Annotated in this window: 119 protein-coding genes, 1 tRNA gene and 1 pseudogene (2 of these 121 only partly in view); 76 read left to right on the top strand and 45 right to left on the bottom strand. The window is 64.4% G+C overall.

What is annotated here, in order from left to right:
• Positions 1-101, top strand: the final stretch of a protein-coding gene (locus ACN0YL_RS02240) for a type II toxin-antitoxin system ParD family antitoxin (RefSeq protein ID WP_417490818.1). 157 nt of this gene lie to the left of the window's left edge; the window shows 101 of its 258 coding nt (coding positions 158-258); its start codon lies beyond the left edge, outside the window; its stop codon occupies positions 99-101.
• The gene (locus ACN0YL_RS02235; RefSeq protein ID WP_417490817.1) at positions 101-448 is read left to right on the top strand and encodes a type II toxin-antitoxin system RelE/ParE family toxin; all 348 of its coding nucleotides are present in this window, start codon (positions 101-103) and stop codon (positions 446-448) included. Before ACN0YL_RS02240 ends, ACN0YL_RS02235 begins: the two co-directional genes overlap by 1 nt.
• A gap of 37 nt (positions 449-485) precedes the next feature.
• Here ACN0YL_RS02235 and ACN0YL_RS02230 read toward each other — a convergent pair whose 3' ends face one another.
• Positions 486-2246, bottom strand: coding sequence for an acyl-CoA dehydrogenase (locus ACN0YL_RS02230; protein WP_417496880.1), 1761 nt, complete (start codon positions 2244-2246; stop codon positions 486-488).
• 130 nt (positions 2247-2376) lie between these two features.
• Between ACN0YL_RS02230 and ACN0YL_RS02225 the strand changes: the two genes are divergently transcribed.
• The 15 genes from ACN0YL_RS02225 (at position 2377) to ACN0YL_RS02155 (ending at position 14587) form a co-directional block, all read left to right on the top strand.
• Entirely contained in the window at positions 2377-2982 is a 606-nt protein-coding gene (locus tag ACN0YL_RS02225; protein ID WP_417496879.1) for a YceI family protein, read from the top strand.
• Entirely contained in the window at positions 2979-3560 is a 582-nt protein-coding gene (locus tag ACN0YL_RS02220) for a cytochrome b (RefSeq protein ID WP_417496878.1), read from the top strand. The genes ACN0YL_RS02225 and ACN0YL_RS02220 overlap by 4 nt, the downstream gene beginning before the upstream one ends.
• Before the next feature lie 5 nt (positions 3561-3565).
• Positions 3566-4111: a YceI family protein gene (locus ACN0YL_RS02215; protein ID WP_417496877.1), complete on the top strand. Its 546-nt coding sequence runs from the start codon at positions 3566-3568 to the stop codon at positions 4109-4111.
• A gap of 38 nt (positions 4112-4149) precedes the next feature.
• Positions 4150-5100: an L-threonylcarbamoyladenylate synthase gene (locus tag ACN0YL_RS02210; RefSeq protein WP_417496876.1), complete on the top strand. Its 951-nt coding sequence runs from the start codon at positions 4150-4152 to the stop codon at positions 5098-5100.
• Positions 5101-5113: 13 nt separating this feature from the next.
• On the top strand, positions 5114-6541 hold the full coding sequence (locus tag ACN0YL_RS02205) for an FAD-binding oxidoreductase (protein ID WP_417496875.1): 1428 nt from the start codon (positions 5114-5116) through the stop codon (positions 6539-6541).
• 65 nt (positions 6542-6606) lie between these two features.
• A complete protein-coding gene (gene yaaA, locus ACN0YL_RS02200; protein ID WP_417496874.1) occupies positions 6607-7407 on the top strand; it encodes a peroxide stress protein YaaA in 801 nt (266 codons plus the stop codon).
• 536 nt (positions 7408-7943) lie between these two features.
• Complete coding sequence (locus ACN0YL_RS02195) at positions 7944-8744, top strand: 3-hydroxybutyrate dehydrogenase (protein ID WP_417496873.1); 801 nt, start codon at positions 7944-7946, stop codon at positions 8742-8744.
• Positions 8741-9097: a VOC family protein gene (locus ACN0YL_RS02190; protein ID WP_417496872.1), complete on the top strand. Its 357-nt coding sequence runs from the start codon at positions 8741-8743 to the stop codon at positions 9095-9097. Before ACN0YL_RS02195 ends, ACN0YL_RS02190 begins: the two co-directional genes overlap by 4 nt.
• Complete coding sequence (locus tag ACN0YL_RS02185) at positions 9090-9545, top strand: NUDIX hydrolase (RefSeq protein WP_417496871.1); 456 nt, start codon at positions 9090-9092, stop codon at positions 9543-9545. The genes ACN0YL_RS02190 and ACN0YL_RS02185 overlap by 8 nt, the downstream gene beginning before the upstream one ends.
• Positions 9546-9564: 19 nt before the next feature.
• Complete coding sequence (locus ACN0YL_RS02180) at positions 9565-10077, top strand: TIGR02301 family protein (RefSeq protein WP_417496870.1); 513 nt, start codon at positions 9565-9567, stop codon at positions 10075-10077.
• Between the two features lie 154 nt (positions 10078-10231).
• Positions 10232-11236 (top strand): efflux RND transporter periplasmic adaptor subunit, encoded by a 1005-nt coding sequence (locus ACN0YL_RS02175; protein ID WP_417496869.1) that lies wholly within the window; start codon positions 10232-10234, stop codon positions 11234-11236.
• A gap of 83 nt (positions 11237-11319) precedes the next feature.
• On the top strand, positions 11320-12012 hold the full coding sequence (locus ACN0YL_RS02170; RefSeq protein ID WP_417496868.1) for an ABC transporter ATP-binding protein: 693 nt from the start codon (positions 11320-11322) through the stop codon (positions 12010-12012).
• Entirely contained in the window at positions 12009-13166 is a 1158-nt protein-coding gene (locus ACN0YL_RS02165) for an ABC transporter permease (RefSeq protein WP_417496867.1), read from the top strand. The genes ACN0YL_RS02170 and ACN0YL_RS02165 overlap by 4 nt, the downstream gene beginning before the upstream one ends.
• Positions 13167-13178: 12 nt before the next feature.
• Positions 13179-14357, top strand: a complete 1179-nt coding sequence (locus tag ACN0YL_RS02160; RefSeq protein ID WP_417496866.1) for an ABC transporter permease — start codon at positions 13179-13181, stop codon at positions 14355-14357.
• An 11-nt stretch (positions 14358-14368) separates the two neighbouring features.
• Positions 14369-14587: a hypothetical protein gene (locus ACN0YL_RS02155; RefSeq protein WP_417496865.1), complete on the top strand. Its 219-nt coding sequence runs from the start codon at positions 14369-14371 to the stop codon at positions 14585-14587.
• Positions 14588-14602: 15 nt separating this feature from the next.
• Here the strand turns inward: ACN0YL_RS02155 and ACN0YL_RS02150 are convergent, their stop codons facing one another.
• The 3 genes from ACN0YL_RS02150 to ACN0YL_RS02140 are packed head-to-tail and all read right to left on the bottom strand — an operon-like array spanning position 14603 to position 17680.
• Complete coding sequence (locus ACN0YL_RS02150; RefSeq protein ID WP_417496864.1) at positions 14603-15385, bottom strand: hypothetical protein; 783 nt, start codon at positions 15383-15385, stop codon at positions 14603-14605.
• The gene (locus ACN0YL_RS02145; RefSeq protein ID WP_417496863.1) at positions 15382-16725 is read right to left on the bottom strand and encodes a dihydroorotase; all 1344 of its coding nucleotides are present in this window, start codon (positions 16723-16725) and stop codon (positions 15382-15384) included. Before ACN0YL_RS02145 ends, ACN0YL_RS02150 begins: the two co-directional genes overlap by 4 nt.
• Positions 16726-16729: 4 nt before the next feature.
• Entirely contained in the window at positions 16730-17680 is a 951-nt protein-coding gene (locus ACN0YL_RS02140; RefSeq protein WP_417496862.1) for a glycosyltransferase family 9 protein, read from the bottom strand.
• Positions 17681-17744: 64 nt separating this feature from the next.
• Between ACN0YL_RS02140 and ACN0YL_RS02135 the strand changes: the two genes are divergently transcribed.
• Together ACN0YL_RS02135 and ACN0YL_RS02130 are read left to right on the top strand one after the other, a co-directional pair.
• Positions 17745-18563, top strand: a complete 819-nt coding sequence (locus ACN0YL_RS02135) for a YgfZ/GcvT domain-containing protein (protein WP_417490799.1) — start codon at positions 17745-17747, stop codon at positions 18561-18563.
• On the top strand, positions 18563-19147 hold the full coding sequence (locus tag ACN0YL_RS02130) for a DNA-3-methyladenine glycosylase I (RefSeq protein WP_417496861.1): 585 nt from the start codon (positions 18563-18565) through the stop codon (positions 19145-19147). Before ACN0YL_RS02135 ends, ACN0YL_RS02130 begins: the two co-directional genes overlap by 1 nt.
• Here ACN0YL_RS02130 and ACN0YL_RS02125 read toward each other — a convergent pair.
• The gene (locus tag ACN0YL_RS02125; protein ID WP_417496860.1) at positions 19131-19772 is read right to left on the bottom strand and encodes a response regulator; all 642 of its coding nucleotides are present in this window, start codon (positions 19770-19772) and stop codon (positions 19131-19133) included. The genes ACN0YL_RS02130 and ACN0YL_RS02125 overlap by 17 nt on opposite strands.
• A complete protein-coding gene (locus tag ACN0YL_RS02120) occupies positions 19769-21664 on the bottom strand; it encodes an ATP-binding protein (RefSeq protein ID WP_417496859.1) in 1896 nt (631 codons plus the stop codon). Before ACN0YL_RS02120 ends, ACN0YL_RS02125 begins: the two co-directional genes overlap by 4 nt.
• A 175-nt stretch (positions 21665-21839) precedes the next feature.
• Between ACN0YL_RS02120 and ACN0YL_RS02115 the strand changes: the two genes are divergently transcribed.
• Together ACN0YL_RS02115 and ACN0YL_RS02110 are read left to right on the top strand one after the other, a co-directional pair.
• Positions 21840-22202: a hypothetical protein gene (locus ACN0YL_RS02115; RefSeq protein WP_417468776.1), complete on the top strand. Its 363-nt coding sequence runs from the start codon at positions 21840-21842 to the stop codon at positions 22200-22202.
• Positions 22203-22249: 47 nt separating this feature from the next.
• Positions 22250-22693 (top strand): peptidase S1, encoded by a 444-nt coding sequence (locus ACN0YL_RS02110; protein WP_417490795.1) that lies wholly within the window; start codon positions 22250-22252, stop codon positions 22691-22693.
• A 136-nt stretch (positions 22694-22829) separates the two neighbouring features.
• On the opposite strand, the gene ppk2 is transcribed toward ACN0YL_RS02110, so the two are convergent.
• Positions 22830-23579: a polyphosphate kinase 2 gene (gene ppk2, locus ACN0YL_RS02105; RefSeq protein WP_417490794.1), complete on the bottom strand. Its 750-nt coding sequence runs from the start codon at positions 23577-23579 to the stop codon at positions 22830-22832.
• A gap of 61 nt (positions 23580-23640) precedes the next feature.
• Entirely contained in the window at positions 23641-25590 is a 1950-nt protein-coding gene (locus ACN0YL_RS02100; protein ID WP_417496858.1) for a tetratricopeptide repeat-containing sulfotransferase family protein, read from the bottom strand.
• Positions 25591-25977: 387 nt separating this feature from the next.
• Between ACN0YL_RS02100 and ACN0YL_RS02095 the strand changes: the two genes are divergently transcribed.
• Positions 25978-27093, top strand: coding sequence for a beta-ketoacyl-ACP synthase III (locus ACN0YL_RS02095; protein WP_417496857.1), 1116 nt, complete (start codon positions 25978-25980; stop codon positions 27091-27093).
• Between the two features lie 111 nt (positions 27094-27204).
• Here the strand turns inward: ACN0YL_RS02095 and ACN0YL_RS02090 are convergent, their stop codons facing one another.
• Positions 27205-28431, bottom strand: coding sequence for an ammonium transporter (locus ACN0YL_RS02090; RefSeq protein WP_417496856.1), 1227 nt, complete (start codon positions 28429-28431; stop codon positions 27205-27207).
• A 230-nt stretch (positions 28432-28661) separates the two neighbouring features.
• Between ACN0YL_RS02090 and ACN0YL_RS02085 the strand changes: the two genes are divergently transcribed.
• The 3 genes from ACN0YL_RS02085 to ACN0YL_RS02075 all read left to right on the top strand — a co-directional run bounded on the left by ACN0YL_RS02085 (position 28662) and on the right by ACN0YL_RS02075 (position 31675).
• The gene (locus tag ACN0YL_RS02085; RefSeq protein WP_417496855.1) at positions 28662-29777 is read left to right on the top strand and encodes a beta-ketoacyl-ACP synthase III; all 1116 of its coding nucleotides are present in this window, start codon (positions 28662-28664) and stop codon (positions 29775-29777) included.
• Positions 29777-30796, top strand: coding sequence for a TolB family protein (locus ACN0YL_RS02080; RefSeq protein WP_417496854.1), 1020 nt, complete (start codon positions 29777-29779; stop codon positions 30794-30796). The genes ACN0YL_RS02085 and ACN0YL_RS02080 overlap by 1 nt, the downstream gene beginning before the upstream one ends.
• 84 nt (positions 30797-30880) lie before the next feature.
• Positions 30881-31675, top strand: coding sequence for a sulfotransferase family 2 domain-containing protein (locus tag ACN0YL_RS02075; protein ID WP_417496853.1), 795 nt, complete (start codon positions 30881-30883; stop codon positions 31673-31675).
• 37 nt (positions 31676-31712) lie between these two features.
• Here ACN0YL_RS02075 and ACN0YL_RS02070 read toward each other — a convergent pair whose 3' ends face one another.
• On the bottom strand, positions 31713-32087 hold the full coding sequence (locus ACN0YL_RS02070; protein ID WP_417490788.1) for a hypothetical protein: 375 nt from the start codon (positions 32085-32087) through the stop codon (positions 31713-31715).
• A gap of 180 nt (positions 32088-32267) precedes the next feature.
• Here ACN0YL_RS02070 and ACN0YL_RS02065 point away from each other — a divergent pair, with 180 nt between their 5' ends.
• From ACN0YL_RS02065 to ACN0YL_RS02020, 10 genes are all read left to right on the top strand, one after another.
• On the top strand, positions 32268-32885 hold the full coding sequence (locus ACN0YL_RS02065; protein WP_417490852.1) for a hydrolase: 618 nt from the start codon (positions 32268-32270) through the stop codon (positions 32883-32885).
• Positions 32885-33847 carry an NUDIX hydrolase gene (locus tag ACN0YL_RS02060; protein WP_417496852.1) on the top strand — a complete coding sequence of 321 codons (963 nt, stop codon included), beginning with the start codon at positions 32885-32887 and terminating at the stop codon, positions 33845-33847. The genes ACN0YL_RS02065 and ACN0YL_RS02060 overlap by 1 nt, the downstream gene beginning before the upstream one ends.
• Before the next feature lies 1 nt (position 33848).
• Positions 33849-34526 carry an RluA family pseudouridine synthase gene (locus ACN0YL_RS02055; RefSeq protein ID WP_417496851.1) on the top strand — a complete coding sequence of 226 codons (678 nt, stop codon included), beginning with the start codon at positions 33849-33851 and terminating at the stop codon, positions 34524-34526.
• 120 nt (positions 34527-34646) lie between these two features.
• Positions 34647-34961 (top strand): RebB family R body protein, encoded by a 315-nt coding sequence (locus ACN0YL_RS02050; RefSeq protein ID WP_417497051.1) that lies wholly within the window; start codon positions 34647-34649, stop codon positions 34959-34961.
• A 163-nt stretch (positions 34962-35124) separates the two neighbouring features.
• Positions 35125-36276 (top strand): quinolinate synthase NadA, encoded by a 1152-nt coding sequence (gene nadA / locus ACN0YL_RS02045; protein ID WP_417496850.1) that lies wholly within the window; start codon positions 35125-35127, stop codon positions 36274-36276.
• A 3-nt stretch (positions 36277-36279) separates the two neighbouring features.
• Positions 36280-37338: a hypothetical protein gene (locus tag ACN0YL_RS02040; RefSeq protein WP_417496849.1), complete on the top strand. Its 1059-nt coding sequence runs from the start codon at positions 36280-36282 to the stop codon at positions 37336-37338.
• The gene (locus ACN0YL_RS02035) at positions 37335-38879 is read left to right on the top strand and encodes an L-aspartate oxidase (RefSeq protein WP_417496848.1); all 1545 of its coding nucleotides are present in this window, start codon (positions 37335-37337) and stop codon (positions 38877-38879) included. Before ACN0YL_RS02040 ends, ACN0YL_RS02035 begins: the two co-directional genes overlap by 4 nt.
• A gap of 8 nt (positions 38880-38887) precedes the next feature.
• Positions 38888-39736: a carboxylating nicotinate-nucleotide diphosphorylase gene (nadC, locus tag ACN0YL_RS02030; protein ID WP_417496847.1), complete on the top strand. Its 849-nt coding sequence runs from the start codon at positions 38888-38890 to the stop codon at positions 39734-39736.
• 41 nt (positions 39737-39777) lie between these two features.
• Positions 39778-40170 (top strand): VOC family protein, encoded by a 393-nt coding sequence (locus ACN0YL_RS02025; RefSeq protein ID WP_417496846.1) that lies wholly within the window; start codon positions 39778-39780, stop codon positions 40168-40170.
• A gap of 316 nt (positions 40171-40486) precedes the next feature.
• Positions 40487-40744 carry a CopG family ribbon-helix-helix protein gene (locus ACN0YL_RS02020; protein WP_417496845.1) on the top strand — a complete coding sequence of 86 codons (258 nt, stop codon included), beginning with the start codon at positions 40487-40489 and terminating at the stop codon, positions 40742-40744.
• A gap of 42 nt (positions 40745-40786) precedes the next feature.
• On the opposite strand, the gene ACN0YL_RS02015 is transcribed toward ACN0YL_RS02020, so the two are convergent.
• Positions 40787-41341, bottom strand: a complete 555-nt coding sequence (locus ACN0YL_RS02015) for a phosphoribosyltransferase (RefSeq protein WP_417496844.1) — start codon at positions 41339-41341, stop codon at positions 40787-40789.
• 121 nt (positions 41342-41462) lie between these two features.
• On the opposite strand from ACN0YL_RS02015, the gene ACN0YL_RS02010 reads away from it, so the two are divergent.
• Positions 41463-42473, top strand: a complete 1011-nt coding sequence (locus tag ACN0YL_RS02010) for an alpha/beta hydrolase (RefSeq protein ID WP_417496843.1) — start codon at positions 41463-41465, stop codon at positions 42471-42473.
• Here the strand turns inward: ACN0YL_RS02010 and ACN0YL_RS02005 are convergent.
• The 6 genes from ACN0YL_RS02005 to ACN0YL_RS01980 form a co-directional block, all read right to left on the bottom strand.
• A complete protein-coding gene (locus ACN0YL_RS02005; RefSeq protein ID WP_417496842.1) occupies positions 42470-43105 on the bottom strand; it encodes a hypothetical protein in 636 nt (211 codons plus the stop codon). The two genes, ACN0YL_RS02010 and ACN0YL_RS02005, sit on opposite strands and share 4 nt — an antisense overlap.
• A gap of 168 nt (positions 43106-43273) precedes the next feature.
• Positions 43274-43618 (bottom strand): hypothetical protein, encoded by a 345-nt coding sequence (locus tag ACN0YL_RS02000; protein WP_417496841.1) that lies wholly within the window; start codon positions 43616-43618, stop codon positions 43274-43276.
• A 116-nt stretch (positions 43619-43734) separates the two neighbouring features.
• Positions 43735-44214: a response regulator gene (locus tag ACN0YL_RS01995; RefSeq protein WP_417468752.1), complete on the bottom strand. Its 480-nt coding sequence runs from the start codon at positions 44212-44214 to the stop codon at positions 43735-43737.
• Positions 44215-44682: 468 nt separating this feature from the next.
• Positions 44683-47010, bottom strand: coding sequence for an ATP-binding protein (locus ACN0YL_RS01990; RefSeq protein ID WP_417496840.1), 2328 nt, complete (start codon positions 47008-47010; stop codon positions 44683-44685).
• Positions 47011-47122: 112 nt separating this feature from the next.
• Complete coding sequence (locus ACN0YL_RS01985; RefSeq protein WP_417490775.1) at positions 47123-47593, bottom strand: NUDIX domain-containing protein; 471 nt, start codon at positions 47591-47593, stop codon at positions 47123-47125.
• 36 nt (positions 47594-47629) lie between these two features.
• Entirely contained in the window at positions 47630-47782 is a 153-nt protein-coding gene (locus ACN0YL_RS01980) for a hypothetical protein (protein WP_417490774.1), read from the bottom strand.
• Between ACN0YL_RS01980 and ACN0YL_RS01975 the strand changes: the two genes are divergently transcribed.
• On the top strand, positions 47781-48767 hold the full coding sequence (locus ACN0YL_RS01975) for a calcium/sodium antiporter (RefSeq protein ID WP_417490773.1): 987 nt from the start codon (positions 47781-47783) through the stop codon (positions 48765-48767). The two genes, ACN0YL_RS01980 and ACN0YL_RS01975, sit on opposite strands and share 2 nt — an antisense overlap.
• A gap of 83 nt (positions 48768-48850) precedes the next feature.
• A complete protein-coding gene (locus ACN0YL_RS01970; protein ID WP_417490772.1) occupies positions 48851-49189 on the top strand; it encodes a dihydroneopterin aldolase in 339 nt (112 codons plus the stop codon).
• Positions 49190-49191: 2 nt separating this feature from the next.
• Here ACN0YL_RS01970 and ACN0YL_RS01965 read toward each other — a convergent pair whose 3' ends face one another.
• A complete protein-coding gene (locus tag ACN0YL_RS01965; protein WP_417496839.1) occupies positions 49192-49935 on the bottom strand; it encodes an SDR family oxidoreductase in 744 nt (247 codons plus the stop codon).
• On the opposite strand from ACN0YL_RS01965, the gene uvrC reads away from it, so the two are divergent.
• From uvrC to ACN0YL_RS01945, 4 genes are all read left to right on the top strand, one after another.
• Positions 49934-51826, top strand: coding sequence for an excinuclease ABC subunit UvrC (gene uvrC, locus ACN0YL_RS01960; RefSeq protein ID WP_417496838.1), 1893 nt, complete (start codon positions 49934-49936; stop codon positions 51824-51826). The genes ACN0YL_RS01965 and uvrC overlap by 2 nt on opposite strands.
• A gap of 5 nt (positions 51827-51831) precedes the next feature.
• A complete protein-coding gene (locus ACN0YL_RS01955) occupies positions 51832-52431 on the top strand; it encodes a CDP-alcohol phosphatidyltransferase family protein (protein WP_417496837.1) in 600 nt (199 codons plus the stop codon).
• A 78-nt stretch (positions 52432-52509) separates the two neighbouring features.
• The gene (locus ACN0YL_RS01950; RefSeq protein WP_417468744.1) at positions 52510-53211 is read left to right on the top strand and encodes a response regulator transcription factor; all 702 of its coding nucleotides are present in this window, start codon (positions 52510-52512) and stop codon (positions 53209-53211) included.
• Between the two features lie 14 nt (positions 53212-53225).
• On the top strand, positions 53226-54545 hold the full coding sequence (locus tag ACN0YL_RS01945) for an ATP-binding protein (protein WP_417496836.1): 1320 nt from the start codon (positions 53226-53228) through the stop codon (positions 54543-54545).
• Between the two features lie 552 nt (positions 54546-55097).
• Here the strand turns inward: ACN0YL_RS01945 and proC are convergent.
• The 3 genes from proC to ACN0YL_RS01930 all read right to left on the bottom strand — a co-directional run bounded on the left by proC (position 55098) and on the right by ACN0YL_RS01930 (position 56861).
• Positions 55098-55940 carry a pyrroline-5-carboxylate reductase gene (gene proC, locus ACN0YL_RS01940; RefSeq protein WP_417496835.1) on the bottom strand — a complete coding sequence of 281 codons (843 nt, stop codon included), beginning with the start codon at positions 55938-55940 and terminating at the stop codon, positions 55098-55100.
• A gap of 8 nt (positions 55941-55948) precedes the next feature.
• Positions 55949-56452: a YbjN domain-containing protein gene (locus ACN0YL_RS01935; RefSeq protein ID WP_417468741.1), complete on the bottom strand. Its 504-nt coding sequence runs from the start codon at positions 56450-56452 to the stop codon at positions 55949-55951.
• Between the two features lie 94 nt (positions 56453-56546).
• On the bottom strand, positions 56547-56861 hold the full coding sequence (locus ACN0YL_RS01930; protein ID WP_417496834.1) for an accessory factor UbiK family protein: 315 nt from the start codon (positions 56859-56861) through the stop codon (positions 56547-56549).
• Between the two features lie 104 nt (positions 56862-56965).
• On the opposite strand from ACN0YL_RS01930, the pseudogene lgt reads away from it, so the two are divergent.
• The 14 genes and pseudogenes from lgt to ACN0YL_RS01860 form a co-directional block, all read left to right on the top strand.
• Positions 56966-57914, top strand: a pseudogene (gene lgt / locus ACN0YL_RS01925) (prolipoprotein diacylglyceryl transferase); the annotation flags it as partial.
• On the top strand, positions 57898-58986 hold the full coding sequence (locus ACN0YL_RS01920; RefSeq protein WP_417496833.1) for a class I SAM-dependent methyltransferase: 1089 nt from the start codon (positions 57898-57900) through the stop codon (positions 58984-58986). The pseudogene lgt and the gene ACN0YL_RS01920, both read left to right, overlap by 17 nt.
• A 69-nt stretch (positions 58987-59055) precedes the next feature.
• Complete coding sequence (locus tag ACN0YL_RS01915; RefSeq protein ID WP_417468738.1) at positions 59056-59988, top strand: ribose-phosphate pyrophosphokinase; 933 nt, start codon at positions 59056-59058, stop codon at positions 59986-59988.
• A 157-nt stretch (positions 59989-60145) separates the two neighbouring features.
• On the top strand, positions 60146-60787 hold the full coding sequence (locus ACN0YL_RS01910) for a 50S ribosomal protein L25/general stress protein Ctc (RefSeq protein WP_417496832.1): 642 nt from the start codon (positions 60146-60148) through the stop codon (positions 60785-60787).
• Positions 60788-60819: 32 nt separating this feature from the next.
• Positions 60820-61404 carry an aminoacyl-tRNA hydrolase gene (gene pth, locus ACN0YL_RS01905; RefSeq protein WP_417490763.1) on the top strand — a complete coding sequence of 195 codons (585 nt, stop codon included), beginning with the start codon at positions 60820-60822 and terminating at the stop codon, positions 61402-61404.
• A 37-nt stretch (positions 61405-61441) separates the two neighbouring features.
• Positions 61442-62539 (top strand): redox-regulated ATPase YchF, encoded by a 1098-nt coding sequence (gene ychF / locus ACN0YL_RS01900; RefSeq protein ID WP_417490762.1) that lies wholly within the window; start codon positions 61442-61444, stop codon positions 62537-62539.
• Positions 62540-62707: 168 nt separating this feature from the next.
• Positions 62708-64252: an MBOAT family O-acyltransferase gene (locus tag ACN0YL_RS01895; protein ID WP_417496831.1), complete on the top strand. Its 1545-nt coding sequence runs from the start codon at positions 62708-62710 to the stop codon at positions 64250-64252.
• Positions 64253-64286: 34 nt separating this feature from the next.
• Complete coding sequence (locus ACN0YL_RS01890; protein ID WP_417496830.1) at positions 64287-65675, top strand: hypothetical protein; 1389 nt, start codon at positions 64287-64289, stop codon at positions 65673-65675.
• 120 nt (positions 65676-65795) lie between these two features.
• The gene (locus tag ACN0YL_RS01885; protein ID WP_417496829.1) at positions 65796-66128 is read left to right on the top strand and encodes a zinc ribbon domain-containing protein YjdM; all 333 of its coding nucleotides are present in this window, start codon (positions 65796-65798) and stop codon (positions 66126-66128) included.
• A 65-nt stretch (positions 66129-66193) separates the two neighbouring features.
• Entirely contained in the window at positions 66194-66904 is a 711-nt protein-coding gene (locus ACN0YL_RS01880) for a DUF4197 domain-containing protein (protein ID WP_417496828.1), read from the top strand.
• Between the two features lie 114 nt (positions 66905-67018).
• The gene (locus ACN0YL_RS01875; protein WP_417496827.1) at positions 67019-67456 is read left to right on the top strand and encodes a group III truncated hemoglobin; all 438 of its coding nucleotides are present in this window, start codon (positions 67019-67021) and stop codon (positions 67454-67456) included.
• 88 nt (positions 67457-67544) lie between these two features.
• Positions 67545-68804 carry a multidrug effflux MFS transporter gene (locus ACN0YL_RS01870; protein WP_417496826.1) on the top strand — a complete coding sequence of 420 codons (1260 nt, stop codon included), beginning with the start codon at positions 67545-67547 and terminating at the stop codon, positions 68802-68804.
• Between the two features lie 64 nt (positions 68805-68868).
• Positions 68869-69747: an enoyl-CoA hydratase-related protein gene (locus ACN0YL_RS01865; RefSeq protein ID WP_417496825.1), complete on the top strand. Its 879-nt coding sequence runs from the start codon at positions 68869-68871 to the stop codon at positions 69745-69747.
• A gap of 76 nt (positions 69748-69823) precedes the next feature.
• Positions 69824-71308, top strand: a complete 1485-nt coding sequence (locus ACN0YL_RS01860; protein WP_417496824.1) for an esterase/lipase family protein — start codon at positions 69824-69826, stop codon at positions 71306-71308.
• Positions 71309-71318: 10 nt separating this feature from the next.
• On the opposite strand, the gene ACN0YL_RS01855 is transcribed toward ACN0YL_RS01860, so the two are convergent.
• The gene (locus tag ACN0YL_RS01855) at positions 71319-72227 is read right to left on the bottom strand and encodes a PhzF family phenazine biosynthesis protein (RefSeq protein ID WP_417490754.1); all 909 of its coding nucleotides are present in this window, start codon (positions 72225-72227) and stop codon (positions 71319-71321) included.
• Between the two features lie 112 nt (positions 72228-72339).
• Here ACN0YL_RS01855 and ACN0YL_RS01850 point away from each other — a divergent pair, with 112 nt between their 5' ends.
• A complete protein-coding gene (locus tag ACN0YL_RS01850; RefSeq protein ID WP_417490753.1) occupies positions 72340-72867 on the top strand; it encodes a GNAT family N-acetyltransferase in 528 nt (175 codons plus the stop codon).
• Between the two features lie 73 nt (positions 72868-72940).
• Here the strand turns inward: ACN0YL_RS01850 and ACN0YL_RS01845 are convergent, their stop codons facing one another.
• A complete protein-coding gene (locus ACN0YL_RS01845; protein WP_417496823.1) occupies positions 72941-73885 on the bottom strand; it encodes a 23S rRNA (adenine(2030)-N(6))-methyltransferase RlmJ in 945 nt (314 codons plus the stop codon).
• A gap of 78 nt (positions 73886-73963) precedes the next feature.
• Here ACN0YL_RS01845 and ACN0YL_RS01840 point away from each other — a divergent pair, with 78 nt between their 5' ends.
• Positions 73964-74740, top strand: coding sequence for a hypothetical protein (locus ACN0YL_RS01840; protein WP_417496822.1), 777 nt, complete (start codon positions 73964-73966; stop codon positions 74738-74740).
• Positions 74741-74818: 78 nt separating this feature from the next.
• Complete coding sequence (locus ACN0YL_RS01835; RefSeq protein ID WP_417496821.1) at positions 74819-76303, top strand: S10 family peptidase; 1485 nt, start codon at positions 74819-74821, stop codon at positions 76301-76303.
• A 55-nt stretch (positions 76304-76358) separates the two neighbouring features.
• Here ACN0YL_RS01835 and ACN0YL_RS01830 read toward each other — a convergent pair whose 3' ends face one another.
• The 9 genes from ACN0YL_RS01830 to petA form a co-directional block, all read right to left on the bottom strand.
• Positions 76359-77018 carry a hypothetical protein gene (locus ACN0YL_RS01830; RefSeq protein WP_417496820.1) on the bottom strand — a complete coding sequence of 220 codons (660 nt, stop codon included), beginning with the start codon at positions 77016-77018 and terminating at the stop codon, positions 76359-76361.
• A gap of 97 nt (positions 77019-77115) precedes the next feature.
• Entirely contained in the window at positions 77116-77466 is a 351-nt protein-coding gene (locus ACN0YL_RS01825; protein ID WP_417490849.1) for an antibiotic biosynthesis monooxygenase family protein, read from the bottom strand.
• A 40-nt stretch (positions 77467-77506) separates the two neighbouring features.
• The gene (locus ACN0YL_RS01820; protein WP_417490848.1) at positions 77507-78034 is read right to left on the bottom strand and encodes an adenine phosphoribosyltransferase; all 528 of its coding nucleotides are present in this window, start codon (positions 78032-78034) and stop codon (positions 77507-77509) included.
• 21 nt (positions 78035-78055) lie between these two features.
• Complete coding sequence (locus ACN0YL_RS01815) at positions 78056-78697, bottom strand: glutathione S-transferase family protein (protein ID WP_417490748.1); 642 nt, start codon at positions 78695-78697, stop codon at positions 78056-78058.
• A 1-nt stretch (position 78698) separates the two neighbouring features.
• Positions 78699-79097 carry a lysozyme inhibitor LprI family protein gene (locus ACN0YL_RS01810; protein WP_417490747.1) on the bottom strand — a complete coding sequence of 133 codons (399 nt, stop codon included), beginning with the start codon at positions 79095-79097 and terminating at the stop codon, positions 78699-78701.
• Between the two features lie 102 nt (positions 79098-79199).
• Positions 79200-80075 carry an S-methyl-5'-thioadenosine phosphorylase gene (locus ACN0YL_RS01805; protein ID WP_417496819.1) on the bottom strand — a complete coding sequence of 292 codons (876 nt, stop codon included), beginning with the start codon at positions 80073-80075 and terminating at the stop codon, positions 79200-79202.
• Positions 80076-80155: 80 nt separating this feature from the next.
• The gene (locus tag ACN0YL_RS01800) at positions 80156-80953 is read right to left on the bottom strand and encodes a cytochrome c1 (RefSeq protein ID WP_417496818.1); all 798 of its coding nucleotides are present in this window, start codon (positions 80951-80953) and stop codon (positions 80156-80158) included.
• Between the two features lie 17 nt (positions 80954-80970).
• Positions 80971-82269, bottom strand: a complete 1299-nt coding sequence (locus ACN0YL_RS01795) for a cytochrome b (protein WP_417490744.1) — start codon at positions 82267-82269, stop codon at positions 80971-80973.
• Complete coding sequence (petA, locus tag ACN0YL_RS01790) at positions 82266-82892, bottom strand: ubiquinol-cytochrome c reductase iron-sulfur subunit (protein ID WP_417496817.1); 627 nt, start codon at positions 82890-82892, stop codon at positions 82266-82268. Before petA ends, ACN0YL_RS01795 begins: the two co-directional genes overlap by 4 nt.
• Before the next feature lie 180 nt (positions 82893-83072).
• Here petA and ACN0YL_RS01785 point away from each other — a divergent pair, with 180 nt between their 5' ends.
• The 6 genes from ACN0YL_RS01785 to ACN0YL_RS01760 all read left to right on the top strand — a co-directional run bounded on the left by ACN0YL_RS01785 (position 83073) and on the right by ACN0YL_RS01760 (position 88477).
• Positions 83073-83519, top strand: coding sequence for a tRNA (cytidine(34)-2'-O)-methyltransferase (locus ACN0YL_RS01785; RefSeq protein WP_417496816.1), 447 nt, complete (start codon positions 83073-83075; stop codon positions 83517-83519).
• A 321-nt stretch (positions 83520-83840) separates the two neighbouring features.
• Complete coding sequence (locus ACN0YL_RS01780; RefSeq protein ID WP_417496815.1) at positions 83841-85130, top strand: DEAD/DEAH box helicase; 1290 nt, start codon at positions 83841-83843, stop codon at positions 85128-85130.
• A 75-nt stretch (positions 85131-85205) separates the two neighbouring features.
• On the top strand, positions 85206-86108 hold the full coding sequence (hemF, locus tag ACN0YL_RS01775) for an oxygen-dependent coproporphyrinogen oxidase (RefSeq protein WP_417496814.1): 903 nt from the start codon (positions 85206-85208) through the stop codon (positions 86106-86108).
• A 171-nt stretch (positions 86109-86279) separates the two neighbouring features.
• Entirely contained in the window at positions 86280-86771 is a 492-nt protein-coding gene (locus ACN0YL_RS01770; protein WP_417490740.1) for a hypothetical protein, read from the top strand.
• Positions 86772-86876: 105 nt separating this feature from the next.
• Entirely contained in the window at positions 86877-87689 is an 813-nt protein-coding gene (locus tag ACN0YL_RS01765; RefSeq protein WP_417496813.1) for a helix-turn-helix domain-containing protein, read from the top strand.
• Positions 87690-87766: 77 nt separating this feature from the next.
• A complete protein-coding gene (locus ACN0YL_RS01760) occupies positions 87767-88477 on the top strand; it encodes a CPBP family intramembrane glutamic endopeptidase (RefSeq protein WP_417490738.1) in 711 nt (236 codons plus the stop codon).
• A gap of 64 nt (positions 88478-88541) precedes the next feature.
• On the opposite strand, the gene ACN0YL_RS01755 is transcribed toward ACN0YL_RS01760, so the two are convergent.
• The 4 genes from ACN0YL_RS01755 to ACN0YL_RS01740 are packed head-to-tail and all read right to left on the bottom strand — an operon-like array spanning position 88542 to position 91262.
• Positions 88542-89795: a CCA tRNA nucleotidyltransferase gene (locus ACN0YL_RS01755; RefSeq protein WP_417496812.1), complete on the bottom strand. Its 1254-nt coding sequence runs from the start codon at positions 89793-89795 to the stop codon at positions 88542-88544.
• The gene (locus ACN0YL_RS01750; protein WP_417496811.1) at positions 89792-90109 is read right to left on the bottom strand and encodes a DUF6111 family protein; all 318 of its coding nucleotides are present in this window, start codon (positions 90107-90109) and stop codon (positions 89792-89794) included. The genes ACN0YL_RS01755 and ACN0YL_RS01750 overlap by 4 nt, the downstream gene beginning before the upstream one ends.
• 3 nt (positions 90110-90112) lie before the next feature.
• Positions 90113-90730 (bottom strand): CoA pyrophosphatase, encoded by a 618-nt coding sequence (locus ACN0YL_RS01745; protein WP_417496810.1) that lies wholly within the window; start codon positions 90728-90730, stop codon positions 90113-90115.
• Positions 90717-91262 (bottom strand): DUF1285 domain-containing protein, encoded by a 546-nt coding sequence (locus tag ACN0YL_RS01740; protein WP_417468708.1) that lies wholly within the window; start codon positions 91260-91262, stop codon positions 90717-90719. The genes ACN0YL_RS01745 and ACN0YL_RS01740 overlap by 14 nt, the downstream gene beginning before the upstream one ends.
• 112 nt (positions 91263-91374) lie before the next feature.
• Here ACN0YL_RS01740 and ACN0YL_RS01735 point away from each other — a divergent pair, with 112 nt between their 5' ends.
• The 8 genes from ACN0YL_RS01735 (at position 91375) to ACN0YL_RS01700 (ending at position 100314) form a co-directional block, all read left to right on the top strand.
• On the top strand, positions 91375-92373 hold the full coding sequence (locus ACN0YL_RS01735; protein WP_417490733.1) for an AAA family ATPase: 999 nt from the start codon (positions 91375-91377) through the stop codon (positions 92371-92373).
• 4 nt (positions 92374-92377) lie between these two features.
• Entirely contained in the window at positions 92378-93274 is an 897-nt protein-coding gene (locus ACN0YL_RS01730) for a DUF58 domain-containing protein (protein WP_417490732.1), read from the top strand.
• Positions 93274-96015, top strand: coding sequence for a DUF4159 domain-containing protein (locus ACN0YL_RS01725; RefSeq protein ID WP_417496809.1), 2742 nt, complete (start codon positions 93274-93276; stop codon positions 96013-96015). Before ACN0YL_RS01730 ends, ACN0YL_RS01725 begins: the two co-directional genes overlap by 1 nt.
• On the top strand, positions 96012-98066 hold the full coding sequence (locus ACN0YL_RS01720) for a hypothetical protein (RefSeq protein WP_417496808.1): 2055 nt from the start codon (positions 96012-96014) through the stop codon (positions 98064-98066). The genes ACN0YL_RS01725 and ACN0YL_RS01720 overlap by 4 nt, the downstream gene beginning before the upstream one ends.
• A gap of 140 nt (positions 98067-98206) precedes the next feature.
• Positions 98207-98908, top strand: a complete 702-nt coding sequence (locus ACN0YL_RS01715; protein WP_417490729.1) for a pirin family protein — start codon at positions 98207-98209, stop codon at positions 98906-98908.
• Positions 98909-98975: 67 nt separating this feature from the next.
• On the top strand, positions 98976-99179 hold the full coding sequence (locus ACN0YL_RS01710) for a hypothetical protein (protein WP_417468702.1): 204 nt from the start codon (positions 98976-98978) through the stop codon (positions 99177-99179).
• Positions 99180-99296: 117 nt separating this feature from the next.
• Positions 99297-99818, top strand: coding sequence for a hypothetical protein (locus ACN0YL_RS01705; RefSeq protein WP_417490728.1), 522 nt, complete (start codon positions 99297-99299; stop codon positions 99816-99818).
• 202 nt (positions 99819-100020) lie between these two features.
• Complete coding sequence (locus tag ACN0YL_RS01700; protein ID WP_417468700.1) at positions 100021-100314, top strand: hypothetical protein; 294 nt, start codon at positions 100021-100023, stop codon at positions 100312-100314.
• A 6-nt stretch (positions 100315-100320) separates the two neighbouring features.
• Here the strand turns inward: ACN0YL_RS01700 and queE are convergent, their stop codons facing one another.
• Together queE and queC are read right to left on the bottom strand one after the other, a co-directional pair.
• Positions 100321-100950, bottom strand: a complete 630-nt coding sequence (gene queE / locus ACN0YL_RS01695) for a 7-carboxy-7-deazaguanine synthase (protein WP_417490727.1) — start codon at positions 100948-100950, stop codon at positions 100321-100323.
• Positions 100947-101666 carry a 7-cyano-7-deazaguanine synthase QueC gene (queC, locus tag ACN0YL_RS01690; RefSeq protein WP_417490726.1) on the bottom strand — a complete coding sequence of 240 codons (720 nt, stop codon included), beginning with the start codon at positions 101664-101666 and terminating at the stop codon, positions 100947-100949. Before queC ends, queE begins: the two co-directional genes overlap by 4 nt.
• A 34-nt stretch (positions 101667-101700) precedes the next feature.
• Between queC and cutA the strand changes: the two genes are divergently transcribed.
• Positions 101701-102033, top strand: coding sequence for a divalent-cation tolerance protein CutA (cutA, locus tag ACN0YL_RS01685; protein ID WP_417490725.1), 333 nt, complete (start codon positions 101701-101703; stop codon positions 102031-102033).
• A 95-nt stretch (positions 102034-102128) separates the two neighbouring features.
• Entirely contained in the window at positions 102129-103757 is a 1629-nt protein-coding gene (locus ACN0YL_RS01680; RefSeq protein WP_417490724.1) for an ATP-binding protein, read from the top strand.
• Between the two features lie 30 nt (positions 103758-103787).
• Here the strand turns inward: ACN0YL_RS01680 and ACN0YL_RS01675 are convergent, their stop codons facing one another.
• The 4 genes from ACN0YL_RS01675 to ACN0YL_RS01660 all read right to left on the bottom strand — a co-directional run bounded on the left by ACN0YL_RS01675 (position 103788) and on the right by ACN0YL_RS01660 (position 106867).
• Entirely contained in the window at positions 103788-104048 is a 261-nt protein-coding gene (locus ACN0YL_RS01675) for a hypothetical protein (RefSeq protein ID WP_417490723.1), read from the bottom strand.
• A gap of 127 nt (positions 104049-104175) precedes the next feature.
• Positions 104176-104252: transfer RNA gene (locus ACN0YL_RS01670), tRNA-Met, on the bottom strand.
• Positions 104253-104343: 91 nt separating this feature from the next.
• Positions 104344-106401, bottom strand: coding sequence for a methyl-accepting chemotaxis protein (locus tag ACN0YL_RS01665; RefSeq protein ID WP_417490722.1), 2058 nt, complete (start codon positions 106399-106401; stop codon positions 104344-104346).
• A 133-nt stretch (positions 106402-106534) separates the two neighbouring features.
• Entirely contained in the window at positions 106535-106867 is a 333-nt protein-coding gene (locus ACN0YL_RS01660; protein ID WP_417490721.1) for an energy transducer TonB, read from the bottom strand.
• Positions 106868-107152: 285 nt separating this feature from the next.
• Between ACN0YL_RS01660 and ACN0YL_RS01655 the strand changes: the two genes are divergently transcribed.
• A complete protein-coding gene (locus ACN0YL_RS01655; protein ID WP_417496807.1) occupies positions 107153-108220 on the top strand; it encodes an Ldh family oxidoreductase in 1068 nt (355 codons plus the stop codon).
• Between the two features lie 11 nt (positions 108221-108231).
• Here ACN0YL_RS01655 and ACN0YL_RS01650 read toward each other — a convergent pair whose 3' ends face one another.
• The 3 genes from ACN0YL_RS01650 to lpdA all read right to left on the bottom strand — a co-directional run.
• Positions 108232-108714 carry an acyl-CoA thioesterase gene (locus ACN0YL_RS01650; protein WP_417496806.1) on the bottom strand — a complete coding sequence of 161 codons (483 nt, stop codon included), beginning with the start codon at positions 108712-108714 and terminating at the stop codon, positions 108232-108234.
• Positions 108715-108893: 179 nt separating this feature from the next.
• Positions 108894-109295, bottom strand: coding sequence for a TerB family tellurite resistance protein (locus ACN0YL_RS01645; protein ID WP_417490718.1), 402 nt, complete (start codon positions 109293-109295; stop codon positions 108894-108896).
• 41 nt (positions 109296-109336) lie between these two features.
• Positions 109337-109897: the 3' end of a dihydrolipoyl dehydrogenase gene (gene lpdA, locus ACN0YL_RS01640; RefSeq protein ID WP_417496805.1), read on the bottom strand. It continues 870 nt past the right edge of the window; only the last 561 of its 1431 coding nucleotides appear in the window; its start codon lies off the right edge, out of view — the gene reads right to left on this strand; it ends in the stop codon at positions 109337-109339.

The following is a 109897-nucleotide window of genomic DNA, read 5'->3' as shown; positions in this document are numbered from 1 at the left end:
TGCGGCGGGGCGTCGAAGAGGCCCGTGCCGGATATCTGGCAGAGGGCAGCGGCGAAGACGCTCTGAGGCGTGCCTTCCAGGCCGCCCGCAACCAGGACTGATGCCCAGGAGCTGGCGCCTTGCCCGGCAGGCCGAGGCGGCCATGCTCGACATCGCGCGCTGGACCATTGGTCACTTCGGCCCGTTGCAGGCCGCCAGTTACGAACAGGATCTGATCGATCACTGCCGGGGCATCGCTGCGGGAACCACAGTTTCCCGCCCGTGCCGCGAACTCGTTGCCCCTGATCTGCCGGAAGACTTGCGTTTCACGCGCTGCGGTCAGCATTTCCTCGTCTTCATCGATGCAGAAGACATGGTGGTGATCGTCGATGTTCTACATGTGCGTAGCGACTTGCCCGGACATCTGGCCAAGCTGGCGAATGCTTCCCGGACGACCAGTCGCCTCTGACAATTCTGCGTCGGGCTTGAACAGGGGCCTGCTCCCCCTACTCCAGCCCGAATCCGACATCGCTGATCATCTCGACACCCATCGTGATGTCGTCGACCCGGGCATGGGCCAAGGTGAGCACGGATTCGCAGTAGAAGCCGGCCAGTGCGATGCGCTGGGCGGCGAAGACCGGGTCGCCGAGCTTGTCTTTCTGGCGGCGACGGGCGGAGACGGCGCCGATGCAGAGCATCCAGCCCCCGACGACTTCCCCGGCCAGGGTCAGGAAAGGCGTCGCGCCGGCCAGGGCGTCGGCCGGGTCGGCTTCGGCCAGCCAGGTCGCCGCCTCGCGCAGCGAGTCGAGACCTTCCTCAAGCCGCTCGGCCAGCAGCGGCAGATCAGGATGGCTTGAGGTGGAGCACGCCTCGATCGTCTGCTCGATATCGGCATAAAGCTCGGTGAAGGCGGCGCCGCCCTGCATGTTGAGTTTGCGGCCGGCCAGGTCCATCGCCTGGATCGCATTGGTGCCTTCATAGATCGGGGCGATACGGGCATCGCGCAGATGCTGCGCCGCGCCGGTCTCCTCGATATAGCCCATGCCGCCATGGATCTGGATCCCCATCGAGGCGACCTCGACGCCGACATCCGTCGACCAGCCCTTGGCGATCGGGGTCAGCAATTCCTCGCGGCGCTTGGCGGCAGCGCGTTCTTCGGGATCCTCGGCATATTCCGACAGGTCGGCGGCAACCGCGCAGGCCATGCAGATGGCACGCGCGGCGGCGATCTTGGCCTTCATCATCGCCAGCGAACGCTGGATATCGGGATGCAGAATGATGGCGTGCGGGCCCGGGCCCTTGGCATCGATCGCCTTGCCCTGCTTGCGGTCCTTGGCGAAGGCGAGCGCCTGCTGATAGGCGCGCTCGGCGATGCCGACGCCCTGGACACCGACATTGAGCCGGGCCGAATTCATCATCGTGAACATGGCTTTCATGCCGGCGTTTTCGGCACCGATCAGCCAGCCCTTGGCGCCGTCATATTCCATGGTGCAGGTCGGCGAGCCGTGGATGCCGAGCTTGTGTTCCAGTCCGATCGCCCGGGCGCCATTGCGGCTGCCATCCTTGAGGATTTTCGGGACGATGAAGAGCGAGATGCCCTTGGTGCCGGCCGGCGAGCCCGGCGTGCGCGCCAGCACCAGATGGATGATATTGTCGGCGCAGTCATGCTCGCCCCAGGTGATGAAGATCTTCTGGCCCGACACGGCCCAGCTGCCATCGCCATTCGGCTCGGCCTTGGTGCGCAGGGCGCCGACATCGGAGCCGGCCTGCGGCTCGGTCAGATTCATCGTCGCTGACCATTCGCCATTGAGCAGTTTGGGCAGATAGGTTTCGCGCTGCTCCTCGGTGCCGTGGACCAGCAGGACCTCGATGGCGCCATAGGTCAGCATCGGGCCGAGGCCGAAGGCCATATTGGCCGACTGCACCATTTCCAGCGTCGCAACCCCGAGGGCGCGCGGCAGACCCATGCCGCCGACCTTGGTCGGGAATTGCAGACCCTGCCAGCCGCCTTCGACAAATTTGGCGTAGGCGTCCTTGAAGCCGGTCGGCGTCGTGACGACACCATCGGCGAGCTTGCAATGCTCGCTATCGCCAACCTTGTTGAGCGGGGCGAGCACGTCATTGGCCAACTTGGCCGCCTCTTCGAGCACCGCGAGCGTGATGTCATCGGTGAATTCGGGAAAGGCACCGGTGGCTTTCAGCACATCAACGGCGGCAACTTCCACCAGGCTAAAACGAAGCTCGTCCACGGGTGCGCGATAGGTCATGCGAAGTCTCCTGAAATCCCGGGCGCACAATAACGCGCGCGTCCAAACATGCGAGCGCGGAAACAGTGTTATGTCGTCGCAGACGCAAGCTGTGGCTTTCCGGTCGCGCCAAACCGGTTATGGTCGCGCCATGTTGTTGCGCCCCGCCATCATCCTCGCCCTGCTGCTGATCCCGGCCTGCGCCACACCAAGCACCGACCCGCGGCGCCTGCCGGCCGGGCAATGGGTGCTGGATGGCGACCATGCCAGTGTCGTCTGGCGCGTGCGCCATCTCGGCCTGTCCTGGTATACCGGCCGTTTCGACGGGATGGAGGCCAGCCTCGATTTCGATCCGGCGCGGCCGCAGGACGCACAGCTGACAGCGATCATCGATACCGCCTCGCTCTCCTCGGGCCATCCCGGTTTCGACCACACCCTGGCCAATGACTGGCTGCACGCGGCGCAAAACCCGCAAATCAGCTTCACCAGCGCGCGCATCGAGGTCATCGACGCCACTCATGGCCGCGCCTTCGGCCAGCTTGTGATGAATAGCCGCACTGTTGATGCGGTTATGGAGATTGAGTTTTACGGTGGAAGCTTCAACATGCTGGCGGGCCGCGATACGGTCGGTTTCGGCGCCGACATGGTGATCGACCGCACCGATTTCGGCGTCGGCAGCCTGCCGGCCTCGATTGTCGGCACCGAAATACGTATTCACATCGAAGCCGAATTCCTGCGGCAGGGAGCCTCATCATGACCGAGACCACACGCTATACGACCGTCGCCATCATCCTGCACTGGATCATCGGCATCTTGCTGATCGGCATGGTCTTCTTTGGCTGGTATATGGAAGATCTGCGCGACGCCCTGCGCCTGGGCACCGAAGGCGTCACGCTTGACCAGGTCCAGTTCGCCTATAATGCCCACAAGACGGCCGGCATGCTCGTGCTGCTGCTGAGTTTCGGTCGCCTGGCCTGGCGCCTGACGCACAAGACACCAGGGCTTCCCGCCGGCATGAAGCCCTGGGAGGCGCTGGTCGCCAAGGGCACGCACTGGGGTTTCTATGCACTGATGATCGGTCTGCCGCTGGTTGGCTGGGTTGCCGCCTCGACCAGCGAATTGCCAACCATGCTGTTCAATAATCCCGACTTCATCCTGCCACGCCTGCCGGTCTCGCAGGATCATGACTTTCACGAGCTGGTCGGCAATATCCATGGCAAGGGTGCCTGGGTGCTGCTGATCCTGACCGGCCTGCATGTCGCGGCAGCGTTGAAACACCAATTCCTCGACAAGGATGGCCTGCTCTCGCGCATGCTGCCCTTCCTGAAAGGCTGATTTTCATGTTGCGTATCCTTGCCGCCGCCCTCGCCCTCGGCCTGACACCGGCCATCGCCCAGGCCCAGGACTGGACCGTCGACACCGAGGCCAGCACGGTCGGTTTCGAGACGACGGCCTTTGGTGGCCCGGTCTCGGGTCAGTTTGCGGCCTGGACCGCCGCGATCACCCTCGACCCGGCCGACCTCACGGGTGCCAGTATCAGTGCCAGCGTCGTGACCGGCACCGGCTCGACCGGCAGCGGCGAGATCGATGACCCCATGCTCGGCGCTGACGGTCTGGCCCCGGCAGCGCACCCGCTGGCCCTGTTTGAATCCAGCGATATTCGCCCCACGGATACCGGTTATGAGGCCCATGGCGTCCTGACCATTCGCGAGGCATCCCAGCCGGTCATCCTGCCCTTCACCCTGGCGATCACCGATGGCCACGCCATCGCCGATGCCCGCCTCACCATCGCCCGCAGCGATTATGGTGTCGGCGCGCCCGGGTGGGGTTCGACGGCGGCGAATGTCACGCTGGTCCTGCATATCGAAGCCGACGCGGCGGAATAGGCTTGCCGGGCAGCCCCTGCGGGCGCTAGCACACAGCCATGACCGCACCCGTGCTGCCTGCCGACAGTCCCGACGCCATTGCCCGCGCCGCAGCCCTGCTGCGCGAGGGCGGGCTGGTGGCGATGCCGACCGAGACCGTCTATGGCCTCGCCGCCGATGCGGGCAATGCCGCTGCGGTCGCCCGCCTCTATGCCGCCAAGGGCCGGCCGCGTTTCAACCCGCTGATCGCGCACGTCTCCGGCATCGCGATGGCAAAGCGCCTGGTTGAATGGCCAGCGATGGCCGATGCGCTCGCCCGCGCCTTCTGGCCCGGCCCGCTGACCCTGGTCCTGCCGAAGCTTGCCGATGCCACGATCTGCGATCTCGCCAATGCCGGGCTGGACAGTGTCGCCATCCGCGCGCCCGGCCATGTCGCGGCGCGAGCGCTGCTGGCCGCATTCGGCGGTCCGCTGGTCGCCCCCAGCGCCAACCCGTCCGGCGGCGTCAGCCCGACCACGGCAGCGCATGTCAGCGAAGGCCTCGGCGAGACGCTCGACCTCATCCTCGATGGCGGCCCCTGTACGGTCGGCGTCGAATCCACCGTCATCGCCCTGCTCGATGGCCGCGCCACCCTGCTGCGCCCGGGCGGGCTGGAACGCGACCGGATCGAGGCCATTACCGGCCCGCTCGCCATCGCCGGGCACAGCGACGCGCCGACCAGCCCGGGCATGCTGGCGAGCCATTACGCGCCGCGCGCGGCGATGCGGCTCAACGCGACGGTGGCGCAGGACGGCGAGCTTCTGCTCGGTTTCGGCCCCGTTGCCGGCAATCTCAATCTCTCGGCCGCCGGCGATCTCGCCGAGGCAGCCGCACGCCTGTTCGCGGCGCTGCGTGAAATGGACGCGGCAGGTCCAAAACAGATTGCCGTCGCGCCCATTCCCGATGAAGGTTTGGGCGAAGCCATCAATGACCGCCTGCAACGCGCCGCCGCACCGCGGCCAGTTCCTTGACGAGAACAAGCCCATGACCGAGACCCTGACCGCACCGCAAGCCCTTCCGGGCGCCGTGATCGACCAGCTCAAATCCGCGCTCGGCCCCAAGGGCTGGAGCCAGGACGAACACGAGCTGGCGCCACACATCGCCGACTGGCGCGGCCGTTACCAGGGCAGCACCCCCATCCTGCTCAAACCGGCCAATACGGCCGAAGTGGCCGCTGCGGTAAAAATCTGCTCCGACGCCGGCATCGCCATCACGCCGCAGGGCGGCAATACCAGCCTGTGCGGGGCCTCGACGCCGCAAGGCGAGGTCCTGATCACGCTCAAGCGCATGAATGCCGTGCGCGAGATCGACCCGGACAATGACTCGATGACGGTCGAAGCCGGCTGTATCCTGGAAAGCCTGCAATCCTCCGCTGCCGAGGCTGACCGTCTGTTCCCGCTCTCGCTCGGCTCGCAAGGCTCGGCGATGATTGGCGGTCTGATCTCGACCAATGCCGGCGGCGTGCACGTGCTGCGCTATGGCATGACGCGCGAACTCGTCCTCGGCCTCGAGGCGGTTCTGCCCGACGGCACGATCTGGTCCGGCCTGACCGGGCTGCGCAAGGACAATACCGGCTATGACCTCAAACAGCTGCTGATCGGGGCCGAAGGCACGCTGGGCATCATCACCGCCGCGACCCTGAAGCTCTTCCCGCGCCCGGCCAAGATGGAGCTGGCCTTTTGCGGCCTCAATTCGGTTGAGGACGCCGTCAGCTTCCTGTCGCTGGCAAAGAAGGTGTCCGGCGGTGCCGTGACCGCCTTCGAGATCATGCCGCGGCTGGCGCTGGAATTTGTCTGCGCCTTCGTGCCCGGCACGCGCGATCCGCTGGAGAGCCCGCATCCCTGGTATGTGGTGTGTGAAATGAGTTTCGGCCGCACCGACGGCGCCCGCGAAACCCTCGAGGACGCGCTCGGCCAGGCCTTCGAGGCCGAGCTGGTCCAGGATGCCGTGATCGCCGAGAATGAGAGCCAGGCCCTCGACTTCTGGCGCTTGCGCGAGAGCATCGCACTGGCCGAACGCGGTCAGGGCAAGGCGATCAAGCACGACATCTCGATCCCGGTCTCGAAAATGGCCGCCTTCATCGATCTGGCGTCGGCCCGCATCAAGGCCATTTTTCCGGACGGCGTCGTCGTCGCCTTCGGCCATGTCGGCGATGGCAATGTCCATTTCAATGTCGTCGGCCTCGATGAGGCGGCGCAAACAGCGCTGATGGCCAATGGCGCCGCCATCTCGGCCTGCGTCTACGATACCGTCGATGAATTCGGCGGCTCGATCTCGGCAGAGCACGGCATCGGGATTTTGAAGCGCGAGGAATTGGCAACGCGCAAACCGGTCGATGTCGCCGTGATGCGGGCGATCAAGACGGCGCTGGATCCGAAGGGCATCATGAATCCGCGGGTGCTGCTGGGCTAGCACACATCCCGCCCCCTTTCGCGAGGGGGCAAGTTTGCCTATCTCTCCAGCCAAGGAGACCACCCATGCTGATTCTGCTTTCGCCCGCCAAGAACATGAATTTCGACGAGACCGAGCGCGCGCTGCCGGCGACGACGCCGGCGCTGATCGACGAGACGCGCATCCTGTCGACCACGACGCGAGGGCTTTCGACCTCCAAGATCAAGACGCTGATGAAGATCAGCTCCGATCTGGCGCGGCTCAATCGCGACCGTTTCCGCGCCTTCGATCCCGACCAGCCGGGAAGCAAGGCGGCGGCACTGGCCTTCGCCGGCGAGGTCTATCGCGGACTGGATGCGGGCACACTCTCTGATGATGATCTGGCGTATGCACAGGACCATCTGCGCATCCTGTCGGGCATGTATGGTGCCCTGCGCCCGCTCGATACCATCCAGCCCTATCGCCTCGAGATGGGCCGCAAGCTGCACACCCGGCGCGGCGAGAGCCTGTATGACTTCTGGGGCGACAAGATCGCCAGGCACCTCAATGAATTGCTCGCCGATGACGCCGATCCTGTGGTGCTGAACCTGGCGTCGAACGAGTATTTCAAATCCGTCGACCGCAAGACGCTGAAGGCGCGCGTCATCACCGCCAGTTTCAAGGAAGAAAAAGACGGTCAGACCCGCATGCTGATGGTCTTCGCCAAGAAGGCGCGCGGCATGATGGCGCGCTGGGCGATCGAGAACCGGATCAGCGATCCGGCCGATCTGGTGAAGTTCAATGCCGGCGGCTATGCCTTCGATGAAGCGGGATCGAGCGAGACCGATCTCCTGTTCACGCGGCCGCAACCGGCCTCGCCAGGTGCCAAGGCGAAGGCGGAAGCCTGAGCGCGAGCTTCTTCCCCGATCCAGCAAGGTATGTTATTGTCCAAGGGCCGCCGGAGACGGGTCTGACCGTCTCCTTTGGCCGCCCTTAGGCGATGGATAAACGGATCATCAGGCACCAACCTCCGATCCGCTTTCTCCTCACCCAAAGGACGAGGCAGCATTTCGGAAACCGAAACATTGCTCCCTCCTTGGATTGCGCCGGCCCCAACGTGGCCGGCGTTTTCATATTAGCACAAATACTCGCATCAATTGCGTCGCGGTCAAATACACTCCAAACAATCCGATGCAAAAACCCGCCGGATGCGCTGGCATCACGGCGGGGCTCGCCCTTCTCAGGGTCTTGAGGCTCAGCGGTTTGCACCGCGAGCAACCTGGAGCTTCAGTCATACGGCCACGTCCGAAAGCATCAAAGCCCAGAAACAGATTTTAATCTGAAACGGGCCCCTCTCTGGCAATGCGCGGTCCTACCAACGCCCCCTTGACCCGCACCCACCAATCCCGTTTCTTCGCCCCGGCACAAACCTGAAGGGTGATTCATGTCTCCGATCCGTACCGATCTTTCCGGCCAAGTGGCCCTCATTACCGGCTCGACCAGCGGCATTGGCCAGGCGATGGCCGAGGCGCTCGCCGCCAATGGGGCCAATATCGTCCTCAACGGGCTCGGCGATGCGGCTGAAATTGAAACCCTGCGCGCCAGGATCGCCGCGGATCATGGCGTCGAGGTGCGTTATCACGGCGCCAACATGCTTCTGCCCGACGAGATCGCCGACATGGTCGCCTATGCGGAGCGCGAATTCGGGCGGCTGGATATCCTGTTGTCGAATGCCGGCATCCAGCATGTCTCGCCGGTCGAGGACTTTCCGGTGGCGAAATGGGACGCGATCATCGCCATCAATCTCACCGCCGTCTTCCATGCGGCGCGCGCGGCGATCCCGGTCATGAAGCGCCAGGGACGCGGACGCATCGTCAATCTCGCTTCGGTCCATGGCCTCGTCGCTTCACCGTTCAAGTCGGCCTATGTCGCGGCCAAGCATGGCGTCATAGGCTTCACCAAGACGCTGGCGCTGGAACTGGCCGAGGATGGCATCACCTGCAATGCGATCTGCCCGGGCTATGTGAAGACGCCGCTGGTGGAAAACCAGATCGCCGACACCGCAAAGGCGCGCGGCATCACCGAGGATGAGGTGGTGCGCGATGTGATGCTGGCGGCGCAGCCGACCAAGCAATTCGTCACGTTTGAACAATTGGCCGGTGCCCTGCTATATCTGGTCTCCGATGCCGGGGCGAATGCCAATGGAACGGCGATCACGATTGATGGTGGCTGGACAGCGAAATGACCGAAACGGTCCTCAAGATCGACTATAACGAACTGCCGGTCACCGATATGGACGCGGCCAAGGCCTTCTATGCCAAGGCGTTTGACTGGACCTTCACGGATTACGGCCCGACCTATGCCGCGTTTCAGAATGCCGGCATTGATGGCGGCCTGCGGCTCGAGGACAAGCCGTTCCCGACGGGTGCCCTGATCCTGCTGCGCGCCGAAAACATCATCGCTGCGGAAGGCCGCGTCGAGGCGGCGGGCGGCAGCATCACCCTGCGCGAGGACTATCCGGGCGGACGGCGCTTCCTGTTCACAGACCCGAGCGGCAATCAACTCGGCATCTATTCGGAACACGGCAAATATGGCTGAGGCCAGCCCCCCGGTTTCCAGACATCCCGTCCCTGGCGCTGGAATCGTGGTGTGGCGCGGCGATGAAGTGCTGCTGATCCGGCGCGGCAAGCCGCCCTATACGGGCGAATGGTCAATTCCGGGCGGCAAGGTCGAGTTCGGCGAGACGGTGCGCGAGGCCGCCCTGCGCGAACTGATGGAAGAGACCGGCACCACAGCGCGCATTATCGGACTGATTGATGTCATCGACGCGATCGGCGCGCGCGAACCGGGCAATCCGGGCGACTGGCATTATATCCTGTCCGATTTCGCGGCGGTGTGGACGGGCGGCGACCCCGTCGCCGACGACGATGTCACCGAGGCGCGTTTCTTTCCACTCGACGAGGCCCTGCGACTGACCCGCTGGGACAGGACCCGCGATGTCATCGGGCGGGCGCATGCGATGATCGCTGCCTTGCCGACGCCATAAATCTCGCCAATATGACGGCATGCGCATCCTGCCCGTCCTCCTCGCTGCCTCTATCCTGCTGCCGCTCGCCGCCGGTACGGCGTCCGCGCAAAAGCCGGGCGACCGCAATTGGAGCGCGCCGGACCGCGCCAGCGCGCGTGAAGCCGCCCGCACTGAACGCGAGGTTCAGCGCGGCATTGACCGCCTCGCCACCAATACCGCCACAGCATCGACCCGGCAGCGCGATGTCGGCGACACCGAGCGCGCCCTGCCCTATCTCGCCTATACGCTGGGCGAATTGCACTATCTCGCCTCGGCCTGCGAAGGGCTGACCGCCCAGGCCTGGCGCCAGCGGATGATCGAATTGCTGGCGATGGAAGCGCCCGAACCGGGGCGCCAGCGCGACCGCATGATCGAGAGCTTCAATGACGGCTACCGGGTGCAGCAGCGCCGCCGCCCGATCTGCGGCGAAGAGGTCGATATCGAGCGCCGCGCCTTGGCGCATCGCGGCCATGACCTGTCGGAAATGATGCGCGCCGCCTATTTCGACTGAATCCGGCCGCAACGGGCCGGTCATTGACGCAGATCAGGCGTGCACTCACGAATTCCCGCTGCAGCGGGACTGAAACCGGCACAATACCGGGTGCCCTACGGGGCGGGGCGCTGTATACAGACAACCGCATTGGTGCCGATCTTGGGGGAAGTGAATGACCGACCGCAGTGCCCAGCTCCATTCCTTGAGCATTGACCGCGACGAGCCGGAGGTGCGCTCCGGCGTCTCGCTGGTGACTGTGCTCGGCCTGCTGGTCGTCACGATTGCCGTGACCGCTGCGCTGATGTGGTTCTTCGTCGCGCCGCAGGCCCCGGCCACCAGCCCCGTTGCGGCGAATACGCCGGCTGCCGTCCAGCCCGCCACCGAGACCCCGCCGCCGGCGCGCACCTCAGGCCTTGTCGCCTCGGGCTATGTCGTCGCGCGTCGCCAGGCGACCGTCTCGGCCGAGATTACCGGACGCATCCGCGATGTGCTGGTCGAGGAAGGCACCCGCGTCGAGGAAGGCCAGGTGCTGGCCCTGCTCGATGATACCCGTGCCCGCATCCAGCTCGACCTGCTGCAATCCCAGCTCAATGCCGCAACCGCGCGCATCCGTTCACTCGCCGCACAGCTCACCGAGGCACGCCTCGTCGCGAGCCGCGCCAGCGATCTGGCCGCGCGCGATATCGGACCGCAGGCCAATGTCAGCGCCACCCAGTCCCAGGTCGACAGCCTGGTCGCCCAGCTCGCCGCAGCGCGCGCCGACCGTGAAGCGGCGGCCGTGATGGTCGTCAGCCAGCAGGATCTGGTTGACCGCCATATCGTGCGCGCGCCCTTCGCCGGTATCGTGATCGCCAAGAATGCCCAGATCGGCGAGATCCTGTCGCCCTCCTCGGCCGGCGGCGGCTTTACCCGCACCGGGGTTGCCACCCTGGTCGACATGGAATCGCTGGAGATCGAGGTCGACGTAAATGAGGGCCAGATCGGCCGCGTCAGCCCGGGCCAACGCGTCGAGGCACGCCTCGATGCCTATCCCGACTGGCGCATCCCGGCCCATGTCGAGGCCATCATCCCGACCGCCGACCGCAGCCGTGCCACCATCCAGGTGCGCGTTGCCTTCGACGAGCGCGACAATCGCATCCTGCCGGACATGGCGGCGCGCGTGATCTTTATGGAATAGGCCGGCAGCCCGACACTACCGGACGCCGAAATCAAACCAATCGCCCGCAAATGCGGCCATGAGCACACAATGAGGACCCGTCGATGACCGATCTCTACCAGCTGACCGATCTGTCCAAAGGCTATACGCGCGGACGCGAGGCGATCACGATTTTCGAACATCTCACGATGTCGATCGATGAGGGTGAATTCATCGCCATCATGGGCCCGTCCGGCTCCGGCAAGACGACCCTGCTCAACCTGCTCGGCGGCATCGACCGGCCGAGCTCCGGCTCGGTGGAATGCCAGGGCGTGCGCGTCGACAAGCTCTCCGAGGGCAAACTCGCCAAATGGCGTGCCGCCAATGTCGGCTTCATTTTCCAGTTCTACAATCTGATGCCGACGCTGAACGCGGCCCAGAATGTCGAATTGCCGCTGCTGCTGACCAATCTGTCCGGCAAGGCGCGAAAGGAACGTGTGGCCACGGCGCTCGACATTGTCGGCCTGTCGGACCGCGCCCGGCATTCGCCGCGTCAGATGTCCGGTGGCCAGCAACAGCGCGTCGCCATTGCCCGCGCCATCGTCGCCGACCCGAAAGTCCTGCTCTGCGACGAACCGACCGGCGATCTCGATCGCAAATCCGCCGACGAGATTCTCGAGACGCTGCAGCTGCTCAACAAGGATCTCGGCAAGACCATCATCATGGTCACGCACGATCCCTCAGCCGCCAAATACGCCCGCCGCGAACTGCACCTCGACAAGGGTCGCTTCGTGGAAGCCTCGGAGCTGGCGCAATGAATGACTTCACCATCATAAGGAAGAATCTCTTCCGCAAGAAGATGCGGGCCATCCTGTTGATCTTCTCGATCATGATCGCCTTCCTGATTTTCGGTGTACTGGGCGCCTTCTATTCCGCTTGGACGGCAGGCACGTCGAGCGCGGCCGACAACCGGCTTGTCACCGTCAACCGGATCAATTTCACCGTCTCGATGCCGTTCGCCTATTGGGGACGCGTGCAAGGCGTTGAGGGTGTGACCGGTGTCAGCCATGCCAGCTGGTTTGGTGGCTACTATCAGGAGCCGGCGAATTTCGTTCAGACCTTCGCCGTCGATCCGGAAAGCTGGCTCGGCGTCTACTCCGAACTGACCATGCCGGACGAACAGCGTGCCGCCTTCTTCAACACGCGCGACTGCCTGCTGGTCGGCAACGACCTGGCCGCTCAATATGGCTGGAGCCTCGGGGAACGTATCCCGCTGCTCTCCAACATCTGGCAGAAGCAGGATGGTTCAGCGAGCTGGGATTTCGAAATCTGCGGCCTGTTCGACGCCGAGGACGAGACGATTCCGACCAATTATGCGATGTTCCATTATGATTATTACAACGAGGCGCTGGCCTTCAACCGGGACAATATCGGCTGGATGGTGCTGACCACCGCGGACGCTTCGCAGAATGACCGCATCATGCGCGAGATCGACGCCCTGTTCGCCAATTCACCGGCCGAGACCGAGACCAGCACCGAAGCCGCCTTCAACGAGGCCTTCGCAGCCCAGTTCGGCAATATCGCGCTGATCCTGCTCTTCGTGGTCGGCGCGGCCTTCATGACCATTCTGATGATTGTCGGCACCACGATGGTGATGGCGATCAATGAGCGCACCAAGGAAATCGGGGTGATGAAGACCCTCGGCTTCCCGGCTCCGCGCATCTTCCGCATGGTGTTGATTGAATCAATCCTGCTCAGCCTGGTCGGCGGCCTGCTCGGCCTCGGTCTGGCGGCACTGGCCGTGACGGGCTCAGCAGAGGCCATGGCCGCCTTCCTGCCCGGGTTCAGCATGCCGTCGCTGGTGCTCGGGCTCGGCCTCGCGCTGGCGATCGCACTCGGCTTCATCACCGGCATTATTCCCGCCATCAACGCCCAGCGCGTGACCATCGTCACCGCCCTCGGCAAGCTCTAGGAGACGGATGAGATGTTCGACCAGATCGCAGCCGTAACCCTCATCAACCTGCGCTCCATTCCGCAGCGCGCCCTGCTCTCCGGTGCCACAGTCTTCTCTATCGCGCTTGTGGTGATGGTGTTGCTGGGCTTCCTCGCCATGTCGAATGGTTTCAGCCAGACCCTGCAAGGCACGGGTTCGGCCGATGTCGCGGTCATGCTGCGTACCGGATCGCAGACCGAACTCAATTCCGGCCTTTCCGTCGAACAGGTCCGCCTGGTCGAGGAAGCGCCCGGAATCGCCCGCGACGCTGCCGGCACTCCCGTCGTCTCCGGCGAGCTGTTCGTCATCGTCGACGGTATCAAGCGCAGCTCCGAAACCGAGGCCAACCTGCCCCTGCGCGGCGTCGGGCCGGCGGCCCAGTCCCTGCGCTCGGGATTTTCCATCGTCGAGGGTCGCAGTTATGAGCCGGGCACCAACGAACTGATCGTCGGCGAAGGCATCATCCGCGAATTCTCCGGTTTCGATCTCGGCCAGACCGTACGCCTGGGCTCGAATGAATGGGTCGTGGTCGGAATTTTCTCCACCGGCGGCACTGTCTTCGACAGCGAAATCTGGACCGATCTGACCGTGATCCAGAATCTTTATCAGCGCGGCACCGCGGTGCAATCGATCCGCGCCCGCCTGACCAGCCCCGAGGCGATCGAGGACGTGCGCGCCTATGTCGAAAACGACCCGCGGCTGAATCTCGACATCCAGAACGAGATTGATTATTTCGCCAGCCAGGCAGGCGGCACCGCCACCCTGATCACCTATCTCGGCGTGCCATTGTCGATCGTTATGGCCATCGGCGCACTCGCAGGTGCCTGGAACACAATGTATTCCTCGGTCGATACGCGTATGCGCGAGATCGCGACCCTGCGGGCGATCGGATTCTCCGGCTTCGCCGCGGCTTTTGGAACGATGGTTGAATCCCTTGCCTTGGCCGGTCTGGGCGGCCTGGTCGGTGCGGCGGGGGTCTACCTGTTGTTCAACGGCGTCAGCGCCTCGACGCTGGGATCAAGCTTCACCCAGGTCGTGTTTTCCTTCGCGGTCACACCGATGTCGGTTCTGGTCGGCCTCGCCCTTGCCCTGATCGTCGGTTTTCTCGGCGGCATCATCCCGGCCATCCGCGCCGCGACCGTGCCGCTGCTCGCCGTTCATCGGAGCTAAACTTGAGTGACATGCTCAAATTCGCTTTGAGCCGGGCTGAAGCCCTGGTTCTGTTCGATGCCCTCAGCCGGCTTGTCGATAGTGACGGGTTCGCCGACGCAGCCGAGGATCTCGCCGCCAACAGCCTGCTATGCGCACTGGAGCGCGACCTGGCAGCTGTGGTGGATGCCGATTATGCGTTCCTGGTGGCCCGCGCCAAGGAGGAACTGACCGAGGATATCGAGGACTGATCCGGCAGCGCAGGATCAGCCGTAATAGTCATCCTCAGCCTCGCGCAGCTTTTGCTGCTCCTTGTGCGGGGGGAGGATTTCCATCTTCACATGGCGGCGGCGATTGGTGGAGATGACGAAGAAACGCTTGTCGGGATAGTCCAGCTTGGCCTCCAGCATCGCCGAGGTGATCAGGTCGACATTCTTCAAGTCATCATCCGACATGCCGAAGGAATGCGGCAGATCGCGTCCATGCTTGTCGAGCCCCGCCTCGACGCAGCGCCGGATCGCGGTGCGCTTGAGACCGGCGGTCGTCATATGAGCGCCGAGCTCATCGCGGATTTCCGGATTGGAGACGGGATAGATGCCGAGATAATCGGGCTCTTCGGGAATATGGCCGGCCTCGACCAGCAGGCGCAGGCCCTGGCGGATGATCTCGCGCGAATGCTGGCGCGCGGTGATGACGGCAATCGGACGGCGCTTGAGCACGGCGTATTTGAAGATGTCCCAAGACGGGCCCTTCCAGTGGGCGCTGTCGAGGGCGCGGCGGACATCGCGCAGCAGGTATTCCTCCCCATTGCGGTCCTGGCCGTCGGAGAATTCGCGATAGGCCCGCGCCGGCGGATCAGCCCAGTCTTCCCACAGGCCGGGCACGCCGAGATAGGCCTTGATGTCCTCATACTCGTGCTGGCGCATGGCCCGCTCTTCACCGGTCATGGTGTTGAGAAGATGGATCCGCGTCGGCAGATGCAGGATATTCTCGTCGATATCGAAAAAGTAAAAGCTCTGACGGTCCACACCGGTTTCCTTCAAGGTCAATTTGCGCTCCGGGCCAGGGCTTCCTGGAAGCGGACGGGCTCGCCCGTTCCCCCGGCAATCACTTCATCATCGCGCATCACGATGCGGCCGCGCACGATGGTCGCGACCGGCCAGCCGGTCACCGTCTGGCCGTCAAACGGGGTCCAGCCCGATTTCGAGGCCGACCAGGCATCGGTGATCTCGCGCCTGGCTTTCATGTCGACAATGGTGAAGTCGGCATCCCAGCCCGCCGCCATGCGGCCCTTGCCGGCAATGCCGAAAATCCGTTGCGCCCCGGCCGAGGTCAGGTCGACAAAGCGTTCCAGTGTCAGCCGGCCGGCATTGACATGATCGAGCATGATCGGGACCAGCGTCTGCACGCCGGGCATGCCAGACGGGCTTTGCGGATAGGGCTTGGCCTTTTCCTCCAGCGTATGCGGCGCGTGGTCAGAGCCGATGACATCGACAATGCCGCGCCGCAGGCCGCGCCACAGCCCGGCGCGATGATGGGCATCGCGCAGCGGCGGATTCATCTGGGCGCGCGAACCGATGCGCTCATAAATGCCCGGGCCTTCAAGGGTGAGGTGCTGCGGCGTTGCCTCGACCGAGGCATAGTCGCGATGATCGACAAGGAATTCCATTTCCTCGGCCGTCGAGACGTGCAGCACATGGATGCGCTTGCCGGTCTTTCGCGCCAGGCGCACCAGGCGTTTGGTGCTCATCAGCGCCGCTTCGGCATCGCGCACGACGGGGTGGCTGGTCCAGTCACCGGCCACCGCCAGTTCGCGGCGCTCCACCAGGCGGTATTCATCCTCGGAATGGAAGGCGGCGCGGCGGGTGATCGCGTTGAGCACGCGCTCGACCCCCTCATCATCGGCGACCAGCAGCGAACCGGTCGAGGCGCCCATGAAGACCTTGACGCCGCAACAGCCGGGCATGCGCTCCATCACGGTCAGCTCTGCCGCATTCTCCGAGGTCGCGCCGGCATAAAAGGCGTGGTCGCAATGCATGCGGTGCCGCGCCCGGGCCAGCTTGTCGTCGAGCATGTCCGGTGTCGTCGTCGAGGGATTGGTATTGGGCATTTCGAACACAGAGGTGACACCGCCAAGCACGGCGCAGAGCGATCCGGTCAGCAGATCCTCTTTCCACTCCAGACCCGGCTCACGGAAATGCACCTGGGTGTCGATGACGCCGGGCAGGACAGTGAGGCCCGTGCAGTCCATCACCTCGCCGGCCGAGGCGCGGGAGAGATCACCGATTTCGCTGGTCTTGCCGTCGATAATGCCGACATCGGCGATGCGGCGGCCATCATGATTGACGACATCGCCGCCGCGCAGGATGAGATCGAAAGTCCGGGTCATGGCGTCACGTCCTTTTCAATAGCGCTTCAGCTGCGTCATACGCCGCTTCGACCTCAAGATCGAGCAGCAGGCTTTCCGGGTGCAGGCGGCGATCATCGAAGGCCGCATCGATTTCCTCAAACCCGGTCTTGCCGCGCACAATGGCACAATGGGGCCCATAAGGCCCGTAGCGCCGCTCGTCGGACGGACCGAACAGGCCCAGAGTCGGCGTCTGCATCGCCGCCGCCATATGCATCAGCCCGCTATCATTGCCGATAAACAGCCGCACGCGCTGGAATGAGGCGGCGACATCCATCAGGCCGAGCTGGCCGGTAAAGTCGAGCAGGCCGGCATCGGGCAGCGCCGCGTGGATCGGCGCCGCCGCGGCCTGGTCGCCCGGCCCGCCAAAGATCGCCACCCGCGCGCCGGCCATCGCCCCGCCCGGCGCGATCAGCCATTTGACCAGCTCGCCAAAGCGCGTCCCCGGCCAGACCTTGTAGGGCATCGAGGCCGAGGGGCAGATCGCCAGCACCGGCGCGCCATCGGGCAACAACTCGACCGCCTTCGCCTTCGCCGCTTCGGAGAGGTAGATTTTCGGATCGGGCACACTGTCGATCCGCAAGGCGCTGGCCGCCTCGGCGACCTTGTGGATCGGCGCCTCGAATTGCCTCAGAATGCGGCGCTCGCGGGCCATCAGCGCCCAGGCCGTGGCCGAACAGCGCAAATCGACCACCAGGTCCCAGCGGGTGCCGACGGTGGCGCGCCAAAGATCAAACCAGTGGGCGCCGGCCTTCTTCTTGCTCATCACGATGACGCGCTCGAGCCGCGGCACGGCGGCAAACAGCGGCGCGGCCAGCGGTCCGCAGGCGATGGTGAAGCGGGCGTCGGGCCGGGTCTCGACGAGATAGCGCAGCACACCGGAATTGATGATGGCGTCACCGATCCGCGTCGATGTGATAAGAAGGATATGTTGCATCCCCGCGCAAATACCGCGCCTCACCCCACTTGGCCAGCCATCAAGGCAATGCGATACCTGAGCCATGAACACCTCGACCCCCGCGATTCACACCGCCCCCGCCCGCACCATTCTCTCCGTCTCCGGCCCCGAGGCCCGCGCCTTCCTGCAGCGTGTCATCACCGCCGATGTCGAAACGCTGCAACCCGGCCAGTGCCGCCCCGGCGCCTTGCTGACACCGCAGGGCAAGCTGGCGGTCGATTTCCTGCTGTTTGCCGATGGCGACACCGTCTGGCTCGACGTGCCGGCCAGCGCCGCCGATGCGCTCGCCAAACGCCTGTCGATGTTCAGGCTGCGCGCCAAGGCCGAGATCGTGATCAATACCGGTCTTGCGGCGCTGTGGAGCGAGCACCCGTTCGCGGGATCGGCCCCCGACCCGCGCCTGGGCGACGACCTTCATCGCGGTATCGGCCCCGCCACCGGCGACGCGGCAGCCCTTGATGCGCTTGAAATACTGCACGGCATCCCGGCCTTCGGGCGCGATTACGGCGAGGCCGAGGTTTTCCCGACCGACGTCAATCTCGACATTTATGGCGGCATTGGCTGGAAGAAGGGCTGTTTCATCGGCCAGGAAGTCGTCTCGCGCATGAAGCGCCGCGGCACCATCCGCAAGCGCGCCCTCGCGGTCAGCTTTTCCGATGAGGCTCCGGCGCGCGGCACGCCCGTCACGGCCGGCACCGGCACAATCGGCGAGATCACCTCATCACACGGCCATCACGCCATCGCCCTGGTCCGGCTCGACCGACTGGAGGCCGCCAGCGAAACGCCGCAGGCCGGCGGCCAGACAGCACGAATCGATCTGCCGGACAATCTGCGCCCCGAGGCGCCGGCGGAAAAAGTGTGATGGCCGGCGAGCGCTGCGCCTGGGTTGGCGGCAATGATCCGCTCTATGCCGCCTATCACGACACCGAATGGGGCGTGCCGGAATATGATAGCCGGGCCCTGTGGGAAAAACTGCTGCTCGACGGTTTCCAGGCCGGACTCGCCTGGATCACCATATTGCGCAAGCGCGAGACGATGCGCGAAGCTTTCCACGGTTTCGATCCGGACATCATCGCGCGCTATGGTGATGCCGACCGCGAACGCCTGCTCGCCGATCCCGGCATCATCCGCTCCAAGCTCAAGGTCGAGGCGGCGATCACCAATGCCCGCGCCTATCTGGAGATGCGAGAGGCGGGGGAAGACTTCTCCGACTATCTCTGGAGCCATGTCGGCGGCACCCCGATCCAGAACACCTACTCCCGCGAAACCGGCCTGCCGACCCACACCGAGCTCAGCACCGCCCTGTCGAAAGACCTGAAACGGCGCGGTTTCAAATTCGTCGGCCCGGTGATCGTCTATGCCTTCATGGAGGCTGTCGGCATGGTCAATGACCATGAAACCACTTGCCCGAGGCATGGCGCGGTGCGGGCTATGGCTCGGGGGTGAGGCCCATGCGGGTGGCGTGCCAGGAGGCCTCGGCGCGCGAGGAGATGCCGAGCTTGCGGTAGATCGCCTTGATATGGCTGGCGACGGTGCTGTCGGCCAGGCCCAGATCGGCGGCGACCTCGCTATTGCGCAGGCCGCGACCGATCAGGGCGAGGACCTCGCGTTCACGGGCCGTCAGTTCACCATCGGGGCTGGCGGCCGGTCCGGTACGGCGGAAATGCTCCATGATGCGCCGGGCCACCGAGGGCGAGACCGCCGGGATGCCCTCGGCCAGCTGCAGCAGGTGACGCGTCAGCAGTTCGACCGGGCTTTCCTTGAGCAGATAGCCCTGCGCCCCGGCCGACAGCGCGGCGACGATGGAGGCATCATCGCCCATCACCGTCGTCACGATCGGGATGGCGCCCGGGCAGGTCTGCTGCAGGCGGCGCAGCACGTCCAGGCCGGAACCATCCGGCAGCCCCAGATCAATCAGGGCAAGGTCGAATCCGGCTTCGCCGGCGGCGGCCAGCCCGGCCCTCACGGTCGCGGCTTCGCGAATCCCGCAGGCCGGGAAGGCCGAACGGACGATCTCGCACAGCCATTTGCGTGTCTCGTTGACATCCTCGACGATCAATATCCGGTTCATGTCACCCGCTCCCGACCGCCGCCCGCCTGAAAGACCGCCACGAGCCGGTTGCCCGGCTTGAGCGGCGAAAGGGACAACTCTCCGCCGAGGCCGGAAATGCGGCCACGCATATTGGCCAGACCATTGCCGGCGACCACCGTCTCGGGATCGAAGCCGCGCCCGTCATCCTCGATCACGAGGGTCAGCCGGTCCGCGAGGCATTCGATCCCGATTCGGATATGGCCGGCGCCGGAATGGCGGATGACATTGCTCACCGCTTCGCGGACGACCGAGCGCAGAGCATGTGCCACGGCAGCCGATAGCGGTGCCGTCCCGCCGGAACTGTTGGTCCAGTCCAACGCGATACTGACGGCCTCCAGGCGCTCCGCCGTCTCCACCCGCAGATCGGCCAGCGTTTCGTCCAGGGTCGGTGCGCCGGTCGAGGCGTTGTTGATGATGTCGCGCAGGTCGGTCAGGGTTTCGCGGATCATGGAATTCTTGCGCTCGTCATCGCGGCTGTGCAGGGCGCCGAGCAATTGCGCGCCGATATTGTCGTGCATGTCGCGGGCGATACGGCCGCGCTCCTCGGCGACACCGCGATCATAGGCATCGCGGCTGGCATCAGCATGGGCCATCAGCTGCAACAGGTGCTGCGCCGTTTTCACATGCGCCGCTCCGAACAGGGATCGCCCGGCCCAGGGATAGCGCAGACTGGTCGCCGGAATGCCTGACGCCGGCGGCAGCACGAGTTCGAGCCCGTCCTCGCGGATTTCCGGCTCGTCGCCGGCGTCACTGGCGGCGCGGATCTCGAGCGGATCAAACAGGCGCGTCAGCAATTGCTGCCACTGGCCAGGCCGATCCTGCTGCACCGGCTGAAATGCCAGGGCGACAACCTCGCGGAAAACTTCCTGCTCGCTGAGCCCGGGACGTGAGGTGAAACGCCGCGCCAGCGCGTCCCGGAGCGGCAGATACAGAAAGCCGACGGCCAGCAATGACAGACCGAGCGCCATGCCCGGACCAATGGCCAACAGGCCGACCAGCGCCGCGTCAAGCGCGACCAGGGCGAGCGAACCGACGACGTAGAACAGGATGCGGAAGGCCCATTCGCCGAGCTCGAACAGCCTGTATTGCCGCAACCCCGCCGCGACGCCGATATAGATGAGCAGGAAGAACATGAAGGCATAGCCGGCCTTGATCACTGCCTGATATCCCAGCACCTGGGGCAAGGCGTTGAGCGTAATGAAGCCGCCGGCGCCGAACAGGACGGAGAGTCCGAACCAGACCGCGATCGCCCGGTCCCGCGGCGCCCGCCTCGTCGCGATCAATTGTCCGAGAATCGCCAGGGCGATCGCCGCCATCTCGATCACGGTCAGGAAATGGATCGTGGCCCAGGCCGGCAGATGTCCACCGCGCGACAGGACAGCGAAAGCGCTGACGAAAACAGCGCAGACGGCCGTGATCCAGGGCCAGTGCGGCAGGCGTACCGGATAAACCAGAAACAGCCAGATCATCGCGAGGCCGAAGCCACTGGCACCGATGGCGTTGAGCCAGATCATCGCAATCGCCAGGCCGCGCGGGTCAACGGCTCCGCCGGCAAAGCTCGCGGCGGAAAAGGTGAAGGCGAGCGTTGCCAGCCCGCTGACCGCGAACAGGCGTGTAGCCATCTCGCGCGGCCGCAGGGCCCAGACCCAGCCCGAAATCGTCAGCGCAGCCAGACCGACGCCAATTTCACACCAGAAGATCAGCGGCAGACCCGGGTCCGGGCTTGCCCTTTGCGCGACCACGATTGTCAGCGCCATGGCGCCGAGGCCGAACAGGAGGATGGCCGCCAGCCGGGCGCCCGGCGTGGTCAGCACCAGACCCGCTCCGCCCGGCCGTCCGCGATCTTCCGCCCTGGCATCTGCCCTCAACACTCGCGACACCTCCCGTCACCGGCACATCCCCGCACCGGCCTGCCGCAGCGCGGTTTTACGCCGTTTACTGGCCTGACTGATCTCCCCGAAACAGGGGATGGCGGGGCCGGAGTGCTGCAGTTCTACTCCATACAAATATCAGGATCACAACCCCAGCCAAGCGAAAGACTCCAGGATGAGACTTGCCCTTCCCGCCTTGCTGCTCGGCGCCACGCTTGCCCTGAGCGGCTGCACCAGCGTCGTCGACAATTTCGTTACCGGCGGACCGCTGGTGCGCCCGGGTGACCCGACGGGCGTCATCCAGGTGGTGAACCGCTCGGGCCATACCCTGACCTCGGTGCTGCTCTCGCGCTGCAGTGCGCCCTCCTACGGCCTCAACCGCCTGCCCTCGGGCGTCAGCATCAGGCCGGGACAGACCTACACTTTCCGCGTTTCCGCCGAGTGCTGGTCCGTCCTGGCCGGACTGGCGGGGCATGATGCCCGCCAAAACATGCACGTCCGTGCCGGTGGCGGCGTTGTCTACACAGTGACCGGCTGATCGCCTGCCGCACGCTTTCTCACGCATGGACCCGGAAAGGATCTCCAATGAAAACCGTCTTCACCGCCATCATCATGGCCGCCACGCTCGCCTCGGCCGGACAGGCCCAGACATTCGGCAGCGTCAATCTTCGCGCCGGCTTCACGCCCGACCCTTTCCGGGTCGCGATCACTTCGGGCGGCTCGATCAACGCCTCGTCGATCTCCAGCGGCTGCCGCGGCTGGATGGCCAACACCATGGACTACCAGGTCCACTATACCGCCGGTTCGTTCAATCTGAGTTTTTCCGCGACGTCCTCGTCCGACACGACCCTGTTGATCCAGGCGCCCAATGGCAGCGTCTATTGCGATGATGACAGCGGCAATGGCCTCAACCCCATCGTCACGATCGGCAATCCGGTGTCCGGCACCTATAGCGTCTGGGTCGGCTCCTACCAGAACGGCGAGTACGCGCGCGCAACTCTGTCGATTTCCGAACTCGGCCGGCAATAGCCGCGCCGAGCCCCCCCCGGGGGGGAGGGGGCGGGATCTGGCAGACCGGGCCTGCGCCCAAGGCAGGACCGGTCGCCAGATCAGAGATACTCGCACAATATCGCTCCGGGCGGCGGAGCCGCCACGATTCAGGCGGTCAGGCCGGTCCGCCGCAATGCAGGACCGGAGCCCGCTCGCCGGGTTCGGGCGCCACCAGGTGCGGACATTCAACCGAGCGCAGGATATCGGCGATCACCGCCAGCCGGGTCTTCTTCTTGCTGTCAGCCTGGACCACCCGCCAGGGCAGATCGTCCGAGCCGGTCTCGGCCAGCATGCGGTCGCGGGCGCGCGAATAATCATCGAACTTGTCGAGCGCGACGGCATCGATCGGGCTGATCTTCCAGGAGGTCAGCGGGCTGGTCTTGCGTTCGGCGAGGCGCTCGGCCTGCTCGTCATAGGAGATGTCGAGATAGTATTTCAGCACTGTCGTGCCCGAGGATACCAGCAGGCGTTCAAAGGTGAGGACGTCGCGATAGAAGGCCTCGTGCTGGGCCTCGCTGCAAAACCCCATCACCTTTTCCACCCCGGCCCGGTTATACCATGACCGGTTGAACAGGGCGATTTCGCCATCGGCCGGCAGATAGGGCGTATAGCGCTGGAAATACCAGCTCGAGCGATCGCGGTCGGACGGTTTGCCCAGCGCCACAACGCGGGTTTCGCGCGGACTCATATGGCGGGTGATGCGCTTGATCAGCCCGTCCTTGCCGGCCGCGTCACGTCCTTCGATCAGCACCAGCAGACGCTGGTCACTGGCGATCAGGTGACGCTGCAGCATCACCAGCTGGACCTGCAGGGCCAGCAGCTGGGCCTTGTAGCCCGTTTTGACCGGCGTGGATTGATCTGGCATCGCTTTACTCCTCGCAGCGCCAGCTCACTGGCTCGAAGCCAAGCCCTCCAGCCTGGCACGCTCAGGCGATAGCATAGCCCATGCGCTTCGCCCACGCCCGCAAGTGCTGACTGTCCTCGCCCTCAAGGGCGAAGGCGTAGTTGCGCCAGCGTTCCCGCGACGTCGCATACAGGGTCTGGGTGACCTGGTTGGCACTGGGTGTATTGATGCGGCCACGCTGGCGCGCCGTCTCGAAATAACGCGCCTGCGCCGGCTCGAACTCCAGGCCGAGGCGCTGCATCAACGGCGTCACACTGGCTTCGAGATCCCCGATCAGATCCTCATAGACGATGCGCTCGACAACCGGCTCGCGCCAGGCCTCGAAAGCTTCCCAAAGCGAAAAACTGAGATCATACAAACGGTCGATCCGCGCCAGGCTGGTCATGTTGAGCATGGCGTTATTGGGTTTGAAGTCCTGGGCCAGATTGCTGATCGCGACATCGAGCGGATTGCGGCCGGCGAGGATGAAGACGGCCCGGGGAAAGATCCGCTGGATCAGCGGCGCCCAGTTCATGTTGAGCGGCAGCTTGTCGATATAGACCCGGTCATCAGCGATCGGTTCGCCGGCATGACCGGCCATCTGCTCCAGATAACTCGCCCGCAAGGCCTCTGTATCGCTCTCGTGGAGCCGGTCGAGCCAATCCTCGGTGAAATTGGATTCATCCCCGCTCATGCCGCTGACAACGGCACGCAGGGCGTCGCCGAGCACTCGTTTCTCCTCGATCACCCGGACGCTGGAATGCGAGCGCAGGATCGTGTCGAGCAAAGTGGTCCCCGAACGGGGAAACCCGACCAGGAAGGCAATATTCGCCGGCCCCGCCCGGTGATCAGCCACTGCGCTCTGACCGGTCGCGATCTCGGCGTCGAGCCGGCGATGCAGGCTCTCGATCCGTCGCGTGACCATGGTGTGATCGCACGGACCGTTCTCTTCCCAGACCGCCTCCAGCAGGGCGTTGCCGTCAAGAAACGCGGCATGCGCCTCGCGATACCGGCCACGCTTGTCGGCGATGGCGCCCTGGGTGAAGTACCGGCTGCGCAGCTGGTCGGGCTCGCCGCCAGCGAGGGCCTGTTCGATACTCGCCTGCGCCGCCTCGAGTTTTCCGGCGCGCAGCTGGGCCCGGGCCTGCACATCGAGCAGATCGGGGCTGGTGAGATCGGCACCGGCACGCCGCGCGATCTCGATCAGGGACAGCATCGCCTCCGGATCAGGGTGGCGGTCATGCCAGCTGGCGGCTTGGGCAAACAGCTCGATATTGGCGGGATCCAGATTGAGCGCCGCCTGCCAGATGGGGCCGGCATCGGCAGAGCGCCCCTCGGCCTCACCAACGATCCGGGCCAGCGCGGCCCAGCATTGAGCGTCCTTCGGCGTAATCGCCAGCGCCCGGCGCGCGCACATCTCGGCATGATCCCCGCGCCCCTCGAGCAGGGCTGTCTCGGCCAGAAGCTTCCAGACTGCGACCGATTGCGGTGCGACCCAGACCAGCTCCGACGCCCGCGAACCGGCTTCGCCGATCCTGCCGGCTTCGTGCGCCGCCATGGCTCCGGCAAACATTGCGTTGCCCTCGGCTGCGGTAATGCGGGTCGCAAAGCCGTCCAGGCGAGCATCCATCGCGGCGCCCGGCGGGCATTGCGCCAAAGCTTCGCGCAATGCGGCATCGCCGGGCGTCTCCCGGCACGCCTTGGCAAGAAGACTGGCCGCACGTCCGGCCTCGCCGACCTCCACCAGCGCGCGCGCCAGGGCAATCGTCAGCTGCGGGATTCCGGGCTGCAGCATTGCAGCCGTCATGAGACATGGCAGGCTTTCGCGCGCATGGCCGGACATCAGCAAGACTGCACCGAGATTATAGTGCGCCGCCGTCAGTCGCGGGTCCTGGTCAAGCGCCCGGCAAAATGCGAGGCAGGCGGCTGCGCGCGAGCCCGCTGTCAGCAAGGCCTGGCCCTCGCGCATGAAATCCGCCGCCATTCCAGTCATGGGCACCTTTCGGAGAAAACCGTTTCCGGCGTTCAGATAGCCGCGATGCCCCCCTGCGGGCAAGCGGGCGTGCCGCGGGCTGCGGTAATGCCGCCAATCGGAAGTCGCGTCGTCCGTTCGGTACAGGCGCCGGTCGGTGCCCGGTGACCCGGCCAGCCGGGACATGGGCGCGTGCCAGACGGCAACGGGCAGGGTCATGCCGCCCCCTCTGCCAGGCGGCACTCGCCACCGCATCTGGTTGCGCCAGACAATACGCGGGGACACGCCATTCTGCGCCGGGACATCGCAACCGTCATCCCTAGGTGACGCCGCCGCCACAGGGGACTAGGTTGCCGCGCTTGTAAGAACCGAGTCCGGCCTTGTCTGGCCCTGTCTGGAGTTGCTCACATGAATGCGGTTATCCGATCCACCGGCCTCTGGGTCCCCCAGGACAGCGTTTCCAACGAAGAATTGGTCGAGTGCTATAACAAGCATGTCGAGCTTTATAATGCCGAGCACGAAGACGCGATCAAACGCGGCGCGGTCGAGGCGAAAAACCCCTCCTCCTCTGGCTTCATCGAGAAAGCCTCGGGCATCAAGGCGCGCTATACGATCGACAAGAAGGGCGTGCTTGACGTCGAGCGCATGCGTCCGGCCGTCCGGCCACGTCCCAATGAAGAGATTTCGCTGATGGCCGAGTGCGGCGCCGCCGCCGCCCGCCAGGCGCTGGAAAATGCCGGGCGCGATGCCGCCGATGTCGATGCGGTGATCTGTTCGGGCACCTCGATGCAGCGCACCTATCCGTGCATCGCCATCGAGATCCAGGACGCGCTCGGAATCGAGGGCTTCGGCTTCGACATGACGGTCGCCTGTTCCTCGGGCACATTTGCCATCATCAATGCCGTCAACATGATCAAGTCGGGCATGGCCAAATCGGTGCTGGTCGTCTGTCCGGAACTGACAACGGCGCAGCTCAATTTCCGCGACCGCGACAGCCATTTCATCTTTGGCGATGTTGCCGTCGCGATGCTGATCGAGGCGGAAGACGTCGCCAATGGCGATGGCTGGCGCATTCTCGGCACCCGGATGATGACGAAATTCTCCAACAATATCCGCTCGAATTTCGGCTTCATGAACGCGTGCGAAGTGCCCGAGCCGGAGTTCGAGGACCGCTATTTCGTGCAGGAGGGCCGCAAGGTCTACAAGGAGGTCTGCCCGATGGTCGCCGAGATGATCCTCGAGGATCTCGCCGCGATCGATCTGGCGCCGACGGACCTGAAACGCCTCTGGCTGCACCAGGCCAATATCAACATGAATCTGATGGTGGCGCGCAAGGTGCTCGGCCGCGATGCCGAGCCGGGCGAAGCGCCGGTCATTCTCGACGAGTTCGCCAATACCGCCGGCGCCGGGTCGCTGGTCGCCTTCCACCGCAATCATGACGGTTTTGCAGCCGGCGAGAAGGGGCTGATCTGCTCCTTCGGGGCCGGCTATTCGGCCGGCACGGTATTCGTCGAACGGCTGTAGGCGGGCGGGGTCAAGGCCCTGCCCGGCCGGTCAGCAAGCGCCACGAACACAGCGCCCCGACCAGCCAGACAGATTGTTACGCCCTCCGGCCCGTAGCCGGAGGGCGTTTTATTACGAGGCGACAGATTCGCCGTGCAGCGTCGTGTCGAGACCGGTCACTTCGTCCTCTTCGCTGACGCGCAGTGTCATGAATTTCGACAGTACGAACAGGATGACCCAGGTCACAGCGCCGCAATAGACCGCGGCCGCAAGCGCGCCCCATGTCTGGGTGAAGACCTGCATCAGATTGCCCTCGATCACACCGGGCGCGCCGCCAATGGCTTCCGAGGCGAAGACGCCGGTCAGGATCGCACCGACCAGACCGCCGACACCATGCAGGCCGAAGGCGTCGAGCGTATCATCCCACTTGCCCCAGCGTTTCAGGGCCGTGACGCCCCAATAGGCACCGGCCGCACCGGCGGCGCCGATGATGAAAGCCGCCCAGGCGGGCACGAAACCGGCCGCCGGGGTGATCGCGACCAGGCCGGCAATGGCACCGGAGGCGGCACCGAGCACGCTCGCCTTGCCGCGGCGCAGCCACTCGATGATGATCCAGGTCAGCAGTGCCGAGGCCGCCGCCAGCTGGGTGGTGACAAAGGCGTGGGCCGCGGCGCCGTCGGCGGCCAGGGCGGAACCGCCATTGAAGCCGAACCAGCCGACCCAGAGCAGGCCGGCACCGATCACGGTCAGGACCAGATTGTCCGGCATCATCTGCGAGCCGGGATAACCGCGGCGCGGGCCGACGACTTTCGCCAGCACCAGACCGGCGACACCGGCATTGATGTGCACCACCGCGCCACCGGCAAAATCGAGTACGCCGGCGTCCGACAGAAAACCGCCGCCCCAGACCCAATGGCAGATCGGCGCATAGACCAGGATCAGCCAGGCGGCGGCAAAGATCATGAAGGCCGAGAAGCGAATGCGTTCCACCGCCGCGCCGGCGATGATCGCCACGGTGATGATCGCGAAGGTGAGCTGGAAGATGAAGAACAGGTTTTCCGGCAGATCGCCCGACATCGTCTCCGGCGTGATCCCGGTCAGACCGATGCGACTGAGCCCGCCGACAAATGTGTTGAGGCCGCCACCATCGGAGAAGGCGAGGCTGTAGGCGATCAGGGCCCACAACACGGTCACCGCCGCCGTGGCGCCGAGACTTTGCATCATGGTCGAGAGCACGTTCTTGCGCCGCACCATGCCGCCATAGAAGAGCGCGAGACCCGGGATGGTCATCATCAGGACGAGCGCGGTCGCGGTCAGGATCCACGCGATATTGCCTGAGTCGATCACTGCGTCTTCCATCATGCCTCTCCCGGATGCTGCAATGCATCAAAGCTAGGCAGGGGGTGGCGGGACTGTCGATCTCAAGCGAGAATTTTGCTGCATATGCGCCCACGACGCTTCATTTTGGTGCAGCCCTGCTCGATCCCGTGGCGGCAACGCAAACTTCGACCACGGTGCAAGGCCGCATTGATTAGGCGCGTCCATGTATTACGGTGACACCAAGAGAAAGCAGGGATGGGGCTGAAGCCGTGCACACCAGCATTATTCGCTCAACCGGATATTGGGCGCCGTCCAATGTCATCACCAACGCCGAACTGGTCGAGAGCTACAATGCCTATGCCCGGCGCTTCAACGCCGAGCACGCTGCGGCGATTGCCGCGGGCGAGGTTGAAGAGGTCCCCTTCTCCAGCAGCGAATTCATCACCAATGCCTCCGGGATCGAACGACGGCATGTGTATGAAAAGTCCGGCATACTGGACATCGACACCCTGACACCGCGCATCCCGCCACGCCGGTTCGAGGATATTTCCGCCCAAGCCGAATTTGCCATGAAGGCCGTCAGGCCGGCGCTGGAAAAAGCCGGTCGTGAGGGCGCGGAAATCGATGGTGTCATCGTCGCGTCGTCGGCGCAGCAACGCAATTTCCCCGGCCTGTCCTGCGAGATCCAGAATCTGATCGGTGCCAGCGGCTGGTCCTTCGACCTCACCATGGCCTGCGCCTCGGCGCTGTACGGGCTGAATATCGCCAATGCGATGATTCGCTCCGGCCAGGCCCGGCGCATCCTGGTCTGCTCACCGGAAATCATGACCTGCATCAATGTGCATTCGCGCCGCGACGTGCATTTCATCTTCGGCGACGCCGCCAGCGCCATCCTGGTCGAGGCCGATGACGGCACGCCGGGCGGCTGGGAAGTCTTGGGCACCCACACCCGGAACAAATTCTCCAATCACCTGCGCTCGGACTATGGCTTCATCAATATCGCGGAACGCACCGTCGATCCCGATTATACGCCGGGCCTGGACCAGGACGGTCACCGGGTGTTCAAGGATGTTGTCTCCCTCGCGCCGGTCGTCGCGCGCGATCTGATGACACGGATCGGTCTCGAGCCGGAGGGCGTACGCCGCGCCTGGCTGCACCAGGCCAATATCCGCATGGTCGACATGATCGCCAAACGCATTCTCGGCCGCGACCGCACCCCGGAGAACGCCCCCTCCATCCTGGAAGAATACGGCAATACCTCCTCGTCGAGCGTGGTGATGAATTTCGAGATGAATTCCGACGACATGAATGCCGGCGATACCGGGATCATGTGCGCCTATGGCGCCGGCTATGGTGTCGGTGCCGCCGCAGTCAGGAAACGCTGATGCGGCGTTATCTCGCCCTCGCCGCCACTGCCGGGCTGATGGCCTGTTCGCAGCCCGAAACGCAGGCGTCTGCCGACGCTGAGCCTCCGGTCATCCCGGCAGCCGAACCGGCTGCGGATACCGACACGGCGCCTGCGGAGGCGGCCGGCCTGCCGGGGACGGATATCCATATTTTCGCGCTGGACTGGGTCAACGGCCAGCCGGTGATCGGCGCGCCGACGGGCGGCGTGATCCGGCCCGGCTATGACAACCAGCCCGCCTTCACGCCCGATGGCAGCGCCCTGCTCTACACCGCCGGCGATGACAGCGGCGAGACCGATATCTGGCGTCTTGATCTCGCCACCGGCGCGACCACGCCCGTCACCCGCACGGCCGACGAGAGCGAGTATTCGCCGCGCGTCCCGCCGGGCGAAGCCGCGCTGTCCTATATCTACCAGCCTCCGGGCGGCTATGCCGGCAATGCCTATCTCGCCAATGCCGACAATTCGGACCGGCGGCCGGCCGAACAGCTGGCACCGGTCGGCTATTACCTGTTCAGCGGCGATATGCGCCATGTCGTGACCTTCGCGCTGGGCGAGACCAATACGCTGCAGCTGATTGACCGCAGCGCTGACCCGGAAGTGCCGCAGCACATCGCCGACAATCCCGGCCGTTCCTTCGCCAGGACGCTGACTGGTGATGGCGCCTGGGTCACACTGGAGCGGGCTGATGGCGGCTTTGCCGTGCATCGGCTGGATTTCGCCTCGGGCAGACTGCGGGACGGCTTCGACCTGCCCGGCGACAGCCAGGATTTCGCCCGCATCGCCAGCCCTGCCTCGGGCCTGTTTGCGCTGGACGGGTTTTTCTCGTCCTCAGACGGCACGCTCTATTACGGTACCGTTTCGGCCGATGCGTCCGCAGCGACGCTCTCGCCCGTCTGGGTCGAGATCGCAGAGCTGGAGGCGCTCGGGCTGTCCGACGTCAACCGGATCGCCGTCAATCCCGCCATGGACCGGATCGCCTTCGTCACCGCCGACTAACCGAACCCGCCGCGGCCGGCCGGAAAAGGTCACGCCCGGCAAGCCGAACCCCCGGCGGCGTGCAAGAGGACCTGAACACCCTTGTTGATCTCGATCCACATTCCGAAAACCGCGGGCACATCCTGGCGGCTGATGATCGAGGCCAATTGCGGGCGCCAGGCGAGCTTTGTGTCAGTCGAGTCACGTGATCGCGAGGAGGCGGCCAGCCAGGCCATCGGCCTGCTCGATGCCGGCTGTGAAGCGGAAGCGCGCACGCTGATCCAGGCCTCCGGCTGTCAGCTGATCCACGGGCACAGGGCCGACGCCTTCCTCAAGCTTTTCCCCGATGCCCCGGCTATCATCTGGCTGCGCGATCCGATGGAGCGATTGCTGTCGGAATATGCACACCTGAAGACATTCATGCGTCAGGAGAACAAACTCTGGCAGGCGATTCACAGTGGCTCGGCGGGTCTGGACGATCTGGCCCGCGTCCATGGCGATATCTACACCCGGCTCGTTGCACGGCTGGACAATCATCCCGGCGGATATGTCGCGATGTTGACCGAGCGATCAGGTCAGGCCGAGCAGGCCGTCAACGCAGCACTGGGCTGGCGGGGTCACCTGCCCCGCCGCAATATCGCGCCAGGGGCGGCGCGCAGCGGCCATGACGCCTTGATTGACAGGCCGGGAGCAAAAACGGACAGCCTGCTCGCCAGCGACCGCGAGATTTACGAAACCTGGAGTCAGCGCTGGCTTAGCGGCGAAGCGAGCGAGCGCGCGCAGGATCTGCTGCGCGCCGGCCCGCGCCGCGGCCCGCCACAGCTGCGAAACCAGTTGCGGCGCCTGGCCGGGGTCTGGAAGGAAAAGCTGGGCCGGTCTCTCGGACGCGACTGGCGCTAGACCGCACACCCACCCGGCATCCAGCGCAGCCCGCCACCTAAAGCGGCGTTGCTTCGGTAATCTTGTAGGTCAGATCATCGCCATCGGCTTCGTGGATGGTGAGATAGTCGCCGAGCCGCATCATGTGCTCGCCGAGGCGATAGACCGGCTCGTCCGGACCTTCCTCTTCCTCGTCATAGCGGAAGAACCAGCGCGCCCCGCGGTGGGAGAGCCAGCCATCGGCCTTTTCGCTATCGTCAGGCGAGAAGCGATCGACGGTGCATTTTTCCTTGTTGGCGCGCCAGAGCTCGACATCGAGCTTGCCGTCCTTGTCGAGCGGCGCGATGACGACATAGCCGTGATGATCGTCGCCCTCCGGGAAACCGGCATCCGGATTGCGGCCAAGGCGCATGACAACACGAGTAAGCGACATCAAATTCTCCCAAGATTATTGTTTGTCCCTGCGATTTGTATGGGTACGGGTAGCAATGCGCAACAGAGCTCGTGCTGCGGCATGGCGGCGCAGACAACTGTGGACGAAAGCCGGCGGGCAGTGGCGAAGCCCTGGCCGGTCTGCTATTTCCGCCAACCGCCGAAAAACGAGGCCCGCGCCATGCCCGCACCATCGAGATCGAAAAAAGACGCGCCGCGCGCCTGGCAGCGCATGATTTCCGGGCGCCGGCTCGATCTGCTCGAGCCCTCGCCCTTCGATGTCGAGATCGAGGATATCGCGCATGGCCTGGCCCGGGTGGCGCGCTGGAACGGGCAGACGATGGGCGACCACGCCTTTTCCGTCGCCGAGCATTCCGTCGTCGTGCTGGACATTCTCGACCATCTCTATCCCGGCACCGAAGCCAAATGGCGCCTCGCCGCCCTGCTGCATGACAGTCCGGAATATGTGATCGGCGACATGATCAGCCCGTTCAAGGCCGCACTCGGCGTCAATTACCGCGATTTCGAGGACCGGCTCGAGGCGGCGATCCATCTGCGCTTTGGCCTGCCGCCGAAGACGCCGAAAGTGATCAAGCGCAAGATCAAGCGCTGCGACGTGATCTGCGCCTATTTCGAGGCGACCCAGATTGCCGGTTTCTCGCACGCCGAATCCGTGAAATTCTTTGGCCGTCCGCCACAAGACCTGGAGATCGCCATCAAGCCCCTGCCCGTCAAACAGGCGCAGATCCTCTTTCTCGACCGGTTCGAGACGGTGTTGTCTCAGCTCGAGACGCGCTGATGCTGCCGGCCGGACAATCCATCGTCGTCGGCCTCAATGCGGTGATCCTCGCCGCCGATACCGAACAGCCGCAAGTGCTGATCGTGCCGCATCCGGGCAGCGATGTTGCCCTGCCCTTTGGTCCGTTCAATCCGGCGGAACACCGTACCTTCGAGATCGGCCTGCGCCGCTGGGTCGACGAGCAGGCGCGCTTCCAGCTGGGTTATGTCGAGCAGCTCTACACCTTCGGTGATCGCGGCCGCGAGGCACCGGTGGCGGCGATGTCGGGCCTGGAGGATTCGCGCATCATCTCGATCGGCTATCTCGGCCTGACGCCGGTGGCGGCGCCGCCGCCCGAGGGAGGCGGGCAATGGCGCGGCTGGTATAAATTCTTCCCCTGGGAGGACTGGCGGGCTGGCCGACCGGAGATGATCGAGGCCGACATCGTACCGCGTCTGCGCGCCTGGGCCGACGAGGCCGGCGCCCCCGGCGGCCGCGCCGCCCGGCATGACCGGCTCAATCACGCCTTCGGCCTCAAGGGCGCCAGCTGGTATGAGGGCCATGTGCTCGACCGTTTCGAATTGCTCTATGAGGCCGGGCTTGTCGATGAGGCGGCCCGCGACGGCCAGATCGACCGCCCGCCATCCGGGCCGGCGCTCGGCCAGGCGATGGCCTCGGACCATCGCCGCATTCTCGCCACCGCGATCAGCCGCCTGCGCGGCAAGATCAAATACCGCCCGGTCGTGTTTGAACTGATGCCGGAACGCTTCACCCTCTCGGCGCTGCAACAGGTGGTCGAGGGCATTGTCGGCTATCGCCTGCACAAGCAGAATTTCCGCCGCGCGCTCGACCGCACCGGCTTCGTCGAGGGCACCGGCCAGATGGAAGCCAAGACCGGCGGCCGCCCGGCAGAACTCTTCCGCTATCGCCGCGAAGCCCTGGCCGGCCTGCCCGCCCTCGGGCTCGCGACGCCGCGGCTCTAGCGTGGCCATCGCCCCCGCCAGCCCGCGCCCCTTCACCTACAGCCCGCCACCACCGGGCCCGCTGCCGATCGTGCATGCCGACGAGCATATCCTGGTGCTCGACAAGCCGGCCGGGCTTTTGACCGTCGCCGGGAACACGCCGGCGCTGGCCGATTGCCTCGAGGCGCGGGTGCTGGAGCATTACCCGACGGCGACGATGATCCACCGGCTCGATATGGACACATCCGGCCTGATCGTGCTGGCGCTGAATACGCGGGCCCATGCCCATATCGGCAAGCAGTTTGAAAAGCGCCTGACGACCAAGACCTATATCGCCCTGGTGCAGGGACAGCTGACACCCGATAGCGGCCGCATCGACCAGCCGATGAAATCCGACTGGCCCAACCGGCCGAAACAGCATGTCGACCCGGTTGATGGCCGCGCGGCGATCACCGACTGGCAGGTGCTGGAGGCAATGCCGGATCGCACCCGCCTGCGTCTGACGCCGCTGACCGGACGCACCCATCAGCTCCGCGTCCACATGGCCTTTCTCGGTCACCCCATTCTGGGCGATAATCTCTACGCCCCCGCGGAGGCGCTGGCCGCCAGCCGCCGGCTTTGCCTGCATGCCGAGACGCTGGAGTTCCGCCATCCCGATGGCGGTACGCCCATGGTCTTCCACAGCCCGGCGCCCTTCTAGAGCGCCGCGCGGGCGGCATTGCAGCGCACTTAATCCTCCCGCAAGCCTCCTCGAATATAATCACCGCTTGCCAACCGGGAGATCGCCATGCGCGCGTCACATCTGATTGCATCAGGCTTCATGCTTCTGACAGCGGCCAGCGCTCCGGCCTGGGCGCTGCAACCGGTCAATCCGCAAGTCACCGATGCCGTCACCCAGGCGAATGTCGAAACGCTGGGCGATGCCCCTGCGCTCTCCGAGGGCAATCTGTTTCAGGCAACCAGCCAGGCTCTCTCCAATGCGGCGCATAGTGCGACGGGCGCGCAGGAGGAGACAAACCTCACCGCCCAGGCCGCGACGACCCAGGGCGTCACCTCGCTCTACTCAGTCGACACGGCCTCGACCGAGGCAGCGACCCGGGAAATTTTCGGCGCCACGACCGCCGAGCCGGACTAGCTTCACGCGCATCGCTCTACCGCTAATCCCTTGCTTTGTGCTCAGCGTGAGCATATAAAGGCCCTATAGATAGGCTCATTTCGAGCAAAAGGCGGTTTCAGCAAGCCGGAACCACCCTTTTTCAGGCCTATAAAATGCTCAATTCGAGCAAAAGTGAGTGACGATGGAAATTCTTGATTTCACCCAAAACCGCGAACGCCAGGACAGCCGCCGCCAGACCGGCGATGACGGTTTCAGCCCGGCGATCAGTGATCGCCCTGCCCTGCCCTATACCGATGAGGTCAAGGCGGCGACGGATCATCTCTACGAGAAGGTGAAGGACTTCATCTCGCCGCTGGAATGGCCGGCCAAGGCACCGCTGATCCATGCGATCAACCAGCTGAAAAAAGAGAAGAATGCCGTCATCCTCGCCCATAACTACATGACCGCCGACATCTTCCATTGCGTCGGCGATCTGATGGGCGACAGCCTGGCGCTGGCGCGCATGGCCGCGACCAGCGATGCCGAGATCATCGTCCAGGCCGGTGTGCATTTCATGGCCGAGACCGCCAAGATCATGGCGCCCAACAAGAAGGTCCTCATCCCCGATACCCGCGCCGGCTGTTCGCTCGCCGCCTCAATCACCGGTGAGGATGTGCGCCGGATCCGCGCCGCCTATCCGGGCGTGCCGATCGTCACCTATGTCAACACCTCCGCCGAGGTGAAGGCCGAGTGCGATATCTGCTGCACCTCCTCGAATGCCGTCCAGGTGGTCGAGAGCCTCGGCTCCGACACGGTGATCCTGCTGCCCGACGAATATCTGGCGAAGAATGTCGCGGCCCAGACCGATATCCGCATCCTCACCTGGAAGGGCTCTTGCGAAGTGCATGAGAAATTCACCGCCGAGGACGTGCAGGACCTGCGCGACGCCCATCCCGGCATCGTCATCATCACCCATCCGGAAAGCCCGCTGGAAGTCGTCCAGGCCGCCGATTTCGCCGGCTCGACCGCAGCGATGGCCGACTGGGCCAGGAAGAGCGGCGCCAGACAGGCCGTCCTCCTCACCGAATGCTCGATGTCCGACAATGTCGCCATCGACGTGCCCGAGATCGAATTCATCCGCCCGTGCAATCTCTGCCCGCACATGAAGCGGATCACGCTGGAAAACATCTATGACGCCCTGCGTCTGGAGCAGCATGAGGTGATCGTCGACGAGGAGATCGCCATCCGCGCCCGCGCCTCGGTCCAGGCCATGCTCGATCTGCCAGCGCCAAAAACCCCGGCGCATTTCGACCCGGCGAAGCAGGAAAAATTCGTCGAGATTGTCTCGGTCTAGATCATGACCCGCCCTGCTTCCCTCATCGCAATGCTGGCCGTGCTCGTCTTCGTGCCGACCTCTGCGCAGGCGCAGAACGAAAACGTCATATTCACAATGCCGAATTCCGGAACCTGCATGCCGCCAAATGACGGCCCCGGGTCAACACCTGAGGCCGCAATTCCGGTCAGCCCGGAGGCCCTCGCCGAGGATGCGGAGGGTGTTGCCGACTGGAATGAGACTTCCGCCTATGAATGCCGCTGGGTCCGCACGGCAGGCCAGTTCCGTGTGGTCAACTACTGGCATTATCGCGGGCGCCTCCACCCGGGCGGCCTGGCGACCTATGCAGATCGCTATGGCGGAATCTGGATCGAATCCTTCGCCGCGCCAGAACCGGAGCGACATTCGCTGCAGCAGCGCCCGGTCGAAGTAGTTGGGCTTTATTACGACCTGTGCCGCATGGCCGACATCGACAGCCAAGCCGCAGAGACCGACGGTGTTATTCTCCTAAATATGGGCGGGCCCTGCCACTACGGTCGATTGAACGGGTTGATGCTGGCCGATGTACGAATCGTCGAGATCCAGTCAGAGCGTCCGGAACGCTTGCGGGGTGAGACCAATCGCGCTGCATTTGGCGACCTGAATGATCTGGCCGAGGCAGATCCGGACACCGTCGAGGCCGTTCGTGCTGTGGCCGAATCCGCCGTCAACAAACTGGCTTCCAGCGAGGCGGACTATCTGGCCTGGATGGGGCGCAACGCAGACCGCATTGCCGAGGCCGCGTCCGATCCGGACGATTGGACAAGCGCGCAGGTCGGCTGGGTGCGAGGCGTGCAGCAATCCGGACACCAGATTCCGAGCGGACTCACATCCCGCCTCTTCGCTATTTCCGAACACGGCGAGTACGCCGACCCGTATTTCAGCGAATCGCTTCCGGTGAACGATGCCGTCGCGTGCTTCTGCCAGACCGCTGACTGCGTAGACGAATGGCCACTCCTCGAGTTCGACGCCAGGGAGCTGACTGATGCTGTGATGTGTTTGCGGCTGACCCGCAGAAACGGTGACTGGACCATCGCTGAATGACCCGTCCTGTCCTCATCATCGGTGCCGGCATTGCCGGCCTCTGGGCGGCGCTGAAGCTGGCGCCTCGCAAGGTCGTGCTGCTGACCGGCTCGCCCCTGGGTGAAGGCGCGGCCTCCAGCTGGGCTCAGGGCGGTGTCTCTGCCGCGCTGGCGGAGGATGACAGTCCGGGCCTGCATGCGCGCGACACGATCGAGGCCGGTGCCGGTCTGGTTGATGCCGGTGCTGCCCATGCGCTGGCCAGAGGTGCGGCACAGCAAGTGCGCGAGCTGGCAGCACTCGGTGCGCCCTTCGAGCGCGAGGGTGATGCCTGGTCGCTCTCCCGCGAAGCCGCCCATTCGCGTCACCGCGTTGCCCGGGTGACCGGCGATGGCGCCGGTGCGGCAATCATGCAAACGCTGATCGCGGCCGTGCGTGCGGCCGGGCATGTCGAGATCCACGATGGCTGGTCTGCGGCGGCGTTGATCCCCGGGGATAGGGGCGGTTGCGCCGGGGCGATGGCGCGCTCGCCGGACGGTGAGATTCACGAAGTGCTGGCCGCCGACACCATTCTCGCCATGGGCGGGGCTGGCGGCCTGTTTGCCCTGACGACAACGCCGGCCGGGGCCCAGGGCCAGGCGATGGCGATGGCGGCGCGGTTGGGTGCGACCATCCAGGACCCTGAATTCATTCAGTTTCACCCAACCGCCCTGAATGCCGGGCTCGATCCGGCGCCCTTGTGCACCGAGGCCCTGCGCGGTGAGGGCGCGACCCTGGTCGACCGCTCCGGACACCGGTTTATGAAAGCGATTCATAGGGATGCCGAGCTGGCACCGCGCGATGTCGTCGCCCGTGCGGTGCATCGTCATAACCTTGCCGGTAGACATGCGTTGCTCGACTGCAGCTCTGCCATTGGTGATGCCTTCCCTGTCCGTTTCCCTGCCGTTTTCGCCGCCTGTATGAGCGCCGGCATCGATCCGCGCATCGAACCCATCCCGGTCGCCCCGACGGCGCATTATCACATGGGCGGTGTGGCGACGGATATTGATGGACAAACCTCCATTCCCGGCCTGTGGGCGATTGGCGAATGCGCCTCGACGGGGCTGCACGGTGCCAACCGTCTGGCCTCCAATTCGCTGGCCGAAGGGCTGGTGAGCGCGGCCCGAGTCGCGAAGGTGTTGAGCGAAGCGCCCCTCCGTCCCGCTGCGCGGGCCACCTCCCCTGCAAGCCAGGGAGGACACCTGCCTCCCGCCCTGCCGCCGCTCGCCCTCACCCGGCTGCGCCAGGCGATGAGCCGCTATTGCGGGGTCGAGCGTTCGGGCGCCGGGCTGGACGAGCTCAGCGATATGATCGCGGACATGATTGAACGCCATGGCGAGGCCGATGCGCTGATCGCGGCACGCTTCATCACCGCCGGCGCCATTGCGCGCACGGAAAGCCGCGGCGGGCATTTCCGCACCGACTTCCCGCAGGCCGATGCGGTCGCGCAGCACACGCGCTTGTCGCTGGCCGATCTGGCGGGCACAAACCCGCGCGCCCTGGCCCACACTGCCCCCGCCGAATAGGACCACTCATGCCCGTTTCGCCCCTGCCCGATTTCATCGTCAAGGATGCCGTCACCCGTGCGCTGGCCGAAGACCAGGGCGGGCGCGGCGACCTCACCTCGCTGGCCTGTATCCCGGCCGGCGAAGAGGCGAAATTCTATTTCAAGGCCCGCGATACCGGCGTGTTGTGCGGTCTGCAGCCGGCGATCGAGGCGGTCTGGCAGATGGATCCCGACGCCATGATCAAATGCCATCTCTCCGATGGCGATGCGGTCAGTCCCGGCGACATCATCGCCACGGTCAATGGCCAGGCCCGCGCCCTGCTGGCAGCGGAACGCATCGCGCTCAATTTCATGGGCCGGATGAGCGGTATCGCGAGCTTCACGCGCCGCTATGTCGATGCGGTTTCCGGCACCAGGGCCCGCATCGCCCACACCCGCAAGACGACGCCGGGCCTGCGCGCCTTTGAACTCCAGGCCGTCCAGGCCGGCGGCGGTGCCATGCACCGTTACGGGCTCGATGACGCCATCCTGATCAAGGACAATCACGTCGCCGTCTGCGGCAGTGTCGGCGCCGCCGTCCGCGCTGCGCGCCAGCATGCCGGGCACATGACCCGCACCGCCGTCGAGGTCGACCGGCTGGATCAGCTCGCCGAAGCGATCGAGGCCGGGGCCGAGAGCGTATTGCTCGACAATTTCTCGCTCGACGATCTCAGGGCCGCCGTCGCGCAGGCTGGCGGCCAGGTGACGCTGGAAGCCTCCGGCGGCGTCAATCTCGACACGGTCCGCGCCATCGCCGAAACCGGCGTCGATGTCATTTCCGTCGGCGCGCTGACGCATTCGGCACCGAATTTCGACATCGGGCTTGACTGGGACTGATCCAGGCCCGACACGAGCAGTGTTCAGGGAGGAATTTCAGCATGTTCAATCACATCATGGTCGGTGCCAACGACATCGAGAAATCAAAGACATTCTATGACGCCGTGCTCGCCACGCTGGGCGCAGGCGAGCCCGTCCGCAATGTCGCCGCGAGCGGCCATGTGCGGTATTTCTACCGCCATGACGGCCAGACTTTCGGCATCACCGAGCCGATCAATGACGAACCCGCGACCTTCGCCAATGGCGCCACCCTCGGCTTCAAGTGCAGCTCGCCCGAACAGGTGAAGACCTTCCACGATGTCGGCGTCGCCCATGGCGGCACCTCGATCGAGGACGCACCCGGCCCGCGCACCGGCGCCATGGGCACGATGCACCTGTCCTATGTCCGCGATCCGGACGGCAACAAGCTGTGTGCGCTTTACCGGGAGAAATAGGCTGAAGGCGGCTGGCGGGGAAGCGGGCATTGCGCGACCTTGCGCCCCCGTTGGCCTCGGAACCTTCCAGTCTCGGCTCTGGCCCCGTGCGGCCCACAGCTCTCCCTGAAAACCATGCCGAGATCCGGCCAGACTGGAACTGTCTAGTCAAGGGCGCGAAGCGCCGCTACGCGGTCATGACCCTTGACTAGACAGTTCCAGTCTGGCGCCCTGCTTGGCAAGGGTTTCAGGGATGCCCCTGCCCGCGCGGCGGGGCAGTTTCGACGACCGGTCATGTCGTGCTATTCTGTCCACACAGTGAGCCCGGATCACCGTTATGAAGCCCACATCCCTCAGCCTCGATGACACGACCTGCGAAAAGCTCGACGCTCTGGCCCAGAGCCAGGGGCGTTCGCGCTCTCGGCTCGTCAGGGATGCCATCGATCAATATCTCGAGAACGACGCCTGGATCACCGCTGCAATCGAGGTCGGGATTGCCGATGCGGATGCCGGCAATCTGATCCCGCATGAGGAGGTGATGGCAGAGCTTTATGCCCTGAACGATTCAGCCCGGCGTGCATCAACGCCTGGCTAATCGGGGCACGCCTGCCGCTCTGAGGACAGAGGCCGCTAGCCCCTACTTCCCCAGTGCCACTTCGCCCGCCTCGCCCTTGGCCGCGATCTCTTCCGGCGTCAGGCCGCACAGCTCATGCGGGAAGACGAGCCAGTCATCGGTCTCGTGCAGGTAATAGTCCGGCGTCAGCTCGGTCTTGTTGCGGACCGGTTTGAAATAGACCGTGGCGATGCGGGCATCGGCGGGGAAGTTGCGGCGGCACTTGGCGCGCAGCACCTTGAGCAGCGCCTCGATCGAGCGGCCCGAATCGAACACATCATCGACGATCAGCAAGCGGTCATCGGCATTGAGCGTGTCGACCAGATACCCCTCGCCAAACACCCTCACCTCGGCCTGCTGGCCGATGCCGGTATAGGAGGCGGTGCGAATGGCGATATGGTCGGTGTCGAGGCCGCGATACTCAAGATATTCCTGCACCGCAATCCCCACCGGCGCACCGCCGCGCCAGACGCCGACAATATGGGTGGGCCGAAAACCGCTATCGAACACCTGCCGCGCGAGGCGGAAACTGTCGGTGAGCAGATCGTCGGCGGTCAGGAGTGTCTTGATGATGGCCATGCGCGAATGCTGGCGTGATTGCGGGGGAAGCTCAAGGGGGGATGCGCCGGTGACAGCTGACGGCTCGCCAAAACCGTAATGGGCGTTGATTATACCCGCCACAGTTTCAGGAGCCCACGCCATGCACAAATCCCACACCTGCCCGAAGGGCCGCGTCGTCCAGCACTGGATCGACAGCCAGGCCGTCGCCAACAACATGCTCGGCGATCCGGCGCGGCGGCGGGTCGATGTCTATATCCCGGCGGGACATAACGGCTCCGGACTGCCCTTGCTGGTCGATATTGTCGGATTTACCGGCGGCGGGCCGGGGCATACGAACTGGAAGAATTTCGGCGAGAATGTCCCCGAGCGTGCTGACCGGCTGATCGCCTCGGGCGAGATGGCGCCCTGCATCATCGCCTTCCCCGATTGCTTCACCCGGCTGGGCGGCAATCAATATGTGAACTCGATCGCGATGGGCAATTGGGCGGATTTTCTGACGACGGAATTGCTCGATTTCGTCGAGGGGACATATGGCTGCGGCGGCGCCGGCAAGCGCGGCATTTTCGGCAAGAGCTCGGGCGGTTACGGCGCCATGATGCATGCGCTGATGCATCCCGATATCTGGTCGGCGGCGGCGTGCCATTCCGGCGATATGGGCTTTGACCTGATGTTCGCCTCGGACTTCGCCTTCACCCTGCGCCGGATCGCCAGGCATGGCGGCACGATCGAGCGTTTCATGGCGGCCTTCGAGGCCAATCCCAAGCCGGCCGGCGACGATATCCACGCCCTGATGATCCTGGCGATGGCGGCGAGCTATGACCCCGACCCCGAGGCCTATCTCGGCATCCGCCTGCCGGTGACGATGGATACTTGCGAGATGGACCCCGTGGCCTGGAAGCGGTGGAAGAAATCGGATCCGCTTGAGCTCGTCGAGACCCGCAGCGAGGGCCTCAAGTCGATGAAGGCGCTGTTTATCGATTGCGGCGATGTCGACCAGTACAACCTGCTCTATGGCGCCCGCCGCATGCACAAGCGGCTGACCGCGCTCGGCGTCGACCATATCTACCAGGAATTCCCCGATGATCACTCATCGGTTGATTACCGCATGGATGTCTCGCTGCCGATCCTGGCGAAAGCGCTCGCCGGCTAGGTGCGCACCAGTCTCTCGCGGCTACCGCCCGTCATCGAACGCCAGGCCGAACCGAAACTGGTGGCGAAGACCACGATCAGGGCGCGGGCGAGAATGGTGAAGAAGAGCAGCAGGATCTTGTCGTCGGAGACAGCGAAACGCACGCCCGACTGCCAGCGTCCGCCAATTGGCAGATGCGCCAGCTGGTCCTCGAACCAGTCGGCGACATTGAGCATGTAGTGCAGCCCGTCGCCCCAGAACAGCGCCACGGCAGAGACCATCAGGATGGCGATTACGAAGGCCAGGAAGAGGGTGGCGATGGTCGAGCCGATCTGGGCGATGATCCCGTCCTCGACGACCTTGACCTTCGGCTGCGGCATCACGGCGGTGAACGCCTTGCCGAGCAGGGCCAGCAGCACGCGGGCGATAATGGTGAAGATCAGCAGCACCAGCTTGTCATCGCTGGCATAGATGCGGACGAGATTATTGATCCGTTCCGGCAGCGGGATCGCCGCGACGGCATCCTCGAGCATGTCGGCCCCGTCCTGCACCCAGGAGAACCATTGCGGCAGGTAGTACCAGAGCGCGGCCAGCATGATCATGGCCAGGATCATCGACACGAAGAGTGTCGCCGAGATTTTCCACAAACGCATCGCCAGCATCGTCAATTCCCCCCGGGACCGCGCCTTTTGCGGGTCCAGCCATCATCACTCTAGGCTGCGATTGCGGCAAGGTCTTGGCAAGACACGCCTGAGGGGAATTTCGCACGAAAAGGGGCAGCACCGGTGGTGCCGCCCCCAATCGGCCTGTCAGCGGCTCGCCTATTCGGCGGCCAGGATCTCGACCGTGATCGCGCTGCCATCATCGCTCCAGCCGGTCGTCGTCCAGCTTTCGCCAATGGCGAGGTCGGGATTCCACGGGCCGCAGTTTTCCTGCGTGCCCGCTTCGGTCTCGACCGAAATGCACAATTGCTCATCCAGTGACCAGCTGCCGGCGACGCCGCGCGTGTCGGAATAGGCCCCGCCCTCGGCGAAGGTGGCGTCGAAACTGCTTTCGCCGCCGGTGACGCGGACAATTTGCCCGACGGCATTACCCATATCGCCATCGGCCCAGGCCGCAGCGGACAGTGCCAGCAGAGCAGAGCCGGCCATCATCAAAGTTTTCATCGGATTCCCCGTTTCATGATCCCTTGCGGATCGGCGCCCCCAGCGCAATCCGAGACTAGGGAATTCGCGCGGGAAGGGAAACAGAAATCGGGACTGGCCGGCGAACCGGCGCCGGATCAATCGATATCTTCGAGCGCCACGGCCGCTGTTCCATCGGGAACCTCGACAATCTGGACCCAGTATTCGCCGATCGAATTGACCACCCGCATCAGCCGGTCGAGCGAAACCGGCTTGACGATATAGGAGGAGGCGCCGAGCCCGTAGCTGGACAGGATATCGTCCTCATCCTTCGAGGTCGTCAGCACGATGACCGGGATATGCCGCAATGCGGCGCTGGCCTTGATTTCCTCAAGCGCCTCGCGGCCATCCTTCAGCGGCATGTTGAGATCGAGCAGGATGATCCCCGGCAACGGCTCGTCCTTGAGCGCGGCATAGGGGCCCTTGCGGTTGAGGAAATCGAGCAGCTGCTCGCCATTCTCGAGAAATTCGACCGGATTGCGCAGCCGGACTTCCTCGCAGGCTTCCTGGAACAGCATGCGATCATCGGGATCGTCATCCACCATCAGGAATGTGAACAGGCGGTCGGGATTGCTCATCTTGAAAAGCCTCTTCGCGGCCGCCGCGCGATCGCGGCTGATCCTGAAGGCAGTTTCTCGCGTCACAGGAGCAAGATCAAGGCGAATACCGCCTGCAAACCAGCGAGGGCTGTGCGCCGGGCACGGAAACAGGCGGCGCAGGGGGCCGCCATTGGCGGTTGCCGGCTACCCGCTCACGGCCCGCACCAGCGCCCTGCCCCGCGACATGGCTGCGCAAACGCCACCATACCGCCCCGAAGACCCGGGTATAAGTCGCTAGTTTACAACTACTTTTCAGGGATTCCCCCCTCAATCTCTCTCACCTCATCGGGCGCGCAAGGACGCCGCGCCCGGCCGATCCGCTCCGGGCAAGCGCCGCGCGGCCGGCGAGAGACAGGCACGGGCATCACAACTGCAAATTGTTGCGATGGGCCCGGGCGAATGGCACCGGACCGGGCCGGATTCGCGCCGGATCAGGCCGTGGCGGAGCTAGCGGTCGACGGTCTGGCGAATCGGCAGGATGATGGTGAAAACGGCCCCGGAATCCGGTTCGGCCCAGGCGGTTAGAATGCCGGAATGGTGTTCGACGATCTTGCGGCAGGTCGCCAGGCCGACACCGGTACCGTCATACTCCTCACGGCCATGCAGCCGCTCGAACATGCCGAATATCCGCTCCGCATGGCGGGCCTCGAAGCCGATGCCGTTATCGGTCACAGAAATGCGCGCGACGGCCCCGCCCTCGCCAACCTCGACCGCGCCCTCGACCAGGATGGAGGGGTCGACTCCGAGCCGGTGGAATTTCATCGAATTGGACAGCAGGTTGAGGAATAGCTGATGCATCTGGCCCTGGTCGGCCTCGATCGCCGGCAGGGTTCCGACACGCACACTGGCCCCCTCGGCGACGATCCTCGGCTCCAGGTCCGAGAGGACATCGGCCAGCACCCGCGTCAGGTCGACCGGCTCGAAGGCAGTGGATTTGGAATTGACCCGGGAATACCCCAGCAGGTCATCGATCAGCCGCCGCATGCGCGACGCCGCATCGACCATGCGGTCGAGATAATGCTGCCCGGTCTCGTCGAGCGCATCATGATATTTCCGGTGCAGGCGCTCGCCGAAGGCCTGGATCTTGCGCAAGGGCTCCTGCAGGTCATGAGAGGCCGCATAGGCGAACTCCTGCAATTCGGCGTTCGAGCGCTTCAATTCCTGCGCATAGCGCAACAGCGCCAGCTCGTCGCGCCTGCGGCGGGTGATGTCACGGATGGTGACCACACTGCCCGCTGACGGATTGCCGGCCTCAAGCCAGGACTTGGAGAACTCGACCGGAACACAAACCCCGGCCTTGGTCCAGAAGAACTCCTCGGCGCCCTCATCGGAAACTTCCTCGCCATTGACGATCGGGCACTCATGCTCGGGATAGGGGGTGCCATCGCGTCGGGAATGATGGACAAGTGCGTGAATTGACTGGCCGATCAGTTCATCCTCGCCATAGCCCAGCATTTCGCAAGCACGCGGATTGACGAAAGTGACGATGCCGGCCTGGTCAACACCGTATATCCCCTCGGCAACGGTCATCAGGATGCGGCGGAATCTCTGGGTCGCCTCGAGGGTCTGGCGGGTACGCCGGCGGCTGACGGAGCGATGGATGTTGAACATGACCGCAATCGCGATGAAACACAGCGCCATCGCGACGGCGAAGACCCGCATCACCGCGCGGGCCCGGTTGACCCCGGCCAGCGCCTCGTCGACGTCGATCTCGGTGATCGCACCGATTTCGCGCACCGGGTCCCAGGCCCAGGCTCCCATCACCCGCACCCCGCGGGCATCGCGGTATCCGGTCAGGTTCGCGCCACGTGCGCCATCGGTCACCGCCTGCGCCGCGGCCGTCAACGGCCAGGACGAATAGGGCTCGGATGGCGCGGCGCCGCGCGTCAGGTTTACGCCGGGATTACGGATCTCCAGATGCAGCATCGACGGATGCCCCTGGGCGAGCAGCCCTGCGGTGCGGTAATCGGATGCATAGCGGGTTTCGCTGATGAGACGGCCGTTACGGTCAACGGCATAGGTCTCGCCCGACATGCCGATCCGCCCGACCCGGAAGGTCGAGGAGTATTCCGCCAGCGGGTCAATCCGAAGTGCGAAATAACCCCGCACGACATCGTCGACAGTGATCGCCGCTATGGCGTACATCACGACCTCTTCATCCAGCCCCGCCCATTCAGGGTCGCCCGCCAGCGCCGGGGTATCGACGATTTGCGGTCGCGTGAGGATGGCCCGGCCGCGTTGCAGCCGCTCGATATCGACCAAACCGAGAGTCGCCGAGGGCCGGCCAAGGTCGGAATTGCGCAAGGAGGCAAGATTGACCCCATTGGCCCCCATCACGAAGAAGCCACGATACCCGTATTCTGTCAGCCACGGCCCCAGCGTGGCGCGCAATTCCGACTGGGCGGGCGCGGCTGCCAATGAGGATTCAACCGGGGTTTCGAGCAATTCCTCCAGCGCATCGCGGACCAGTTCGCTATTCGCCCAGACGGCGGCATTGCGTTCCTGGTGACCGGCCCATTCCTCGAAACGCTGCATGGTGCTGGCCAGAATCGCCTGCAGGGTCGCACCATTGGTCTCGCGTGCCGACGCCACCAGCGCCCGGTCCCCCGCCATCACCGCCAGGAAGACAATCAGGATAAAGGTCAACGCCAGCACGCCCGGCAGGACCAGGCCAAACCAGCCATCGGCCTCGAGCGCCCGCTGCCAGGCCGGGATCGCGTCCGGCGTACCGGTCGCCTGATCCCGCGATGACATATCCTCGGCGTCAGCTTTCATTCAATCCGATCCCCGGCGCGGAAAACTCGTCTATATCCTGCGGAAACGGCTGCCGGACCGTCGCCTTCCCTGCCAGCCTAGCTGATTTTCCGCGGCCAGGGGCAGTTTACACTCACCAGTGCGGGACTCTTGCCGCGCCATCATAGATTTCCGCAATCCGCCGGCGGGTCCCGCCGGCTGTCCCGGCCGGCAAATCCGATGGCAAAAACCAGTCCACACACTCGATCTCGCCCGCGCTTTGCGTCGCACAATCCACCCAGCCGGTGGCGCGATACAAAAGTACATGATCACCGCGGAAAGCCGAATGATTGGCATATATCCCCAGCAGTTCCGGGTCGCAGGTCAGACGCACACCGGCCTCCTCGGCCAGTTCGCGCGCCACTGCAAACGGCGCGGTCTCACCAGCTTCCACCCCGCCGCCGGGCAAATGCCAGCCATCGATATAGGTGTGACGCACCAGGGCGATGGCCCCGTCGGGCCGTTCGGCAATGGCGCGCACACCCAGCGTTGCACCGCGCGTCAGGCGCCAGAATGCCTGCATGCAGGGCCGTGCGAACGGCTCGATACGCGCCCGCCAGCTCATACCGAATCCGGCGCTGGCCACCCGGCCAGCGGCACGCTATGTACGGTCATTGACCATGCTTGTCTGGAGACGTTTTCCATGTATGCCCTGATCGCTGTTGGCCTCGTCGTGGCCGTGTTCGCCTTGCTCAATCTTATCGAATATCGCCGCCTCGACTAAGTCCTGATCCGCAGCGCCCGGTAGATTCATGCACGCTATCCAATACGTCCCGCTAATCCTGGCGGGAATCGTTCTTCTGCTGTTCGGCGGCGACTTCCTCGTGCGCGGCGGGGCAGCATTGGCGCGCCTGTGGCGGCTGCCGAACCTTCTCGTCGGGCTGACCATTGTCGCCTTCGGCACTTCGGCCCCGGAACTCGTGGTCAGCGTCCAGTCGGCGCTGACCGGCGCGCCGGGCCTGGCGGTCGGCAATATCGTCGGCTCCAACATCGCCAATTTCCTGCTCGTACTCGGCCTGCCGGCCCTGTTTGGCACCATACACACCACAACGCCCGGCCTGCGCCGCAACGCACTGTTCGCGCTCGCCGCCGCGGTCGTGCTGATCGTGTTCGGCTGGGACCGCCAGGTCTCGATGCAGGAAAGCGCGATCCTGATGGCCGCGATCATCGGCTATGTCGCGCTGCTCGGGCTTCAGGCCCGCAAGAAGAGCGATGACCCGACCCTGGCCGAATTGACCGATATCGAACATATGGACGGGCTTCCCAAGACCCTGCCCTCAATTCTGCTCGCCCTGGCCGGGGGGTTGATCGCCCTGCCTGTCGGCGCCCAGATGATTGTCACAGGCGGGATCGCCGCGGCCAGCGACCTGAACGTCGAACCGGCCCTGATCGGACTGACCGCCGTTGCGCTGGGAACCTCGCTGCCGGAACTGGCGACCGTCGTGATGGCCTCGGTGCGGCGCCAGGCCGATCTCGCGATCGGCAATGTGCTTGGATCGAATATTTTCAACGTCTTCGCCGTCGGCGGCGCCACCGGTCTGGCCGCCGGCCTGACCGGGAATACACTGCCAATCGACGAGAATTTCTTCGCGCTCGACTTCTGGGTGATGCTCGGTGCCAGCCTGGTAATTGCCGCCCTCGTCCTGCTGCAACGCCCGATCACCCGTCTGATCGGGGCCGGGCTCTGTATCGGCTATTTCGGCTATATCGCGGTGCTGGCCCGTTCGGCCATGGCCTGACCGTGTGCGCGCACCTGCTTGATCGCGCCCGGATCATGACCTATCCAACCGCACACTTCTGCTGAGCAAGGCGCCGGATATCCATGATCGAAATCGAAGTCGTCGGCCTGCAGATGGACGCTGCGCTCGGAATCCACAGCTTCGAACAGGATAGCCGTCAGCAAATCCGCATCGATGTCAGGATTGCCCTCGCCAGCATGCCACAGCGTGATTCGATCACCGAGACGGCCAGCTATGACGATATCGCCGACATCGCCCGCCAGGTCGTCGATGCGCGGCATTACAATCTGGCCGAAACGCTGTGCGTCACGATCGCCGAAGGGCTCAAGGCACTCGACCATGTCGAACAGGTCACCGTGGCCGTGACCAAATCACCGCGCACCGTTGCCTGTGACGCGGTCGTCGCCCGAGTCACGCTCTAGCGTCAGGCCTCGATCGAGACATCCCGCAGCCGCCGCATCAGGTGTTCGCCGCCATCCAGGGTGATGGTCTCGCCGGTCATCGACGGGGTCGCGATAATGAAGCGGACCGCCCTGACAATATCCTCCGGCGTCGAACCGCCACGCATCGGATTGGACCGGTGCGCCTGTTCGAACTCGGCCTGGCTCTGGCCGCCGGAGGGCAGGGTCAGCCCAGGCGCGATGCCATTGACCCGCACGCGCGGTGCCAGCGCCATCGCCATCGTCGTCGTCGCGCCCAGAAGCGCGTGCTTGGCCAGGGTGTAGGAAAAGAAATCCGGATTGAGATTGAACAGCTTCTGGTCCAGCAGATTGATGATACAGCCCGAGGCGCGCGACTGGTGTGGCCCGGCCATCGCCGAAGCGAGCAGGACCGGTGCCATCAGGTTGACGCGCAGGGCCTGTTCGAGTGCTGCAGCTTCGACATTCTCAGGACGATCCTGCTCGAACACCGAGGCCGAATTGACCAGGAGATCGAGCCGTCCGAGACCATCAGCAAAGCGTTTGACGCCGGCAATGTCGGCCAGATCGAACTGTACCGTGCTCGCCGATCCGCCGGCCGCACGGATCTCGGCCTCAATCGCACGTGCCTGCTCGCCCGAGCTGTTGTAGTGAATGACGACGTGCCAGCCATCCTCGGCCAGGGCGCGCGCAATTTTGGCACCCAGGCGCTTGCCGCCACCAGTAACGAGCGCGATCTTGTCGGACATGACGTCTCCTGAAACACCTTCTGAGCCGATAAATGACGCGTCCACAGCGCCGGTGCAATCGCGCAGCGGTGCACAGATCATCGCCGACTATGTCAAACACCTGCCCTCAAGGCCCGGTGTCTACCGCATGTTCGCCGAGGATGGCACGGTCCTGTATGTCGGCAAGGCACGCAATCTGAAGAATCGCGTTTCCAATTATGCCAATGGCCGCGGCCATTCCAATCGCATCGCCCTGATGATCGCGCTGACCCGGACGATGGAATTCGTCGTCACCGAGACCGAGACCGAGGCGCTGCTGCTCGAGGCCAATCTGATCAAGCGCCTCAAGCCGCGCTATAATGTGCTGCTGCGCGACGACAAGAGCTTCCCCTATATCCTGATCCGCCGTGACCATGCGGCGCCGCAACTGACCAAGCATCGCGGCGCCCACAAGGTGAAGGGCGATTATTTCGGGCCCTTCGCCTCCGTTGGTGCCGTGAACCAGACCCTGAACACGCTGCAAAAAGCCTTCCTGGTGCGCACCTGTTCCGACAGCGTTTATGAGGGCCGCACCCGTCCGTGCATGCTGCACCAGATCAAGCGCTGCGCCGCGCCCTGCGTTGGCCTGATCGAACCGGCCGCCTATGACGAGCTGGTCACCCAGGCGAGCGATTTCCTGCGCGGCAAGTCCAACGCCCTGCGCGAGGATTTGCAGCAACGCATGACCGAGGCCGCCGAGGCGCTCGATTATGAAAGCGCCGCACGCCTGCGCGATCGCATCCGCGCCATCGCCGCTGTCACCACCGACCAGGGCATCAATCCGGAAGGCGTCGAGGAAGCCGATGTCATCGCCGTCGCCCAGGATGGCGGCCGTTCCTGCGTCCAGGTCTTCTTCTTCCGCGCCGGCCAGAACTGGGGCAATCAGTCCTTCTTCCCGCGCCATGACAGCGAGGTCGAGACCGGCGAGGTGCTCGCCGCCTTCATCGCGCAATTTTATGACAACAAGCCGCCGCCGGGCCTGATCCTGATGTCGCATGATGTCGAGGATGCCCCGCTTCTGGCCGAGGCGCTGAGCCTGAAGGCCGACCGCAAGGTGACGCTGCACCGCCCGGTCCGCGGCGAAAAGCGCAAACTGGTTGAGCGCACCGCCGCCAATGCGCGCGAGGCGCTGGCGCGCAAACTGTCGGAGAGCGCCTCGCAGGCGCACCTGCTCAAGGGCGTGCAGCGCGTCTTCGGTCTCGACGAACTGCCCAAGCGGATCGAGGTCTATGACAATTCCCACATCCAGGGCACGAATGCGCTCGGCGCCATGATCGTCGCCGGGCCGGAAGGCTTCGAGAAGACCCATTATCGCCGCTTCAACATGACCGGTAGCGACGCCGCCACCAATGATGATTTCGCGATGATGGCGGCGATGCTGCGGCGGCGCTTCTCGCGCCTGATCAGGGAGCGCGAGGATGGCGCGCCGGTGCCGGATCTGATCCTGATCGATGGCGGCGCCGGGCAATTATCGAAGGTGATGGGTGTGGCCGAGGAACTCGGCATCAGCGATATCTGTATCGCGGCGATCGCCAAGGGTCCCGAGCGCGATGCCGGCCGCGAGGCCTTCTACCTGCCGGGCAAACCGCCCTTCAAACTGCCGCAGAAGGACCCGGTGCTCTACTATCTGCAGCGACTGCGCGATGAAGCCCACCGTTTTGCGATCGGCGGTCATAGGGCCAAGCGCAAGAAACAGATGGCGGACAATCCGCTCGATGATGTGCCCGGCATCGGCCCGTCGCGCAAAAAGGCCCTGCTGGCTCATTTCGGCTCGGCCAAATCGGTGCGCGATGCGGCGCTGGCCGATCTGGAGGCCGTCGAGGGCGTCTCCAGCGCGATGGCCAAACGTATCCACGACTGGTTCCAGAGGTAGAAGTCATGCGACGCCAGATTCCCAACATACTGACGGTTCTCCGTATCCTGCTGGCGCTCGGCGGGGCTGTGGCGCTTTGGACCTCCTATCAATGGTCACTGAGCGGCGCCGTGCCGCTATGGCTGGGCGAGCCGGTGCTGGCGGCGCGCGGTCTGGCCGGTTTCGCCGTCGCGGCCTTCATCATCGCGGCCGTGACCGACTGGCTCGACGGCTATCTGGCGCGGCGCTGGGATGCGCGCTCCACCCTCGGCGAGATCCTCGACCCGATTGCCGACAAGCTGCTCGTCGATGCCTATCTCATCGTCTACATGCTGATCCTGGGCACGCCGATTGATATCGCGGTGCCGGTGTTCGCGCTGGTGGCGCGCGATGCGGCCATGACCGCGGCGCGGCTGCTGCCCGGCGGCCCTGCCGGCACGACGCTCGCCGTCTCCCCGGCCGCCAAGCTGAAAACCGCCCTCGCCATGATCGTCGCCGGCTTCCCGCTGATCGCCCAGCCGCTGGGCTGGACCAGCCAGGATTTCGTGCTGCTGGTCTGGATCGGCGCGCTCTGGGTCACCGCGGCGCTGAGCCTGCTGACGGCGTGGAATTATTTCCGCAAATAGTCACCGGGCCGGTGCGGGGGTATCTTGAGCAAAACCGGCGCGCGGGCCATGCTGGCGCGGTCGGTTATTGGAGATGGCATGGACGAGAGCGCTGGCGACGAAGCCCATATCCTCGTGGTCGATGATGACGACCGCATCCGGGCCCTGCTCAAACGCTTCCTGCAGGGGCGCGGCTTTCGCGTTTCCACGGCCCCGAATGCGGCCAAGGCGCTCTCCACCCTCAACTCGCTGGCCTTCGATCTGCTGATCCTCGATGTGATGATGCCCGGCATGAACGGCTTCGAACTCACTACCGCGATCCGCAAACATGCCGAGACCCCGATCATCCTGTTGACTGCGCGCGGCGATGCGGAAGACCGTATCAAGGGCCTCAGCCTCGGCGCCGATGATTATCTGCCCAAGCCGTTCGAGCCGGAGGAGCTGGCGCTGCGCATCCATGCCATCCTGCGCCGGGCGCGCCCGGCACCGGCGGCGATCCAGCGCGTGGCGTTCGGGCCCTGGGAGTTCGATATCGAGCGCGAAATGCTGCAGCGCGCCGGCCAGCCGGTCCGCCTGACCGGCGGCGAAGCGGCGCTGCTGGCGGCGCTGGCCTCGATGCCCGGCCAGGTCGTCTCGCGCCTGACCCTGTCGGACCGCACCGGCGGCGGCGAGCGTGCCGTCGATGTCCAGGTCACCCGCCTGCGCCGCAAGATCGAGGACGACCCCAAGGAGCCCATGCATCTTCAAACCGTTCGCGGCGAAGGCTACAAGCTCGCCGCCGACCCGATCTTTGACCCGTAGAGCGGCGGAACCCGATGTCCATTCTGCGCCGTGTCCTGCCGCGAGGCCTGTTTGCCCGCACCCTGCTGATCATCGTCCTGCCGGTGGCGCTGATGCAGATCGCGGTGGTGTGGTCGTTCTTCGAACAGCATTGGGAGACCGTCACCAGCCGGCTGTCGGAGGGCATTGCCGGCGACATCGCAATGATGACGACGCTGTATGAGGATGATTTCGCCAATCCGGAAGCCTTCCGGCGCCAGTCGGATATCGCCATGGCGACGATGCGGCTCTCGGTCGATGTCCGCCCGGGCGAGAGCCTGCCGACCTCGCGGCGCTCCTCCTTCTTCCGCACGCTCGACCGCACGCTGCAGCGCGCGCTCTCCGGTCAGCTGGAACAGAATTTCTGGTTCGATACCACGCGCTACCCCAATTATGTCGATATCCGCGTCGAGGTGGATGGCGGCGTCCTGCGCTTCATCGCCCTGCGCGAGCGGGTGTTTGCCACCACCGGAAATATCTTCCTGCTCTGGATCATCGGCGCCACCACCCTGCTGACCGCGATCTCGGTCGTCTTCATCCGCAACCAGGTCAAACCGATCCGGCGCCTCGCCGATGCTGCCGAGCAATTCGGCCGCGGCCAGGATGTGGCGCATTTCCGCCCCGCCGGCGCCACCGAAGTCCGCCAGGCCGCCCATGCCTTCCTGAAAATGCGTGACCGTATCCGGCGCCAGCTCGAACAGCGCACCGCCCTGCTCGCCGGGGTGAGCCATGATCTGCGCACGCCGCTGACGCGGCTGCGGCTGCAGCTCGCCCTGATGCCCGACACGCCGGAGCGCGAGGATGCCAAGCGCGACATCACCGAGATGCAGGAGATGCTAGACGAATATCTCGATTTCGCGCGCGGCCAGGCCAATGAGGAGACCGCGCGCACCGATCTGGTCGCCCTTGTCAGCGAAGTGATCGAGGATGCCCGCCGCAGCGGTCATCATATCGATCTCGTCGCCGGCGATGCGATCGAGGCCGATATCCGCCCCGGTTCGGTCAAGCGCTCCCTCGCCAACCTCGTCAACAATGCCCGCGAACATGCCGAAAGCGTCGCCGTCTCGATCCGCCGCGCCGATGCCGGCCGGATCGAGATCCTCGTCGATGATGACGGCCCAGGCATCCCGCCCGACCAGTACGAAGAGGCGCTGAAACCCTTCAACCGCCTGGATGAAAGCCGCAACCCCAACCGCAAGGGCGTCGGCCTCGGCCTCGCCATCGCCCGCGATGTCGCCCGCGGCCATGGCGGCGATATCCGGCTGAGCCAGAGCCCGATGGGGGGCTTGAGGGCTTGTTTGAGCTTGCCGGGTTAGGGCTGGAGTGGGCGGCATTCGGAAACGGGACCGCGAGGCCATCACCAGCTCCGACCACTTATCCCCCACCGTCGACAATGATCCCACGTCATCCCGGCGAAAGCAGGGACCTCGACAGGACAGGGTCGGAGCCCATGAAATCGAGGTCCTGACTTACGTCAGGATGACGAAAATTGAGCCAACTTATCCCCACCCCCTCGCGGTGCGCGCATAATCACCTCGTTCCGGTCGCACGGGAGGCGTGAGCTCAGTCAGTCGCGGCGGTCGGGAGCGTGCAGCCTGTCCGGGCAGAGGGGTGACATCCTCAAGCGCTGGCAGGGCGTCCATTAAGGTCTGACGGCACTAAACGACCGACCTGAGTACCTTTCTGGATTGGAAACGGGGTGGAGACAGCCCGGGAAAACTGCACGTGTGGGACGGCTTCGATTGTCACACCAACCAAAATCCATACTGGCGCCAGTTCGGCATTCGAAGGCGTCCCACACCCTCCCACCCTGGTGGGAACACTTCAAACCTCCAGCGGCATGCCGCGTGGAGATTTTCGTGCGGGTGCTACCGTCCCGGCGGCTCGGCGCCCATCTGCCGCGAGCGGCGTTCGGCGGCCGAGACGGCCTGGCGAACCAGTTCGGGCAGACCGCCACCGCCGCCCATCAGCACGTCGATGGCGGCCTGGGTGGTTCCACCCGGCGAGGTGACGGAGCGGCGCAATTCCTGGGGCGTCTTGTCAGAGCCGGCCAGCAGGGCACCGGCGCCGATAATCGTCTGGCGCGCCAGTTTTTCGGCGAGGTCACGCGGCAGGCCTTCGGCGAAACCGGCCCCGGCCAGCGCCTCGGCGAGCAGGAAGACATAGGCCGGACCCGAGCCGGAGACGGCGGTGGCCGAACCGACCAGGCGCTCGTCATTGACCCATTCGACCGGACCGGCCGACTTGAGCAGGCGGGTGACAAGTTTTTCGATCGGGGCGCCGGCATCATTGGCGACGCAGACGCTGATCCCGGCCCCGAGCGCAGCGGCAGTATTGGACATGGCGCGCACGATCGGGCGGTCGCCAAACATGGTCGTCAGCCGCGTCATGGTCACGCCGGCCATCACCGACAGGATCGCACATTTCGCCGGCAGCAACGGCGCGAGCGCGACGGCGATCTTCTCCAGCGCCTGCGGCTTGACCGCGAGCACGAGCAGGTCGGCATCGGCCAGCAGTTTGGCGCTGGCGGCCGTGGCGTGGCGCAAGCTGTGCTGGGCAATGAGGTCCTGGACCGCGTCGGCCGGGGCCGGGTCGATCAGGAGCAAATCCTGTGGCGCGACGCCACTACGCTTGGTGCGCAGCCAGCCCGCGACCAGGGCGCCGCCCATATTGCCGGCGCCGATCAGTGCAATCTTGGTCGATGTCGTCATGGTCTGTGTCAGGCCTCACCGGCAGTTTCGAACATCGCTGCCGCGGTTGCTTCCTCGACATTCTTTCCGCCCCAGATCAGGAAGTGAAATGCCGGGTAAAAACGCTCGCCCGCTTCCTGGGCCGCAGCAATCATCGTCGCGGCCTGGGCCGGAGATATGGTCTCGCCGGCGGGCAGGGAAATCGCGTGACGGTATACCACGCTGCCATCCTCAACCCAGACGTCAAAATGCCCCAGCCAGAGTTTTTCGTTCAGCCGGGCCACCAGTTCGCAGATATCGCGGAAGCGATTGCTGGTCACTTTCAGGTCGAGACTGGAGCAGATATGCAGCGCATCAAGCTCGGGACGCCAGGCAAACCACATCTGGTGATCGCGCCAGGCACCGGGCACGCTGAGGTGCAATTCGCCATTCTCTTCACGGTCATAGGGGTATTGCTCGGCGATCACGGCCTGCTCGACCGCGTCAAGCGGATCCGATGTCGCCGGAGCGTATTCATCTGCCAGCAGGTCCATGGCGTAGTCTCCTTCGTCTGCGCGGCGACTCACACCGCTGAGACGGTATGACCACGCCGCTGCAGGCGCAATAAAAAGCGCTCGGTGCGCGGTGTCAGTCTGTGGATTTCGCCGTTGCAGTCTTTGCGGCAGGCTTGCGTTTGCGGGGTGCCGGAGCCGGACGCGCGGTAGCGGCGGTTTCCAGGGCAGCGATCCGCGCGTTGAGCGTCTCGATCTCGCCGCGGGCCTCGGCCAGCGCGGCCTTGACCACATCGAATTCCTCGCGGCTGACCAGGTCCATATCCGCGACAAAGCGGTCGGCCTGTGCCCGCATGGCCGTGCGTGCTTCCTCGCCAACCGCCTGCGCGGCGCCGAAGGCATCCGTCATCAGTTCAGCGAAATCATTCAGAAGCGGGTTGCGCGTTTGCATCAAAGAAAGCCATTAGTGTGTTTCACAGACGCCTATATGCGGTGCCGAGCGCAAAAGCGCAACGCGCCCTTGCGTCACATCTGCATCTTATTCCGGGAACGGCCATGCAATATTGTCCTGCCAGCTTCGACCTCATCGACCCGATCCTGTTCACGATCGGCCCGTTCGAACTGTTCGGTCTCGATCTGAGGTTTGACCTGCGCTGGTATGCGCTGGCCTATATCGCCGGCCTGCTGCTGGGCTGGCGCTATATGACGCTGTTGTCGCGCCGTCCGGCGATCTGGCACGCGCCGGGCACGAAGAAGCCGAAATCCCCCTTCACCGAGCTCCAGGTCGACGACCTGCTGGTCTGGGCCACGCTCGGCGTCATCGTCGGTGGCCGGCTCGGCTATGTGATATTTTATGCATGGGAATACATGGCGACCGGCCTGCGCGGCGCCATGCTCGTCCCCGACAGCCTCGGCGAGCGCCTGCTCTGGGCCGTTACCGGCATTACCGAGGGCGGTATGGCCTTCCATGGCGGATTGATCGGGGTCGCGTTGACGCTGTTCATCTATGCCCGCCGGCAAAAGCTCGACCTCTTACGTATCGGCGATGCCGCCGCCGTGGTGACACCGATCGGCCTGTTCTTCGGCCGCCTCGCCAATTTCATCAATGGCGAGCTGTGGGGACGTCCGACCGATCTCCCCTGGGCGATGACTTTCTCCAGCGACCCGCTCTGCCTGCCACGCCATCCCAGCCAGCTCTACGAAGCGGCGCTGGAGGGGCTGATCCTGTTCGCGATCATCAATCTGGCGACCTGGAAATTCCGCTCGCTCGAGAAGCCGGGTCTCAATTCGGGTCTGTTCCTGATGTGCTACGGCCTGTTCCGGGCCCTGCTCGAGACCGTGCGTGAACCCGATGCCCACATGCCGGAATTCCTGCGCGGCCATGTCACCATGGGCATGCTGCTCTCCATCCCGATGATCCTGCTGGGCGTCTGGCTGGTGCACAGGGCCCTGACCCGCACCGCATCGCCCGCCGGCAAGGCCTGATCATGATTGCCGACCGGCTGCGCGAACGGATCGCGGAGAGCGGACCGATCTCGATCGCCGCCTTCATGACCCAGGCCCTGTTCGACCCGATGGAAGGCTTTTACGCCACCAAGGACCCGATCGGTGCCGGCGCCGACTTCATCACCGCGCCGGAGATCAGCCAGATGTTCGGCGAACTGGTCGGTCTGTGGATCGCCCAGAGCTGGCTCGACATGGGCAAGCCCGATCCGGTGCAGGTGGTCGAGCTGGGCCCCGGCCGCGGCACGATGATGTCGGACGCGTTGCGCGCCTGCCGCGCCGTGCCGGGCCTGCTACCGGCGATGCAGGTCACCCTGATCGAGGCCAGTGCCGCCCTCAAGGCCGTGCAGGCCCAGACGCTCGGCCCCAGCGGCGCACAGATCCGCTGGATCGACCGGCTGGACAACGTCCCCGCCGGGCCGGCCATCATCGTCGGCAATGAATTCCTCGACTGCCTGCCGCTACGTCAGGCCGTCCGGCACAAGGGGCAATGGCATGAACGCCTGGTCGGACTCGGCGAGACGGAGGCCGACCAATTTGTCTTCGTGCTCGGCCCGCCGCTCGGCGTTGACGAGGCATTGGTCCCGGAACGCTTGCGCGAGGCCCCCGACGGCAGCCTGGTTGAACTGCGCCCCGGCGACCGCCAGGTGGTCGACCAGCTTGGCGAGCGTTTCTCGTCCCAGCCGGGCCGCGCGCTGCTGCTCGATTATGGCCCGGCCCGCAGCGAGACGGGCGATACGCTGCAGGCAATCCGCGCGCACCAGAAAGTGCCGCCCCTGCAGGATCCGGGAACGGCCGATCTGACGGCGCGGGTCGATTTCGAATCATTGATCACGGCGGCCCGCGAATGCGGCCTCACCGCCTGGGGCCCGGTCGAACAGGGTCCCTTCCTGCTCAAGCTCGGCATGGAGGCCCGCGCCGCTGTGCTGTCGCAGGCCGCGCCCCGGCAACGCAGCGTGATCGCCCGCCAGGTCTGGCGTCTGACCGACGAGCAGCAGATGGGATCGCTGTTCAAGCTGGTCTGTCTGGACAGTCCCGGCCTCGCCACCCCGCCCGGATTCTCCGCAGACTGACTCTTGCGGCTTCATTCCCGGGCCTGCGTCTGTTAATCAGCCCCACGATTGACGAAGGGGTCTGCCGCCATGAAGTTGCTGTCCGGAACCTCCAACCGGCCACTCGCCCGAGCGATCGCCGATTATCTCGACGCGCCGTTGACGGCCAGCGAGATCGAACGCTTCGCCGATGGCGAGATTTTCGTGCGCATTGACGAGAATGTCCGCGGTGAGGACGTCTTCATCATCCAGTCGACCTCCTGCCCGGCCAATGACCATTTGATGGAATTGCTGATCTGCACCGACGCCCTGGTGCGGGCCAGTGCCCGCCGGATCACCGCAGTCGTCCCCTATTTCGGCTATGCCCGCCAGGACCGCAAGACCGGCGGCCGCACACCGATCTCGGCCAAGCTGGTCGCCAATCTGATCGCCAAGTCCGGCGCCGACCGGGTTTTGACCATCGACCTGCATGCCGGCCAGATCCAGGGTTTCTTCGATATCCCGACCGACAACCTGTTTGCGACCAAGGTGATCGAGGACGATATCCGCCGCCGCTACCAGAGCGACAATCTGATGATTGTCTCGCCGGATGTCGGCGGTGTGGTGCGGGCCCGCGCGCTGGCCAAGCTGCTCGATGCCGAGATCGCCATCGTCGACAAGCGCCGCCCCAAGGCCGGTGTGTCGGAAGTGATGAATATCATCGGCGATGTCGAAGGCCGCCGCTGCATCCTGTTCGACGATATCTGCGATTCGGGCGGCACGCTGTGCAATGCCGCCGACGCGCTGCTGGAATGCGGCGCCACGGAGGTCTCCGCCTATGTCACCCACGGCGTGATGTCGAATGATGCCCAGGGCCGGATCGCCAAATCGGCGCTGAAGGAAGTGGTCATCACCGACTCGATCGCCGAATTGCCGGCCTCGACCCAGACGAAGAAAGTGCGCCAGCTCTCGATCGCGCCGCTGCTGGGCGAAGCCATCCGCCGCATCGCCAATGACGAGTCGGTTTCCAAGCTGTTTGACTGAAGAAATCACCCGATAGCTGACTCTTCCGCCGCGGTGCAGTTGCGCGGCGCGCAGGGATCAGTTATAGCCCGCCGCTCGAAATAACACCGTGGCGCGATGCCAAGAAAAATCGCCGCCCGCCTGGTCTGGCGGCGTTTGTATTTAAGGAAACAGGTCGATGAGCTCCAACATCGTTCTCACCGTTGATGTTCGTGAAGGCACTGGCAAGGGCGCGGCTCGCGCTGCCCGCCGTGAAGACCTGGTTCCAGGCGTCGTCTATGGCGGCTCGCTGGGTCCGGTCTCGATCAATCTGCGTGGCAATGAAATCCGCAAGGCCCTGCTGAGCGGCAATTTCCTCTCGCACATCATCGAGCTGAACCACGAAGGCAAGAACCAGAAGGTGATTGCCCGTGACATCCAGTTCCACCCGGTCTCCGACAAGGCGATGCATGTCGACATGTACCGCGTCGAAGCCGGCACCAAGATCCGCGTCAATGTTCCGGTTCAATTCCAGAACGAAGAAACCTGCCCGGCCCTGAAGCGTGGCGGCGTGCTCAATATCGTCCGTCACGATCTCGAGCTGATGTGCCCGGCTTCGGAAATCCCTGAATTCATCGCCGTCGACCTGACCGGCCTCGAAATCGGCGATTCGATCCACATGTCGGCTGTCGGCCTGCCGAAGGGCGTGAAGCCAACCATCGCCCGCGACTTCACCATCGCAACCCTGCAGGGTTCGCGCGCAGTTCTCACTGACCTGGACGAAGCCGAAGGCGAAGCCGAGGGCGACGCTGAAGCTGAAGAAGAAGGCGGCGAGGAGTAATCCTCGCCGGCCGATCCTGAGGGCGGCCGACGATGATGATCCTGGCAGGGCTCGGCAATCCCGAGCCCAAATACCTGCGCAATCGGCACAATGTCGGCTTCATGGCGATGGATGTCATCGCCGCGGCCTGGAGTGCCGGCCCCTGGCGCAAGCGCTTCCAGGGGCTGTGTGCCGAGCTGACCGTGTCCACCGCTGCCGGACCGAAAAAGCTGCTGCTGCTCAAGCCGCAGACCTTTTACAATAATTCCGGCAATTGCGTCGCTGCCGCCGCGAAATTCCACAAGGTTGCACCGGACAATGTCGTGGTCTTCCATGACGAGCTCGATCTTGATCCGGGCAAGTTCCGGCTCAAGACCGGCGGCGGCGCGGCCGGCAATAACGGCATCAAATCTGTCACCCAGCAGCTCGGTCCCGACTTCCGCCGCGGCCGTATCGGTATCGGTCATCCCGGTGACCGCAACCGCGTCACCGATTATGTCCTGTCCGATTTCGACAAGCATGACGAGCCCTGGCTGATCGACCTGCTTGACGCCATCGCGGATTCCATCGACCTGCTCGCATCGGGCGAGTTCGACGCCTTCCAGACACGCGTGACACACAAGGCTCCGGCCCCGTAAGAGCGGCCCCGGCCGGCACATCAAGAGGACAAGCATCATGGGTTTCAAATGCGGTATCGTCGGCCTGCCCAATGTCGGCAAGTCGACCCTGTTCAACGCCCTGACGCAAACCGCTTCGGCCCAGGCTGCGAATTATCCCTTCTGCACCATTGAGCCGAATGTCGGTGATGTCGCCGTGCCCGAGCCGCGCCTGCTGAAACTGGCCGAGATCGCCGGCTCGAAGGAAATCCTGCCGGCCAAGATGAATTTCGTCGATATCGCCGGCCTCGTCGAAGGCGCCTCGAAGGGTGAAGGTCTGGGGAATAAATTCCTCGCCACCATCCGCGAGACAGATGCGATTGCCTATGTGCTGCGCTGTTTCGATGATGACGATATCACCCATGTGGCCGGCAAGGTCGATCCGCTGGCCGATCTGGAAACCGTCGAAACCGAGCTGATGCTGGCCGACCTTGAGAGCCTGGAGAAACGCAAGGCGGGTCTCGAGAAGAAGGCGAAGTCGGGCGACAAGGAAGCCAAGGCCCTGATCCCGTTGATCGACCTGGCCCTGGCCGAGCTGACCGAGGGGCGCCCGGCGCGCTTCGCCAAGGTCGCCAAGGATGACGAGAAAGCCTGGCGCGGCCTGCAATTGCTGACCACCAAGCCCGTCCTCTTCATCGCCAATGTCGGCGAGGATGATGCCGCGACCGGCAATGCCTATTCCGACGTCGTCACCAAGCGCGCCGCCGAGGAAGGCGCCGAGGCCGTCGTCATCTCCGCCCGCATTGAGGCCGAACTGGCCATGCTCGCCAATGAGGAACGCGCCGAATATCTCGAGGAGCTTGGCCTGCATGAGGCCGGGCTCGATCGGCTGATCCACACCGGCTACAAACTTCTGGACCTGGTGACCTATTTCACCGTCGGCCCGAAAGAGGCCCGCGCCTGGACCATCCATGAGGGCTGGACCGCGCCGCAGGCCGCCGGCGTCATCCATGGCGATTTCGAGAAGGGCTTCATCCGCGCCGAAACCATCGCCTTCGACGATTTCGTCGCTCACAACGGCGAGGCCGGCGCCAAGGAAGCCGGCAAGATGCGCGCCGAAGGCAAGGACTATGTCGTCCATGACGGCGATGTGATGCACTTCCGCTTCAACGTCTAGCGTCTGCCGGGCCTCGCTGCGAAGACCGGGGTCTGGGGCCAACATACCACGAGGATTGCAATTTCATTGCGAGCCTGTAGCTTCGCCAAAGATCGGGGCGGGGGCGCTGGCACAACCAATGATGGGCGCCGGACTGCCAGCTTCTAGCGATGAGTCTGGAATCAGTCGATGGTATTTTCAGATCCAATATTTGTATTTCTTTTCGTACCGATATTCCTGCTATTCTTCTATGTATCGACCCGATTCAAGAACGCCCTTCTGACCAAGGTTGTTATTGTGTCGTTTTCGCTGGCCTTCTATGGGTGGTGGAAGGTCGAGTACCTGGCGATTATTTCGCTCTCGATCATATTCAATTATATCATTCACATAGCGATCTTGCGGTCGATTGAGTCCCACAAACTCAAACTTTTCTTCGTTATACTTGGAATAACCGGCAACCTTCTCGCGCTTGGATATTACAAATACTATAATTTCTTCATTGAATCTCTGGATTTCATGTTCGGGTTTGATATCCAAACCTTCAGCATCATCCTGCCGCTGGCAATTTCATTCTTCACCTTCCAGCAGATCGCCTTCCTGTGCGACACCTATTCCGGCAAGACCGGACAGGGCCGCTTTATCGACTACATCATATTCGTCTGCTTCTTCCCGCAATTGATCGCCGGGCCGATTGTCCACCACAGCTCGATGATGCCCCAGTTCGCGAACAATTTCAGAGACTGGTCCAACTACTCCTTTCCGAACATCAAGAAGTATCTTGTGGTCGGCATGGCACTGTTCTGCGTCGGCCTGTTCAAGAAAGTGATCATTGCCGACAACCTCTCCCAGATCGTGGGTCCGGTGTTTGAGGCCTATGCGGCCGGCAGCGTGCTGTCGACGACGGAGACCTGGCTGGGCGTACTCGCCTACACCTCGCAGATCTATTTCGACTTTTCCGGCTATTCGGACATGGCCGCAGCGCTCGCCTTCATGGTGGGTATCCGATTGCCGCGAAACTTCTTCAGTCCCTACAAGGCCAGCAGCATCGTGGACTTCTGGCGCCGCTGGCATATCACCCTGTCGAACTTCCTGCGTGATTATCTCTACATCCCGCTGGGCGGCAATCGTGGCGGCCCGGCCCGGCGCTATCTCAACCTGATGATCACCATGCTGCTGGGCGGTCTGTGGCACGGCGCCTCGGTTGTCTTCATTGCCTGGGGCGCGCTGCATGGCGGCGCTCTTGTGGTCTGTCATCTGTGGACGCGCCATGCACCCGGCGCAGCGCGGCGGCTGATGGATCAGGGCAGCGGCTGGCTGATCACGATGCTGGTGGTGATTGTCGGCTGGGTGCTGTTCCGGGCTGCGGATTTCGATACCGCCGGCTCCATGCTGCACTCGATGTTTGCCGGCGCGGATGCCTGGGGCCTGCAGACGGCCGGAGACTGGCCACCACTTGCCATCCAGCTCCTTGCCCTGTCAGGCGTCATAGCTCTCTGGCTCCCGAACACCGTTGAGATCTTTCGCAACCAGGACGTTTTCATCGCCGATGACAGAACACCGTCACCGTCTCCGGCTGCCACGGACCGCTCCGGAGTGTTCGGGTTGACGATCCACATCCCCCCCTTCGAGTTGAACGTTCGGTGGGCGATTGTGATTGGTAGCTTGGCATTCTTCTACATTGTCTATGTTAGCCGCATCGGGGCCCACAATGAGTTCATCTACTTCCAGTTCTGAGATGACTTACGGACGGTTCGCCCTCGCCGTATTCTTGAGCATCCTGGCGCTAGCTGCCGTTTCGGTTGGTGTCGTTCAGCTCCTGTCGGGGCGCATGGTCGGAGGCGATGGCGCCTGGACCAGCTGGTCGCTCGACCGCAAGGAGGAGGCTGCGGCACAGATCGACCGGCCCAAACTCTTCTTCATTTCCGGCTCCAGCGGCAATTTCGGCTATAGCGCCGAACAGCTGTCCGACGCGCTGGGCGTCGATGTCGTGAACATGGCTTCCCATGCCGGGCTGTCTGTTCCCTATTTTGCCTATCTGGCGACGCGAAATGCGGAACCGGGCGATGTGGTCGTCCTGCCGCTTGAATACGAGGCCTACAGCAGGCTTGAACTCACCGCACATACGACCATTGTTGACTTCGAGCGGGGCCTGGACGTCTTCGGTTTCCTGGCGCTGCGCGAACAGCTCGAATACCTCCGCGTCTTCCCTGTCGGGGAACTGCTCTCGGTCGCAGGCCAGTTTCTGGCGGGCGAGCAGTTCACCCCGCCGAACTCTGGCTACTGGCGATATGGCGTCAACACGTATGGCGATCTGGACCTCCCCGAACCGACAAGGAATGGGGCCCTCAAGGCCCTCGATAGCGCACGTGAGGCGGAGGATCGACGCCTCTACGTATCGCCACAGACAGCACGCTATCTGACGGCACTGCGTGACGATCTCAACAGCCGGGGCGTTCAGCTTATCCTCACCCAGCCACCGCTGCATGAGTTTGCTTCGCTGTCCGACGACGGAATCCGGGGGCTCGCATCTGAATTGGAAGCGTTGGGGCTGGAATACCATTTCCTGTTCAATGACAATCGGATTCCGGCAGAAATGATGCTCGATTCCCGTTACCATACTGGCGCCTCAGGCCGGCGAGTCGCGACAGCCCGGCTCGCGCTGATGCTGTGTGATACCGTCGATTTCGATGCCATGACGGTAGAGGGCGAAACCTGCACCGCCGCCAAAATGGATGAGCAGCGCGCCTGGTCTAATTCCTTCGGCAGCATGGCAGGATTTGCGCAAGAAGACTCCTTCACTCAGATCCGCTACCGGCCGGGTGGCTCCGCACAGCTGCGTCGCTCGGCCTCCTATCGGGGGCCGGACTTCGATGTGGTCACGCCCGTCGGTTGCTCGTCCGCGCTATTTTTCCAGGTCCGCGCCGATGTGCAGGGCGCCACCATCTCGGTGCTGATCAACGGTGAACAAACATTGACCCATGAGTTCAATGAGCTGCTAGAAAGTGGCGTCACAAGGGCATGGAGTGATCGTGTAGACCTGCCTGTCAGCAACAACGAACTTGTTCACGTGGAGTTCGCGGCAGACCGTTGGAGTTCGCAGACAAACGATGCCAGCATGTCGTTCAACCAGCTCTACCGCGAAACCCGTTGCGACTGACCCGCAAGCAAGCCGCGCCGAACCTGCACCCCGTTCTGACCGGCTCCACCCCGGCGCATCGACAAACCGGCGCAAAGCGCCTAAGCCGCTGGCGTTCAAATCCTGCCGCCGGAGCCTGTCATGTCCGAATTGCCCCCCTGCCCGAAATGCGCCTGTGTCTACACTTATGAGGATGGCCCGCTGCTGATCTGTCCGGAGTGTGCGCATGAGTGGTCGGCGGAGGCTGCGGCCGAGAGCGGGCCGGTCTGGCGTGATGCCAACGGGGCCGAACTGGTCGATGGCGATACGGTCACCGTGATCAAGGACCTCAAGGTCAAGGGTTCGTCCCTGGTGGTGAAGGTCGGCACCAAGGTCAAGAATATCCGCCTGGTCGAAGGCGATCATGATATCGATTGCCGCATTGACGGCGTCGGCGCGATTCAGCTGAAGTCGGAATTCGTCAAGAAGGCCTGACGGACCGCGCGCCGTTCAAGCCCGGTTCAGGCGAAGGGCGCGACGATAATCGCTGGAGGACTGTCATGCTGCGACGCCAATTCATCATTTCCACCCTTGCCCTCACCATCGCTCCGGCGGCCCTGGCCCAGAATTTTGGCCGGTTGAGCCAGACCGATGCCCGCTCGGGCATTCGCGCTGCGCTGGAGACAGCGTCGCGCCTGGCCACCCAGCGCCTGGGCCAGGCCGATGGCTTTTTCGGCGATCCGGCGGTTCACATCCCGCTGCCGCGCCAGCTCGCCAGCCTGCAGAGCCAGCTCAGCCGCGTTGGCATGTCGGGTCCGGTCGATGATCTGGAATTGCGTATCAATCGTTCCGCCGAGGCGGCGATGCCCGCAGCCGGGCGCATTTTCACCGATGCCGTGCAATCGATCAGCGTCAACGATGCCGTCTCGATCGTGCGCGGCGGTGACACCGCAGCGACCGATTATCTGCGCGGCCGCAGCGAGAACCGCCTCACCACCCTGTTGCGGCCCTCGATGGAGGACGGCCTGACCGGATCGGGCGCCTATCGTGCCGTCGACGCGGTCGAGCCCCAGATTTCGCGCGGCCAGAGCCTGCTGGGCGGCCTGTTCGGCAATCGCAGCGCCACCGGCTCGCTGCGGGACACGGTCACCGATCATGCCGTGGGCCGCGCCATCGATGGCGTCTTCCACTATATCGGCCAGGAAGAGCGCGCCATCCGCCAGGATCCGGTGCAACGCGGCAGCGACATCCTGCGGCGTGTGTTTGGCTAGGCAAGCAGGGGGCCTGAACAGCCCGGATGACGCGACACCAGGCCGCGCCCGGCGCGCTTGCCGCGCACGGCCGTGCCGCCTAGCCTCTCCTCACCTGTCCCTGGAGTATCCGGCATGAGCACCCCCAATCCGATCCGCGCCACCGAGGCGCGCGAGGCCGCGCGTAGTGCTGCGTCCGCCATGGGGATTGATGCAGCGCTGATCTCCCGCCTGGTCGATGGCTTCTACGCCCATGTCCGCGCCGATGCCGTGCTCGGCCCGATCTTTGACGGCGAGATCGGCGATGGCTGGGACGAGCACCTGGCAAAGCTGAAACGCTTCTGGTCATCGATCATGCTGCATGATGGCAGCTATTCCGGCCGGCCGATGCCGGCGCACATGAAACTGACCGGGCTGACGCCGCAGCATTTCGAGACCTGGCTGGCGCTGTTTGAACAGACCCTCGGCGAGATCGGTGCCAGCGAGGCAGCGCAGGCGCATTTCATGGACCGCGCCCACAGGATCGCGCAGAGCTTCCAGCTGAATATCTTCTACAATCCAAAACAGGGCTGAGCCGCCGCAGCGCAGTTTGTGCCTTGCAACATCGGGCATCCTTGCGCATGTGTGCCGTCCGGGCGCACGCGATGTTGAGGGGGCTCCGATGAAAGAGACGGTCCATCCGGGGCCCGCACCCGCGTCGATGAAGCTGGGCGAGCTTGTGGCGCTGCTGGTCGCGATGACGGCTGTGGTCGCGCTGGCGATCGACATGATGCTGCCGGCGCTCGATGATATCGCCGCCGATCTCGGCACCGACCACACCAATGACCGCCAATATGTCATCACCGCCTATCTGCTCGGCTTTGGCGGTGCACAACTGATCTATGGCCCGCTGTCGGACGCCTATGGCCGCAAGCCGGTCATCCTCGGCGCGCTGGGCCTGTTCCTGGTCACCAGCCTGGTCTGCATGGCATCGCAGAGCTTTGACATGCTGCTGGTCGCGCGCGTCTTCCAGGGCGCTGCAGCGGCAGCCTGCCGCGTTATCGCAACCGCGATTGCCCGTGACCTCACCTCCGGCCGCCGCATGGCCGAAGTCATGTCGATGGTGATGACGGTGTTCATGGCCGTGCCGGTGCTGGCCCCGAGCCTGGGGCAGCTGATCCTGTTCATCGCGCCGTGGCAGGGCATTTTCGGATTTCTGGTCGTCTTCGCCCTGGGTCTGATGGTCTGGCTGTATTTCCGCATGCCCGAGACCCTGCACCCGGAATTTCGCCAGAAGCTCGGCTGGGGCACGTCGATCCACGCCTTTGCCGAAGCCATGACGACGCGCCTGACCCTGGGCTACACCCTGGCCGGGGCTGCGTTCTTCAGCGGCCTCTACGCCTTTCTGGGATCGTCGGAACAGATCTTTGCCGAGCATTTCCAGCTCGGTGACCGTTTCCCCCTCGCCTTTGCGGCCATCGCCTTGGGCATGGGCGTGACCAGCTATGCCAATTCCCGTCTGGTGATGCGGCTGGGCCAGCGCCGCCTGTCCCACTGGGCCCTGATCGCCTTCACCGCGATCAGCGCTGCCCATGCGGCAATGTTGATGGCCGGCGTCGACAATCTTCTCGTCTTCATGGTGATGCTGGCCGCAGCAATGGCATTGCTCGGCCTGATCGGCGCCAATTTCAGTGCCCTGGCGATGGAGCCCGTCGGCCATATCGCCGGCACCGCCTCGGCCGCCTATGGCTTCATGACCGGAGTTCTTGCGGCGCTCGCCGGTGCCTATATCGGCCAGCTCTATGACGGCACGCCTGTGCCACTGGTGACAGGTCAGGCGGTGATGGGTGGGCTGACCATACTCGTTGTGCTGGTCACCGAGCGGGGGCGGCTGTTTGCCAACGCCATCGAGGACGAGGCCGGGAGCGATACGCCTGCATGACAGGTGGCAGCGCGCCGCACGTCTGATAGCGTGACCCCAGGTTTGAGACGGGGGACCCGGCCACATGACATACAATACCATCAGCTACGCCGTTGAAGACCACGTCGCGACCATCACGCTGAACCGGCCGCACCGGCTCAACGCCTTCACCTATGAGATGGGCGATGAACTGATCGCCGCCTTCGACGCCAGCGACGGGGATGACGAGGTCCGCGCCGTGATCGTGGCCGGTGAGCCACCGGCCTTCTGCGCCGGCGCCGACCTGTCGATGGGCGCCGAGACGTTCGATCTGATCGGACAGTCGCAGGACAGCGGCGAGTTCGACAGTTCCGATCCGAAATGGCGCGATGCCGGCGGCAAGCTCAACCTGCGCATCTGGGACAGTCTCAAACCGGTGATCGGCGCCATCAATGGCGCAGCCGTCGGGATCGGGGCAACGATGATCCTGCCGATGGATATCCGCCTCGCCTCGATCGAGGCCAAATTCGCCTACCCCTTCGCGCGCCGCGGCATTGTCTGGGACGGTTGCGCCAGCTGGTTCCTGCCGCGCGTGGTCGGAATTTCCACCGCGATGGACTGGGGCCTGACCGGTCGCACCTTCACCGCGGCCGAGGCCTTCGAATCCGGTCTGGTGGCGCGCGTTGTCCCGGCCGTCGATCTGATGCCGGAAGCGCGCAAGCGCGCCCGCGAGATCGTCGAACGCTGCGCGCCGGTTTCGGTGACGCTGATGCGCCGCATGGCCTGGCGCATGCTGGGCGCCGGTCATCCAATGGATGCGCACCGGGTCGAAACCCAGGGCATCTTGCAGGCCGGAACCGGGCCGGACGCTATGGAAGGCGTGATGTCCTTCCTCGAGAAACGCGCCCCCGATTTCCCGCTCAGGGTCTCGACCGACCTGCCCGACTGGCACCCGTGGTGGGACAGCGCCGAGGATGATTACTAGCCTCTGCGTTTGAATTTGTCCCGGACACCCTGAAGGTGTGATAGGATGGCGACCTCATTCGCTGTGAGGTTTCGCCATGCCAGGTCATGTGTTGCTGATCCACGGGTGGAGTGCGCCCGACAAATCCATGGCCGAGGTCGGGCATTTCCTGACCGGTCACGGCTATCAGACCGCCGACCTTTTCCTCGGCGGCTACCCGTCCATGGCTGACGATGTCCATGTCGCCGACTCCGCGCGGCGGATGCAGGCAGTGATCACCGAAATGCAGGGCGATGGACGCTTGCCGCCGCGCTTTCACCTGATCGTTCATTCCACCGGAGCCCTGGTCGCCCGGCGCTGGCTGGCGGACACCTATCCGCAAGGCGGGGCGCCGGTCGACAATCTGCTGATGCTGGCACCGGCCAATTTCGGCTCGCCGCTCGCGACACTGGGACGCTCGATGCTGACCCGGATCATCAAGGGCTGGAAGCGCGGTTTCCAGACCGGCACCGAATTCCTGCACGCGCTCGAACTCGGCTCATGCCTGCAGCAGGACATTGCCCTGGTCGACCGGCTGTCGCCCGATGGCGACACCGCCAGCCCGTTCTCGGCCACAGGCACACGCCCCTTTGTCATTGTCGGCGCGGCCCAGATCCCCGGCACGCAGATCCTCGACCAGGAGGCCTGGGACGGCACAGTCCGCATCGCCAGCGCCAATATCGACCCGCAGGGCATGACGGTCGATTTCAGCCAGGGCAGCCTCACCGAACCACGGCTGACCAAATGGACGCGGCGCGGGCCCGATGCGACGCCGTTCGCGGTCCTGCCTGACCGGCATCACCTCACCGTCCTGCGCCCCGCCGCCAAGCGCAGCAGTTCGAAAGACCCGGCAACGGCCGGGCGGCTGGCGCGGCTCATTCTCGATGCACTCGCGGTCGAGGATGCTGCCGGCTATGGCCGCATCGCCGATGAGTGGCTGGCGGTGTGCAATGAGACGCGGCAACTGGCACAGGATGGCGAGGAGGCCGATGCCCTGCGGGCGCGTATTCTCGGGCGCGCCAGCGCCAGCAAGGACCGGTTCAATGAATTCTACCAGATCGTTGTCGAGGCGGTGGATGACAGCGGCCTGCCCGTGCAGGACTATCAACTCTGGCTGACGGCGCCGCGCGTGTCGGGCCGCAATCGAGTCAGCGCCGGCAAGGCGATCACCCGCATCGAGATCGATGCCCACAACAATCTGCTCAAATCGGTGCATCGCAATCGCCGCAATGGCGAGCGGCGCGTGCTGCACCTCGACCGCCGCGCCCTGATGCAGAGCGAGGGCTTTCTGCGCAAGACGCTGACAAAGGCCTATGAGCCGGTTCTGGCCGCCGCGATCACCGCCGTGTCGCCGGGAGACAAGATCGCCTATTTCTCAGCCAATTCCCGCGAAGGCACCGGGCTGATCCGGTTGCGGGCGCAATCCTCAAGCGATCCCGGCGGCGCCGATCGCTTCCTCCGGCGCTATGCAACGCATTTCATGCGCGTGATCATTCCGCGCGTCCTCGATGATGACGTCTTCACCGTCAGGCCGCTGGATTAGCGCCGCTCAGCTAGAGCAGCGTGCCCTCGGCCACTTTCACGGCCTCGCCGCCAATCATCAACTCGGTCAGCTTGCCGCTTTCGATGCGCAGCAGCAGGCGGATATGGCTCGGCCGGCCCATCTCCAGGCCCTGATAGATACTGACAGAATGATCGCCATCACCCAGACCGCCCTGCTCCGCGATCAGACCGGCAAAGGCCGCCGCCGCGCTACCGGTCGCCGGGTCTTCCATCAGGCCGAGATTGGGCGCGAACATGCGGGCGCGCCAATCGGTGGTGTGCTCGGTCGATGAGGCTTTGGCGACCACGAATGCCGCCACCGGCTCCGCGCCGCCGCCGAAGGCCTCGTCGAAAGACACCGTGTTGAGACGGATATCGGCCATGCTCTCGGCAAAGCGCACCGGCACGATGGCGTAGGGCACGCCGGCCGACCAGATGCCGCCCTGCACCGGGGTCTGCAGATAGTCACCGGCCTTGAGACCGAGCGCCTCGACGATCGCTTCCAGCTCGGGCAATTCCCCCAGATATTCAGGAAGCTTGGGTGCGAAGAAGCGCGCCGAGCCCTGGACCGGACTGGCATAGCGGGCATCGGTGGTGACATCTCCAACGGTTTCTTCGAGCACGTAGCGCCGGCGCTTGCCCGGCTCGCCGCCGGCCTGCAGCGCCAGCGCAACAGCGGCGCCGACGGTGGGGTGCCCGGCGAAGGGCAATTCGGTTTTCGGCGTGAAGATGCGCAGGCCGTAATCGGCCTCCTGGCCCTTCGGCTCGGTGATGAAGACGGTCTCCGACAGGTTAAATTCAGCCGCAATCACCTGCATCGCGACCTCGTCGAGATCATCCGCCTCAAGCACCACGGCAAGCGGATTGCCCGAATAGGCCTGGTCGGTGAAGACATCGAGAATGAGATAGGGATGCGGCATGATTGATCTTTCCGAGCTGACCAGGTCGGGAATTCATAAATGGAATACCGCCTTGTAGCGACCCTTGGTCAGTGAGTACATTCTTCCGGCAGGATACCCGGGGGGAATGCCAATGAATCTGACGTTCGAGCAAGTCGATCTGGGACGCCATCGAGACGTGCTCACACGCTTCAATGTCGCCTATCTCGACTGGGCTGCTGCGGAGGTGGAAAAACGGTTCGCGCTGTCGCTGGCAGGGCTGCTGGGCACGACCATCCCGGCCTATGTCGATGGCGCGTTGGACAAGCTTTGCGCGGGCACTCCGCCGACCGGCGTCTTCTACCTTGCTCTGGACGGCGATACCGCTGTCGGCATGGGAGGGCTGCGCCAGGTGAGCGAAGGCGTGGCTGAGATCAAACGCATCTATGTCTCCGAAGCTGCCCGGGGCGGCGGCGTGGGGGCGAAGGTCCTGGATCGGCTCGTGCAGGACGCTCGCGCCTTCGGCTACCGGGAGCTGGTGCTGGACACGGGCCCATTCATGACCTCGGCTCATCGCCTGTATGAAGCGGCGGGATTCTTCGATGTCCCGCCCTACCCCGGGGCCGAGGTGCCGGAAGCGCTGCATCATGATTGGCGCTTCATGCGCTGCCGGCTGAGCTAACTGAATAGCCGCAATCCGAGTGGCAGGGCGTCTGGCCGACATCAGTGTGCGCCCCCCTCGGGGCGCTTGCAGACTAGCCCTCGTCCGCCTCTTCGACATCTTCCTCGGTCAATGCGCCATCAACGCGCCAGCCATAGCCATCGCCCTGGGCCAGGGTCTCGGCGAGCCAGGGCATGAGGGCGAGGAGTTTCTCCTCCAGCTGCCAGGGCGGATTGATCACGATGACACCGGCACCGGCCAGCTTGCCCTCACTGGCGAGATCGCGGATCCACAGGTCGGCGCGCAGGATTTTCTCCGGTTCGAACCCCTGTTCGGTGATCAGCCACTCGGTGAGGCCATTGTCGAACCGGTCAGCGGCCCAGAGATTCTTCAGCGAGCGCCAGAAGATATAGGTGCCCGTCGGCCATTTCTTCAACGCCGGCATCACCGCCTCGGCCATGTGAGCCAGCTCGTCGCGATCCTCGAATGGCGGATCGATCAGCACCAGGCCGCGCTTTTCCTTTGGCGGCACCAGACCGGTCAGCGCCTTGTAGCCATCGCGATGCTCGACCTTGACGCGGCCATCGCGGGCATAGCGGCGCTCGAGCGTGCGCGCATCGGCCTCGTGCAATTCGCACAGCTGGATGCGATCCATCGGCCGCGCGATCCGGGCGGCGATTTCCGGCGAGCCGGGATATTCGGTCAGGGCGCCGGGATTCATCTCGGCCAGCAGGTCGAGATAGGGCTTGAGCGCGGCGGCGACATCATCAGGCATGTCGGCACCGAGAATGCGGCCGATCCCCTCGACCCATTCCGGGCTGCGCCGCGCCTCGTCGGAGGTGAGGTCATAGGCGCCGATCCCGGCATGGGTATCGATCACCCGATAGGGTTTGTCCTTGGCCCCGAGATGCTCGAGGCAAAGTGCGAGGATGGCGTGCTTGACGACATCGGCGAAATTTCCGGCGTGGAAGGCGTGACGATAATTCATGGCCGGGCTATAGCGCGGACGCCGCCGCAATTCCATCATCGGCTGCCGCATGGCCAGACTGAATTCGCGGTCGATTCAGCGTGAGGCTTCGCCTAGGCTGGGCGCCTGTTCCAGAAGGGGTAAAACCGGATGTTCGTGAAGCTCTACCGGCAAATGCAGGCCGATGCCGCATTCGACACCCGGCGCCGCTACAAGATCGGCTGGCTGTTCAAGGACGAAAAGGCGAGCCTGATCTGGGACGCGCCCAAGCCGGTCAGTTTCGACGTGCCCAAGCCGACCACCTCGAAATCGGCCACCGTCTGCCCGGCCGCCGTCGAGTTCGACCGGCGCCATTTCGTGATCAATTCCCCGATCGATCTACACCTGCGCATGCAGCCCAACGCCCAGGGCCAGCTGACGCTGACCAATGTTGATGGTCCGATGGCCTCGACCCGCCCGGCCGGGCTGCAGCAGATCCTCGCCCTGTCGCCACAGAATGAGTGGCGCCACCCCAGCCGGCCGATGCTGCAGATCGCCACCCCCTTCGTCTTCGTCTCGGACGATCCGGTCTATGTGAACCAGTTCCCGCCCTTCCTGCACTACATGCCGGTCCAGCGGCCCGGGGTCATGCTGTGCGGCCGTTTCCCGATCGATGTCTGGCCGCGCCAGCATATGTGGGCGTTTGAATGGCATGACCTGTCCAAGGACCTGATCCTGAAGCGCGGGGAGCCGCTTTTCTACGTCCGCTTCGAGACGCCCGATCCATCCGCACCGGTGCGGCTGGTCGAGGCCGAGCGCACGCCGGAACTGCTCAGCTTCATCGCCTCGCTCACCGATGTGACCAATTACGTCAATCAGAGCTTCCAGCTGTTCGCCACCGCCCGCGAGCGCCGCCCCAAAACCCTGCTGGTGGAGAAGAAACGCTAGCTGCGTCCGTACAATCGGTAACTTTCCCTCCATGCCGGTGCGGCCTAGACTTGGGGCGAACCATTCAGGGGAAGTTACATGATCAAGATCCTGGCCGCCGCACTGAGTCTGGCCTGCCTGTCCGCTCCGGTCCTGGCCGCCGACGATGCAGCAAACACGCCCGAGGCACGCAGTTACGAAACCCGCGGTCAGGTGACCGTCAACGGCCAACGGGTGCGCTATACGGCGACCGCCGGCGAGACCTATCTGCGCGATGCGGATGGCAATCCGACCGCCTCCATCTTCTCGACCGCCTATATCGCCGACGGCACCACTGACCCGCGCACGCGCCCGGTCGCCTTCGTCTTCAATGGCGGCCCCGGCTCGGCCAGCCTGTGGCTGCACATGGGCGTGTTCGGGCCGCAACGCTTGGTGCTTCCCGACGTCCAGGACGATGGCGCCGCGCCCTATGACATTGTCGAAAACACCTACTCCATCCTCGATGTCGCCGATCTGGTGTTTGTCGATCCGGTTGGCACCGGCTGGAGCCGCCCGTTGGGTGAGCATGAGGGCAGCGAATTCTGGGGTGTCGACGAGGATGCCGAAAGCCTGGCCGCCTTCATGCGCATGTGGCTGAGCGAGCACCAGCGGTGGAATTCGCCGAAATTCCTGCTCGGCGAAAGCTATGGCACCTTGCGCATCGGCGCCCTGCTCAACCAGCTCGAGGGCGGTTTCACCGATGTCTCGATCAATGGCGTCGCACTGATCTCCACCGTGCTCGATTTCCGCTTCGACGACACCTCCGACGGCAATGATGTCGGTTTTGTCGGCCTGATGCCCGGCTTTGCTGCCACGGCCTGGTATCATGGCCGCGTCGACCGCTCGGCCTGGGACAATGATATCGATGCTTTCCTCGATGCCGCCCGCACCTTCGCGATCGAGGAATACATGCCCGCCCTGATGCACGGGGTCTCCCTGCCCGCCGAGCGCCAGGCGCGTGTCGTGCACGAATTGTCGCAATTCACCGGCCTGTCGGAGAGCTTTCTCCAGCGCGCCAATATGCGAGTCTCGCTGCGTCGCTTCCAACGCGAATTGCTGCGCGACCAGGGCCTCTCCGTCGGCCGTCTCGACAGCCGCTATACCGGCGACGAAGTCGACGGTGTCGGCGACAGCCCGGAGCAGGACCCCAGCTTCTACGGCATTGACGGAAGCTATACCGCCTCGATGCTGGACTATTTCTCGCGCACGCTCGGCGTCGATATCACCGAGTATTATTCCTCGATCGGCAGCGTCCGCAGCTGGAACTGGGATGTCGGCCAGTCGGGCGGCAACAGCTACATCAATGTCGCGCCGTGGATCTCGCGGGCGATGCGGCAGAATTCCGATCTGCAAGTGCTCGTCGCCCAGGGTCATTACGACCTGGCGACGCCCTTCTTCGCGGCCGAGCTGATGTTCAACCAGCCTGGCTTTGATCAGGACCGGGTTCACTTCAAATATTATGAAGCCGGGCACATGATGTATATCCACCAGCCCTCGCTGGTTGATTTCACCACCGATATCCGCGAACTGATCACCAATCGCTAGGCATCGCGCCGAAAACCCAAAGGCCGCTCCGACACATCAGTCGGGGCGGCCTTTGCTATTTGGCCTCGCGGGTCAGATCAAAGCCTGCGGCAATGGCGCAGATCACGCCATACATCACGACGGCCGAGTATCCGGCGACAGCGATATCGTCCGGCGGCGGTGTGGTCATGCCAAGATAGAACAGGCCCAGCAACAGCGCCGTGGCGATGAAGGGCCAGACCCGGCCAAAGCCGCCCCTGGCGCGCGTGCCGGTCAGATAGATCGCCATCGAGCCGAGAAAAATCGTCAGCTCCAGCCCCATGGCGACGGGGAAATTATTCCATAGCCCGAAACCGAACTTGATATCCGAGCCGGGGTAGAGGAGCAGATCCGGCACATGCACGATCAGATCGGTCAGCCAGTGCGAGAACACCGCCGCACCGACGACGATACCGCCGAGCGTCTTGTCGCGACGGGCAAGCGCCGCCCAGACCAGACCGGCGCCGAGCGACCAGACCAGCGCCATGACCAGGCTGTGCGTCCAGGGCATGTCATAGAGATCGAGACTGTTCGATGCGGTGAAGCCCTCGATGATACGGACATGTTCAACGCCCGTCGCGATAAAGACGCCCCAGGCGATATCGACCAGCTGCACAGCCGCGAACAGGACCCAGAGCGGAACGGTTTTCGCGATGCGCTTGCCGATGAAGGCCGGCGCGTAATGACCGATGAACATGATGGCACTCCCCCGTTTGAATTGCGGGGATGCTAGCAGTCAGCGCTTGCGCGACGGAAGTGATTTCTCGCTGGCCGTGCCGCAGACGCGGGGGACGTCAGTCAACAGTGCGCCCTTCAGGGCCCGAATAGGCGCGTTCCACCTTCGCCACCCGCAATTCATAGTGTGTATACCAGCGATCAATCCCCATTTTCTGGGCAACCAGATGCCGGGCGAGACCCTTCCAGGCCGCGATGCTGTCCTCGTCGCGCCAATAGGACACCGTAATCCCCAGCCTGTCCGCATCGCGGGCGCTTTCTGCACCGAGACAACCGGGTTGCTCAAGGGCGAGCGCATGCATCGCATCGGCCATGGCGCCATATCCGTTATCATTGTCAGCCAGCAGGTTGGTGAAGATAACCGCGTAATAGGGCGGCTCGGGCGTTTTGGAAAAGCGGTCGGATGGTATCGTCACGGGATCAGCCCTTCCGGTTTAACATGGCCCGGCCTCAATGCCCCTCGTAGGACACCAGGGCCGAAACCGGCACACCAAGCGCCTCGATGCGTTTGGCCCCGCCCAGTTCAGGAAGGTCGATGATGAAGGTGGCACCGACCACGGTGGCACCCGCGCGGCGCAACAGCCGGATCGAGGCCTCGGCCGTGCCGCCGGTGGCGATCAGGTCATCGACAAGCAGCACCCGGTCGCCCTCGCGCACGGCATCGGTATGGATCTCGATCGTGTCGGTGCCATATTCCAGCTCGTATTCCTCCGACAGGGTCCGCGAGGGCAGCTTGCCCTTCTTGCGCACCGGCACGAAGCCGACGGAGAGCTGGTGCGCCACGGCGCCGCCGAGGATGAAGCCGCGCGCTTCGGTGCCGGCCACCTTGTCGATCTTGGCGCCGGCCCAGGGCTGGACCATCTGGTCGATGGCGACGCGAAAGGCGCGCGCATCGCCGATCAGGGTCGTGACATCGCGGAACATGATCCCCGGCTTGGGATAATCCGGAATGGTGCGAATGGCGGCTTTGAGATCGATCAAGTCGTTTCCCCTCAAGGGTCAGGCGTGTTGATGGCCGGGCGGCACCAGGTTTTCGCGCCGGGCGGCCTCGATCCAGTCGCGATAGTCGGCATCGGCGAGCAGGCTATCGCAATAGATTTGCGCAGCAGGGTCAAGCGGCACGGCGAAGTGATGAAAGCGCGCGGCAACCGGCGTGAAGAAAGCGTCGGCGATGCTCCACTGGCCAAACAGGAACGGTCCTTCATCGCTGCGCACGCCTGCCCACATTGCCTGGATGGCAGCGATATCGCGGCGCGTGGCCTCGTCAAGCGCGACGGGCGCCACCGGCCGGCACAGGTCCATCGGGCAGGAGCGGCGCAGCGCGGCGAAGCCGCTGTGCATGGACGCGGTCACCGCGCGAGCGCGGGCTCGCATTCCCGGGTCGGAGGGCCAGATCTGCGGTGCACGCTCTGCGGCCCACTCGCAGATCGCCAGCGAATCCCAGATCACCTCACCGCCGGTCTCGAGCACGGGCACGGTGCCGCCAGGCGACAGCGCCTCAAGGGCGGCGCGCGTTTCGGGCCGGTCGAGCGGGATCATGTGCTCGTCGAAGGCTATCCCGGCCTTGCGCAGGGCCAGCCAGGGCCGCAGCGACCAGCTGGAAAGCTGCTTGTTGCCGATATGAAGGACGGGACGACCCAAATCAGTGCTCCAGCAATTCCGCCGCCCGCGCCCGGTCGAGCGCGATACGGCAATCTAGGACGATTTCCTCGCGCGAACTCTCGCTGACAAACATGAGTGAACCGCGGCGGGCGCATTCGGCATCGCGATACTGCATCCAGATGGCCTGGGCGTTGTCGAGACTGGCTTCGGCCTGGAACATGCCACCGGAATCGAGATCGGAATCCCGCGCCTCCTCGCGCGCCTGTTCCTGCGCGGCCTGCAATTGCGTTTCTGCTTCGCGCAACAGCGTATTGAGGCAGCTGCGCCGCGCGCGCGCATCGGTGACATGCTCGGCGCATTCAAACGCCGGCCGCGGATTGGGCGCCCCGATTTGAGGAATATCACCCTGGACAAACAGGGACATCACAAGAACCAACATCGAAAACTCCCGAACACAACAGCCGCCTTTATGGACGAGGGCTGGATCGGGGAAAAGGCTTGTTGGCTTCCACCGCCGGATTTCCAGGCAAGACGGGGCCTCCTAACCCAGGACACGCCCCGCAATCGCGGCCAACCGGCGCACCATCTCCGGATCGCGGGCGGACGGCGGGGTGATGATGGCGGTATCGAGCACGGTCTCGATGCCGTCAGGACCCGGCATGCGCGCCTGCTCGGACATGGCCAGCACCAGCCGGTCGAGCAATTGGCGCACCTTGACGGTATTGCTGCGCATGACCTCCAGCACCAGCGCCGCATCGACGCTGTGGGTGTGCTCGCGCCAGCAGTCATAATCAGTGACCATGGCGATCGAGGCATAGGGCAGCTCGGCTTCGCGGGCGAGACGGGCCTCGGGCATATTGGTCATGCCGATCACATCCATGCCCCATTGCCGGTAGAGCTCGCTCTCGGCGCGGGTCGAGAATTGCGGCCCCTCCATCGCCAGATAGGTGCCGCGCGGCGTCACGGCGATGCCGGCGGCGTCTCCGGCCTCGGCGGCGAGAGCCGAGAGGCGACTGCAGACCGGTTTCGCCATCGGCACGTGGGCAACACAGCCCGGACCGAAAAAGCTGCGCTCGCGGCCCTCGGTGCGATCAACATACTGGTCGACCATCACGAAATGGCCGGGCGGCAGCTCCTCGCGCAGCGAGCCACAGGCCGAGATCGACAGGATATCGGTACAACCGGCCTGCTTCAGCGCCGCGATATTGGCGCGAAACGGGATCGCGGCAGGCGGCAGACGATGGCCCTGGCCATGGCGCGGCAGGAAGACCAGCGGCACGCCATGCAACTCGCCGAAGGTCAGACGCTCAGACGGCTCGCCCCAGGGCGTCTCGATGTGCTCATGGCGCACATTGGCGAGGCCATCAAGCTGATACAGGCCGGAGCCGCCGATTATGCCGAGCGTCCACTGACTCATCGCCCATCTCCCGGTGGTGACACGAAAAAGGGCTGCGAACTCACGTTCGCAGCCCCTTGTTCATACGGTGTGTGAGGCAATCAATGCTTCACATTGGCCCAGATCTGACGATAGGCCAGATAGACCAGGATCGCGAAGATGAAGAGATAGATCAGGACCATCACGCCCATCTGCTTGCGCGCTTCCATGTGCGGATCGCCGGCCCAGGTGAGGAAGGTGACGACGTCTTCCGCCATTTGTTCCATGCTTGGCTCGGTGCCATCGGCATAGGTGACGAGACCTTCCGACAGCGGCGGCGCCATGGCGATGACAGCACCGGCGAAATACGGGTTGTAGTGCTTGCCCGGGGCGATGGTGACATCGTGCGGCACTTCCTCGCCATAGCCGAGCAGGAGCGAGCGGATATAGTCGGCGCCATGGCTGCGGGCCTTGACGATCAGCGACAGGTCCGGCGGCAGGGCACCGCCATTGGAACCGCGTGCCTGCTGCGGATTGGCAAAGGGTGCCGGGAAGGCATCGCTGGGCAGGCCAGCGCGCTCGAACATGTCACCGGCATCATCCGGGCCATCCTCGATCATGTAACCGGCCGCAATCTGCATCACGATGGCATTGTCATTGGCGTTGGGGAATTCCTCGCTCTCGAACGGGCCACCAGGCTCGCCGAGATTGCGGAAATGCACCAGATCCAGCGAGTGACAGCTGGAACAGACTTCCTGGTAGATCTGCAGGCCACGCTGCAGGGCCTGGCGGTCGAACGTGCCGAACGGGCCGGCATTGTGCCAGTGGTGATGCTCGGGTGCGCGCTGCCCGGCGGTCGAGGCCCAGGCAATGCCGGAGAGGCCCAGGGCTGCCACGGCGGCGACGAGAATACGGGTCATCTTCATGTCTATCGCCCCTATGCCTTGGCCGAGCCGAGGACGGCCGCTTCGATGGAAGCAGGACGATCGATCGGCTTCTCGATAATTCCCATCACCGGCAGGATGATGAGGAAGTAGGCGAAATAATAGAATGTCAGCAGCTGCGCGAACCAGACGAATTTGAAACCCGTCGCCACGCCTTCGGCGTCATGGCCGATCGCGAAGACGAGATCGTCAGGGTTTTTCGCACCGCACCAACCCAGGCCAAGACAGGCCAGGAGGAACAGGATGAAAAACACCCGCGTCACCGGACGGAAGCGCATGGAACGCACTTTCGAGGTGTCGAGCCAAGGCAGCACGAACAGGATCAGGATGGCACCGAACATCGCAATCACGCCGCCAAGCTTGGCGTCGATCGGGCCGATGTCGAAGGTGATCGCCCGCAAGATCGCGTAAAAGGGCAGGTAATACCATTCCGGAACAATGTGGGCCGGGGTCGAAAGCGGGTTGGCCGGGATGAAGTTGTCGGCATGGCCCAGCACGTTCGGCAGGAAGAAGACGAAAGCCGCGAAGATCATCAGATAGACGAGGATCGCGAAGCCGTCCTTCACCGTGTAGTACGGGTGGAAAGGCAGCGTATCCTTCTTGGTCTTCACCTCGATACCGACCGGATTGCCATTGCCCGGCACGTGCAGCGCCCAGATGTGCAGGATCACGACACCGGCGATCACGAAGGGCAGCAGGTAGTGCAGCGAGAAGAAGCGGCTCAGCGTGGCCTGACCGACGGAGAAACCGCCCCAGAGCCATTCGCGGATCGCATCACCGATGAAGGGCAGAGCGCCGATCAGATTGGTGATCACCATCGCACCCCAATAGGACATCTGACCCCAGGGCAGGACATAGCCCATGAAGCCGGTCGCCATCATCAGGAGATAGATCACGACACCGAGGATCCAGAGAATCTCGCGCGGCGCCTTGTAGGAGCCGTAATACAGCCCCCGGAACATGTGGATATACACAGCCACGAAGAAGAAGCTGGCGCCGTTTGCGTGCATCGATTGGATCAGCCAGCCGAACTTCACATCGCGGCGGATGCGCTCGAGACTTTCGAACGCCATGCTCTCATGCGGCACGTAATGCATGGCCAGCACGATGCCGGACACGATCTGGATGACGAGGAAAATCGCGAGGATCCCGCCGAAGGTCCACCAGTAGTTCAGATTCCGCGGCGTCGGGAAATCGACGAAGCTGTCATAACCGAGGCGGATGATTGGAAGGCGGTCATCGAGCCATTTCTCGATCGCCGTACCCGGCTTGTAGGTCGAAGGACCGCTCATGATGCACCCCACCCTGATTGTGCAGCTTCTTCAGGCGACAGACCGATCTTCACGGTCGTTTCCGTTTCAAAGTAATAATCGGGAACCGGCAGGTTCTCCGGAGCCGGTCCGCGGCGGATACGCGCGGAACCGTCATAGTGCGAGCCGTGGCATGGGCAGTACCAGCCATCATAATCGCCTGTATCGACGCCAATCCCCAGCGGCACGCAGCCGAGATGGGTGCAATTGCCTTTGACGATCAGATACTCGGGACGCAGGACGCGGTTCTCGTCAGCGCCCGAAAGGTCGCCCATTCCGGCATTGAGGTTGCGCGAGTTATCGTCCGGCAGATCGCTGAGCGAAACCGCGCGGGCCTCGTCGATCATTGCCTGCGTGCGGTGGCGGATGAACACCGGGCCGCCGCGCCACATCACCGTAATCTCGGTGCCATCGGTCACCGAGGACACATCCACTCGGATTGAACCGAGTGCCAGCGTATCAGCGGCCGGGTTCATCTGATCGATGAAAGGCCAGATCGCCATGCCGGCACCGATCGCGGCAGCGCCTGTGGCCGCGATATAGATGAAGTCGCGGCGAGATGGTTCCTGACCATGTTCACCGAGCGCGCCGTTCTGTTCCGTCACGAGCCGACCTCTTCTCTTTTCTTAAACGGGGTCACGCGAATGCGTCCCCCTGCCCCAGATAACTTGACGTCTTCGCGCAAGCGCGGTTTGACGCCGTATAACCTAACGCCGGATTGGCTGACCAGTGCGTGGCGCAATGCCGCACACTGAATTCGACCTCCGGCCTGTGCGCGGCTTAAAATGCGGATCGTTTTTTTTCAACCTGATATTCCGCAAAATCTTGGGGCGGCGATGCGCGTGGCCGCCTGCTTCGGTGCGGGTCTGGACATTGTGGAGCCCTGCGCATTCCCCTTAACTGACAGGAAAATCCGCGCCGCTGCGATGGATTATGGTGCGGCAATATCACCCACCCGGCACGCCTCATGGACTGCATATCAAAACAGTGAAGAAGCTGCACACGGTCGCCTCGTCCTGTTCACAACCGCCGGCGCCGGCGACATCTGGGACTTCGAATTTTCTGCAGATGACCGCCTGCTTTTCGGCCGCGAAAGCGCCGGCGTCCCCGAAAACGTCCACGAATCAGCGGACGAACGGGTGCGAATTCCGATTCGCGAGGGCATGCGTTCACTCAATGTGACGGTCACGGCGGCAATTGCCCTGGCAGAAGCGAGCCGACAGCTGCGCTGAGGCGCCAGATTTGCGGTGACGCCCCTCTTGCACTCGGAATGCCGCATCAATTATGCCTTGCGCTGCAGTGCAACATGTGACCATCTCTCCCTTGCCTGCGCACCGCGCGTAGACGCCAAGGTGAGTCATGGCGCGCAGGGAGTACCGGCAGACGGCTGCTTTTTCGCTTCCGACCGCCATCAGCGCCCCCGGGTATTTGCCACTTGCTGGCCGGTATCGCAGAGGCATCGCCGAGCGGCTGACCTACGCAAGCTTCTTTTAAAAATTATTCGGTGCAGCGTGCGGACGAATCCGTGCGCGCGCCTCAATATGAGTGTCAATTTGACCCAATTTGCAGACCTCGGCCTCGCCGAACCCGTCCTGCGCGCCATTACGGCCGCCGGTTATGAAACCCCTACCCCCATCCAGGCGAAAGCCATCCCGACCCTGCTCGAAGGGCGCGACCTGATCGGTATCGCCCAGACCGGGACCGGCAAGACGGCTGCCTTCGTGCTGCCTTTGCTGACGCGCCTGGCCCAGGCCAATGAGCGCCCCAACCCACGCAATTGCCGCGCCCTCATCTTGGCGCCGACCCGCGAGCTGGCTGCCCAGATCGACGACAGTATTCGCGACTACGCCAAATTCATGAAGCTCAGCCATTGTGTGGTTGTCGGCGGCGTGAAGCCGCGCCCGCAGATCAAGCGGCTTGAAGGCGGCGTCGACATCCTCGTCGCCACGCCGGGCCGTCTGCTTGACCATGTCTCGACCGGCGCCCTGCGCCTCGATGGCGTCAAGATGGTGATCCTCGATGAAGCCGACCAGATGATGGATCTCGGCTTCATGCCGGCGATCCGCCAGATCATGTCCAAGCTGCGCAAGACGCGCCAGACCATGCTGTTCTCGGCCACCATGCCGCCCCAGATCCGCAAGCTGGCCAGCGATTTCCTCGACAATCCGGCGGAAGTCAGCGTCGCGCCGCAATCCAGGCCGATCGAACGCATCGAGCAGAGCGTGCTGTTGATGGACGCCTCGGCCAAGCGCAATGCGCTGCGTGACATCCTCAAGGCCGAGGACGTCAAACTCGCCATCGTCTTCACGCGCACCAAGCGCGGCGCCGACCGTGTCGTCCAGAACCTGGAGAAGGACGGCCTGCGCGCCGCCGCGATCCACGGCAACAAGAGCCAGAACCAGCGGGAAAAGACCCTCGCCAACTTCAAGAATGGCTCGGTCAACATCCTGGTCGCAACCGACATCGCCGCCCGCGGCATTGATGTCGACGGCATCACCCACGTGGTGAATTACGAAATGCCGACCGTGGCCGAGGTCTATGTCCACCGCATCGGCCGTACCGCGCGCGCCGGCACCGATGGTGTCGCCATTGCGCTGGTCGAGCCGGACGAGCGCACCATGCTGCGCGAGATCGAAAACCTGATCGGCAAGTATCTCACGGCCGAAGGCGCCGCCCTGCACATTCCAAAACCGGTCAAAAAGCCCGGTGGCGGCAATCGTGGTGGTGGCGGTGGCGGCCAGCGCCGCGGCGGTCGCCCGCAGGGTCAGAGCGTGACGGCAGCCGGCTCTCGCAAGCCAGGCAGACGCCGCCCCGGCCAGGGTGGCCAGCGCAAGGCGGGCTAAACCGCTACGAGTTGTCGCGGGCCGCGAATGGCCCGCGGCCTTGCCCTTCGCGGCAGGCGCCCTATTGATGGCGCCATGACAACGACAGACACACACACCGCCAGCACCGATCTCGACAGCCGCCGCGCCAAGGCCCGCGCCTGGTTCGAACAATTGCGCGACATGATCTGCGCCGAGTTTGAACGCCTCGAGGACGAGGCCCCCAACGATCTCTATCCCGGTGAACCGGGACGTTTCGTACGCGAGGCCTGGTCTCGCGGCGATGGGTCTACCGACCAGGGCGGCGGCATCACTTCGATCATGAAGGGCCGTTTGTTCGAGAAAGTCGGGGTTCATGTCTCGACCGTGCATGGCGAGTTTTCCGAACAATTCCGCGCCCAGATCCCCGGCGCCAGCGAGGACCCGCGCTTCTGGGCCTCCGGCATCTCCCTGATCGCGCATATGTGGAACCCGCACGTGCCCGCCGTGCACATGAATACGCGCTTCATCACCACCACGAAGGGCTGGTTCGGCGGTGGCATGGACCTGACCCCGGTGCTCGATCGTTATCGCACCCAGGAGCATGAGGACGCCTTCGATTTCCACGCGGCGTGTCAGCAGGCCTGCGACAAGCATGGCGATGACTTCCACGCCCGTTTCAAGAAATGGTGCGAGGATTATTTCTTCCTGCCGCACCGCAATGAACCACGTGGCATTGGCGGCATTTTCTACGACCGTCACGACACCGGCGACTGGGACGCCGATTTCGCCTTCACCAAGGATGTCGGCCTGGCCTTTCTCGACATCTATCCGCAGCTGGTGCGCCGCCGTATGGCGACGCCCTGGACGCCGGACGAGCGCGAGGAACAACTGGTCCGGCGCGGGCGCTATGCCGAGTTCAATCTCCTGTATGATCGCGGCACCAAGTTCGGCCTCGAGACCGGCGGCAATGTGAAGTCGATCCTGTCCTCCATGCCGCCCGAGGCGAAATGGCCGTGATGGGCGGTCGGGGCAAACAACCGCCCGGCGGAAAATCTTGCCCGGTGCATCTTGCCGTTCTTGCGGAGTCCGCAGTCTGAAAGCAAGAATCTCCCAATAAATTCAATGCCGCAATCCCGGCACACTTGTTGCGACCCCGCCTGCAATGCAGAGGCGTATGAGGGGGCGTGAATGTCGGATCTGAGATTGACGGGCGTGACACCGGGCGTGTCGGACTGGTTTGCAAAACTGCAGACCCAGACCCGCGAAGCAACCGGGACTGCGATCGAGAGTTCAAAGCCTGCGCCGGCCGGCGACAGCGCCCCTGCAGCACCGGTTGCGAGCGGTGGCCGTCTGGAACGCAGTGACAAGACCGCCCCCCTCCCCAGCGCTGACGAAAATGCCCTGGTCAGCGAATTCCTGAAATGGGCGCATATGTCGCCGGCCGAACGAATCCGGGCGCAATATCTCGGAGAGGAAGGCCTCACGGAAGAGGCCCTGAAAGCCCTGCCCAAGGAAGAGCGCGACGCGGTCGAGCTGGAAATTGCGGCACGGATCCAGGAAGCGATCGGTGGCACCGGAGAGGTCGGCCAGACTGTCTCGAGTGCGGCCACGCAACAGGCGAACGCCGCCTACCAGCAGACCTCCCGGCTTCTGGCCGAGACCATGACCCTTTCGGGCTGACCCCAGCGCAAACAGATGTGAGCAAACAATCGCAGTCCCGGACTGCATCCATTCCGCTCCACCCGTGCATCCTAGCAACAGGAATGCAGCGGAGCGGGAACGAACATGTGCCAGCAACACACCGATTGCAAAATCCGGCGTTTCCAGGCGAGCCTCGGTCGCACCGCCTTTTCACCGCATCGCCACGACGTGTACACACTCGGACTGACCCTGCGCGGTGTACAGTGTTTCAACTATCGCGGCGGCGCGCGCCGATCCCTGCCCGGGGAGCTTGTCGTGCTCCACCCCGACGAATTGCACGACGGCCATGCCGGCACCGATGACGGCTTCACCTATCGGGCCATCACGATTCAACCAGGCGCCCTCGGCTCCATTCTGCCTGGCCGCGCCCTGCCCTTCATCGAAGGCGGCCAGTCAGCCCACCCCGGTCTCCTCCAGGCTGTCAGAACAGCCCTGTCGCACCCGGCGGACGAGCTCTCCCCGCTGCAGCAGGACGAGGCCCTGTTCAATATCGCGACCGCCCTGCACGCCGCCTCCGGCCAGGCCGCGCTTGACGGCCAGCTCGACGCTCGCGCCAGCGAACGCGCCCGCAGCTATATACACGACCATCTCGCCCAGCCGGTCTCGATGCAGGATCTGGAACAGGCCGCGGGGCAGGATCGCTGGCAACTGTCACGAGACTTTCGCCGCCTGCACGGCACCAGCCCCTATCGCTATCTGCTGATGCGGCGCCTTGATGCCGCACGCGACCGCATCCAGCGGGGCGAGAGCATCGCCCAGACGGCACTGGCCTGCGGGTTCAATGATCAAAGCCACATGACGCGCCATTTCAAGGCGGCCCACGGATTGAGCCCGTTTCGCTGGAAGCGTAGCGTCACACCAGTAGCGCGAAGCGCCCGCACAATCGTGCAAGATTGAAACCGGGGACGATGGGAGAAGAGGCGGTGTTCGCAATTCGGTGAACCGCTTCATCCCTCTAATCCGATGGTATCACAATGCCTGTCTACGCCCCGCAGAAACCCCGCTTCCTTGTGCTCGAACTTGGCGCGGCGATCGCCTGCCTGATCCTGACGAAAATGCTGTTCGACCCGATCGCCTGGCGCTTTGCAGGTCCGATGTCGATGGCCTGCACCATTGTTTTCATCGCCCTCATGGCCCGTCTGAGGTCTGAGACCTGGTCTGACTTCGGCCTGCGGGGGCTGCCGGGGCTGAAACCAAAGCTCTGGTTCCTGCCCCAGGTCCTGCTGGGCATGGTCGCGATCATGGGTTCCGGTGCCATCGTCGGCCTGGGCGGCGAGGCCCTGGGGCTTTGGGACATGAGCGCCACCCCCTCCGGCGTTGAGGATCGCTTTGCCGGGACCACCGGCAATCTGCCGCGCTATCTGATGTGGATGGGGCTGGGCATTGTCAGCGGCGGCTTTGGCGAGGAAGTCTTCTTTCGCGGCTATCTGATGCGCCGCATCGAAGGAATTTTGCCCGCCACTACCCTGCGGCCTGTGCTGATGGTGATCCTGCCGGCGCTGATGTTTGGCGGCGTGCATTTCTATTATCAAGGCTTGCAGGGTCTGCTCTCGATCGCCGCCATCGGCTTTGCCATCGGCACGCTCTACCTGCTCTACAAGCGCAATCTCTGGCCGCTGATCGTCGCCCACGCCCTGGTCGATTCGATCGGCTTCACCGCGCTCTATCTCGGGGTTGAGGTGTAGCGCTCCAGCAAAAAGCCCCGGTCGACGACCGGGGCTTTTTCATTCGAGGATCAGCGCATAACCACTAGTGCTTCAGGCGCGCGATCAATTCTTCCCTGGTCGGCTCGAAACGTTCAGCAATCCAGTGCGCCTTGAGGGCGTCCATCGCATCGCCGAGCATCGGGCCGGGCTCATAGCCGAGCAGAATGAGGTCGCCGCCGGAGACCGGGAAATCGGGCTGTTGCCATTCGCGGGCGAATTTGGCGAGCAGGGTCCAGTCGCGCGGTGGCGGCGCAACATCACCGGCGGCGCTAAGCCGCACCTGGTCTTCAAAGGCGCGTGCGCCGAGCGACATGATCGCCCGTTCTGCTGCGGCCATGTCGGTAAAGGCTGCCTCGACCTCGCCGCAGAGCGACGGATCGACCGCGCCCTGCAGGCGCTGGCTTTCAGCATTCGACATTTTCAGTTTGGCTGCCATGATCCTGATCCTTTCGGGTCCGCCGCCAACCAGTGCCGCAAACCGCAAAAGCGGGTCGGGTTCCAGGCCGGCAGAGATATCTTGGTTTATAATACCTCCAAGGATTCTTAAGTTTCCGTTCACTCCCAGAATTTCCGACAGGATCCCGTGCTCGGCCATCACTGCGATCGCCGGTCCCGGATCGGGCGCGGCGAGCAGTTTCTTCAGCTCCGACCAGACGCGTTCGGCCGACAGGGTGTGCAGCCCCTGTTTCAGCCGCGCCGCTGCCTCCACGCCCTCCCGGTCCGGCGCGCCGGCCCCGTACCAGGCCTCGAAGCGGAACAGGCGCAGGGTGCGCAGATAATCCTCGCGGATGCGGTTTTCCGCCGAGCCGACAAAGACGAAACGGCAGGGATCAAGATCGGCGAGGCCGCCTGTGGGGTCATAAATTGTGCCGTTCCTGTCGGCATAGAGCGCGTTGAGGCGGAAATCGCGCCGCCGCGCGTCCTCATTCCAGTCCTGGGTGAAGGCAACGACGGCGCGGCGGCCATCGGTCTCGACATCGCGGCGCAATGTGGTGACTTCAAACGGACGCCCGCCGGAAATGATCGAGATCGTGCCGTGCCGGAGACCGGTCGGCACCGGTTTGAGACCGGCGGCGCGGGCCGCCTCGATCACCTGTTCGGGCAGAAGCCGGGTCGCGATATCGACATCGGCGACCGGCTTGCCGAGCAAGGCGTTGCGGATACAGCCGCCGACATAGCGCGAAGCGCCGGGCCGGGCCGCCTCGAGCGCGTCCATCACCGCCCGCGTCGCCGGGTCCTTCATCCAGGCTTGATCAGCCGGGTCGAGGCGAAGCGGTGCGGGTGCGGCGGCCGTCATTGCGGTTCGGTGGTGTCACCCGCCTCGGCATCGTCCGTTTCCACCTCTCCGGCGGGGACGAAACGGCCCGGAACGACCCGGCCATCGACAATGCGGGAGGGAATATAGATCTCGCCCTCATGTCCGCCGCGGCTCGATTCCACCAGCACCAGGGCAATCATCATCAGGACCGCCAGACCGGCACCGATCGCCGCCAGCCGCAGTGTCGGTGTCGCCTCGATCGGGTGCTCGGAACTGGACTGCCAGCGCCAGATAAAGAAAATCAGGAAGGGCAGGAAGAAGGAGGCAATTTCGAGAATTGTGATGCGGATCATGGTCTACCCATACAGCTTGTCGTGCAGCGACTTCAACAGACCTGCCGTAACGCCCCATATATAGCGATCTTCCCAGGGCATGGCATAGAAATGACGTTCCTGGCCCTGCCAGACACCGGAACGCTGCTGGTGATTGTGCGGATCCATCAGGAAATCGAATGGCGCCTCGAACACGCTGGCGACCTCGCCGGGGTCCGGCCTGAGGTCATATCCGGGCCGCAGCACACCGACGAATGGCGTGATGTGGAAACCGGTGCCGGTCTCATAGGACTCGAACCGCCCCACCAGTTCGACATGCTGCGCACCCACCCCGATCTCTTCCTCGACCTCGCGCAGCGCCGCTGCAGCGGGACCGGTGTCACCCGGGTCGAGACTGCCGCCGGGAAAGCTGATCTGGCCGGGGTGTTTCTGCAGATGGCTGGCGCGCTCGGTGAACAGCAGACGCGGCGGGCCGTCATGCAGGATCAGCGGTGCCAGCACCGCCGCCTGGCGCAGCTTGCGCCCGCTCGGCGAGGGAAAACCATTGAGATCGCCATCGCCGCGAAAGCCGCTGATGGTCTCATCATCAACCGGATCGAGCCGCTGGCGCATCAGATCGAGCAGGCCTTTAGTCGCGGGCATCGGCTTGCTCCAGCGGGAAGAAGACGCCGCCACTCCATACGCCTGCCACGCCCTCATGCTCGACGGCGAGTTCAGCCAGCTCGTAGAAGACCGGCCGCGACATCAGCGCATCGAGCCGGCCGCGAATGCGCACCAGCGGTGTCGGCTCGCCGGTGACGGGATCGATGCGGACATTGATCGGATGATCCGGCCCGGCTTCGGCGAGGTCATCAAAATTTGTCGTGAAGATCAGCGATTGCGCCTCGCCCTCGCCGGTGGCGTCGACACGCACGGCCACAAAGGGCGCGAGCTCGACCTGGATGGCGATTTTCTCAACCGGCGTCACGAGATAATGAACGCCGTCGTCATCTTTTCGCAAGATTGTGGAAAACAGCCGTGACAGAGGTTGGCGGGTAATCCGCTTGCCCTCATGCCACCACGAGCCATCCCGTTTGATGACCATGTCCATTTCACCACAGAATTCCGGGTGCCAGCGTTCGACCGGCGGCAGGCCGTCGCCGGCGCTGCGGGCCGCTTGCAGCAGGGACTGCATTGCATCTGGCATTTCAGGCGTTGAGGCCATGGACAGCTTTCATGCGTGACGCCATGCTCACAATAAGCAAATTGGCATATGAACCATCTGTATCGCGAAGGAATTTAGGACGATGACCGAGATGAATGAAGCCGGTACAGACTTAATTGCCCAGGCAGACGCAGCAACCGCCCGCTTGCAGCAGGTTCGCGAATCGATCAGCCGGGTAATTTTCGGCCTCGAGGACGAGGTCGAACTCTGCCTTGCCGCTATCCTGTCAGGCGGTCACGCCCTGCTGGTCGGCGCTCCCGGGCTGGCCAAGACGCGCCTCGTGCAGGCCATCGCGGTGGCGACCGGTCTCGAGACCAAACGCATCCAGTTCACGCCCGATCTGATGCCGGCCGATATTCTCGGCTCGGAAATCCTCGAAGAATCGGATGACGGCAAGCGCCATTTCCGCTTCCTGCCCGGCCCTGTCTTCTGCCGCCTGCTGATGGCGGATGAAATCAACCGCGCCAGCCCGCGCACCCAGGCCGCTTTGCTGCAGGCGATGCAGGAAGGCCATGTCACCATTGCCGGCGAGCGCCACGACCTGCCCCAGCCCTTCCATGTGCTGGCGACCCAGAACCCGATCGAGCAGGAGGGCACTTATCCGCTGCCGGAAGCCCAGCTCGACCGCTTCCTGCTGCGCGTCGACATTCCCTACCCGACCCGCGAGGCCGAACGCCAGGTCCTGCTCGCCACCACCGGCGCCGCCAGCACCGACGCGGTCAAGGTGCTCGATGCGGACGAGATCCTCAAACTCCAGGCCTTGGTCCGCGCCCTGCCGGTCGGCGAGAAAGTGCTCGATGCCATTCTCGACCTGCTGCGGCTGGCGCGTCCGGAAGAGACCGATGTCGAGGCCGTCCGCACCGGCGTATCCTGGGGGCCCGGTCCGCGTGCCGGTCAGGCCCTGATGCTGGCCTGCCGCGCCCGCGCCCTACTGCAGGGCCGTCTGGCCCCCTCGACCGAGGACGTCGCGGCGCTGGCCGAACCGGTTCTGAAACACCGCATGGCGCTGTCCTTCGCCGCGCGCGCTGACGGACATACGCTTGAGGGCTTGATCAAGTCGCTCGCCGAGCGGGCGGCCTGATCCCATGAGCGAGGGCGTCGATCGCCAGTCGGAATCGCGGGTCGTCCAGCTGCGCCACCAGGGCGAAGCGGCGGCTGCAACCCTGCCGGCCCTGATGGCCGAAGCGACGCGCATCGCCGCGACGGTTGCCCAGGGTGTGCACGGACGGCGCCGCGCCGGCGTCGGCGAGAGTTTCTGGCAATACCGGCATCATCGCCCCGAAGACGGCCGCGCTGCCGTCGACTGGCGCCAGTCGGCGCGCAGTGACCAGCTCTTCGTGCGCCAGAATGAATGGGAAGCAGCCAATACCGTCTGGCTCTGGCGCGACGGCTCGGCCTCGATGCGATTCTCGTCCTCGAAAAATCACGCCAGCAAGATTGACCGCGCCGCGGTGTGTCAGATCGCCATGGCGGCCTTGCTCACTCAAGGCGGCGAGCGTGTCGCGGTGCTCGGCGAGTCCGCGATTGCCCGCACCGGCGCGCTTGGCCTTGAACGCACCTCGCGCCGCCTGGCGCTCGGCCCCGGCGAGATGAGCGCTGTGGAAGCCCCCAATATCGGCCGTTTCGGACGCGTCGTGCTCGCGAGCGACTTCCTTGATCCGCCGGAAACCTGGGCGGCGCGCCTGTCACGTTTCTCGGCCATGGAAGCGGAAGGCGTGTTGCTGCGCATTGTCGATCCGGCCGAGGAAGACTTTCCCTATTCCGGCCGCACCCGGTTTGAAAACCCCGCCGGCGGCGACGGCCTGTTGTTTGGCCGCGCCGAGGAAGCGCGCTCGACCTATCGCCAGCGCTGGGCCGAGCATGGCGAAGCACTGGATGCGCTGGCGCGCCGCTTCGGCTGGTCGCTGGTGACCCATCGCACCGACCGCACCGCCACCAGCGCCGTGCTGGCCCTGTATCGCGCCCTGGCGAGGGATGTGTGATGTTTGCACTCGGCCCCCTCTCCTTCGGTGCTCCGCTGGCCCTGATCGGCCTGTTGAGCCTGCCCGTGCTGTGGCTGTTGCTGCGCGCGACGCCGCCGGCGCCCAAGCGCGCCATCTTCCCGCCGCTCCGCCTCTTGTTCGGTGCGCCCGATGATGCCGAGACACCGCAGCACGCGCCCTGGTGGCTGATCCTGTTTCGCCTGCTGATCGCGACGCTGATCATTCTAGGCCTGTCGCGTCCGGTGTGGACACCGCCGGCCGTGGTCACCGAGACCCGTCCGGAACTGATCGTGATCGACAATGGCTGGGCCGCATCGGCGAATTGGGGCGAGACCAGCCGGGAGGCGATCCGCCTGCTCGACGAGGCCGAACGCGACGGCCGTCTCGCCGCCATCGCCTTCACGGCCAATAGCGGCGAGGCCGCCGCACCGGTCCGACTCGACCGGCCGGACGCCGCGCGCCGTCTGCTGGCCTCGGCCGGAGCGATGGCCTGGAACGTCGACCGCCAGGGTGCCGCCGACCGTATCGCCGCTGCCCGCAATGATGGTGCGCTGACCGATGCGATGGCGGTCACCTGGCTCAGCGACGGCATCGACAGCGCCGGCAGCCGCGCCCTCGCCCGCACCCTGTCGGGGCTGGGTGATGTCCGCATCATCGAACCGGATAACGGCCGTGCCGCCCTCGCCATGGCGCCGCCGGAAGCGACCGCCTCGGGACTGTCGATCGAATTGCGCCGGGTTTCGACCGGCCTGCTACGCACCGCAGCGATCACGGCGCTGGGCAGCGATGGCCGCGCCATTGCCCGAACCGATCTGGACTTCGAGGCCGGCAGCGGCATCGCGCGCGCCGAATTGAGCCTGCCGCTCGACCTGCGCAACCGCATTGCCAGCCTGCGCGTCGAAGGCCCCGGGAGCGCCGGTGCCATCCGCCTGATGGGCGATCAATGGCGCCGTCCCCGCGTCGGCCTGATCGACGCCCCGAGCGAGGATGGCCAGCCGCTATTGTCTGACCTGCACTATGTCGAAAGCGCCATCGCCCCCTTCTCGCAGCCGGTGCGCGGCACGCTCGACGAATTGCTCGAAACCGAATCCGCAGCCCTGGTGATGGTCGATGATGCCCGCACCGATGATGACCGCATCGCCGACTTCGTCGCCAATGGCGGCCTGCTGATCCGCTTTGCCGGGCCGCGTCTGGCGGCGCGCAGCGACAGCCTGCTGCCGGTGGATCTGCGCATTGGCGGGCGCCTGCTCGGCGGCGCCCTCAATTGGGAAGAGCCGCAGCTGATCGCCCGTTTCGGCGATGATTCCCCCTTTGCCGGCCTGCCGACCGACCCCACCGCCACCGTTGACCGCCAGGTTCTGGCCCAGCCGGGCACCGCGACGCCGGACCGGGTCTGGGCCCGGCTCGAGGACGGCACACCACTGGTCACCGCCGTGCACCGCGGCCGCGGCTGGATCGTGCTCTTCCACGTCACCGCCGGACCGGAATGGTCTGACCTGCCGCTGTCGGGCCTGTATCCGCGCATGCTGCAACGCGTGCTCGGCCTCGCCCAGGGCGGCCCCTCGACCGGCCCGGCCAGCGGCGCCTGGGTGCTCGACCGGGCCCTCGATGCCCAGGGCCAGCTGACGACGGCGCCCAACAGCGCCCGCCCGGTCGCGGCCACGAGCTGGGATGCCGCCAGCGCCAGCCCGATCTCGCCGCCCGGCCTCTACCGGCTCGGCTCGGCGACCGCCGCCCTCAACGTCATCCGCGCCGACACCGCGATCAACGCCCTGCCGCGCGATTTGCCCGGCGTACAATTCGCCGGTCTCGACGGCCCGCGCCCGCTGCGCTTCATCGCCGGCCTGCTGACGGCGGCCCTGATCATGCTGGCGCTGGATGTGGTGCTGGCGCTCGCCCTGGCCGGACGGCTGCCGCTGCGTCTGTTCGGCGCTGCCGCCACCGCCTGGCTGATCGCCCTCGCCCTGCCGCTGTCACCAGCCGCTGAAGCGCAGCCGGCGACGGCGGCTCCTGCGCCGGTCAGCGATGACGCGTTTGCGCTGCAGGCCGCGCTCGACCTGCATTTCGCCTATGTCATCACCGGCAATGCCAGTGTCGATGCCCGCAGCGAGGCCGGGCTGACCGGGCTGAGCCAGGAGGTCACCCGTCGCAGCGCCATCGAGCCGGCGCCGCCGATGGGGATCAATGTCGAGACCGATCCGCTGATCTTCTTCCCGATGATCTACTGGCCCGTCGCCCGCGATGCGCCGGCGCTGTCACACGAGGCCGCAGCCCGCGTCAGTTCCTATCTGCAATCGGGCGGGCTGATCGTCTTCGACACCCAGGACGCCGATATCGCCATGCTGCGCGCTGGCGCGCCGCATCCCGGTCTGCTGACCATTCTCGACAGTATCGATGTGCCGCCACTCGGCCCGGTGCCCCCGGACCATGTCCTGACCCGCTCCTTCTATCTGTTGCAGGAGTTTCCCGGCCGCTTCTCCGGCGCGCCGGTCTGGGTCGAGGCCAATCCGGACGGCGCTTCGCGCGACGGCACATCCGGCGTCATCATCGGCGCCAATGACTGGGCCTCGGCCTGGGCGGTCGATGCCCAGGGCCGCCCCTCCGCGCCGGTCGAAGGCGGTGATCGCCAGCGGGAACTGGCGATCCGTTTCGGCGTCAATATCGCGATGTACGCGCTGACCGGAAACTACAAGGCCGACCAAGTCCACGTCCCCGACATTCTCGAGAGGCTGGGCCAATGAACGCGACCGCACTCGATTTCGCACCGCTCATCCCCTGGCCCCTGCTGGCCGGGCTGACTGGCCTTGCCCTGGTCGCGATCATTCTCGGGGCCTGGCAGAGACTGGCCGGCTGGCTGTGGCGCAGCCTCGCCGTCATCGCGCTGGCGCTGACCCTGGCCAATCCATCGCTGGTCGAGGAAGAGCGCGATCCGCTCGCGGATATCGCGGTGCTGGTCACTGATCGCAGTGCCAGCATGGATGTCGGCGCGCGCAGCGAAGCGGCTGATGCCATGGCCGACGCCCTGCGCCAGCAGGCCGACAGCGATCCGCTGCTCGAGCTGGTCGAGGTCGAGGCCGGCACCAGTGCCGATGGCACCATGTTGTTCGAGGGTCTCAATACGGCCCTCGCCAGCGTGCCGCCGGACCGGCTCGCCGGGGTCGTGCTGACGAGCGACGGGCAGATCCACGATGCCCCCGCCGATCCGGACAGCCTCAACCTCAATGCCCCCGTCCACCAGGCCATGGCCGGTGACCGCAATGCCGGTGACCGCCGCCTGGTGATCGAGGAAGCCCCGCGCTACGGCATTGTCGGCCAGACCGTCGCCTTCGTGCTGCGCGTCGAGGACGACGCAATGCAGGGCACCGCAATGGTCTCCTTCCGCTTCGAGGGCGGCGAGCCGCAAACCCACCGCATCCCGATCGGCCGCTCGACCCGGGTCGAAGTACCGGTCGAGCGCCGCGGCCAGAATGTGATCGAGGCCGAGGTCGAGCCCGGCCCGCAGGAATTGTCGCTGATCAATAACCGCGCCGCCGTCTCGGTAAACGGGGTGCGTGACCGGCTGCGTGTATTGCTGGTCACCGGCGAGCCGCACAATGGCGCCCGCGCCTGGCGCAATCTGCTCAAATCCGACCCTTCGGTCGACCTGGTCCACTTTACCATCCTGCGTCCGCCGGACCGCCGTGACAGCACGCCGGTGGAGGAACTCGCCCTGATCGGTTTCCCGGTTCAGGAGCTGTTCGTCGAACGGTTGAGCGAATTCGATCTGGTGATTTTCGACCGCTATCGCCGGCGCAACATCATGCCCCCGATCTATTTCGACTATATCGCCCGCTATGTCGAAGATGGCGGCGCGCTGCTGGTCACTGCCGGACCGCCCTTCGCCGGGGGCCCGAGCCTGTACCGGACGCCGCTGGCCGCCGTGCTGCCGGTACGGCCGACCGGCTATATCACCGATGGCGGTTTCACACCGCAGACGACTGCCGCCGGCATGCGCCACCCCGTCACAGCCGGGCTTGAAGGCGGCGGCGAAAATCCGAGCTGGGGCCGCTGGCTGCGCCAGATCCATGGTGTCTCGCTGGGTGGGGAAACCCTGTTACAGGCCCCTGATGGCAATCCGCTGCTGGTGGTCCAGCGCTCCGGCGAGGGGCGCGCCGCGATCGTGATGAGCGACCAGACCTGGCTGTGGGCGCGCGGCTTTGAAGGCGGCGGCCCCTATGCGGAAATGTTCCGGCGGGTCTCGCACTGGCTGATGAGGGAGCCCGAGCTCGACGAGGAAAGGCTTACCGCCTATGCCAATGATGGCGAGTTGCACGCCAATCGCGTCACCCTGGCCGATACCGCGCCGCCGCTGCAAATCACCTGGCCCGATGGCGAGCAACAGATCGCGAGCATGAGCCAGGATGCCGATGGCCGCTATTCCGTCGCCGTGCCGGCGAATGGCTCCGGACTTGTGCGCCTGCGTTCGGGCGATCTGACCACGGTCGCCGCGCTTGGCCCGCTCAATCCGCTCGAATATGCCGATCTGCGCCCGACCGGCGACCATCTCGCGCCGGTAATCGAGGCGAGCGGTGGCGGCCTGTTTGCGATCGGCGAAGGCAGCGATGCCCGCCTGCCCGACCTGCGCCGCACCCGCCTGGGGGCCGACCAGGCCGGCCGCGGCTGGCTCGGCCTGCAACGCAATGAACGCTATATCGTGCGCGCCTCCCGGAGCCGTCCGGTATTGCCGGCCCTGATCATCGCCCTGCTGATCGCCGCCTTCATGGGGCTGGGCTGGTGGCGCGAGGGCAAATAGTCCGGGGCCACCGTCATTGGGCGCAATGATGCCGGGCCCATTCGTGCCCGACCGGAATAATTCAACGTCCATTGCCTGCGTTTCTGGTGCCCGCGAGGGTGCCTATCTGTCGGTTCAACACGAACAGATGGAGATCGATCATGATCGAGAAACGCGCATTCGACAGTCTCGGCCGCTTCAGGAATGACTGGCTGAACGCCCGCCACCATTTCAGCTTCGGCGGCTATCACGCCCCCGACCGGATGGGCTGGGGGGCCTTGCGGGTCTGGAATGATGACGAGATCGCCGCCGATGCTGGCTTCCCGCCCCACCCGCACGAGAATATGGAAATCATCACCTATGTCCGCGAGGGCGCCATCAGCCACCGCGACAGCCTCGGCAATGCCGGCCGCACGGTCGCCGGTGATGTCCAGGTGATGTCGGCCGGCAGCGGCATCCGTCATTCCGAATTCAACCAGGAAGGCGAGACCACGACGCTGTTCCAGATCTGGATCCTGCCGCGCGAGGCCGGCGGCGAGCCCCGCTGGGAGACAGCGAGCTTTCCGACCGGAGCGCGGACCGGCGAGCTGGTGGTGCTCGCCTCGGGTGATCCGGAAACGGAGGGCGGCCTGCTGATCCGCCAGGATGCGCGGGTGTTCGGCGCCACGCTGGACGCTGGCCAGACGGTCAGCCATCGGCTGAAACCCGGTCACCGCGTCTATCTCACCCTGGCCATCGGCGAGGGCGAGGTGAATGGTGTCGCCCTCGCAGCACGCGATGCGGCAGCGATCCGGGATGAAGCCCTCATCACCATCAAGGCGACCGGGGCGCTGGAACTGGTGATGGTGGAGGTGCCGGAATAATTGCGGCCTTCATCCTAATGCAAGGCTTGTGGGCGAAGGGTGGCGGTAACCCTGACTGGAGACTGCCATGAGATACCTTCGCCCCATCCTGCTGCTGGCCCTGATCGCACCGAGCCTGTCCGGCTGCCTGGTGATCGGTGCGACGGCCCTCGTCACCGATGTCGCGATCGGCACGGCCGGCACGGCGGTGAAAACCGTCGGCGCGGTCGGCGGCGCTGCGGTTGATCTCGTTCTGCCGGATGGCGATGATGACGATGACAATGATCGCTGACCCTACGGGAATTTAATCGGCCATACGGCCGGTGCGGCCTGCTGCCCTCTAACAAAGCCCCGGCTGACCTGCTATGATGATGGCGAGGGACACAGACTTGGTTTCATGGAGGCGCACATGTTGCGGCTAATGACGAAGACATTCTCCCTGGCGGCAGCGACAGCCCTGTCCCTGACCGCCGGAGCGGCGCTTGCCGCAGAACCCGTTTCGATCGCACCGATCCAGATCGGCGAAGCACTCGCCGACAGGGCCGATGAAATCGGCGAACGCGAATTCGACCGGCTCCGGGACATCCTGCGCGGTGCTCTCGAACGTGAACTGGCCGGCCATCTCGGCGAGAACGGCTCGACCCTGTACGTCACCATTCTCGATGCCGAACCCAACCGGCCGACCATGGAACAGATGCGTGATACGCCCGGGCTCAGCCTGGACAGCATCAGCATCGGCGGCGCCAGTGTCGAGGCCGAGCTGGTTTCGGCCTCCGGCGAAATGCTGGAGAGCTACAGTTATGCTTGGCATTCCCACTCCGTCGTCGATGTGATTGGCGCCAGCACATGGACCGATGCGCGACGCGCCTTCCGCCGCTTTGCCGATGATGTCGGCGAGGGCATTGCCGAACGCAATGGTGAAGCTTCCTGACGCAGGCAACAGGTCCAGAACTTGCACCGGGACAGGCGCGCCAGCGATGGCGCGCCTTTTCTTTGGTGGACTCAAGCGCTTAGCCGCGCAATGATGCGACCAAAGCCGGTTTGGGGGAAACGGCATGTTGGCTACGAGTTTGATTTCGGTTTTCGCGTCTCTTCTGCTGACACAGGCAGCAGACGCGCCGTCGCGGCAGACAATGACGCGTGAGATTGTGCGGTCCTGTATCGCCCAGGTCGGCACACGGTTGCAGGATCCGCTTCCGTCATGCGCCTGTACAGCCGGCTGGTTGTCGGCACAGCTTGATTATCGCGACTTCTATGTTGTTGGCCGGATGTACCGCTTCGCCACCGACCCTGACGGCATGGAGGTCGAAGTGGCGCGGCTGGTACGCGAGGGAGGGTATTCCGCCGAGGACATCCTGCGCATTGCCCGCTTCCTGCAGGATTCGGAAGCCGACATGTCCGCCGCCTGCGGTTTCCTGGAAAACTGATCCCGATCAGGGTGCGCCAATCCATTTATGGGTCTGCAGGCTGAGCGTCCACTCCGGGTGCGCAATGCAGTACTCAAACGCCGCCTGTGCATTCTCCATCATCGCATCGCCATCCATGGGCTGCAGCGAGAAGCGTTTGAAGTCCCACCCCAGATAGTCAGCCGGATCGAGTCCGGGCTGGGGAAAGACGAGTTTCAGCTCATCGCCATGGCGCTGGACCACCGGTGCCTTGCCCTTGGGGCTGACCGTGATCCAGTCAATGCCGTCCGGTGCCGCCAGCGTGCCGTTGGTCTCGATGGCAATCTCGAAACCGGCCGCGTGAAAGGCGTCGATCAAGCGGGCATCAAGCTGCAACAGCGGCTCACCGCCCGTGCACACGACCAGCGGCTTGCCGCCACCCGGCCACATCGCCGCGACCGCAGCGACCAGCGCCTCCGGCGTCTCGAACCGTCCGCCGCCGGGCCCGTCCATGCCGACAAAATCCGTGTCGCAGAAATTGCACACCGCAGACGCGCGGTCCTGCTCGCGGCCGCTCCACAGGTTACAGCCGGCAAAGCGCAGGAAGACCGCCGGACGCCCGGCCTGGGCGCCCTCGCCCTGCACCGTCATGAATATCTCCTTGACCGAATACTTCATGCCGGCACCCCGCTGCGCCATTGTCGCCAGCCCGCCGCGCGCAGTTCACAGGCCGGGCAATCGCCGCAGCCATAGCCCCAGTCATGCAGCTGGCTGCGATCACCGCGATAGCAGGTATGGGTGCGGGTGCGGATGAGCTCGACCAGGGGCTCGCCGCCGAGCTCGTGCGCCAGGGCCCAGCTCTGCGCCTTGTCGAGCCACATCAGCGGCGTCTCGATGAGGATATCCATGGCGAGCCCGAGCGTGAGGGCCTTTTGCATGGCGTCGATCGTGGCGCGGCGGCAGTCGGGATAGCCGGAGAAATCCGTCTCGCACATGCCCCCCACCATCACGCCGTGCCCGCGCCGATAGGCGAGCGCCGAGGCGACGGTGAGGAAGACCAGGTTGCGGCCCGGCACGAAGGTGCTCGGCAGACCACTGGCTTCCATCTCGATGGCGCGGTCGGCCGTCAGGGCGCTTTCGGCGATGGCACCATAGCCGGCCAGATCAATGACATGATCCGCGCCCAGCCGCCCGGCCCAGTCCGGAAAGCCTGCCGCCATCGCGTCGCGGACATCGAGCCGGGCCTGCATCTCGACATGGTGACGCTGGCCGTAGTCGAATCCGACCGTCTCGACGCGGTCAAAGCGTGACAGCGCCCAGGCAAGACAGGTTGCGGAATCCTGGCCACCGGAGAAGAGTAGCAGGGCGGAGTTCGATGTCGGTCTGGTATCCATGGCCGTTCTATAGTCGCGCGAGCAGGGGATGGCCATGAGCAAGTATCGCTGGATCTACACCACCTGGCCCGAGGCGGCGCTGGCGGAGGGCGCAGCCCGGACGCTGGTGGAGGAGCGCCTTTGCGCCTGCGCCAACATCCTGCCGGGGATGAGAAGCGTCTATCGCTGGCAGGGCGCAGTGGAGATTGCGGATGAGGCCGTGATGATCCTGAAGGCAGACGCCAGAACAACCGGCGCACTGCAGAGCCGCCTGCGCGAACTCCACCCGGCGACCACGCCCTGCTTCCTCGCGCTCAGGATCGATGCCGGCATGAGTTCGCCGGACTTTCTCGCCTGGCTGTCGCAATCATCGCGACAGAACCCATGACAATCTCATGAATAATCTGTGAAACCTTTCATGTATTCAGGAGTTTGAAATCGCACCAAGGCCAATCTCGGACGAAATGGATCGAGGCCGAGCTCATGGTAAAACGCGTACGCGACGTACTGGTGGATGCACCCATTATTCAATCCCAGACCCGCGGTGCGGAAGTCTATGAGATGTTGTCCGAAGACGAAGACCTGCTGGTTCTCGCCGTGGTCGAGGGGGGCAAGCCGGTCGGGCTGGTCTCGCGCGACCAGTTCTTCCTGAAGATGGCCGACCGGCATGGCCGGGCGCTGTTCAGCCGGCGTCCGATCACATTCGTCATGAACAAGACGCCGCTGATTGTCGAGGCATCGACGCCCCTGGCCGAACTCAATGCGCTGATCGTACGCGATCGTCCGTCCGCCCTGATGGAAGGCTTCATCGCGGTACGCGATGGCGAACTCGTCGGCGTCGGGACGGCACTGGCCCTGTTCTCGGCGATCGCTCACGAAAGCGTGCAACGAACACAAAAACTCTCCGCCCTGGCCGAGCAGCTGGGCCGGGCCCGGATTGAGGCACAGGCTGCGTCACGCGCGAAATCCGAATTTCTCGCCACGATGAGTCACGAGATCCGCACACCGCTCAACGGCGTACTCGGCATCTCTCAAATCCTGATGAGCACACCGCTGGATGAGGAACAAGCCGAATATGCCCGGGTCATCAACGATTCCGGGCAGGTTCTGATGCGATTGCTGAACGATATTCTCGATCTCTCCAAGATCGAGGCTGGCCGGATGAGTCTCGATCCCCAACCCTCCTCCCCAGCCAAGCTGGCGGATGATGTGAAGCGGCTTTGGTGCGTGCCGGCGCGAAACAAGCAGATTGAGCTGGCAATCACGGTCCAGGCCGACGATCAGCGCCTGTTCAATGCCGATCAGATGCGCCTGAAACAACTGCTTAACAATCTGGTCGGCAATGCGCTCAAATTCACGGAAACTGGCTCGATCCGGGTCGACATCCTGTTCATCGACCTCAACCGCAATCGCAGCGCCATGCGTGTCGAGGTTCACGATACCGGTTGCGGCATCCCCCTGTCGGCGCAATCGAGCCTGTTCCAGTCCTTCACGCAGGCGGATACGGACACCAAGCGCAGCCACCGGGGCACCGGGCTGGGGCTCGCGATCTGTCAGCGGCTCGTCGAACTGATGGGTGGCTCCATCGGTTTCACCAGCGTCGAAGGCGAAGGCTCGATGTTCTGGTTTGAACTTCCCCTCGCGGTCGTCGAAGCGGACGCCGGCAGTGCCGCCGCTCTGCCAGCCCCGATCGCGAACCGCCCGCATCTGACGGACGCACGGATTCTCGTTGCCGAAGACAATATGGTCAATCAGGCCGTTGTGCGCGGATTTCTCAGGCTTGGCGGCTATCGGGCCGATTTCGTCGCCAATGGACGCGAAGCTGTCGAGGCGGTGACGACACAACATTATGAAGTCGTCCTGATGGACATGGAGATGCCGGAGATGGACGGGCTTCAGGCCACGCGTGCGATCCGCACATTGCCCGGGAGCAGGGGCGGGCTTCCGATCATTGCGCTCACCGCCAATGCCATGAGCGAAGCCCGGGATCGATGCCTGGCCGCAGGGATGGATGCCTTTGTCACCAAGCCGATCGAACAAGCGGCATTGTTGAACGCCATCGAGATCGCGCTGACGCGGAATGAGGAACCCGATCTGAGCCAGACGGGGTGAGCCGTCAGCGACGGCGATTGAATCGCAGCATCAGCCTTCCGGATCGTGGTCGATCACCGCCTCATGGGCCGATTCGTCGAAACCGCGGCGGCGGCCGATGATCAGCACGGCGGACAGTACGGCGCCGAGAACAACCGAGAACACGATCCCCAGCCCGAGCGCAAACCAGCCATGGCCGCTCATATGGATCGTCGGCAGCTCGGCATAACCGAGCACCAGATGGGCAATCAGGGCAATGCAGACGACGAGGGCCAGGCCGATCAGCAGTTTGTTGGATGAAGCTGTACGCATGGGGCATTTCTCCTTGGCGTCTGTGTACGCCTTCTGCAGCGTTTGTCATCGCCACGCAGCCCGATCGCGCGGAAATGCCACAGCCCCACCCTGTATCGGCTCAAGCCGTATCCTGAAGGAAAAAGGATGGTAGCGGGAGGGAGACTTGAACTCCCGACCTCAAGATTATGAGTCCTGCGCTCTAACCAGCTGAGCTATCCCGCCACACCCCCTGCAAGCAGGGAGGCACGCCGTATACGCGGACCGCCCGCAGCTGACAAGCCACGGGCGGCCCCCGATTTCAGTTGTTTGCAGATCAGGCCGAACGGACCTCGGTGAGGAATTGCTCGACGGAGGTTTTCAGGCTGTCGGACTGGCGCGAAACCGCCAGCGATGCCTCGAGAACCTCGCCGGCGCTTTCGCCGGTTTCCGAGGTCGCGCGATCGACTTCCTGGATGTTGGCAAACACGTCCCGCGTTCCGTCTGCGGCCTCCTGGGCCGAGCGGGTGATCTCGCCGGCGGCTGCACGCTGTTCTTCCATCGCCGCGGCGATCGCTGTGGCGATTTCGCTCATCTCGTGGATGGTGCCGCCAATCGAGGACATCGCCTCGACGGCCTTGGAGGTGGCGCCCTGGATGCCGGAAATGTGCTGCGAGATGTTCTGCGTCGCGGCACCGGTCTGGCTCGCCAGCGCCTTCACTTCCGAAGCGACCACGGCAAAGCCCTTGCCGGCTTCACCGGCCCGGGCCGCCTCGATGGTGGCGTTGAGGGCGAGCAGATTGGTCTGCTCGGCGATGTCGTTGATCAGGCTGACAATGTCGTCAATGCTCTTGGCGGCATCATCGAGGCGCTGGACATCACCATTGGTGCGTTCGACCTGGTCGACGGCGCTGCCGGCAATCTGGGTCGAGCGGGCGATCTGCTGGCTGATCTCGCCGATCGAGGAGACCATTTCCTCGGCGGCGGCGGCGACGGTCTGGACGTTTTGCGATGCGCCTTCCGAAGCATGGGCCACGGCGGCGGACTTGCCGGTAGTGGCCGCTGCGGTCGAGCTCATGGTCCGGGCAGCCGCTTCCATCTGGTTGGCGGCGGCGCTGACCTGGCCGATCGCGTCGGCGGAGGCTTCCTCGAACGCCTGGATCAGGCTTTCGACTGCGGCCGAACGCTTCTCCTTCATGCGACGCTCGGCCTCGGTTTCCGTTTCGAGGCGGGCGCGTTCAATGGCATTCTGGCGGAAGACATCAACCGAACGCGCCATATCGCCGATTTCGTCATTGCCCGGCGTAAAGCCGAGATTGACGTCGCTATTGCCGTCGGCCAGCGCGCTCATCGTGCGGGCCATGGCGCTGAGGCGGCGCAGCAGGGTCTGGTTGACGTAGAAGAAACCGATCCCGGCGGCGATGGCCATACCGATTGCGGCGATGACGATCAGCACGATCCGGCCGGTGACGACCGCGGAGTTGGCGGCCTGGGTCGCGCCTTCGACGCGTTCGGCGACTTCCTGTTTGAAACTGTCGACATAGGAGACCAGCGTGGCAGCCGCGGCGCGGGCATTTTCTGCATAGGTCTCGGCTTCGGCATTGGAGGCCAGTTCCGCCTTGCGCAGTTCGAACACGCCGGCATCGCCGTCACCATAGCCAATCAGGATATCGGCCTGGTCACGGACGAAGGGCGAGGCCGGGGTTTCCAGCAGCGCCAGATTGATATCGAGTTCGCCGGCGGCCTCGTCATAGCTGTCATAAATCGCATCGATCTCGGCATCGGTCGCGGCAATATCGAGCTCATTGTACTGGATCAGCAATTGATTGGCGGCGAGCAGGGCGCGCAGCAGGCTCTCGACATCGCCCTCACCGCTATTATCGAGCGCCTGCTCGATGCTGGCGGTCAGGCCGGCGCGGGTCTGACGCGCCTGGTTGGTTGTGTCGCGGCGCTGGTCGCGAATGGTGAGCCTGCGATCAACAACATCATTCATGCCCTCAACCATGCCAGACAGATCAGCCACCGCGCCGCCCAGCGTGGCGACAGAGGTTTCGCCCGACAGGCCCCGAAGCGTATCGAGTTCCTCGGTCAGTTCATCGCGATGGGCGACAGACCGTTCGAAGTTCTCGACGCGGACGACACCGTTTTGTGACAGCGCCAGTTCCTGCATCGCGGCGCTGACGCCCTGGCTTGATTCGCTGAGCGCATCGACGGCGAGGGTTTCAGGAATGGCGCGGCTGGTGATCTGCCCGACCGCGGAATTGGTGGAGTTGAACCCGGTCACACCCACGATCGTCGCAACAAGCGTCATCGCCGAGGACAGGGCGAAGGCAGCCAGCAGCCGGAATTTTACGCTGGCGGTTTTTTCGGCGAGTCCGGCGATAACAGAATTCATGGGCTGGGCCCCTTATGGTTAATGAGCGCGGGTATGAAATTACGGACGACGCTAATGCGCCGCCCGTAAATGAAGTCTTATCGTCGGCAAGATCGCGGTGTTCTTTTGACCGCTGGGCTTGCAAGCCGGGTGATTAACCGCCCAGGCTGAAGTCGAAACGTTGCGTCAGGCCTTCGGTCGAGGCCTCGGCCGGGGCATAGCTCCAGGCTTCGATCGCATGCAGGACGGCGCGGTCAAACACACCCTCCGGCTGCGCTTCGACGACGGTCGGGTTCTCAACAGTGCCGTCCGGCGACACGGTATACTCGACGACCGCATATCCTTCGACGCCACGGCGCTCGGCGCCGCGCGGATATTCCGGAGCTTCAACACTCGTGCGTTCGCGATCCTGGGCGAGCGCTGGAGCGGCTGAAAAGGTCATGGCGGTCATGGCGACGGCCAGGATCATGGTTCCCGTTTTATACATAGACTTACCCTTCATCCATTTGGCGTGCGCCGCCCGGAATTTTTCCCGTGTTCGACGCGGTGTTTTCTCGTCCGGCGCAGCAATCGTCCGGCAAGGGCAACAATGCCTGATACCGGTTGCCAAACGTTTAAGTAGAGCGCGTGCATTTGAAGCAGTGCTGACTTTTTTGCATTTTGCGCTCCGGGACGGAGCAGCGAGAAACCTGCGATGGCGCAATCGGCTTTGGGTCCGCCGCGACTGCGCCTAGGATACACCCCCTGCCCGTTACGCATCGAGCGAGATTGAATGAAGAACCAGGATATCCGTCTGCCCGCACCGCAACTTACCGGCTTTGCCGAAAGCCTGCTGCTGGCGTCAGGCACACCTGCGGCCGAGGCCGCCTCGGTCGCGCAACATCTGGTCGGCTCCAGCCTGGCCGGTCATGACAGCAATGGCATCGGACTACTGCCGCTCTGGCTCGACCATGCCCGCCGCAAATTCGTCAATGTGGACAGCACGCCCACCGTTCTGGCCGAGACAGGCATCATCCTGCGCATCGATGCCGGCGGCGGCTGGGGCCCGCCGGCGGCCGAGAGCCTGATCGAGCGGGCCGGCGCCAAGGCACTCGAGCACGGGCTGGCGGCGGCGACGCTGGGCGGTGTCCATGATCTCGGCCGCATCGGCGCCTATGGCGAGCAGGCCGCCGCGGCCGGGCTGGCGGCGCTGATCTTCGTCAATGTCACCGGCCAGGCCCCGATCGTGGCGCCCTTTCATGGCTCCGACGCCCGTTTCGGTACCGACCCGGTCTGCATCGCCTTCCCGGCGACGGCCAACCGGTCAGCCTTCCTGCTGGATATGGCGACCAGCCGCATCTCGCTCGGCCGGCTCAGGATCGCGGCGGCGCGTGGCCAGGACATCCCGCCCGGCTCGCTGCTCAACGAGCATGGCATGGCAATCACCGATCCGGCCGGCATGGCCGGTGAGCCGCGCAAGGGTGCCCTCACCCCGATGGGTCGCCACAAGGGCTATGGCCTCGCCTTGGCCTGCGAACTGCTCGGCGGCGTGCTGTCCGGCAGCGGCACGATCCAGCCGGAGCACCCGCGCGGCGGTGCCACCCGCAACGGCCTGTTCGCCATCCTGATCAATCCGGCGATGTTCGGCGAGGCCGGCTGGATGGAGCATGAGATCGAGGCGCTGGCGAATTACGCCCTCGCCTCACCGCCGATGGACTGGGACAGTCCGGTGCTCTATCCGGGCGATCCGGAACGGGCCCTGCGCGGCAAGCGGCTGCGCGAGGGGGTGCCGGTATCGGCGGATCTGGTCGAGGCGCTCAATGCCGCGGCAGCGGCCACGGGCAGCGAGGCCCGCCTCTAGCCGGGCATCGGCTATCCCGGCACCTGGAAGATATCCAGCACATCGCGTCCGATCCGCATCGGGCGGCGCGTTGCGGCATTGATGCGGCACCATTCCGTCGTCGCACGGGCCGAGAAGCGCCTGGCGCCCGGCTTGCGGATATCGACATGGCGGTCAAAGCGTGGCCCGCGGACCTCGCCAAGCCAGGTGCGGATCTCGGCGCTCTCGCCGGGCAGGATCGGGTCGCGATACTCGATCACATGTTTCAGTGCGACCCAGACCTCGCTCTCGACCATCTCGGTCGGGGCGACCGTGAACCAGTGGGTGGTGGCGATATCCTGGACCCAGCGCAGATAGACGACATTATTGACATGCCCGAGCTGGTCGATATCGGCCGCGCCGGGCTCGACGGTGCGGCAAAAGGCGCTGTCGAAATCGACACAGCCCAGCCCTTCGCCCGGCTGTCCCTCGCCGGGCAGGATCAGACCCACCTGCAGGCTCGCTGCATCACTCATCGCCAACTCCGGTCATCCCACGCCATCAGGGCCCTACATAATCAATTGCGCCGGTGATGGAAGGGCATGGACCCCATACACGGATGTGAGCCTATTTCTTCGGCGCCGAAATATGGATCGGATGGCCCAGCGCCGTCAGCACGCTTTCGGCGAAGCCTTCGGTCAGGGTTAGCCCCCGGCTAGATCGCACCCTTTTTGAGGCCCAGGGCATCTGAAATCCGATCCAGCGCGCCCGCTTCCTGGGCGACAATCGCATTGTCGGCCACCACCGCGGTTTGCGCAGCATGGATGACGGCGCGCTTGGCAATCCCGTTGCCGCTGACCAAAGCAATCAGTTCCAGGACGCGTTTGGCAGCGGTCTCGTAATCAGCTGCAAAAGCCTTTTCAATGGCTGGAAGGGCCTCTTCAAGGTCAGCTTTCGCCACCCCCGCCGGGACATCCTTTGCCAGCAGTCCGTGAACCATCCGGACTTTCTCTGCCTGCGCATATTTGCCGTCCGAGAACGCGACCATGAGATAGGCCCCGCACACGGCGTGGGCGATAATTCCGGCCTCTGTCGTCGGCTTTTCGAAATTTGCCATTTGGACTCGCTGCTCCTGCGAATTTGCGTTCGGTGCGGTCGTTATTTCTTCGGCGCCGAAATATGGATCGGATGGCCCAGCGCCGTCAGCACGCTTTCGGCGAAGCCTTCGGTCAGGGTCGGGTGGACGTGGATGGTGCCGGCAATGTCTTCCAGACGCGCACCCATCTCGATCGCCAGGGCGAACTCGCCCGACAGCTCTGAGACATGGGTGCCGACGGCATGGATGCCGAGAATGACATGGTCGCTCTCCCGCGCCGTGACACGGACGAAACCGCCATCGGCCCCGGCTTCCATCGACAGATAGCGGCCAGATGCGGCAAGCGGGAATTTGCCGGTGATGATGTCTTCGCCCTTGGCCTTGGCCTCGTCCGGCGTCAGGCCGACGCCGACGATTTCAGGCTCGGTGAAGCACACCGCAGCAATCGAGACCGGATCGAAGGTGCGGCGATGGCCGGCGACCAGTTCGGCCACCATCTCGCCCTGCGCCGTTGCCTTGTGGGCCAGCAGCGGCTCGCCGATGACATCGCCGATCGCCCAGACGCCGCGCATACCGGTGCGGCATTGATCATCGACCTTGATGAAACGGCCATCGACCAGTTC

The sequence above is a fragment of the Maricaulis sp. genome, assembly GCF_048269565.1.
Lineage (GTDB): Bacteria > Pseudomonadota > Alphaproteobacteria > Caulobacterales > Maricaulaceae > Maricaulis.
The sequence above is the reverse complement of the archived record's forward strand: the minus strand, read 5'-3'. Positions and strand labels throughout refer to the sequence as shown.

Bases quoted from the DNA above. Each gene is read 5' to 3' on its own strand.
- ACN0YL_RS01745 (WP_417496810.1), bottom strand. From the start codon at position 90,730: ATGCCCGCGACTAAAGGCCTGCTCGATCTGATGCGCCAGCGGCTCGAT.
- ACN0YL_RS01955 (WP_417496837.1), top strand. From the start codon at position 51,832: ATGCGACGCCAGATTCCCAACATACTGACGGTTCTCCGTATCCTGCTG.
- ACN0YL_RS01770 (WP_417490740.1), top strand. From the start codon at position 86,280: ATGTCGGATCTGAGATTGACGGGCGTGACACCGGGCGTGTCGGACTGG.
- ACN0YL_RS02070 (WP_417490788.1), bottom strand. From the start codon at position 32,087: ATGTCGCTTACTCGTGTTGTCATGCGCCTTGGCCGCAATCCGGATGCC.
- ACN0YL_RS02065 (WP_417490852.1), top strand. From the start codon at position 32,268: ATGCCCGCACCATCGAGATCGAAAAAAGACGCGCCGCGCGCCTGGCAG.
- ACN0YL_RS01860 (WP_417496824.1), top strand. From the start codon at position 69,824: ATGCCAGGTCATGTGTTGCTGATCCACGGGTGGAGTGCGCCCGACAAA.
- proC (WP_417496835.1), bottom strand. From the start codon at position 55,940: ATGACGACATCGACCAAGATTGCACTGATCGGCGCCGGCAATATGGGC.
- ACN0YL_RS02050 (WP_417497051.1), top strand. From the start codon at position 34,647: ATGCTTCTGACAGCGGCCAGCGCTCCGGCCTGGGCGCTGCAACCGGTC.
- ACN0YL_RS01865 (WP_417496825.1), top strand. From the start codon at position 68,869: ATGACATACAATACCATCAGCTACGCCGTTGAAGACCACGTCGCGACC.
- ACN0YL_RS01800 (WP_417496818.1), bottom strand. From the start codon at position 80,953: ATGACCCGTATTCTCGTCGCCGCCGTGGCAGCCCTGGGCCTCTCCGGC.
- ACN0YL_RS01855 (WP_417490754.1), bottom strand. From the start codon at position 72,227: ATGCCGCATCCCTATCTCATTCTCGATGTCTTCACCGACCAGGCCTAT.
- ACN0YL_RS01795 (WP_417490744.1), bottom strand. From the start codon at position 82,269: ATGAGCGGTCCTTCGACCTACAAGCCGGGTACGGCGATCGAGAAATGG.
- ACN0YL_RS01715 (WP_417490729.1), top strand. From the start codon at position 98,207: ATGATCGAGAAACGCGCATTCGACAGTCTCGGCCGCTTCAGGAATGAC.
- ACN0YL_RS01660 (WP_417490721.1), bottom strand. From the start codon at position 106,867: ATGTATAAAACGGGAACCATGATCCTGGCCGTCGCCATGACCGCCATG.
- ACN0YL_RS01710 (WP_417468702.1), top strand. From the start codon at position 98,976: ATGAGATACCTTCGCCCCATCCTGCTGCTGGCCCTGATCGCACCGAGC.
- ACN0YL_RS01920 (WP_417496833.1), top strand. From the start codon at position 57,898: ATGATTGCCGACCGGCTGCGCGAACGGATCGCGGAGAGCGGACCGATC.
- ACN0YL_RS01730 (WP_417490732.1), top strand. From the start codon at position 92,378: ATGAGCGAGGGCGTCGATCGCCAGTCGGAATCGCGGGTCGTCCAGCTG.
- ACN0YL_RS01910 (WP_417496832.1), top strand. From the start codon at position 60,146: ATGAGCTCCAACATCGTTCTCACCGTTGATGTTCGTGAAGGCACTGGC.
- ppk2 (WP_417490794.1), bottom strand. From the start codon at position 23,579: ATGCCAGATCAATCCACGCCGGTCAAAACGGGCTACAAGGCCCAGCTG.
- ACN0YL_RS02160 (WP_417496866.1), top strand. From the start codon at position 13,179: ATGTTCGACCAGATCGCAGCCGTAACCCTCATCAACCTGCGCTCCATT.
- ACN0YL_RS01735 (WP_417490733.1), top strand. From the start codon at position 91,375: ATGACCGAGATGAATGAAGCCGGTACAGACTTAATTGCCCAGGCAGAC.
- ACN0YL_RS01990 (WP_417496840.1), bottom strand. From the start codon at position 47,010: ATGAAAGCTGACGCCGAGGATATGTCATCGCGGGATCAGGCGACCGGT.
- ACN0YL_RS02135 (WP_417490799.1), top strand. From the start codon at position 17,745: ATGAACACCTCGACCCCCGCGATTCACACCGCCCCCGCCCGCACCATT.
- ACN0YL_RS01705 (WP_417490728.1), top strand. From the start codon at position 99,297: ATGTTGCGGCTAATGACGAAGACATTCTCCCTGGCGGCAGCGACAGCC.
- ACN0YL_RS02090 (WP_417496856.1), bottom strand. From the start codon at position 28,431: ATGGAAGACGCAGTGATCGACTCAGGCAATATCGCGTGGATCCTGACC.
- ACN0YL_RS01675 (WP_417490723.1), bottom strand. From the start codon at position 104,048: ATGCGTACAGCTTCATCCAACAAACTGCTGATCGGCCTGGCCCTCGTC.
- ychF (WP_417490762.1), top strand. From the start codon at position 61,442: ATGGGTTTCAAATGCGGTATCGTCGGCCTGCCCAATGTCGGCAAGTCG.
- cutA (WP_417490725.1), top strand. From the start codon at position 101,701: ATGAGCAAGTATCGCTGGATCTACACCACCTGGCCCGAGGCGGCGCTG.
- ACN0YL_RS01880 (WP_417496828.1), top strand. From the start codon at position 66,194: ATGCTGCGACGCCAATTCATCATTTCCACCCTTGCCCTCACCATCGCT.
- ACN0YL_RS02180 (WP_417496870.1), top strand. From the start codon at position 9,565: ATGCGCATCCTGCCCGTCCTCCTCGCTGCCTCTATCCTGCTGCCGCTC.
- ACN0YL_RS01725 (WP_417496809.1), top strand. From the start codon at position 93,274: ATGTTTGCACTCGGCCCCCTCTCCTTCGGTGCTCCGCTGGCCCTGATC.
- ACN0YL_RS01885 (WP_417496829.1), top strand. From the start codon at position 65,796: ATGTCCGAATTGCCCCCCTGCCCGAAATGCGCCTGTGTCTACACTTAT.
- hemF (WP_417496814.1), top strand. From the start codon at position 85,206: ATGACAACGACAGACACACACACCGCCAGCACCGATCTCGACAGCCGC.
- ACN0YL_RS01760 (WP_417490738.1), top strand. From the start codon at position 87,767: ATGCCTGTCTACGCCCCGCAGAAACCCCGCTTCCTTGTGCTCGAACTT.
- ACN0YL_RS01805 (WP_417496819.1), bottom strand. From the start codon at position 80,075: ATGAGTCAGTGGACGCTCGGCATAATCGGCGGCTCCGGCCTGTATCAG.
- ACN0YL_RS01995 (WP_417468752.1), bottom strand. From the start codon at position 44,214: ATGAGCAATCCCGACCGCCTGTTCACATTCCTGATGGTGGATGACGAT.
- ACN0YL_RS01650 (WP_417496806.1), bottom strand. From the start codon at position 108,714: ATGAGTGATGCAGCGAGCCTGCAGGTGGGTCTGATCCTGCCCGGCGAG.
- ACN0YL_RS01850 (WP_417490753.1), top strand. From the start codon at position 72,340: ATGAATCTGACGTTCGAGCAAGTCGATCTGGGACGCCATCGAGACGTG.
- pth (WP_417490763.1), top strand. From the start codon at position 60,820: ATGATGATCCTGGCAGGGCTCGGCAATCCCGAGCCCAAATACCTGCGC.
- ACN0YL_RS01720 (WP_417496808.1), top strand. From the start codon at position 96,012: ATGAACGCGACCGCACTCGATTTCGCACCGCTCATCCCCTGGCCCCTG.
- ACN0YL_RS02015 (WP_417496844.1), bottom strand. From the start codon at position 41,341: ATGGCCATCATCAAGACACTCCTGACCGCCGACGATCTGCTCACCGAC.
- ACN0YL_RS02040 (WP_417496849.1), top strand. From the start codon at position 36,280: ATGACCCGCCCTGCTTCCCTCATCGCAATGCTGGCCGTGCTCGTCTTC.
- ACN0YL_RS02100 (WP_417496858.1), bottom strand. From the start codon at position 25,590: ATGACTGGAATGGCGGCGGATTTCATGCGCGAGGGCCAGGCCTTGCTG.
- ACN0YL_RS02095 (WP_417496857.1), top strand. From the start codon at position 25,978: ATGAATGCGGTTATCCGATCCACCGGCCTCTGGGTCCCCCAGGACAGC.
- ACN0YL_RS01895 (WP_417496831.1), top strand. From the start codon at position 62,708: ATGGTATTTTCAGATCCAATATTTGTATTTCTTTTCGTACCGATATTC.
- ACN0YL_RS02025 (WP_417496846.1), top strand. From the start codon at position 39,778: ATGTTCAATCACATCATGGTCGGTGCCAACGACATCGAGAAATCAAAG.
- uvrC (WP_417496838.1), top strand. From the start codon at position 49,934: ATGACGTCTCCTGAAACACCTTCTGAGCCGATAAATGACGCGTCCACA.
- ACN0YL_RS01975 (WP_417490773.1), top strand. From the start codon at position 47,781: ATGCACGCTATCCAATACGTCCCGCTAATCCTGGCGGGAATCGTTCTT.
- ACN0YL_RS02130 (WP_417496861.1), top strand. From the start codon at position 18,563: ATGGCCGGCGAGCGCTGCGCCTGGGTTGGCGGCAATGATCCGCTCTAT.
- ACN0YL_RS01970 (WP_417490772.1), top strand. From the start codon at position 48,851: ATGATCGAAATCGAAGTCGTCGGCCTGCAGATGGACGCTGCGCTCGGA.
- ACN0YL_RS02230 (WP_417496880.1), bottom strand. From the start codon at position 2,246: ATGACCTATCGCGCACCCGTGGACGAGCTTCGTTTTAGCCTGGTGGAA.
- ACN0YL_RS02060 (WP_417496852.1), top strand. From the start codon at position 32,885: ATGCTGCCGGCCGGACAATCCATCGTCGTCGGCCTCAATGCGGTGATC.
- ACN0YL_RS02010 (WP_417496843.1), top strand. From the start codon at position 41,463: ATGCACAAATCCCACACCTGCCCGAAGGGCCGCGTCGTCCAGCACTGG.
- ACN0YL_RS01755 (WP_417496812.1), bottom strand. From the start codon at position 89,795: ATGACGGCCGCCGCACCCGCACCGCTTCGCCTCGACCCGGCTGATCAA.
- ACN0YL_RS01985 (WP_417490775.1), bottom strand. From the start codon at position 47,593: ATGAGCTGGCGGGCGCGTATCGAGCCGTTCGCACGGCCCTGCATGCAG.
- ACN0YL_RS02235 (WP_417490817.1), top strand. From the start codon at position 101: ATGCCCAGGAGCTGGCGCCTTGCCCGGCAGGCCGAGGCGGCCATGCTC.
- ACN0YL_RS01965 (WP_417496839.1), bottom strand. From the start codon at position 49,935: ATGTCCGACAAGATCGCGCTCGTTACTGGTGGCGGCAAGCGCCTGGGT.
- ACN0YL_RS02185 (WP_417496871.1), top strand. From the start codon at position 9,090: ATGGCTGAGGCCAGCCCCCCGGTTTCCAGACATCCCGTCCCTGGCGCT.
- ACN0YL_RS01680 (WP_417490724.1), top strand. From the start codon at position 102,129: ATGGTAAAACGCGTACGCGACGTACTGGTGGATGCACCCATTATTCAA.
- ACN0YL_RS01935 (WP_417468741.1), bottom strand. From the start codon at position 56,452: ATGGACCTGCTGGCAGATGAATACGCTCCGGCGACATCGGATCCGCTT.
- ACN0YL_RS01785 (WP_417496816.1), top strand. From the start codon at position 83,073: ATGCGGATCGTTTTTTTTCAACCTGATATTCCGCAAAATCTTGGGGCG.
- ACN0YL_RS02175 (WP_417496869.1), top strand. From the start codon at position 10,232: ATGACCGACCGCAGTGCCCAGCTCCATTCCTTGAGCATTGACCGCGAC.
- ACN0YL_RS01700 (WP_417468700.1), top strand. From the start codon at position 100,021: ATGACGCGTGAGATTGTGCGGTCCTGTATCGCCCAGGTCGGCACACGG.
- ACN0YL_RS02195 (WP_417496873.1), top strand. From the start codon at position 7,944: ATGTCTCCGATCCGTACCGATCTTTCCGGCCAAGTGGCCCTCATTACC.
- ACN0YL_RS01840 (WP_417496822.1), top strand. From the start codon at position 73,964: ATGTTCGTGAAGCTCTACCGGCAAATGCAGGCCGATGCCGCATTCGAC.
- ACN0YL_RS01740 (WP_417468708.1), bottom strand. From the start codon at position 91,262: ATGCAGTCCCTGCTGCAAGCGGCCCGCAGCGCCGGCGACGGCCTGCCG.
- ACN0YL_RS02155 (WP_417496865.1), top strand. From the start codon at position 14,369: ATGCTCAAATTCGCTTTGAGCCGGGCTGAAGCCCTGGTTCTGTTCGAT.
- queE (WP_417490727.1), bottom strand. From the start codon at position 100,950: ATGAAGTATTCGGTCAAGGAGATATTCATGACGGTGCAGGGCGAGGGC.
- ACN0YL_RS01835 (WP_417496821.1), top strand. From the start codon at position 74,819: ATGATCAAGATCCTGGCCGCCGCACTGAGTCTGGCCTGCCTGTCCGCT.
- ACN0YL_RS02220 (WP_417496878.1), top strand. From the start codon at position 2,979: ATGACCGAGACCACACGCTATACGACCGTCGCCATCATCCTGCACTGG.
- ACN0YL_RS01930 (WP_417496834.1), bottom strand. From the start codon at position 56,861: ATGCAAACGCGCAACCCGCTTCTGAATGATTTCGCTGAACTGATGACG.
- ACN0YL_RS01665 (WP_417490722.1), bottom strand. From the start codon at position 106,401: ATGAATTCTGTTATCGCCGGACTCGCCGAAAAAACCGCCAGCGTAAAA.
- ACN0YL_RS02225 (WP_417496879.1), top strand. From the start codon at position 2,377: ATGTTGTTGCGCCCCGCCATCATCCTCGCCCTGCTGCTGATCCCGGCC.
- ACN0YL_RS02110 (WP_417490795.1), top strand. From the start codon at position 22,250: ATGAAAACCGTCTTCACCGCCATCATCATGGCCGCCACGCTCGCCTCG.
- ACN0YL_RS02000 (WP_417496841.1), bottom strand. From the start codon at position 43,618: ATGAAAACTTTGATGATGGCCGGCTCTGCTCTGCTGGCACTGTCCGCT.
- ACN0YL_RS02170 (WP_417496868.1), top strand. From the start codon at position 11,320: ATGACCGATCTCTACCAGCTGACCGATCTGTCCAAAGGCTATACGCGC.
- ACN0YL_RS01915 (WP_417468738.1), top strand. From the start codon at position 59,056: ATGAAGTTGCTGTCCGGAACCTCCAACCGGCCACTCGCCCGAGCGATC.
- nadA (WP_417496850.1), top strand. From the start codon at position 35,125: ATGGAAATTCTTGATTTCACCCAAAACCGCGAACGCCAGGACAGCCGC.
- ACN0YL_RS02035 (WP_417496848.1), top strand. From the start codon at position 37,335: ATGACCCGTCCTGTCCTCATCATCGGTGCCGGCATTGCCGGCCTCTGG.
- ACN0YL_RS01845 (WP_417496823.1), bottom strand. From the start codon at position 73,885: ATGCGGCAGCCGATGATGGAATTGCGGCGGCGTCCGCGCTATAGCCCG.
- ACN0YL_RS01810 (WP_417490747.1), bottom strand. From the start codon at position 79,097: ATGTTGGTTCTTGTGATGTCCCTGTTTGTCCAGGGTGATATTCCTCAA.
- ACN0YL_RS02215 (WP_417496877.1), top strand. From the start codon at position 3,566: ATGTTGCGTATCCTTGCCGCCGCCCTCGCCCTCGGCCTGACACCGGCC.
- nadC (WP_417496847.1), top strand. From the start codon at position 38,888: ATGCCCGTTTCGCCCCTGCCCGATTTCATCGTCAAGGATGCCGTCACC.
- ACN0YL_RS02140 (WP_417496862.1), bottom strand. From the start codon at position 17,680: ATGCAACATATCCTTCTTATCACATCGACGCGGATCGGTGACGCCATC.
- ACN0YL_RS02115 (WP_417468776.1), top strand. From the start codon at position 21,840: ATGAGACTTGCCCTTCCCGCCTTGCTGCTCGGCGCCACGCTTGCCCTG.
- ACN0YL_RS01945 (WP_417496836.1), top strand. From the start codon at position 53,226: ATGTCCATTCTGCGCCGTGTCCTGCCGCGAGGCCTGTTTGCCCGCACC.
- ACN0YL_RS02020 (WP_417496845.1), top strand. From the start codon at position 40,487: ATGAAGCCCACATCCCTCAGCCTCGATGACACGACCTGCGAAAAGCTC.
- ACN0YL_RS01655 (WP_417496807.1), top strand. From the start codon at position 107,153: ATGAAGAACCAGGATATCCGTCTGCCCGCACCGCAACTTACCGGCTTT.
- ACN0YL_RS02080 (WP_417496854.1), top strand. From the start codon at position 29,777: ATGCGGCGTTATCTCGCCCTCGCCGCCACTGCCGGGCTGATGGCCTGT.
- ACN0YL_RS02145 (WP_417496863.1), bottom strand. From the start codon at position 16,725: ATGACCCGGACTTTCGATCTCATCCTGCGCGGCGGCGATGTCGTCAAT.
- ACN0YL_RS01950 (WP_417468744.1), top strand. From the start codon at position 52,510: ATGGACGAGAGCGCTGGCGACGAAGCCCATATCCTCGTGGTCGATGAT.
- ACN0YL_RS02005 (WP_417496842.1), bottom strand. From the start codon at position 43,105: ATGCGTTTGTGGAAAATCTCGGCGACACTCTTCGTGTCGATGATCCTG.
- ACN0YL_RS01875 (WP_417496827.1), top strand. From the start codon at position 67,019: ATGAGCACCCCCAATCCGATCCGCGCCACCGAGGCGCGCGAGGCCGCG.
- ACN0YL_RS02190 (WP_417496872.1), top strand. From the start codon at position 8,741: ATGACCGAAACGGTCCTCAAGATCGACTATAACGAACTGCCGGTCACC.
- ACN0YL_RS02125 (WP_417496860.1), bottom strand. From the start codon at position 19,772: ATGAACCGGATATTGATCGTCGAGGATGTCAACGAGACACGCAAATGG.
- queC (WP_417490726.1), bottom strand. From the start codon at position 101,666: ATGGATACCAGACCGACATCGAACTCCGCCCTGCTACTCTTCTCCGGT.
- yaaA (WP_417496874.1), top strand. From the start codon at position 6,607: ATGCTGATTCTGCTTTCGCCCGCCAAGAACATGAATTTCGACGAGACC.
- ACN0YL_RS02205 (WP_417496875.1), top strand. From the start codon at position 5,114: ATGACCGAGACCCTGACCGCACCGCAAGCCCTTCCGGGCGCCGTGATC.
- ACN0YL_RS01980 (WP_417490774.1), bottom strand. From the start codon at position 47,782: ATGAATCTACCGGGCGCTGCGGATCAGGACTTAGTCGAGGCGGCGATA.
- ACN0YL_RS01645 (WP_417490718.1), bottom strand. From the start codon at position 109,295: ATGGCAAATTTCGAAAAGCCGACGACAGAGGCCGGAATTATCGCCCAC.
- ACN0YL_RS02165 (WP_417496867.1), top strand. From the start codon at position 12,009: ATGAATGACTTCACCATCATAAGGAAGAATCTCTTCCGCAAGAAGATG.
- ACN0YL_RS01870 (WP_417496826.1), top strand. From the start codon at position 67,545: ATGAAAGAGACGGTCCATCCGGGGCCCGCACCCGCGTCGATGAAGCTG.
- ACN0YL_RS01750 (WP_417496811.1), bottom strand. From the start codon at position 90,109: ATGATCCGCATCACAATTCTCGAAATTGCCTCCTTCTTCCTGCCCTTC.
- ACN0YL_RS02210 (WP_417496876.1), top strand. From the start codon at position 4,150: ATGACCGCACCCGTGCTGCCTGCCGACAGTCCCGACGCCATTGCCCGC.
- ACN0YL_RS01830 (WP_417496820.1), bottom strand. From the start codon at position 77,018: ATGTTCATCGGTCATTACGCGCCGGCCTTCATCGGCAAGCGCATCGCG.
- ACN0YL_RS01765 (WP_417496813.1), top strand. From the start codon at position 86,877: ATGTGCCAGCAACACACCGATTGCAAAATCCGGCGTTTCCAGGCGAGC.